The 115,343-nt window shown below is 43.9% G+C and carries 97 protein-coding genes, 2 tRNA genes and 5 pseudogenes (2 of these 104 cut by a window edge); 62 read left to right on the top strand and 42 right to left on the bottom strand.

What is annotated here, in order from left to right; genetic code table 11:
• From DWZ03_RS10895 to DWZ03_RS10850, 10 genes are all read left to right on the top strand, one after another.
• Nucleotides 1–2,700: the 3' portion of a SusC/RagA family TonB-linked outer membrane protein gene (locus tag DWZ03_RS10895; protein ID WP_117749004.1), read on the top strand. 519 nt of this gene lie to the left of the window's left edge; only the last 2,700 of its 3,219 coding nucleotides appear in the window; its start codon lies off the left edge, out of view; the stop codon is at nt 2,698–2,700.
• A gap of 19 nt (nt 2,701–2,719) precedes the next feature.
• Nucleotides 2,720–4,225, top strand: a complete 1,506-nt coding sequence (locus DWZ03_RS10890) for a RagB/SusD family nutrient uptake outer membrane protein (protein WP_044467427.1) — start codon at nt 2,720–2,722, stop codon at nt 4,223–4,225.
• 368 nt (nt 4,226–4,593) lie between these two features.
• Complete coding sequence (locus tag DWZ03_RS10885) at nt 4,594–6,459, top strand: beta-L-arabinofuranosidase domain-containing protein (RefSeq protein WP_117749005.1); 1,866 nt, start codon at nt 4,594–4,596, stop codon at nt 6,457–6,459.
• 38 nt (nt 6,460–6,497) lie between these two features.
• On the top strand, nt 6,498–7,622 hold the full coding sequence (locus DWZ03_RS10880; RefSeq protein WP_117749006.1) for a glycerophosphodiester phosphodiesterase family protein: 1,125 nt from the start codon (nt 6,498–6,500) through the stop codon (nt 7,620–7,622).
• 25 nt (nt 7,623–7,647) lie between these two features.
• Entirely contained in the window at nt 7,648–9,012 is a 1,365-nt protein-coding gene (locus DWZ03_RS10875) for an MGH1-like glycoside hydrolase domain-containing protein (RefSeq protein WP_016272750.1), read from the top strand.
• Nucleotides 9,013–9,030: 18 nt separating this feature from the next.
• Nucleotides 9,031–9,720: an SGNH/GDSL hydrolase family protein gene (locus DWZ03_RS10870; protein ID WP_117749007.1), complete on the top strand. Its 690-nt coding sequence runs from the start codon at nt 9,031–9,033 to the stop codon at nt 9,718–9,720.
• Nucleotides 9,721–9,797: 77 nt separating this feature from the next.
• Nucleotides 9,798–12,014 carry an alpha-galactosidase gene (locus DWZ03_RS10865; protein WP_120129969.1) on the top strand — a complete coding sequence of 739 codons (2,217 nt, stop codon included), beginning with the start codon at nt 9,798–9,800 and terminating at the stop codon, nt 12,012–12,014.
• Nucleotides 12,015–12,026: 12 nt separating this feature from the next.
• The gene (gene bglX, locus DWZ03_RS10860) at nt 12,027–14,303 is read left to right on the top strand and encodes a beta-glucosidase BglX (protein ID WP_120129967.1); all 2,277 of its coding nucleotides are present in this window, start codon (nt 12,027–12,029) and stop codon (nt 14,301–14,303) included.
• Between the two features lie 27 nt (nt 14,304–14,330).
• Nucleotides 14,331–15,302, top strand: a complete 972-nt coding sequence (locus tag DWZ03_RS10855; RefSeq protein WP_120129964.1) for a phosphodiester glycosidase family protein — start codon at nt 14,331–14,333, stop codon at nt 15,300–15,302.
• A gap of 30 nt (nt 15,303–15,332) precedes the next feature.
• Entirely contained in the window at nt 15,333–16,889 is a 1,557-nt protein-coding gene (locus DWZ03_RS10850; protein WP_120129961.1) for a right-handed parallel beta-helix repeat-containing protein, read from the top strand.
• A 153-nt stretch (nt 16,890–17,042) separates the two neighbouring features.
• On the opposite strand, the gene DWZ03_RS10845 is transcribed toward DWZ03_RS10850, so the two are convergent.
• Complete coding sequence (locus DWZ03_RS10845; protein ID WP_016272745.1) at nt 17,043–17,558, bottom strand: outer membrane protein; 516 nt, start codon at nt 17,556–17,558, stop codon at nt 17,043–17,045.
• Between the two features lie 694 nt (nt 17,559–18,252).
• Between DWZ03_RS10845 and DWZ03_RS10840 the strand changes: the two genes are divergently transcribed.
• Nucleotides 18,253–18,615, top strand: coding sequence for a YtxH domain-containing protein (locus DWZ03_RS10840; protein WP_016278370.1), 363 nt, complete (start codon nt 18,253–18,255; stop codon nt 18,613–18,615).
• Nucleotides 18,616–18,666: 51 nt separating this feature from the next.
• Nucleotides 18,667–18,873 (top strand): hypothetical protein, encoded by a 207-nt coding sequence (locus DWZ03_RS20210; RefSeq protein WP_007665878.1) that lies wholly within the window; start codon nt 18,667–18,669, stop codon nt 18,871–18,873.
• A gap of 249 nt (nt 18,874–19,122) precedes the next feature.
• Here DWZ03_RS20210 and DWZ03_RS10830 read toward each other — a convergent pair whose 3' ends face one another.
• A complete protein-coding gene (locus tag DWZ03_RS10830) occupies nt 19,123–20,346 on the bottom strand; it encodes an NAD(P)/FAD-dependent oxidoreductase (RefSeq protein WP_057089091.1) in 1,224 nt (407 codons plus the stop codon).
• A gap of 120 nt (nt 20,347–20,466) precedes the next feature.
• The gene (locus tag DWZ03_RS10825) at nt 20,467–21,609 is read right to left on the bottom strand and encodes an OmpA family protein (protein ID WP_016272741.1); all 1,143 of its coding nucleotides are present in this window, start codon (nt 21,607–21,609) and stop codon (nt 20,467–20,469) included.
• Nucleotides 21,610–22,011: 402 nt separating this feature from the next.
• Here DWZ03_RS10825 and DWZ03_RS10820 point away from each other — a divergent pair, with 402 nt between their 5' ends.
• The 7 genes and pseudogenes from DWZ03_RS10820 to DWZ03_RS10780 all read left to right on the top strand — a co-directional run bounded on the left by DWZ03_RS10820 (nt 22,012) and on the right by DWZ03_RS10780 (nt 31,835).
• Nucleotides 22,012–23,046, top strand: coding sequence for a hypothetical protein (locus tag DWZ03_RS10820; protein ID WP_057089087.1), 1,035 nt, complete (start codon nt 22,012–22,014; stop codon nt 23,044–23,046).
• 210 nt (nt 23,047–23,256) lie between these two features.
• Nucleotides 23,257–27,306, top strand: coding sequence for an ATP-binding protein (locus tag DWZ03_RS10815; protein ID WP_120129958.1), 4,050 nt, complete (start codon nt 23,257–23,259; stop codon nt 27,304–27,306).
• 949 nt (nt 27,307–28,255) lie between these two features.
• A pseudogene (locus tag DWZ03_RS10800) lies at nt 28,256–28,974 on the top strand (DUF6047 family protein).
• A 378-nt stretch (nt 28,975–29,352) separates the two neighbouring features.
• On the top strand, nt 29,353–29,508 hold the full coding sequence (locus tag DWZ03_RS10795) for a helix-turn-helix domain-containing protein (RefSeq protein ID WP_016272734.1): 156 nt from the start codon (nt 29,353–29,355) through the stop codon (nt 29,506–29,508).
• A 3-nt stretch (nt 29,509–29,511) separates the two neighbouring features.
• Nucleotides 29,512–29,787 (top strand): helix-turn-helix domain-containing protein, encoded by a 276-nt coding sequence (locus DWZ03_RS10790; RefSeq protein ID WP_227212685.1) that lies wholly within the window; start codon nt 29,512–29,514, stop codon nt 29,785–29,787.
• Nucleotides 29,788–30,192: 405 nt separating this feature from the next.
• The gene (locus DWZ03_RS10785; protein ID WP_120129952.1) at nt 30,193–30,729 is read left to right on the top strand and encodes a flavodoxin; all 537 of its coding nucleotides are present in this window, start codon (nt 30,193–30,195) and stop codon (nt 30,727–30,729) included.
• Between the two features lie 29 nt (nt 30,730–30,758).
• Nucleotides 30,759–31,835 (top strand): alpha/beta hydrolase, encoded by a 1,077-nt coding sequence (locus DWZ03_RS10780; protein WP_035457791.1) that lies wholly within the window; start codon nt 30,759–30,761, stop codon nt 31,833–31,835.
• A gap of 6 nt (nt 31,836–31,841) precedes the next feature.
• Here the strand turns inward: DWZ03_RS10780 and DWZ03_RS10775 are convergent, their stop codons facing one another.
• Entirely contained in the window at nt 31,842–32,897 is a 1,056-nt protein-coding gene (locus DWZ03_RS10775; RefSeq protein WP_005831685.1) for a winged helix DNA-binding domain-containing protein, read from the bottom strand.
• A 188-nt stretch (nt 32,898–33,085) separates the two neighbouring features.
• Here DWZ03_RS10775 and DWZ03_RS10765 point away from each other — a divergent pair, with 188 nt between their 5' ends.
• The 5 genes from DWZ03_RS10765 to DWZ03_RS10745 all read left to right on the top strand — a co-directional run bounded on the left by DWZ03_RS10765 (nt 33,086) and on the right by DWZ03_RS10745 (nt 39,126).
• Nucleotides 33,086–34,231: an NEW3 domain-containing protein gene (locus DWZ03_RS10765; protein WP_120129949.1), complete on the top strand. Its 1,146-nt coding sequence runs from the start codon at nt 33,086–33,088 to the stop codon at nt 34,229–34,231.
• A 2-nt stretch (nt 34,232–34,233) separates the two neighbouring features.
• Nucleotides 34,234–34,977, top strand: coding sequence for an ABC transporter ATP-binding protein (locus DWZ03_RS10760; RefSeq protein WP_034522675.1), 744 nt, complete (start codon nt 34,234–34,236; stop codon nt 34,975–34,977).
• Nucleotides 34,970–35,926 (top strand): ABC transporter permease, encoded by a 957-nt coding sequence (locus tag DWZ03_RS10755; protein ID WP_005831677.1) that lies wholly within the window; start codon nt 34,970–34,972, stop codon nt 35,924–35,926. The genes DWZ03_RS10760 and DWZ03_RS10755 overlap by 8 nt, the downstream gene beginning before the upstream one ends.
• A gap of 127 nt (nt 35,927–36,053) precedes the next feature.
• Nucleotides 36,054–36,141, top strand: a tRNA-Ser gene (locus DWZ03_RS10750).
• Nucleotides 36,142–36,588: 447 nt separating this feature from the next.
• A complete protein-coding gene (locus tag DWZ03_RS10745; RefSeq protein ID WP_120129946.1) occupies nt 36,589–39,126 on the top strand; it encodes a beta-mannosidase in 2,538 nt (845 codons plus the stop codon).
• Between the two features lie 46 nt (nt 39,127–39,172).
• Here the strand turns inward: DWZ03_RS10745 and DWZ03_RS10740 are convergent, their stop codons facing one another.
• Together DWZ03_RS10740 and DWZ03_RS10735 are read right to left on the bottom strand one after the other, a co-directional pair.
• On the bottom strand, nt 39,173–42,286 hold the full coding sequence (locus DWZ03_RS10740) for an ATP-binding protein (RefSeq protein WP_016272717.1): 3,114 nt from the start codon (nt 42,284–42,286) through the stop codon (nt 39,173–39,175).
• Nucleotides 42,287–42,466: 180 nt separating this feature from the next.
• On the bottom strand, nt 42,467–43,171 hold the full coding sequence (locus tag DWZ03_RS10735; RefSeq protein WP_005832500.1) for a NigD-like protein: 705 nt from the start codon (nt 43,169–43,171) through the stop codon (nt 42,467–42,469).
• Between the two features lie 181 nt (nt 43,172–43,352).
• Here DWZ03_RS10735 and DWZ03_RS10730 point away from each other — a divergent pair, with 181 nt between their 5' ends.
• From DWZ03_RS10730 to bglX (DWZ03_RS10715), 4 genes are all read left to right on the top strand, one after another.
• The gene (locus DWZ03_RS10730; RefSeq protein ID WP_120129943.1) at nt 43,353–43,901 is read left to right on the top strand and encodes an RNA polymerase sigma factor; all 549 of its coding nucleotides are present in this window, start codon (nt 43,353–43,355) and stop codon (nt 43,899–43,901) included.
• The gene (locus tag DWZ03_RS10725; RefSeq protein WP_120129940.1) at nt 43,902–45,227 is read left to right on the top strand and encodes a porin family protein; all 1,326 of its coding nucleotides are present in this window, start codon (nt 43,902–43,904) and stop codon (nt 45,225–45,227) included. It begins immediately after the preceding gene.
• A 176-nt stretch (nt 45,228–45,403) separates the two neighbouring features.
• The gene (locus tag DWZ03_RS10720) at nt 45,404–47,866 is read left to right on the top strand and encodes a beta-glucosidase (RefSeq protein WP_120129937.1); all 2,463 of its coding nucleotides are present in this window, start codon (nt 45,404–45,406) and stop codon (nt 47,864–47,866) included.
• Nucleotides 47,867–47,896: 30 nt separating this feature from the next.
• Complete coding sequence (gene bglX / locus DWZ03_RS10715) at nt 47,897–50,101, top strand: beta-glucosidase BglX (RefSeq protein WP_120129934.1); 2,205 nt, start codon at nt 47,897–47,899, stop codon at nt 50,099–50,101.
• A gap of 68 nt (nt 50,102–50,169) precedes the next feature.
• On the opposite strand, the gene pflA is transcribed toward bglX (DWZ03_RS10715), so the two are convergent.
• Complete coding sequence (pflA, locus tag DWZ03_RS10710; protein ID WP_120129931.1) at nt 50,170–50,895, bottom strand: pyruvate formate-lyase-activating protein; 726 nt, start codon at nt 50,893–50,895, stop codon at nt 50,170–50,172.
• A 1-nt stretch (nt 50,896) separates the two neighbouring features.
• Nucleotides 50,897–53,125 (bottom strand): formate C-acetyltransferase, encoded by a 2,229-nt coding sequence (gene pflB / locus DWZ03_RS10705; RefSeq protein WP_016272712.1) that lies wholly within the window; start codon nt 53,123–53,125, stop codon nt 50,897–50,899.
• A 554-nt stretch (nt 53,126–53,679) separates the two neighbouring features.
• Here pflB and DWZ03_RS10700 point away from each other — a divergent pair.
• Nucleotides 53,680–53,764 (top strand) — tRNA-Ser (locus DWZ03_RS10700).
• 226 nt (nt 53,765–53,990) lie between these two features.
• Here DWZ03_RS10700 and DWZ03_RS10695 read toward each other — a convergent pair.
• Nucleotides 53,991–54,890 carry a helix-turn-helix domain-containing protein gene (locus tag DWZ03_RS10695; protein WP_025819263.1) on the bottom strand — a complete coding sequence of 300 codons (900 nt, stop codon included), beginning with the start codon at nt 54,888–54,890 and terminating at the stop codon, nt 53,991–53,993.
• Nucleotides 54,891–55,026: 136 nt separating this feature from the next.
• On the opposite strand from DWZ03_RS10695, the gene DWZ03_RS10690 reads away from it, so the two are divergent.
• From DWZ03_RS10690 to DWZ03_RS10675, 4 genes are read left to right on the top strand one after another with little or no spacing between them, the layout of a single operon-like run.
• The gene (locus tag DWZ03_RS10690; protein ID WP_005924041.1) at nt 55,027–55,806 is read left to right on the top strand and encodes an MBL fold metallo-hydrolase; all 780 of its coding nucleotides are present in this window, start codon (nt 55,027–55,029) and stop codon (nt 55,804–55,806) included.
• Between the two features lie 33 nt (nt 55,807–55,839).
• Nucleotides 55,840–56,304 carry a cupin domain-containing protein gene (locus tag DWZ03_RS10685; protein ID WP_005924039.1) on the top strand — a complete coding sequence of 155 codons (465 nt, stop codon included), beginning with the start codon at nt 55,840–55,842 and terminating at the stop codon, nt 56,302–56,304.
• A 23-nt stretch (nt 56,305–56,327) separates the two neighbouring features.
• Nucleotides 56,328–56,996 (top strand): radical SAM mobile pair protein A, encoded by a 669-nt coding sequence (locus tag DWZ03_RS10680; protein WP_005924036.1) that lies wholly within the window; start codon nt 56,328–56,330, stop codon nt 56,994–56,996.
• Nucleotides 56,993–57,868: a radical SAM mobile pair protein B gene (locus DWZ03_RS10675; RefSeq protein ID WP_005924033.1), complete on the top strand. Its 876-nt coding sequence runs from the start codon at nt 56,993–56,995 to the stop codon at nt 57,866–57,868. The genes DWZ03_RS10680 and DWZ03_RS10675 overlap by 4 nt, the downstream gene beginning before the upstream one ends.
• A gap of 146 nt (nt 57,869–58,014) precedes the next feature.
• On the opposite strand, the gene DWZ03_RS10670 is transcribed toward DWZ03_RS10675, so the two are convergent.
• The 9 genes and pseudogenes from DWZ03_RS10670 to DWZ03_RS10630 all read right to left on the bottom strand — a co-directional run bounded on the left by DWZ03_RS10670 (nt 58,015) and on the right by DWZ03_RS10630 (nt 68,672).
• Entirely contained in the window at nt 58,015–59,418 is a 1,404-nt protein-coding gene (locus DWZ03_RS10670) for a hypothetical protein (RefSeq protein ID WP_022210005.1), read from the bottom strand.
• Between the two features lie 282 nt (nt 59,419–59,700).
• The gene (locus DWZ03_RS10665) at nt 59,701–60,597 is read right to left on the bottom strand and encodes a toprim domain-containing protein (RefSeq protein WP_022210006.1); all 897 of its coding nucleotides are present in this window, start codon (nt 60,595–60,597) and stop codon (nt 59,701–59,703) included.
• Between the two features lie 4 nt (nt 60,598–60,601).
• Entirely contained in the window at nt 60,602–62,410 is a 1,809-nt protein-coding gene (locus DWZ03_RS10660; protein ID WP_004308094.1) for a reverse transcriptase/maturase family protein, read from the bottom strand.
• Between the two features lie 563 nt (nt 62,411–62,973).
• Nucleotides 62,974–63,141 (bottom strand): annotated as a pseudogene (locus DWZ03_RS10655) (DNA primase); the annotation flags it as partial.
• Between the two features lie 211 nt (nt 63,142–63,352).
• A complete protein-coding gene (locus DWZ03_RS10650; protein WP_117463820.1) occupies nt 63,353–64,420 on the bottom strand; it encodes an AAA family ATPase in 1,068 nt (355 codons plus the stop codon).
• Between the two features lie 11 nt (nt 64,421–64,431).
• The gene (locus DWZ03_RS10645) at nt 64,432–64,740 is read right to left on the bottom strand and encodes a DUF3853 family protein (RefSeq protein ID WP_005654521.1); all 309 of its coding nucleotides are present in this window, start codon (nt 64,738–64,740) and stop codon (nt 64,432–64,434) included.
• A gap of 221 nt (nt 64,741–64,961) precedes the next feature.
• The gene (locus tag DWZ03_RS10640; protein ID WP_115485124.1) at nt 64,962–66,026 is read right to left on the bottom strand and encodes a hypothetical protein; all 1,065 of its coding nucleotides are present in this window, start codon (nt 66,024–66,026) and stop codon (nt 64,962–64,964) included.
• A gap of 12 nt (nt 66,027–66,038) precedes the next feature.
• Entirely contained in the window at nt 66,039–67,325 is a 1,287-nt protein-coding gene (locus tag DWZ03_RS10635; RefSeq protein WP_007756662.1) for a YhcG family protein, read from the bottom strand.
• Between the two features lie 63 nt (nt 67,326–67,388).
• On the bottom strand, nt 67,389–68,672 hold the full coding sequence (locus tag DWZ03_RS10630) for a site-specific integrase (RefSeq protein ID WP_007756660.1): 1,284 nt from the start codon (nt 68,670–68,672) through the stop codon (nt 67,389–67,391).
• 446 nt (nt 68,673–69,118) lie between these two features.
• Here DWZ03_RS10630 and DWZ03_RS10625 point away from each other — a divergent pair, with 446 nt between their 5' ends.
• The 7 genes and pseudogenes from DWZ03_RS10625 to DWZ03_RS10595 all read left to right on the top strand — a co-directional run bounded on the left by DWZ03_RS10625 (nt 69,119) and on the right by DWZ03_RS10595 (nt 76,094).
• Nucleotides 69,119–70,357 carry a site-specific integrase gene (locus DWZ03_RS10625; protein WP_120129929.1) on the top strand — a complete coding sequence of 413 codons (1,239 nt, stop codon included), beginning with the start codon at nt 69,119–69,121 and terminating at the stop codon, nt 70,355–70,357.
• A gap of 75 nt (nt 70,358–70,432) precedes the next feature.
• The gene (locus DWZ03_RS10620; RefSeq protein WP_044546114.1) at nt 70,433–70,939 is read left to right on the top strand and encodes an ORF6N domain-containing protein; all 507 of its coding nucleotides are present in this window, start codon (nt 70,433–70,435) and stop codon (nt 70,937–70,939) included.
• Nucleotides 70,940–71,196: 257 nt separating this feature from the next.
• The gene (locus DWZ03_RS10615; protein ID WP_120129927.1) at nt 71,197–71,649 is read left to right on the top strand and encodes a JAB domain-containing protein; all 453 of its coding nucleotides are present in this window, start codon (nt 71,197–71,199) and stop codon (nt 71,647–71,649) included.
• 298 nt (nt 71,650–71,947) lie between these two features.
• Complete coding sequence (locus tag DWZ03_RS10610) at nt 71,948–72,481, top strand: antirestriction protein ArdA (protein ID WP_044546538.1); 534 nt, start codon at nt 71,948–71,950, stop codon at nt 72,479–72,481.
• Nucleotides 72,482–72,524: 43 nt separating this feature from the next.
• Nucleotides 72,525–72,737 carry a hypothetical protein gene (locus DWZ03_RS10605; RefSeq protein WP_057318695.1) on the top strand — a complete coding sequence of 71 codons (213 nt, stop codon included), beginning with the start codon at nt 72,525–72,527 and terminating at the stop codon, nt 72,735–72,737.
• Between the two features lie 24 nt (nt 72,738–72,761).
• Nucleotides 72,762–72,845 (top strand): annotated as a pseudogene (locus tag DWZ03_RS10600) (DUF3873 family protein); the annotation flags it as partial.
• Nucleotides 72,846–73,214: 369 nt separating this feature from the next.
• On the top strand, nt 73,215–76,094 hold the full coding sequence (locus tag DWZ03_RS10595; protein ID WP_057318694.1) for an NACHT domain-containing protein: 2,880 nt from the start codon (nt 73,215–73,217) through the stop codon (nt 76,092–76,094).
• Between the two features lie 139 nt (nt 76,095–76,233).
• Here the strand turns inward: DWZ03_RS10595 and DWZ03_RS10590 are convergent, their stop codons facing one another.
• The 16 genes and pseudogenes from DWZ03_RS10590 to DWZ03_RS10515 all read right to left on the bottom strand — a co-directional run bounded on the left by DWZ03_RS10590 (nt 76,234) and on the right by DWZ03_RS10515 (nt 88,047).
• Nucleotides 76,234–76,653 (bottom strand): DUF3872 domain-containing protein, encoded by a 420-nt coding sequence (locus DWZ03_RS10590; RefSeq protein WP_120129924.1) that lies wholly within the window; start codon nt 76,651–76,653, stop codon nt 76,234–76,236.
• A gap of 21 nt (nt 76,654–76,674) precedes the next feature.
• Nucleotides 76,675–77,253: a conjugal transfer protein TraO gene (locus tag DWZ03_RS10585; protein WP_044544889.1), complete on the bottom strand. Its 579-nt coding sequence runs from the start codon at nt 77,251–77,253 to the stop codon at nt 76,675–76,677.
• 2 nt (nt 77,254–77,255) lie between these two features.
• Nucleotides 77,256–78,164 (bottom strand): conjugative transposon protein TraN, encoded by a 909-nt coding sequence (traN, locus tag DWZ03_RS10580; RefSeq protein WP_044544890.1) that lies wholly within the window; start codon nt 78,162–78,164, stop codon nt 77,256–77,258.
• A gap of 39 nt (nt 78,165–78,203) precedes the next feature.
• Complete coding sequence (gene traM / locus DWZ03_RS10575) at nt 78,204–79,568, bottom strand: conjugative transposon protein TraM (protein ID WP_044544891.1); 1,365 nt, start codon at nt 79,566–79,568, stop codon at nt 78,204–78,206.
• Nucleotides 79,543–79,848, bottom strand: coding sequence for a TraL conjugative transposon family protein (locus tag DWZ03_RS10570; RefSeq protein ID WP_044544892.1), 306 nt, complete (start codon nt 79,846–79,848; stop codon nt 79,543–79,545). The genes traM and DWZ03_RS10570 overlap by 26 nt, the downstream gene beginning before the upstream one ends.
• A 3-nt stretch (nt 79,849–79,851) precedes the next feature.
• Complete coding sequence (gene traK / locus DWZ03_RS10565; RefSeq protein ID WP_073348151.1) at nt 79,852–80,475, bottom strand: conjugative transposon protein TraK; 624 nt, start codon at nt 80,473–80,475, stop codon at nt 79,852–79,854.
• A gap of 12 nt (nt 80,476–80,487) precedes the next feature.
• Entirely contained in the window at nt 80,488–81,513 is a 1,026-nt protein-coding gene (gene traJ, locus DWZ03_RS10560) for a conjugative transposon protein TraJ (RefSeq protein WP_044544894.1), read from the bottom strand.
• Nucleotides 81,514–81,531: 18 nt separating this feature from the next.
• On the bottom strand, nt 81,532–82,161 hold the full coding sequence (locus DWZ03_RS10555; protein WP_087879900.1) for a DUF4141 domain-containing protein: 630 nt from the start codon (nt 82,159–82,161) through the stop codon (nt 81,532–81,534).
• Between the two features lie 4 nt (nt 82,162–82,165).
• Nucleotides 82,166–82,522, bottom strand: a complete 357-nt coding sequence (locus DWZ03_RS10550; protein ID WP_044544896.1) for a DUF3876 domain-containing protein — start codon at nt 82,520–82,522, stop codon at nt 82,166–82,168.
• A gap of 28 nt (nt 82,523–82,550) precedes the next feature.
• Nucleotides 82,551–85,055, bottom strand: coding sequence for a TraG family conjugative transposon ATPase (locus DWZ03_RS10545; RefSeq protein WP_120129921.1), 2,505 nt, complete (start codon nt 85,053–85,055; stop codon nt 82,551–82,553).
• A complete protein-coding gene (locus DWZ03_RS10540; protein WP_032529744.1) occupies nt 85,052–85,378 on the bottom strand; it encodes a DUF4133 domain-containing protein in 327 nt (108 codons plus the stop codon). The genes DWZ03_RS10545 and DWZ03_RS10540 overlap by 4 nt, the downstream gene beginning before the upstream one ends.
• Before the next feature lie 11 nt (nt 85,379–85,389).
• The gene (locus tag DWZ03_RS10535; RefSeq protein ID WP_005926215.1) at nt 85,390–85,686 is read right to left on the bottom strand and encodes a DUF4134 domain-containing protein; all 297 of its coding nucleotides are present in this window, start codon (nt 85,684–85,686) and stop codon (nt 85,390–85,392) included.
• 164 nt (nt 85,687–85,850) lie between these two features.
• Entirely contained in the window at nt 85,851–86,531 is a 681-nt protein-coding gene (locus tag DWZ03_RS10530; protein WP_120129918.1) for a hypothetical protein, read from the bottom strand.
• 1 nt (nt 86,532) lies between these two features.
• On the bottom strand, nt 86,533–86,967 hold the full coding sequence (locus DWZ03_RS10525) for a DUF3408 domain-containing protein (RefSeq protein ID WP_120129915.1): 435 nt from the start codon (nt 86,965–86,967) through the stop codon (nt 86,533–86,535).
• Nucleotides 86,968–86,971: 4 nt separating this feature from the next.
• A complete protein-coding gene (locus DWZ03_RS10520) occupies nt 86,972–87,733 on the bottom strand; it encodes a ParA family protein (protein ID WP_044544900.1) in 762 nt (253 codons plus the stop codon).
• A 2-nt stretch (nt 87,734–87,735) separates the two neighbouring features.
• Nucleotides 87,736–88,047, bottom strand: a pseudogene (locus tag DWZ03_RS10515) (hypothetical protein).
• 358 nt (nt 88,048–88,405) lie between these two features.
• Between DWZ03_RS10515 and mobA the strand changes: the two are divergent.
• The 17 genes and pseudogenes from mobA to DWZ03_RS10430 all read left to right on the top strand — a co-directional run bounded on the left by mobA (nt 88,406) and on the right by DWZ03_RS10430 (nt 107,944).
• Nucleotides 88,406–88,843: a conjugal transfer protein MobA gene (gene mobA, locus DWZ03_RS10505; protein ID WP_117904953.1), complete on the top strand. Its 438-nt coding sequence runs from the start codon at nt 88,406–88,408 to the stop codon at nt 88,841–88,843.
• On the top strand, nt 88,828–90,066 hold the full coding sequence (gene mobB / locus DWZ03_RS10500) for a conjugal transfer protein MobB (RefSeq protein WP_117904955.1): 1,239 nt from the start codon (nt 88,828–88,830) through the stop codon (nt 90,064–90,066). Before mobA ends, mobB begins: the two co-directional genes overlap by 16 nt.
• A 19-nt stretch (nt 90,067–90,085) precedes the next feature.
• A complete protein-coding gene (mobC, locus tag DWZ03_RS10495; RefSeq protein ID WP_120129912.1) occupies nt 90,086–92,071 on the top strand; it encodes a conjugal transfer protein MobC in 1,986 nt (661 codons plus the stop codon).
• 155 nt (nt 92,072–92,226) lie between these two features.
• Nucleotides 92,227–93,321, top strand: a complete 1,095-nt coding sequence (locus DWZ03_RS10490) for an AAA family ATPase (RefSeq protein ID WP_057318690.1) — start codon at nt 92,227–92,229, stop codon at nt 93,319–93,321.
• A gap of 2 nt (nt 93,322–93,323) precedes the next feature.
• The gene (locus tag DWZ03_RS10485; RefSeq protein ID WP_207805207.1) at nt 93,324–95,681 is read left to right on the top strand and encodes a S8 family peptidase; all 2,358 of its coding nucleotides are present in this window, start codon (nt 93,324–93,326) and stop codon (nt 95,679–95,681) included.
• A gap of 262 nt (nt 95,682–95,943) precedes the next feature.
• A complete protein-coding gene (locus DWZ03_RS20005) occupies nt 95,944–96,117 on the top strand; it encodes a hypothetical protein (protein WP_087880416.1) in 174 nt (57 codons plus the stop codon).
• A 386-nt stretch (nt 96,118–96,503) separates the two neighbouring features.
• The gene (locus DWZ03_RS10480) at nt 96,504–98,021 is read left to right on the top strand and encodes a DUF3945 domain-containing protein (protein ID WP_044545506.1); all 1,518 of its coding nucleotides are present in this window, start codon (nt 96,504–96,506) and stop codon (nt 98,019–98,021) included.
• Nucleotides 98,018–98,206, top strand: a pseudogene (locus DWZ03_RS20205) (hypothetical protein). Before DWZ03_RS10480 ends, DWZ03_RS20205 begins: the two are co-directional and overlap by 4 nt.
• Entirely contained in the window at nt 98,203–100,284 is a 2,082-nt protein-coding gene (locus DWZ03_RS10470) for a type IA DNA topoisomerase (RefSeq protein ID WP_120129907.1), read from the top strand. Before DWZ03_RS20205 ends, DWZ03_RS10470 begins: the two are co-directional and overlap by 4 nt.
• 337 nt (nt 100,285–100,621) lie before the next feature.
• Complete coding sequence (locus DWZ03_RS10465; protein WP_057318688.1) at nt 100,622–101,506, top strand: radical SAM protein; 885 nt, start codon at nt 100,622–100,624, stop codon at nt 101,504–101,506.
• A complete protein-coding gene (locus DWZ03_RS10460; RefSeq protein WP_120129904.1) occupies nt 101,503–101,922 on the top strand; it encodes a DUF1934 domain-containing protein in 420 nt (139 codons plus the stop codon). The genes DWZ03_RS10465 and DWZ03_RS10460 overlap by 4 nt, the downstream gene beginning before the upstream one ends.
• A gap of 12 nt (nt 101,923–101,934) precedes the next feature.
• The gene (asnS, locus tag DWZ03_RS10455) at nt 101,935–103,278 is read left to right on the top strand and encodes an asparagine--tRNA ligase (protein ID WP_120129902.1); all 1,344 of its coding nucleotides are present in this window, start codon (nt 101,935–101,937) and stop codon (nt 103,276–103,278) included.
• A gap of 18 nt (nt 103,279–103,296) precedes the next feature.
• Nucleotides 103,297–104,142, top strand: a complete 846-nt coding sequence (locus tag DWZ03_RS10450; protein ID WP_004319747.1) for an RteC domain-containing protein — start codon at nt 103,297–103,299, stop codon at nt 104,140–104,142.
• A gap of 218 nt (nt 104,143–104,360) precedes the next feature.
• Nucleotides 104,361–104,720: a helix-turn-helix domain-containing protein gene (locus DWZ03_RS10445; protein ID WP_008775017.1), complete on the top strand. Its 360-nt coding sequence runs from the start codon at nt 104,361–104,363 to the stop codon at nt 104,718–104,720.
• Nucleotides 104,683–106,725 carry a bifunctional DNA primase/helicase gene (locus DWZ03_RS10440; RefSeq protein ID WP_120129899.1) on the top strand — a complete coding sequence of 681 codons (2,043 nt, stop codon included), beginning with the start codon at nt 104,683–104,685 and terminating at the stop codon, nt 106,723–106,725. The genes DWZ03_RS10445 and DWZ03_RS10440 overlap by 38 nt, the downstream gene beginning before the upstream one ends.
• A gap of 12 nt (nt 106,726–106,737) precedes the next feature.
• Entirely contained in the window at nt 106,738–107,016 is a 279-nt protein-coding gene (locus DWZ03_RS10435) for a helix-turn-helix domain-containing protein (RefSeq protein WP_008775015.1), read from the top strand.
• A 409-nt stretch (nt 107,017–107,425) separates the two neighbouring features.
• Entirely contained in the window at nt 107,426–107,944 is a 519-nt protein-coding gene (locus DWZ03_RS10430; protein ID WP_120129995.1) for a dihydrofolate reductase family protein, read from the top strand.
• A 29-nt stretch (nt 107,945–107,973) separates the two neighbouring features.
• Here the strand turns inward: DWZ03_RS10430 and DWZ03_RS10425 are convergent, their stop codons facing one another.
• A complete protein-coding gene (locus tag DWZ03_RS10425; RefSeq protein ID WP_004319736.1) occupies nt 107,974–108,342 on the bottom strand; it encodes a winged helix-turn-helix transcriptional regulator in 369 nt (122 codons plus the stop codon).
• A gap of 198 nt (nt 108,343–108,540) precedes the next feature.
• On the opposite strand from DWZ03_RS10425, the gene DWZ03_RS10420 reads away from it, so the two are divergent.
• Entirely contained in the window at nt 108,541–109,434 is an 894-nt protein-coding gene (locus DWZ03_RS10420) for a radical SAM protein (protein ID WP_120129897.1), read from the top strand.
• 57 nt (nt 109,435–109,491) lie between these two features.
• Here the strand turns inward: DWZ03_RS10420 and DWZ03_RS10415 are convergent, their stop codons facing one another.
• The 3 genes from DWZ03_RS10415 to DWZ03_RS10405 all read right to left on the bottom strand — a co-directional run bounded on the left by DWZ03_RS10415 (nt 109,492) and on the right by DWZ03_RS10405 (nt 111,058).
• The gene (locus DWZ03_RS10415) at nt 109,492–110,001 is read right to left on the bottom strand and encodes a nitroreductase family protein (protein WP_021645674.1); all 510 of its coding nucleotides are present in this window, start codon (nt 109,999–110,001) and stop codon (nt 109,492–109,494) included.
• A gap of 42 nt (nt 110,002–110,043) precedes the next feature.
• The gene (locus DWZ03_RS10410) at nt 110,044–110,361 is read right to left on the bottom strand and encodes a hypothetical protein (protein ID WP_243634954.1); all 318 of its coding nucleotides are present in this window, start codon (nt 110,359–110,361) and stop codon (nt 110,044–110,046) included.
• Nucleotides 110,362–110,662: 301 nt separating this feature from the next.
• A complete protein-coding gene (locus DWZ03_RS10405) occupies nt 110,663–111,058 on the bottom strand; it encodes a hypothetical protein (protein WP_117703970.1) in 396 nt (131 codons plus the stop codon).
• Between the two features lie 214 nt (nt 111,059–111,272).
• Between DWZ03_RS10405 and DWZ03_RS10400 the strand changes: the two genes are divergently transcribed.
• The 3 genes from DWZ03_RS10400 to DWZ03_RS10395 all read left to right on the top strand — a co-directional run bounded on the left by DWZ03_RS10400 (nt 111,273) and on the right by DWZ03_RS10395 (nt 112,685).
• Entirely contained in the window at nt 111,273–112,187 is a 915-nt protein-coding gene (locus DWZ03_RS10400) for an IS1595 family transposase (protein WP_117703980.1), read from the top strand.
• Entirely contained in the window at nt 112,180–112,308 is a 129-nt protein-coding gene (locus tag DWZ03_RS20360; RefSeq protein ID WP_255420223.1) for a hypothetical protein, read from the top strand. The genes DWZ03_RS10400 and DWZ03_RS20360 overlap by 8 nt, the downstream gene beginning before the upstream one ends.
• 92 nt (nt 112,309–112,400) lie before the next feature.
• The gene (locus DWZ03_RS10395) at nt 112,401–112,685 is read left to right on the top strand and encodes a hypothetical protein (protein WP_133303157.1); all 285 of its coding nucleotides are present in this window, start codon (nt 112,401–112,403) and stop codon (nt 112,683–112,685) included.
• Here the strand turns inward: DWZ03_RS10395 and DWZ03_RS20355 are convergent.
• A complete protein-coding gene (locus tag DWZ03_RS20355) occupies nt 112,669–112,803 on the bottom strand; it encodes a hypothetical protein (RefSeq protein WP_255420222.1) in 135 nt (44 codons plus the stop codon). The two genes, DWZ03_RS10395 and DWZ03_RS20355, sit on opposite strands and share 17 nt — an antisense overlap.
• Before the next feature lie 340 nt (nt 112,804–113,143).
• On the opposite strand from DWZ03_RS20355, the gene DWZ03_RS10390 reads away from it, so the two are divergent.
• The gene (locus DWZ03_RS10390) at nt 113,144–113,848 is read left to right on the top strand and encodes a hypothetical protein (RefSeq protein ID WP_016274102.1); all 705 of its coding nucleotides are present in this window, start codon (nt 113,144–113,146) and stop codon (nt 113,846–113,848) included.
• Between the two features lie 35 nt (nt 113,849–113,883).
• Here the strand turns inward: DWZ03_RS10390 and DWZ03_RS10385 are convergent, their stop codons facing one another.
• The 3 genes in view from DWZ03_RS10385 to DWZ03_RS10375 are tightly spaced (at most 12 nt apart) and all read right to left on the bottom strand, a layout consistent with a single transcriptional unit that may run on beyond the window.
• The gene (locus DWZ03_RS10385) at nt 113,884–114,345 is read right to left on the bottom strand and encodes an MBL fold metallo-hydrolase (RefSeq protein ID WP_243634953.1); all 462 of its coding nucleotides are present in this window, start codon (nt 114,343–114,345) and stop codon (nt 113,884–113,886) included.
• On the bottom strand, nt 114,342–114,554 hold the full coding sequence (locus DWZ03_RS10380) for a heavy-metal-associated domain-containing protein (protein WP_057318682.1): 213 nt from the start codon (nt 114,552–114,554) through the stop codon (nt 114,342–114,344). The genes DWZ03_RS10385 and DWZ03_RS10380 overlap by 4 nt, the downstream gene beginning before the upstream one ends.
• A gap of 12 nt (nt 114,555–114,566) precedes the next feature.
• Nucleotides 114,567–115,343, bottom strand: the 3' portion of a protein-coding gene (locus DWZ03_RS10375) for a heavy metal translocating P-type ATPase (protein WP_120129894.1). Its footprint extends 1,440 nt past the window's final position; only the last 777 of its 2,217 coding nucleotides appear in the window; its start codon lies beyond the right edge, outside the window; its stop codon occupies nt 114,567–114,569.

Raw genomic sequence — 115,343 nt, 5'->3', positions numbered from 1 at the left:
AATCTGCTGCAAGGCAAGGTGGCCGGCCTTACCATTACGCAGAACTCTGCACAGCCCGGTTCGGGAATGAGTGTGAACATTCGTGGAAAACTTTCTCCCAACGGTTCTAACTCTCCGCTTTATGTCATCGACGGTGTGGTGATAAGCAGTACAGGAAACAAGGCTTCCAGCGGAGGTCCGAATTTGCCGAGCTTGCACGATGGATCCGACCGGAGTCCGCTCGCTACACTGAACCCCAATGACATCCTTTCCATCGACGTGATGAAGGATGCCAGTGCAGCTGCCATTTACGGTTCGTCTGCCGCTAATGGTGTGATTTTGATTACAACTAAGAAAGGTCAGGCCGGGAAGCCTCGTATTTCGTACAATGGCTCTTTTTCCGTGCAGGGTATCAAGAAGTACTATGATGTGCTTAATGCTCAAGAGTATATGACTAATGTCAACCTTTCCAGAATGGAGAATTTTCTTTATCGTGGCAATTTCTTCCCTTACGGGCCGGAACCTGCTCCTGCATCGGGATGGGCGGAAGCGTTTACGGCTGAAGAGATACGCAATGCAAAGACTTACGACCATGTGGACGAAATTACGCGTACCGGTTTTATTCATAATCATAATGTGGCCATTAATGCCGGTTCGGAGAAGTTTAAATTCTATGCTTCGTTTAATTACTATGATCAGAATTCTATTCTGAAAATCAGTGATTTGCAGCGTTTCAGCGGCCGCTTCAATTTTGAGGCCAATTTCAATAAGTACGTTACTTTGAATGTGGCAAGTATGTATTCGCATTTGTCTTCAAACAATCCGTCATCAGGACATACGCGGATGAACCGTAATGAAGCGGTACAGACCAATGCAGCCATTTTCTTTCCATCAAATATGCCGCTGTATGATGAGGAGGGAAAGTTGACTACCTCTATTTCTCCTCTGACACCTAACCCTGCTACTTGGTTTCATATCAAGAACCAGACGGTGACAAAACGTTTGATGTTTTCGCCCAATCTGGAAGTGAAATTCCTGCCGTGGCTCAAAGCAAATGTACAGTTGAGTGTGGACAAGACAGACGAGAATCGTGAGATTTTCGGTTCTACCAAAGGTAAACTGCCTGCACAAGTAGAGGATAACTATGGTGGTTTCTCCAATGCATTCAACGATAACTACGGTATTGAAGAGTATCTGACCTTCGACAAGGATATCGCTAACGGTCATCACCTGAATGCGGTTGTGGGTACGGGATATTACGTTACTACCTCCAGGTCTCACAACGTGATGGGGTACAATTTCCCTACGGACGTGTATGAGAATAACAACATTGGTTCTACATCCGATCTTGAGAGGACCAATTTGGGCTCGTGGAAGACTTGGCGTAACAAGCTTTCTTTCTTCGGCCGTCTGAACTATACGTTTAAGAACCGTTACATTTTGGGAGTTACGCTCCGTAACGACGGCTCTTCCGTATTTGCCGATAATCACAAGTGGGGATGGTTTCCCGGTGCCTCTGCAGCATGGATTATCTCTGAAGAGAAATTCATGAAAGACTTTGATGTCTTGAGTTTCCTGAAATTGAGAGCCGGTTACGGTACATCGGGTAATGAAAGTATCTTGACCGGCGGTACTTATCCGCTGACTACGTATGGCAACGCATGGTCGGGAGATTATTACTATTTCGGCGGGGTCTATCATAAGGGTATTATTCAGAAGGAGCAGGGTAATCCTGATTTGAAGTGGGAAACGGACATCACGGTGAATGCCGGTATCGATTTTGGATTCTTCGATGACCGTCTGACCGGTAGTGTAGATTACTACGTGCGCACAGCCAAGGACTTGCTTAACTTTACTCCGCTTCCTGTGACCGGCATGGTGGGCAATATAGCCAAGAATGTAGGTTCTACCCGAAGCAAGGGTATCGAAGTGGCATTGAAAGGTACTGTCATAGACAAGAAGGACTGGACATTGACAGCTTATGCCAATGTATCCCACAATCGTTCCAAATGGGTGGAACGCAATCCCGAAGTGGCTATTTCTCCTTGGTTGGATGAAAAAGATGATATCAGCCCGATTTATGGCTGGAAGACGAACGGTATCTTCCATTCTTTGGAAGAGATACAAGCCTACACCTCTAATGGCAAAGTGCTTCAGCCGGATGCCAAACCGGGTAACCTGAAGTATGTAGATGTCAACGGTGACGGTGTGATGGATGACGGCGATATCGTGAAATTGGGTACTTGGGACCCGAAAGCCAACTTCGGTCTGGGTGCCAGCCTGCGCTTCAGAAACTGGATGCTGGATATTGATACGTATGGTGTGCTGGGCAAAAAAGCATACGACTCCTGGAACTTCAGAGGTATCGGAGACGATAATACCAGTGTACGCGTGAAAGACGTATGGACCTCCTACAACCCTACCGGTTGGTATCCGGGCATTGCTGCGGATGTGACTGGCGGAAACAACAAGACCGGTACGCATGACTTTACGCTGAAGAACGTACACTTCTGGCGTTTCAAGGATATCAAGCTGACTTATATGCTGCCTGAGAAGTTCCTGAAGAGAAACAAGATTGCTTCGGATGCTTCCGTATTCGTGGATTTGCAGAATACGTTGATGCTGACCAATTACGAGGGTCTGGACCCGGAAATGGAAATCAACTGCGCACCGTTCCCCATTCCGTTTACAGTCGTATTGGGTGTTAACATTAATTTCTAAACTAAAATACCAAGAAGAGATGAAAACAAAAAAGATAATCAGTTGGGCGGTTGCCTTGTGCATGGGTGTGATGCTCCACTCATGCGACTTGGACCAAAAAGTATTTTCGAGCCTGACAAATTCAAACTTCCCACAGACGGTGGAAGACATAGATGCATTGGTAATAGGCATGTATGCCAATTTCAAGGCCAATTCCGGTGGTGTGTATGATGGCTCTAACGATGGTTGGACCATGCCCATCTACGCCTCCGGTGACGGCTGGTGGGCTTACTCGGAATTCACTTCGGACGAAATGATGCACCAGAGCAACCAGACTTATAAATTCAATTGGTCCGGTGCATGGGATACCTACGGAACATACTCCATTAGCCGTAATATTACCCGTTGTACATTCATTCTGGATCAGCTGGAGAAAGTCGGCGGCCTGCCGGAAGCGGCAAAAGCACAGAAGATTGCCGAGGTAAAGACTTTGCGTGCTTGGTTGATGTTCTGCTTTTATGATTTGTATGGACCGGTATCATGTGTGCTTGAACCGGAGGGATTGAGCAACATCGTTTATACGCCGCGTCCTACGAAAGAAGTCTATTTCAATCGCATGGTAAGCGACTTGCAGGAGGCATTGCCGTATCTTTATGACAAAACGAATGGTACGGAAAATTGGGGTCGCGTGAATAAAGGGATTGCCACTATGCTGCTGATGAAAGCATATATGAACGACCACCAATATGACAAGGCGTTACCTTATGCCGAGAGTATGAAGACGATGGGGTATACGCTTTCTGAAGACTATAAGGATGTTTTCTCCAATGAAATGAATGATGAGACGGTATGGGCCGTTCCGGGTGGAGAACTGGCCGGAAATGAGTATGCTTATTATCTTTTCCCGCCCAATTGCATCACTTTCGGCAAGAATTTCGAGCACAAAGCTTGTCCGACTCATCGCTGGGGAGGCTATCTGATGCCATGGGATTTCTATGACACGTATGACAAGGCGGATGCCCGTTTGGAAGTGATTGCCGATTCTTATAAGGATGCGGACGGTACACTTTATACCCGTCCAGGAGGAGGTGGTGCAAGCGATGACCGTATCCAGCAGGGCGCCATTCCGGTGAAGTATTTGGTGGCCCCGGAGAAGTATGCCAGTGGCAATACGCATATCGTGGCTTTCCGTTATGCGGACGTACTCCTCTCTCTGGCCGAAATAGAGAACGAGCTGAACGGACCTACGGACAAGGCACTGGGCTATCTGAAACAGATTACCGACCGTGTGGGCGTCACGCATACCATTCCGGCAGATATACAATCCAGCAAGGAGAAGTTTAAAGAATTCCTGCTGATGGAAAGAGGGCGCGAGCTCTTTATGGAAGGCTGGCGTCGTCAGGACCTGATACGCTTCGGTAAATACATCGAGTTTGCCAGAAATCGCGGATGTACCGCAGCCAAGGACCACATGGTATTGTTCCCCATTCCGCCGAAAGTGATTACCGAGTCGGGCGGGGTGATTGAACAAAACCCCGGATATTGATAAGGCAGGATGATGATTGGATGCAAACAGTAAGAATCTCCTTCCGTATTCTGTTCTCCGGAAAAGATTGCGGGGGGAGATTTGTCTTTTTTATATGCACTTCGTCTTTTTTGGGAATAAGGTATAAAAAGATTACAAGATGGATTGTTTTCAGGCAAGGTCGTATAATGAGGGTACCTCAGTCGTATACTTAGGTTATCTCACTATACGACTGAGATATCCTAAGTATACGACTGAGATAGGATAATACGTAAATGGTTGATACTTAGTTGTTTGTGGAATGCTGGATTGCATGTATATAAATTCGGACAAAAAGACTGTTTGCACTTGCATGTTTTTTATGGATATTATCAAAATATGGATATACGATGAATTATAGAGTATTGTTGTTAGGACTGTGTGCCTGGGCCTCTTTGCCGGTTCTGGGGCAGGAGAGCAGGGTAGAGGACATCCGCATTGGCGGTTTTGTAGGCGGACGCATCCATACCTGCATCGAGCAGCGGGTGAAATCGCAGGATGTGGAGCATCTGGTAGAGCCTTTCCGTCATCGCGGGGAGACAAGCCTTTGGCAGTCCGAATTCTTTGGGAAGTGGCTGCTGGGGGCCATTTCGTTTTACGAGTATTGCAAGGACCCTGCGTTGCTGGAGCAGATAAAGACCGGCGTGCGGAGTTTCATGCAGACCCAGACTCCGGAAGGCTACATAGGCAACTACAGTCCCGAAGCCCGGCTGACCAACTGGGACATCTGGGGCAGGAAATATTCGGCACTTGCCTTGGTGGCATACTATCGCCTGACCGGCGACAAGGCGGCATTGCAGACCGCTATGCGTTCGGTGGATTACCTGATGAAGCAGTTGCACGAACAGCACGTCGACATTGCCCGTACCGGCAATTACTTTGGCATGGCAAGTTGTTCCATCCTGGAACCGGTGGTCTATCTGTATGACATTACCCGCGAGAGACGCTACCTCGACTTTGCCAAAAGCATCGTGGCGGGCATCGAGCGGGAGGGCAGTTCGCAACTCATAGCCAAAGCGCTGAAAGATGTGCCGGTATCGCGACGTTCGGCTTATCCGGCATCGTGGTGGTCGTTCGAAAACGGGCAGAAGGCTTACGAGATGATGTCCTGCTACGAAGGTCTGATAGAACTGGGGCGTGTGCTGGACGACCCTCTTTACAAGGAAGCCGCCGAGCGTACGGCCGGGAGTATCCGGCGCGACGAGATAAACATTGCCGGTTCGGGTGCGGCCTTCGAGTGCTGGTATGGAGGCAAGGACAAGCAGACTCTGCCGGCTTATCATACGATGGAGACTTGCGTGACGTTCACCTACATGCAGTTCTGCAGCCGTTTGTGGCGCGACACGGGCAATCCGCTCTACGTCGAGGAGTTTGAACGGACGATGTACAATGCCTTGTTCGCCTCGATGAAACACGACGGAGGACAGATTTCCAAGTACAGTCCGTTGGAAGGACGCAGACAGCCGGGTGAGGAGCAATGCGGCATGCACATCAACTGCTGCAATGCCAATGGTCCCCGGGGATTCGCCCTGATTCCGAAGATGGCGGTGGCGACCAAAGAAGACGGTATATTCCTCAATCTCTATGTGCCGATGGAAGCTACGGTGAAGACGGGCAGGAAGAATGCAGTGGCCCTGAAGGTGGAGACCGGTTATCCCGTAAACGGAAAGGTAAGCATCGGAGTGGAACCGCAGAGGGACGAACGCTTTAAACTCTCCTTGCGCATCCCTTCGCAGGTAGACGGGGCGAAGGCCTTTGTCAACGGGCAAGAGCAGGAAGTGCTGCACCTGGGCGGTTATCTCTGCCTGGACCGTATATGGAAGCGAGGCGATGAAGTGACATTGGAATTCGACCTTCAAACCAAAGTTGTGGAGAGCCATAACCACCAGGCAGTGGTGCGCGGTCCGCTGGTATTTGCTCGCGACAGCCGTTTCGACGACGGCGATGTGGATGAGTGTGCCGTCATCAAGAGCGATGAGCGGGGTGTGGTGCAGGCCGCAGTACACGAGAATATGTCCGGTTCATTTGCCTGGATTACGTTGGAAGTTCCCGCTGTGCTGGGCACCGACCTGGAAGATGCCGCCAACAAGACGGCCAAGCCCGTACGCTTCTGTGACTTTGCCTCTGCGGGTAACGACTGGGCCCCGAAAGGCCGCTACAAGGTATGGATTCCGCAAACCCTGCACATGATGACGGAACCTTACCGGAAATATTGATGGAAAAACAGGTAGAAATTCCTTTATAGAGATAAAATATGAGCTATAACAAGAAAATGAATCTGTGCATCGGCCTTTTGCTGGTTCTTCTGACGGCTTGCCAGGGAGCGAAAAAGGAAGTAGAGACACAAACACCCCGCATATCGGTCAGTGAGTATACCATGTTGCATGAGGTAGTAAAGATAAAGCTGGACAACGTTGCTCCGGACATGGAGATGACGGTGGATTTCGGAGACGGAACCGTGGAAACGGGCAGGAACGACGGACTCCTGACGCACGCCTATGCCAAGGAGGGGGATTACACCATCAAGGCGCAGACGGCAACCGGAACATTGACTGCCGGCATACACGTCTGCGACCTGCCGGCGCTCAGCGTTGCCATGCGGCAGTTTAAAGACCCCTCGTACAAGAAGGTGTGGGTCATGGCCCACCGGGCGCATACGCAGGACAAGACCATTCCCGAGAATTCTCTCAGTGCGATAGAGGCTGCCGTGGCCGCCGGCGCTGAAATTCTGGAGTGCGACGTCAGGCATACAAAAGATGGTGTTCTCGTGGTATGTCACGACGAGACCATCGACGCCACTACCACCGGACAAGGCCGGATTGCCGACATGACCTATGACGAAATCCTGCAGTACAACCTGAAAGACCGTGCCGGAAAACCCACCGATGAGAAGATGCCCACATTGGAAGAGTATCTGACCGCCGTACGTGGACGGGCGTATGTAGACATCGACAAATGTACCGGACAAGGTATCTTCGGGAAAGTGGCGGATGTGGTGTGCCGGACGGGCATGATGGAAGCCGTATTCTTCTACAGTGGTGTGGAAGAAGGTACCCGTGAGGTGCTCGGTGTGGTGGAGGATGCCAACATCTATCCTTGGGTAGGAGGGCACAAGTTGCTGGAGGGATTGCCGCGTACGTTTTTCGTGCAGACGTCGTATGCCACCGAAGGCAGAAGCCCCTCTTTGGGCGATTCGGTAGAGTTGGGCATGGTTCCCTCCGTCTGCCTGCTGTGGGTGCTCGACCAGGCCATACCCGAATATGCACTGGACGACAGGCAACTTGACGAACTGTTTGACATATTTCCCACTGTGAGGATGATTCAGACGGACGTGCCTGCCGAGTTGATTGCAGCCTTGGAGAAGAAGGGATTAAGATGAAAAATCAATAGGTGTTTTGAAATATATGAAGAAGATACTGTTTTTGTGCTTCGGGCTTGTGGTCAGCGTTTCATTGACGGCGCAATTACCCGAAAGGAATGCCGACAACCTGAAAAAATACAAAGCGATATGTCGGCAGCATATTTATAAGAATATGAAGGGCATGTACCGGCAACCGGTCGGTGCATTGAAGTATCCTTTCCTTGTGCCCGGCAGCGGGCAGTATGCCAACCAGTTGTGGGATTGGGATTCATGGCTGAGCGACATAGCCCTGCGGCAAATCATCGTGGAAAACGGCACCAGTGACGATCGTGAGGAACTGATTGCCTACGAGAAAGGCTGTATTCTCAACTTCCTCAGCTATGGCGGAGGCGACGGATGGATTCCCATTTGCATCTTTGACAATACGGAAGAGCGCTGGCAGTTGCTGCAGAAAATCAATCCATGGAAGACCAATATGCACAAACCCGTCCTGGCGCAGCACGCTGCATTCGTAGTGGAGCAGACGGGCGGTGATGCCGAATGGCTGCGTGAGGGATTTTATAACTTGCAGACGTTTGTGGGCAAGTACCTCAACTACCATCGCCACAAGGCCACCGGATTGCTCTATTGGGAAAACGATGAAATGATTGGCGTGGACAATGACCCGAGTACCTTCTACCGTCCTCACGGAAGCTCGGGCTCCATCTTCCTCAATGCCTTGATGTATAGGGAACTGCTTGCCATGGCTTATCTGGCAAGACAGCTCCGCATGCCCGATCTGGAAAATCGGTTCACCCGCGAAGCGGAGGAACTGAAAGAAGATATCCGCAAGCATTGCTGGGACCCTCGCGACGGCTTCTACTACAGTGTAGACCTTAACCTGCTTCCGGTGGAAAAGCCCGCTGCGCCGGGCTTTCATTACCACACCGGGCAGCCCCGTACTTACGACTGCCTGATACAACGTTTCAGTGTGTGGAGCGGCTTCATGGCGTTGTGGGCAGGAATAGCCACTCCCGAGCAGGCGCGCGAAATCGTGGAACGGCAATATCGCGATTCCCGTTTGTTCAATGCGGCGGCAGGTGTGCGTTCCCTTTCTCCATTGGAAAAAATGTACGACGTGCGTGCCAGCGGCAATCCTTCTTCCTGGCAAGGACCGGTATGGATATGCGTCAACTACTTTGTTTTTCGGGGACTGCTCCGCTACGGCTATACGGAAGATGCCCGGGAGTTGGCAGAGAAGACCGTGTTGCTGCTGGGACGCGACTATGAGCGTTTTGGTGCGCTGCACGAATATTACATGCCCGACAACGGCGAGCCCATCCTCAACAAGGGCTTCCAGAACTGGAACTTGCTGGTGCTGAACATGGCTGCCTGGCTGGACGGTAAAGAGACGGTGAATGAATTTTAATTTTTATCAAGCAAGAGTATGAAACATTTGTTACTGGCCTGTATCATGGCCGTAATCTGTCTTCCCGTTTCGGGAGGAAACAATAAGAAGTCTAAACCGGGCGGCGCTTCCCTCAAAGTGCTTTGCCTGGGAAATTCCATTACACGGCATGAATATAAGGCTGATATCGAATGGTTCTCGGAGTGGGGCATGGCAGCTTCGAAGGAAGAGAACGACTATTGCCACCAGTTGCAGAAGCTGCTCTGCGCAGAACATCCCGGCACGGTGGTTACCCCGCTCAACATCGCTTACTGGGAACGCAATCTGACGTGCGATATTGATTCATTGATAGGTCCGGCTGTTCGCGGCAAAGACCTTGTCGTGATTCGTCTGGGTGAGAATGTGCAGGATAAGCAGGCGTTCCGTCCGGGCATTCTCCGCCTGGTGGAATATTGCAAACAGAAAGCGGGCAGGGTGGTCATTACCGGTTGCTTTTGGGAAGATGCCGAGAAGGAGCGTGCCATTATTCATGCCGCCCGTACCCACGGTATTTCCTTTATTCCGATTGACTGGATAGACCGTCTGTATGATTCGCGTCCCAAGGTGGGCGATACCCTCTATGATGTGGAAGGAAAGCCTTATACCGTGACCAAGGAGTTTATTATTGCCCACCCTGACGACCGAGGCATGCGAAAGATAGCCGAGGCGATATTCGACACTTTGCGATGATGCTTTCTTGAATGTGACGCCAGGGAGCCGCATTGTTCGGGACTTGATTGATATGAATTGGTTTATAGATTATTGGTATGGAAAATTTGAAAAATATTTTGTGGCTCTGTCTGGCAGGACTGTTGTTGGCTGCACTGCCCGCTGCCGCCGGGCAGATTGTTGTGTCCACCCCTTCCTTCGCATTGGTACTTGATGCTCCGGTAGGAGGCGAACTAAGGTATCTCTACTACGGAACCGGATTATCGGAGGATGATTTGCGGCAGATGAATGTGGTAGGTACGTGCCATCATGTTGCTTATCCTTCTTATGGAATAGGATGGCCCGGTGAATCCGCTCTCCGTGTCAGACATGCCGATGGGGTGATAGCCACCCGGCTTTATGTGCAGGATGTGGAAGTGAGGCAAGAGCCGGATGCTATGCTCACCCTTGTGAAACTGAAGGATTGTGTTTATCCCTTCTACGTCAATCTCTGCTACAAGGCATATCGCGATGTGGATGTGATTGAAACCTGGGCTGAATTCAGCCATTCGGAGAAGACTCCGGTAACGCTCCTTCAATTTGCTTCATCTTATCTTCCTCTCCGCAGAGGCGATGTGTGGCTTTCCAGCCTCTACGGCGGGTGGGGCAACGAGGCAAGGTTGCTTCAGGAACCTTTAAAACCCGGCATCAGGCTGATAAAGAATATCGATGGCGTACGCAATTCACATACTGCTCATGCCGAAGTAATGTTTTCGCTGGACGGGAAACCACAGGAAAACACAGGGCGTACTATCGGCGCAGCCCTTTGCTATACCGGTGACTATAGGCTGAAAATCAATACGGATGACGGCGATTATCACCACTTCTTTGCCGGTATGGATGAGGAAGGTGCTTCCTTCAGGCTGAAAAAAGGCGAGGTATTCCGTACTCCCCCGTTGGCGCTCACCTACTCGGAAGAGGGATTGGGCGGCGCAAGCCGTAATTTCCATAAATGGGGACGGAAACATAAACTGGCCAATGGAGACAAGCCCCGCAAGATACTGCTGAACAGTTGGGAAGGTGTTTACTTCGACATTAATCAGAAGGATATGGAGCAGATGATGGCAGACATAGCCTTGATGGGAGGCGAACTCTTTGTGATGGATGATGGCTGGTTTGGCGACAAGCATCCGCGTGATATTGACAACGCCGGGCTGGGGGACTGGGTGGTGAACCCGAAGAAACTGCCTGACGGCATTGCCGGACTATTGCGTGATGCCGCGAAACATAATATCGGTTTCGGCATCTGGATTGAACCCGAAATGATTAACACACGCAGCGAACTATACGAGAAGCATCCCGACTGGGTGATGAAAGTCCCCGGACAAGACTTCATTACGGCGCGCGGTGGCACGCAGGCGGTGCTTGACCTTACCAACCCCCAGGTGCGGGATTTCATTTTTTATACGGTGGATACCTTGCTGGCCCGTTATCCGGAAATAGAATATATCAAGTGGGATGCCAATATGCCGGTGCTGAACCACGGTTCTGTCCATTTGGACAAGGACGAGCAAAGCCATCTGAGTATTCTTTATCATCAGGGATTTGAGGATGTGTGCCGACGCATCCGTAGAAAATATCCTGATGTGACGATTCAGGCGTGTGCCAGTGGAGGCGGTCGTGTCAATTACGGCTATTTGCCCTATTTTGATGAATTCTGGACCAGCGATAATACAGATGCCTTGCAACGCGTTTATATCCAGTGGGGAACGTCCTATTTCTTTCCTGCTATCGCTATGGGATCGCATATCAGCGCTGCGCCCAACCATCAGACGCATCGCAGCTTGCCCTTGAAATATCGCATTGATGTGGCAATGAGCGGAAGGCTCGGTATGGAGATACAACCCCGGAATATGACGGATGAAGAGAAAAATCTTTGCCGTGAGGCGATTGCTGCTTACAAAGAGATTCGTCCGGTGGTGCAGTTTGGTGAACTTTATCGGCTGATGTCACCGTATGACGGTCAGGGGGTAGCCTCATTGTTGTATGCCAGCGAAGATAAGTCGAAAGCCGTCTTCTATTGGTGGAAGCTAGAACAGTTTGTCAACCAGCAGTTGCCGCGTGTCAGGATGGCGGGATTGGATGCGGGGAAACAATACCGTATTCGTGAGCTGAACCGCATTGACAATGTCCCTCTCTCCTTTGAAGGAAAGGTACTGAGTGGCTCTTTCCTGATGAGCCACGGACTGGAGATTCCCGGAGAACATAGGGTGGATGCAGATAAAATGAGTGATTATGCCAGTCGGATATTGTATCTGGAAGAGGTGAACCATTAAAATATTAGAAATATGAAAGTTGGATATTTTGCAGTTGTACTGCTTGCATGCTTCCTGCAGGCTTGTTCTTCGTTTGTGGGAAAGGATAGCACGGAGATGGACGGTTTTGTGACCGGACTGATGGACCGGATGACTGTACGGGAGAAACTGGGCCAGTTGAACCTGCCCTCGGGAGGCGATTTAGTGACTGGTACGGTGATGAACGGCGAACTCACGGAAATGATACGGAAGCAGGAAATCACGGGCTTCTTCAATGTGAAGGGAGTACGGAAAATCAGAGAGATGCAACGTATTGCCGTGGAGGAAACCCGTTTGAAGATTCCCTTGATTGTAGGAGCCGATGTCATACACGGTTATGAGACAATATTCCCCATACCGCTTGCCATGTCGTGTAGCTGGGACACTGTCGCCATCCGACGGATGACACGCGTGGCGGCTACTGAGGCCAGTGCCGACGGAATCTGCTGGAATTTCAGTCCGATGGTGGATATCTGCCGCGATGCCCGTTGGGGACGCATTGCCGAGGGGAACGGTGAAGATCCCTACTTGGGCGCTTTGATGGCGAGGGCATACGTACATGGCTATCAGGGCGATGCTATGAAGGCTAATAATGAAATACTGGCCTGTGTCAAGCATTTTGCACTGTATGGTGCTTCCGAGGCGGGACGTGATTATAATACGGTAGACATGAGCAGATTGAGCATGTACAACAATTATCTGGCTCCCTATAAAGCAGCCGTTGAGGCGGGTGTGGGGAGCGTGATGAGTGCGTTCAACCTTGTGGATGGCATTCCTGCCACTGCCAATAAGTGGCTGCTGACCGATCTTCTTCGTAACGAGTGGGGATTTGGCGGTATGGTCGTTACCGATTATTATTCCATCGGAGAGATGAAAACTTACGGCGTGGCCGACAAGAAAGAGGCTTCCGTGCTTGCTCTGAAGGCAGGAACGGACATGGATATGGTAACCGCCGGTTTTCTGGATACTTTGGAGTCGGCATTGGAGGAAGGACTCATTTCTGAAGCTGATATTGACCGTGCCTGTCGTAGGGTGCTTGAGACTAAGTATAGAATGGGACTTTTTGACGACCCCTACAAATACTGCGACACGGTACGTGCGGAGAAGGAAATCTTTACGCCCGAGCACCGCAAGGAAGCGCGTGAGGTGGCACGTGAAACCTTCGTGTTGATGAAGAACGAGGGAAGTCTGCTTCCTCTTTCTGTGGATAAGAAGGTAGCGCTGATAGGACCTATGGCCGATGCCCGCAACAATATGTGCGGCATGTGGAGTCTGACTTGTGTTCCTTCCGACCACCGTTCCCTGCTCGATGGGATGCGCGACGCGATGAAGGGCAGGGGCGAAGTCCTTCATGCCAAAGGCAGCAATATCTATTACGAGGAGGAAATGGAGAAAGGCGCCGTCGGCTTCCGTCCTTTGGAGCGTGGAGACAATGGGAAATTACTTCGGGAGGCGTTGCAGGTGGCTGCCCGTGCGGATGTGATTGTTGCCGCTTTGGGTGAGTGTGCGGATATGTCGGGTGAATCGGCCTCACGTACGGAACTGGAACTGCCGGATGCGCAGCAAGCGTTACTGAAAGAACTGGTGAAGACGGGAAAGCCGGTGGTGCTGTTATTGTTTACGGGACGTCCGTTGGTGCTTAATTGGGAAACGGCACATGTTCCTGCTATACTGAACGTATGGTTTGCGGGCAGTGAGGCGGGCGATGCCATAGCCGACGTATTGTTTGGGCACGCCGTGCCTGCCGGAAAGCTCACTACCAGTTTCCCACGTGCCGTAGGACAGATGCCGTTATACTATAACCATTTGAGTGCCAGTCGCCCCGATCCGCAAGATGGGGTGTTCAACCGCTACCAGAGTAACTATATTGACCAAAGTAATGAGCCGCTTTATCCTTTCGGGTTCGGGCTGAGCTATACGGCTTTTGAGTACGGTGATATGCGGCTTGGTTCGGAATGTCTTCCCAAGAACGGGGAGTTGGCGGTTTCCGTGGAGGTCACCAATTCCGGTACTTGTGACGGTACGGAAATCGTACAGCTCTATCTGCGTGATGTGATGGCTGAGGTGGCACGTCCCGTCAAGGAACTGAAAGCTTTTCGGCGCATCTTCTTGAAGAAAGGGGAAAAGCGAGAAGTGGTGTTCACGTTGACAGAAGAGGACTTGAAATACTACCATTCGGATTTGCAATACGGGTATGATCCGGGTGAGTTTCAAGTGATGGTCGGTCCTAACAGCCGTGATGTCCAGACGAAGGTGTTCAAAGCAGAATAAGTTCTTTAATTTGAAGATTATGTTTATATGAAGATGATAACTTTTTTCATTACGTTGCTGTTGTCAGTGGCTATGCTATGCAGCAGTTGTTCTGTTACTGGAAATAGAGAAAAGACATTATTGGGCAATCCGGTTGTCAAGGTGCCTACGTTGCTTGATAAGACAAACTGGACAACGGACACGATTGCCAACGGAATCATTTACTATAATTTTGCAGCAAAAGATGAAGTTTCGGATGCCAGTCAGATCGTGAATGTATTGGAACTTGATTTGACAAATCCTGACTATACGCTTGCCTTGCGGTATGTTCCGGAGTGTTCTACGTTGTCCGAACTTGCCAAGTCCGCCGGAGCTATAGCCGGAATGAATGCAGGGTATGAGCAGGAAGCCATCTACTTGAAAGCGGAAAATACCGTGTTTTCGGAAGTGGCATTGGCGCCCGACCATCTCCGCTTCTGGAAGCATGAGGGTGCTGTCTGTTGGAGCAACAATGAGGACATCGGAATATGGTTTGCCGGTAAAGACGGGGTGGATGCCATTGCATGCTATAAGGCGGATACACACCGGAATCTCATAGCCAGTGCCCCGATGCTGGTTGATAATTACGTGCCTTGCGGCGTCTCTTTTGTGGATGCCGCATATACGCCGGAACAACTGAACGGACTGGATTATGAAGACAAGAACCGCCATCAGGGAGTCAGACATCCCCGTACTGCCATTGCCTTGACGGAAGACCGAGATTTGCTGCTCATTACCGTCGACGGACGCCGGTCCGGTCAGGCGGAAGGCATGAACGCAAAGGAACTGACCGGCTTTATCGTGAAATACTTCTCTCCGCAATATGCACTGAATATGGATGGCGGAGGTTCCACGACTATGTATGTCATAGGAAGAGGGGACAATGTTACGAATGTCGTGAATTATCCTACTGATAACGGAATCTTTGACCATCGTGGAGAGCGGAAAGTCTCTACCCATTTTCTGGTGATGCGAAAATAAGTACTTTAGTAATATTTGAAGAACAAGACAATGAAAGAAAAGAAATGTAGCTGGATTATTCTTTGTAGCTTCTTTGTATGTTTTTGCTTTTTCCAGCCACTTTGGGCGGAGAAGCGTGTGGAGCGAGGCAATGACATCGTTTCTGTCATTAGGCATGGTGTCCGGAACGACGGTTCTGTGATAGGCTCTGAACTGAATGAGCTTGTCGTGAGGAGCTACGGGAAGACGTTGTATTTTCCTGTCGGTACCTATAATCTGTCGGAACCTATCATCTTGCCCTACGACTATACGAAGAATGTAAATATTGTTTTTGACAAGAATGCATTGATAAAGACCGATTTGCCCTTGGAAGCATTGTTGAAGGTTGGCTATTCGGAGATGTCGACACCCGATGTCACTCACCGTCGCTTCTCTTATATCGAGGGAGGGATGTTCGACTGCTATAATGTGGAGAACGGAATCATGGTCAACGGATTGAAACAGCTGGTTTCCCTGAAAAGCATTAGTTTGTTTAAGGGGCGCAACACACATATCCGCATCAGCGTTACCGACGACTTCAGAGGAACGGGAAGCAGTGACACCAAAATAGACAATGTGACCATACAAGGCATTTCGTCCAACGAAGAGGTATATGGTATTTATATAGATCAGGCCTGCTGTGACTGTAAGATCTCCAATACTTTCATATATAGCACGAAGTATGGACTCGTGACAAAGTCGGCGGGACATATTTTGAATAACCTGCATATTCTCTCCATGCACACCACTGGCGGTCTGGACTTGGGGGTGAAAGGTTTCCGCTCTACGGAAGGGATACGTGTGGAAGCGGATGGCTTTTTCATTTTCAACGAGGTGTATTATGACACGGTGGACCGTGGTATTGTGGTTGCGGCAGACAGGAATCCTACGTTGGTGCTGGACAAGAACATCTTCTATTCCTATTTGTCGGATTTCGGGACTTCTTTCCTCTATCGGGACCATAAGGCGGCGACTCCGTTTCAAGCGAAGATGTCGAACTGTATCATCGAAGTGGCAAAACAGGGTTATAGAATCTTTGATGTCGGCCCTGAGGCTATAAAGAATGATGTGGAGGGGAATTTTTCGTTTGTGAATTGTGCAATGAGAAATTCTCACTTGTTAAGTCCTTTCGATTTCTCCCTGATGCAACGCATAAGGGAAAAAAGATGTGATGTGCTGTCCGCACCGGAGCAGGCAACAGGTGGTTTACAGGCAGTGGATAGCTTGCAGTGGTACGTTTTGGGAGCTGTGTTTGCTTCTCCGTATCGTAATTTGTTAAAGTTGGATTTGGCAAAAGATGGTGTGGTAGAACTGGATTTGCTCTTTGCAGGAGGGGAACCCGAAATACATAGCAGGATGCTTAAAAGCCCGGATAGAACTTCCTTCCAGCTGGGATATGTTGTTAAGGACGAATATTGTATCTTACTGTTGAGAACGCCCCGAGGAAAAGTGTATCCTGCTATTTGTGATGTGTTGGGAAATAGTTGTTTTTTGGCGACTCCTTCCAAAGATAGATATTATAAACCGGAAGATTATGGGGTAGACCAGGACCCCGTCATTCTGCATTGAATTTGTGTAATGGAAGAGCAGGTAATATAGAGCGTGAGCGATGTGTTACTTAAGATACAGTGTCATTTTACTTAACGGTAAAATGACACTGTAAATGCCTGATAAAGGTGTTTATTATTTGAAAAACAATTAGATTATCAGCGTGCTGGCTTTTTAGAATCTGTATCCATATCCCAGCATGATTGCCACATTGTCATCTTTGGCAAACATAAACCTGGCTTCTGCATTCAGATAACTCCGTTCGGAGATGGGTAATGTGATACCTCCTCCCAAATTGAAAGCGAATTTGGTAGAGTTGCTCCGGTCCATTTCCATTTCTTTCCCGTCTATCTCAACACTCTTTTTGCCATAGAAGTTGTTCTGCATGCCGATACCTGCAAGGGGATAGACCGAAAATCCTTGGCCGTCTTCTTTAAAGTTGAATACATAATGGAAATTCACGCTTACATCCAGTCCGGTAACTTTGTCTTTAGGAAAGTAGAACGTTACATCCGGAGCAATCCGGAGATTATTCGCTATCGCGTAACGTCCTTGTACTCCCAAACCGAACCTCTCATAGTTCGTTTGATAACCGATGTTGCCCATCAAAGAGCCTTCACCTTTAACTGTTTGGGCATTTATGCCCACAGATGCCAATGCAATCATGGCCAGCAAGAATAATTTTTTCATAATTAAGGCATTTAGTTAATAAAATATTTATTTAAAAGAAGAATGATCTCCTTTTAATGGAAATAACAAACGTTTGCTTACATTTGTTTGCTATATATTGTTACATATACAAAGACTTTTGATGTTAATATACGAGCGCTTTTCTCAATTTTTTATAAAGCAAAAAATGATGTTAATTCCGTTTTTATGCCTCGAACCATTTTTTTTAATGCTGTGTTTTTAGTATATGGCAGGGATTAAAGTTGGTTACATTTGAATTGCCAGTTTGTAGAGAAAGGAGCAAGTGGTATATTACATTGTCGTAACTGACTGAACCTGCATTGTTACGAAAGGATAAAATATCAGGATTGTTTCATTATTAAAATCTACAGCCATGAAAAGTCTAAGTTTTGATTTGCGGGTCAGGCTAATAGCCAGTTCTGTCATCGGGGCAATAGTTTATTTCTTTTCAAGTTCCCGCAGGTAGGTAAAGTGATAATAAAATAAAGGATCGCAGGATATGCCTTTATATTGGAAATAAGCGGATGATATATCTATCTATATATTTACATGTAAATCTCAGAACTGAGTGTGTTACTTTAAAAAATAGTTTATGTATTTTTTATGGTACATTGTTATCGGGATCGCTTCTCTGTCTTATAACAGAAAGAAAATTGAACTTTAATTATTTTAATCGTTTAAAACCAACTTAATTATGGAAAATAGAAATTCTAGTTTATGGATCGGCCTGGGAATAGGTACGGTCATCGGTACTCTGGCTTATCGTTTCTCACGTACTTCAAAAGCCAAGAAATTGAAGGAAAAAGTATGTAACGTTTTTCATAAGATAACCGGTCAGACAGAAGACCTGTTAGATGAAGCTAAGGAAAAAGTGGCGGATACCGGAAAAGTTGTAGTGGATAAGGTAGCCGATAAAGTTCAAGATGGCGCTGATGCTGTAAAGGACGCATTGAAAGATGCGAAGAAAGATGTCAAACAAGGAGCTGAAAAGGCCAAGACAGAAATAAAGGAAGGGTATGAAGATGTAAAAAAAGAAGCAAGTAAAAAACTTGATTGATTTTTTTATATATCATTCTGTTAGTAGTAATATCTTATATAAAGAAGAATTATGATTGGATTTGTAATATGGATTATAGGATTGGTCTTAACTATCAAAGCTGCTCTAGAGATATGGCGTATTCATGCGCCGGCGGAAAGAAGGTTAATAGCCATTATCCTGGTAGTTTTGACCAGTTGGGTAGGATTGTTGTTCTATTACTTTTATGGTAAGCCTCGTATGGCACAGTGGCTGGGGACCGGTCTTGAAAGGTATTGATGGTCACATAGCTGTTTATGCTGAATAGATAGGAATATCCCAAAATAAAAATGTGTTGGTTGATAGAAGTGACCGATTTATTTTTGTTTTGGGATGTTTGTATAGGAGTATACAAAGGTAATGTCAAAAGTATATGAGACTTGTCATTATGATAATACTTTAGGCACGGATTACACGGGGTAAATTAAAACCGTGAAATCCGTACCTAAAAGAATGCACAGAGAGAGAGGTATTTTCTTCTTGTCTGTCTTACCAATATTTTTCGATTCTATCATAGCCGAAAACGTGACTACGTTCATCTTTAATATCTTGCAGCTTATGACAAATTATTTGCGCTCCGATCATGCTGAAAGTGATTCCGTTTCCGCCATATCCCAGATCGAAAAATATTCGTTCCTTGCCGGGCCAATTGCCGATGAAAGGTAGTCCGTCTTTGGTGCTACTGAAGGTACCGCACCATGCCATTTCTGTTTTGAAAGGGATATCGGGGAATAGTTTTCTGACTTTTCTCTCCAAAATACGGATTTTCTTTCTGAGTAGTGAGTCACGGTGCTCTGGATCGCTGAACTTTTCATCCTCACCACCTACAATAATACGGTTTCCGTCGGTGGTACGGATATAAAGATATGGATCGGCTGTTTCCCAGATCAGGCAATGTTCCGGCCAGAGATATTCGGGGGCTACCGGATGTGATATGAGTGCATAAGTAGAAGTCAAATCCATAATTTTTTTGGGAAGGAATTGTCCGGCCTCAAATCCGGTGGCTACGATTACATATCCGCACTTAATTTTATTTCCTTTGTCTGTTATCATGATACAGCCATCAGATGTTTCAGTGCACTTCTTTATGTTGGTATGGGTAAAGACCTTCAGACCGTTCTCCTTCATATGATAGGTGAGCAGTCCGGTTGCAGCTCTGTAGGCATCCATCTGTGCGGATGTTTCATTCACCAGGGCATTGCCGGGCACTTTCACCTTATATCGTTTTCTGATTTCTTGTTTCTTGAGCAGATTGACCGGCAATTCATGCTTTTGCCGTATTTCGTATTCTTGTTCCAGAAGTTTGTTGTCTGCCGAGCAGCTGGCATAAAAGACGCTGGACAATTGCTCAAATCCGGCATCGACATCTGTTTCCTTTAGTACTTTCTTTATATCAGAAATGGATTGCAGGCATGCATGATAGGCGGTTGCTGCATTTTCTTCGCTGATGATTTTTGCCATCCGGCAGAGGGGTACGTCTATTTCATATTGTAGTAAAGCGGTACTTGCAGCAGAGCTTCCGGTTGCGATGCTGCGTTTGTCAATCACGCAACATTCTATTCCGGCACGACACAATTCGTGTGCCATCAAAGCGCCTGTTATACCCGAACCTACGATGACGATATCTGTTGACAGATCATCCTCCAAAGGGTGGAAATAGTCCAATAGGGAATTTCTGACGATCCAATAGGGTAAACCTGAATGTAAGTCCATAATATATTTTGTTAATTCCCCCTTACTTTCTTCCTGTTGAGAAACAGGAGTGAAGTAAGGGGGGAGTGAGAAATGGGAAAGCCGTTTTATTGAAATTTGCTTTCCGTTTACGGTAGTAGATTATTTGCCTTCTTCGATAGTACAAATGCTGACACGGTTCCAGTCCGGTTCGGAGAACATATCACCGATTCCTTGTCCTTCGGCGGTAATGCGGGTGTCGTTAATCTTGTATTTTTTTACAAGTATGGACTTCACAGCTTGAGCACGTGCTTTTGCCAGTTTCTCATTGAAAGCGAGGTTACCTTCGGGAGAGGCATATCCTTTGATGACGACTTTAGCTTCAGGATGTTTTTTCATGTAAATGGCTACACGTTCCACATTAGGCAGTTGGGAAGCATCAACCACGGACTTTCCTTGTCTGAAGGTAATGATGGATTCTGGAATGCGGTTGGTTTTTACCACGGTTTCTATGTTGGCAGCTTGGGTTCTGCAATCTGCCAGCTCCTTTTGTAAGTTGTTGGCCTGTTGTACGGCATTGCTCAGTTGCATGTCCTTGTCGCTCAGTTGTGATCGCAGACGGTTGACTGCATTATTTAGCTCGCCTACTTCTACTGGGTCGTAAGGCTTCACTGTTGTGAAATGATGTGAGCCGTTGCTACACATGAAATGGTAGGTCAGTCCGGCAGTCAGTTCAAAAGTGGCATTGTTGGCGTTGAAACGGCTTTTAGTTTTGCTGAAGTCTCCTTGCATATCATATACGATAGCTGGTTTGATACCGAGTGTCCATGCTTTTTCCTCACCTAGGTTGAAGTTCAAGTTTAGACCAAGGCGTGTAGACCAGGAATTTGTATCACCGGGGCCATTCTGATAGTAATGTAGCCAGCCGATACCTGTCAGAGTCTCGATTTCAAAAATGCGTGGTTCGCCCATATAACCTCCAAAGAGATTCATCAGGTTGACTTTACCGAGTAAGCTCACTTCGGAAGCATCAAATGCAGTTTTGCTGGCTGAGGTATTTACATATCCCATACCTTGAATACCTAGACCGAATATAGGAGTAAGTTGTTTTCCGATTCCGAATCCGAAGGCCGGTCGGGCATTTTTTAAGAAGGAGCTGTGAGTCAAAGGGGTTACAGCACCAGCTTTCAGTTCAATAGACCAGTTGTCACCAGGGCGTGTGCCTTCAAGGGCCGTACGGTCATTTTGCGCATGCATGGTAAGAATACTCATGCTTAGTGCTAAAACAAAGATAGATTTTTTCATAATTAAATAAATTAATAGTGATACAATAAATATGTCACACACGTTGTACTGTCTGTTGTGTAGTTATGACTGTGCATAATCTAATGAATTACTTTGTCATAACCTTTGTTTAAAAAACAGCCCGTTAAAAAGGATGGTTCGAAAAATAGAAATGGATTTAACATCTATTTAAGAAGTCGGATGGTGCCAGAAGCCTGTATTGGCAGTGAAAGCACATCATAGATATATAAGGTGCAAATTCTTGGATTTATATATAACGGCATCAAATATAACTTTATATATACATGCGTTTTTTAACACAAATATCTGTTGAAATGACAAATATTCATCAAACAAATATTCTTTCAATGCTGTTTTTTTATAGAGATACAAATCATAGTATTAATTAAAAACCTGACAATTATGAAAAAATTAAGTTTCGCAGGACTGAAGGGTAGAGTGTCCTGGGGCAGTGTTTTCGGCGGTGTCATGACTGTATTGGCAATATCCGTGTTACTGTCTATTTTAAATTCAAGTATTGGTTTGTTTATGTTTGATCCATTATCAGATCACCCGGTTGCGGGCATCGGCACTGCTGTTGGAATCGGATCCGCTATCATTCTGGTTGCCGGCATGGCTGCAGGAGGCTTTGTGGCCGGGAAACTGGCCGGTATGGACGGAATGATACACGGATTTCTGGTCTGGGCGACCACACTGATTGTGGCTGTGGTACTGGGAATTTTTCTGGCTGTCGGTGCGGCAAAAATGACGGTGAATACTCTTGGAGCGGTCTCGTCCGTTACGGGCAGCGTTTTGTCTGGAACAGGTGATACCGTTGGAAACGGAGTTGCCGCATTATCTGAAGACGCAAAGGAGCTGTTCGGAAAAATCGATTTTAATGCAACCCTGAAAGAAGGGAATATACCGCAGAATATCCGTACCGCACTTCTAAAAAGCGATGTGAAGGAACTTCAGCCGGATTACCTGCAGAAGCAACTGGCGGAAGTGAAGGATGACCTGGAAGCGTCCGTAAAAAAAATAGTACGTTCCCCACAACAAGCGGATGAGAGCATTGACAGTTTCCTTGACCGGTTGAAACAACGTACAGAAAGTATCAGCAAAAATATAGACCGGAATGATTTGGCTAAAGCTATAGCAAACAACACCAATATGTCAAAAGCGGAAGCAAATAAAACTATTGACCAATATATGAACTTGCTGGAAAATGCACGTATGGAAGCCGGCAAACAGATAGACAAACTGGAGGTGACCCTGAAGAAAGCCGCACAGGAATGGAAAGAAATCAAGCATGAGGCACTCGTGGCTGCCGATAAGGCAACGGATGCCGCAGCGAGGTCCGCACTGATTTCGTTCCTTGCAATTCTCTCCGGAGCGGTATTGTGCTGTATTGCAGGTGCCTACGGTAGCAGGAAGACCCAAGAAAGGGTGGATATCTGACAGTATTTCATTAAATCAAGTAAGAAGTTCGGTCCCCCAAACAGTATGACAGGTTGATGTCATTTTTAAGCATGTTATATCTTTTCTGAAATCGGGCCAACTGATATCCGCATTATAAAAGGCAATGACTAACTTGCATTGCCTTTTTAAATTTAAACTATTTTTATTATTTTTGCGGGTAACATTTAACTTAACACACTTTTACTACAAATGACATACTTTCAGATTTTAAAGAGGGCGCTTTTTCTGTTCCCTTTACTAATAGCCACTTTTACTACCTGCAAGGGTCAAATTTATAAATACCTGGGCATAGAGGACGGACTAAGCAACCGGAGAATTTTTCGCATCCAGAAAGGCGGGCACGGGTACATGTGGTTCCTTACCCAGGAAGGGATAGACCGTTATGACGGAAGCAAGATTAAACATTATGCCGTCTTTGACGGAAGTATGGAGGTGGCGCCGCAAATCAACCTGAACTGGCTATATACCGACAGCAGGCACAGGCTGTGGGTTGTGGGTAGAAAAGGACGCATATTCCGGTACGACACCGCCCGTGACCGTTTTGTTATGACCTACAAGCTTAGCGATCTGCAGGATGACGTAACATCAGGCACCGTCAATTGTACCTATATGGATAGTAATGACCGTATTTGGCTCTGCCATGGCGACAGTATTGTACGCTATGATACCCGCGCAGGTACTACGGACAGAATAGATTCTCCTGCCCCGGACGATATTACTGCAATCACGCAGACCGACAGTACAAACTTTTTTATAGGGACATCAAACGGGTTACTGCAAACCATAGAAAAGGAAGGTGTCCTGGAAACTGTGGCCGGAACATATACTGACAGTATCCGTATACCGGTAAGTGAGCTTTATTTCCACGAAGATTCAAAGCAACTGTTCATAGGAACCTTCAAGGAAGGAATTATAGCATACGGAATGAACACGACTTCAACCATCATCGCGGACGGTCCGCTACAGAACGTGGCAATCAAACGAATCACCCCCTTTGGAAAGCGGCAACTGCTGGTAGCCACGGGAGGCAGGGGAGTATACAAGATTGACGTTGATTCTCTCTCCGCCCGGCCTTATATAACCGCCGACTACAGCAATTATAACGGTATGAACGGGAACAACATCAATGATATTTATGTGGACGGGGACGGACGGATATGGATGGCCAATTATCCTACCGGGATTACAATACGCAACGACCGTTACAGAAGTTACAAATGGCTCAAGCATTCACCGGGCAACAACAGTTCGCTGGCCAATAACCAGGTCCATGATGTAGTCCGGGACGGCGAGGGTGACCTGTGGTTCGCCACCAGCAACGGGATCAGCCTGCTTCACAGCGCAACCGGTCAGTGGACTTCCTTCCTTAGCAGTTCCGAGCACTTGAAAGGCGATGACAACAATATCTTCCTGAGCCTCTGTGAGGTATTACCCGGCATTATCTGGGCAGGTGGGTATACATCAGGTATATACAGGATTGACAAGAAGAAAGGCACGGTGGAGTACATCTCACCTTCCTCCCTGGCAGGAATAAGCCCTGACCAATATATCAGTGACATAATAAAGGACTCCGGAGGGGATATATGGTCAGGCGGATACTGTAATCTCAAACGCATCAACCTTGAAACCGGTGACATACGACTCTACCCGGGACTGGGGTCCATTACCGCCATACTGGAAAAGGACGCGGAACGCATCTGGGTAGGTACAACTATGGGATTATACCTGCTGGACAAGCTCCGGGGAGATTACCGTCGCATAGATTTCCCGGTCGAGACAGTCCATGTCAGTACTTTGTACCAAGCTGCGGACAGCACACTATATGTGGGGACTAGAGGAGCGGGACTGCTTGTATATGACGGTGCAAACGATAAATTTATACACCAGTACCACATGGAAAACTGTGCCCTTGTCTCTGATAACATTTATATTGTCATTCCAAGACCGGATGGCAGCTTGCTGCTCGGTACGGAAAACAGCATAGTTACTTTCCTGTATGAAGACCGGACTTTCCAAAACTGGACGGCGGAACAAGGATTGATGAGCGTATGCTTCAATGCCGGCGCTTCAACCCAGTATGGGGACAGTCTTGTGTTCGGAAGCAATGATGGCATCGTCATATTTCCGGTTGACTTGCAGATTCCCGTTCCACAGTTCTCACAGATGCTCCTGAGGGATTTTACCGTTTCTTCACGTCCGGTCTATCCTGGTGAGGAAGGGTCGCCGTTAAAAAAGGACATTGCTGGTAATTACAGACTTGAACTGGCTTATGACCAGAGCAGCTTCTCCCTGGAAGCAATATCCATTAACTATGATTATCCTTCAAACATTCTGTACTCATGGAAATTGGAAGGCGCCTATAACGGCTGGAGCCACCCGTTGCAGGACGGGCAAATACAGGTCACCGGTCTTTCCCCAGGCAAGTACATCCTGCATATCTGTGCCATATCCAACGAAGAAAAATACAAAGTTTATGAGGAGAAAAGTATTGAAGTGGTTGTCGCCCGTCCACCATGGGCGAGCGCATGGGCCATAGCGGGATATGCACTTCTTGCCATATCAGCCGTTACAATAGCAGTCAGGATCGTCATGTTGCGCAGACAAAAAAGGCTATCGGAGGAAAAGACACGCTTCTTCATAAATACCGCCCATGATATCCGTACCCCCCTCACTCTGATAAAAGCTCCTTTGGAAGAAGTGGTGGAAAGGCAGCAGGTAAAAGAGGAAGGGACGGATAACGTGGGAGTGGCCTTGAGAAGCGTGAATAACCTCCTGCAATTGGTTACCGACCTGATCAATTTCGAAAGGGCGGACGTTTACACCTCACAATTATATGTTGGCGAATATGAGCTGCACAGCTACCTGGAAAGTACTTGCGAAACTTTCCGGACATATGCGTCACAGAAAAATGTCAACCTCTCATGTGAAAGTAAGTTCCCTTTTATGAATGTCTGGTTTGACAGGGACAAAATGGATTCCATATTGAAGAATCTATTGTCAAATGCCTTGAAATATACCCCCCGAAATGGTAATGTCCATGTTTGTGCCTACACTGAACAGAATACATGGAGCATAGAGGTAAGTGATACGGGGATTGGAATTCCCGCCGGGGAGAGGAAATATCTGGGCGGAAGGTTTTTCAGGGGCAGCAATGCCGTTAATCAGAAAGTGCCGGGAAGCGGAATCGGCCTGATGCTGGTCTGCAAACTGGTACGTTTGCATAAGGGAAGGATCTTTATATCAAGCACGGAAGGGGAAGGTACCTGTGTACGTGTTACATTCCCCATGGGAAACAGGCATTTGCGCAAGGCACGTTTCATAACAGTGGCAAAGACGGAAGATGCAGCCCCGCCACAACCGGAAACGTGTTCTGCCGAACTGCGGATGGAAACGATGAAAAATGGCAAAAGTTCATCACGTATTCTTGTAGTGGAGGACAACGATGACTTGCGGGGATACATTGAGAGACTCTTGGGACAGGACTACCACGTCCAATCATGCACAAACGGACGCGACGCGTTGGTCGTGGCAAGGGAATATAACCCGGACCTGATCCTTTCGGATGTCATGATGCCGGAGATGGGCGGTGATGAACTATGTGTAGCCATCAAGTCGGACATTGAAACCTCTCATATTCCGGTCATCCTGCTGACGGCACTCAGCGATGAGAAAAATATGCTCAAGGGGTTGGACAAGGGAGCCGATGCATATATAACCAAGCCGTTCAGTGTGAATGTGCTCAAGGCGAACATCAGGAGCATACTGCGCAACCGGATATTGCTCCGAAAAACATATGCCGGACTAAAATCTGGTACCGGCCCGTTACCTGAAGGATGCAGTAACGCATTGGACTGGAAATTCATTGCCACCGTGAGAGAATGTGTTATGGAACATATTACCAGTCCTGATTTCAACGTGGACACCCTCTGTGAAATCCAGCACATGAGCCGTTCGAGTTTCTTCAACAAGCTCAAGACATTGACAGGATACGCACCGGCCGACTACATCCGTTCCATCCGCCTGCAACATGCGGCAAACCTGCTAATCCAGGAAAGGTGCACGATAATAGAAGTTGCGGATGCAACCGGATTCAGTGATGCAAAATATTTTAGGGAAGTATTCAGGAAACATTATGGTGTAAGCCCTAGTGAATACCGCAAAGTAGCAATGGGAACGCATCCGAAAGAAAGCCTATCCGATTATCGGTGCCATGGGGGAGGAAGTGTGGGAAGCCGTTGATGAGTTGATAAAAAACAGAGAGAGTACTATCGACTTGATACTGGTCGTTACATCAGGTAGGGTGAATGCTTAGGGTGGGTTCCACACTATTGTCAATATGATTACGTGATTACTCCGATCACGGTGGATAAGATGGTCATGCGGAGCGGTCTCTCTTCCTCGACCATCGTGTTGGACTATGTGTAGAACTGGCATGAATAGACAATCATATTGAGTGAAAGAGGTATGGAAAAATATTGAAAATCCGGGCAGCCGCATAGGGATTGCCCGACTTTTTTAAGATGGATATTCAGGTGTGGGGTTGGCAGGTCAGTCCACGGGCTCGCCGCCATAGCGAAGGCGGCAGATAGCCTCGTGGATTTCACACATGATATGCAGCCGTAGCCGCTTGCTGATATGTTGGCTGTCGGAACGCATGAAGAGTTTTTGAACGATTTGACCGTACACTTTTTGGACGAGAAACGAAAACCAAAGGAATTAAGACTCCATGAGGTGGCACCGTTGGACGCGAAATTTCGGGCGGAAATCGGGGACTGCAAGACCGCCTCACCGGATATATTCCGATACGGGATTTGCACGAAGCGGTGCGACATGGCACCCACACTGAGAAAGTTCAACAGGCTGGGAGACTTGCGACTGGTCTGTGCGCCGCTTCTCAATGAGCGATGGATTGTCTCGCCGCCGGTTGCGCGACCGGATAATGCCCGGTTTCCGCCGCCGGAAGTGAAGACGAGGATACCGTTTAAAAAGAAAAAACAGAGTATGAACATTTAACTCTTTGATATATGGAAAATGAACAGAATGGAACGCTAAAAGACGGCAGTGTATATGTAGTCATGGGATTATGTTACAGAGATTCCAGCGTCTGTCGGAAGTGGTGTATTGCCTGTGAAATGAAACAGAACCGTTCTCGAAGGATGATACCTATACCCGCCGGCTCACTCCGGAAATGTGGGAGGAAATAAAGTTATCACCCGTAGTGGTGGCTGATATGCTGGATGATTTGAGGCACGGGAACAAGTTCTATACGGGCGTTGAAACGGATAAGGGGGGCTTCTTTTCAGCCGGAACTATGAAGGGAACCACCAATATGGGGCCTTTATGGAGGAGAATATCGAGAGATGTTTCTTTGAGCCGGACTTTGAAGGAAAGTCGCTGATCGTGTATGAACTTCGGGGATGGCCTTCGCTGATGGCGGGGAAGATAAACCTCTGTTATGATGATAACGATACCCTGTTACTATTGGAGAAGATTCCACCGGATGCCTTCCTTGATAAATCGGCTCTTAAAAGCGTACAGACAGAGGTGTATGACCTTTCACTCACGTGGGAGAATTATGCCCGGCTGCCGGACAATGAGAAGGGGCTTGGCCTGTTCCAGAGCGTGGATAACTATGACCGGATGACCTTGCTTCATATCATGGACAAGGGTTATCCGAGGGACGGACTGATGGATGAGTATCCTGATAATTTCAGTTTCTATGAGAAATTTGAAAGGATAGAAAGAGCATTACTGGGCCGGAACAGATGGAATGTTTATGACGAGATGCAGGACAGAGCAAAGAAACTGGTCGGAAAACTGTTGCGCGAGCAATTTTCCGATACACGGCAGAAGGTGGAGATAAAGGAAAAAGTAGTTTTACGGAACAGTAAAAGTATAAGGATATAAGGGATAACGGAAAACAAGTGAGGGTTGGAAGGCGCATTGCCGGCGGATGTCGGTGATGTGCCTTTCACCTTTATATCGGGATTCTGAAAGTTTTTACTTTGAGTAAATATGGGGAAAGAAATGACATGACAATATTTCAGGGTATGTTTTAGGGGACAATGTACGCCAATGGGTGACTTTGATTCCGGAAGTTTTGTCGGATGTGGAAATGTGCTTTACTTTGCTTCACAAATAGTAAAATCATAAATCAAATTTATTATGGAGTTAGTTGTAATTGAGAAAAATGCGTATTTACGGTTAAAACAGCAGGTTGAGGATTTATTCACACAGATTGAAGCTGTTAAAAAGAAATTTGGAATTGTTGAAAAGGAAAAATGAATGGATGCCCAGGAGGTTTGCTTGGCTTTGAATATCTCCAAACGAACTTTGCAAAGCTATAGGGAATACGGAATTATTCCGTGTTCTTTTATAGGTGGCAAATATATGTATAAAGAGAGTGATTTGGTCAGAGTATTAACTCAAAAAGCAAGATAACATATGGATGGAGTAATCACAAAGCAGTCAGAAGAGTACATAATGATGATGAGAATACTTAAGAAATGTTCTAAAGAGGTACTTGAATTTCAAGATTTGCCTGTTCCTATCGCCAATGAGGTTTATATGACTGGTGAACAGGTATGTGGCGTGTTGCATATATCAAGCAGAACTTTGCAAAAGTTACGTGATGAAAAGGGGATAGCTTATACTGTTATAGGTGGTAAGTTTCTTTATCCTCTTTCTAAAATTGCAATTGTTATTGGAAGAAAATTATAAAAGTTATGTTCGTTAAATCAAGCGTTTGATTTGTATTTATGCCATTTTTTTACTACCTTTGTAAAAGTAAGAGTGTAACAGGAAGAAAGTTGCAGCATATTTGCGGTGAATTATTCGGTGTCATAGGAGTAGAGGCTTTTGGTAAGATGCTGATAATGAGTAGGGGAAATAAAAGTTAATCGTTCCCTGTCTCTCCGCAGAGCTCCAAAGACAAAAAGGATTCAAAGTATGACAAATCCCGTAAAACCTTGATTTTACGGGATTTTTTATTTCTCTTCTCGGACATCTATCAGTAATTCGGGTTATATAATCAGTAATTTGGATACCTATATAATAAATAATACCCGCTACTTTTGTATCGCTATAACAATTGGATTTATATGTTTCAACTAAATAATATATCGTATGAAAAGATTGGTGTTGTTTATGATGGCAGTTATGCTGTTGTCTATTACTGTTAACGCACAGAAAAAAGGTGGTAAGACACTGGTAGCTTATTTCTCGGCAACGGGAACAACGGCAAGGGCTGCCAAGTTGGTGGCAGAAGCTGTTGATGGGACCTTCTACGAAATACAGCCTGCGAAAAAGTACACGGCTACTGATTTGGACTGGCACGACAAAGCTTCGCGCAGCAGTGTGGAGATGTCGGATTCCAAATCACGTCCTGCATTGTATTCTAAATTGGGAAGTCTCGCGGAGTATGATACCATTTATATAGGTTTTCCTATTTGGTGGAATTTGGCTCCAAGAATCATCAATACATTTATAGAAAGCGGTGATTTTGCAGGTAAAACGGTTATTCCATTCGCCACTTCGGGAAGCAGCAGTATTTCTAATGCAGAAAAGGAATTGCAGACGAATTACCCCGGCATAAACTGGGGAAAAGGCAGGCTGCTGAATGGAGCGAGCCGGGAAACTGTCAAGCAATGGATTAAGAAATGAATTTCCAACCGAAACTTAAAGAAGTAGAGATGAAGAACATGGTAAAAAACATATGTGCGGCGATGGTTATTAGCCTTTGTGCTGCAGGACATTTGTCTGCAACAGAAAATAATCCTAATAATGATAATAAATTTATGGAAGAGAATTTGAATCTGACTCAAGAGTGGGACAAGACATTCCCACAGAGTGATAAAGTAGACCATAAAAAGATAACTTTCCACAACCGTTACGGCATTACACTTGCCGCCGATTTGTATGTACCCAAGAATGTGACGGGTAAATTGCCTGCCATTGCCATCAGTGGCCCATTTGGTGCCGTGAAGGAACAAGCTTCGGGCTTGTATGCGCAGACATTGGCAGAACGTGGATTCCTGACGATTGCTTTCGATCCATCCTATACGGGAGAAAGTAGCGGCCAGCCCCGTTATGTGGCTTCGCCGGACATCAATACGGAAGATTTCAGTGCAGCGGTCGATTATCTTTCCACCCGTGACGATGTAGATGCAGAGCGCATCGGCATTCTCGGTATTTGTGGATGGGGAGGCATGGCGCTTAATGCAGCGGCTATCGATACTCGCATCAAGGCTACAGTTACGGCAACCATGTACGACATGAGCCGGGTCAATGCTAACGGTTATTTCGATTCTATGAATGCCGATGCACGGCATGAATTGCGGCGCCAGCTTAATGCTCAGCGTACGGAGGATTATAGAAACGGTACATTTGCTCTTGGAGGAGGTGTAGTAGACCCGTTGCCTGCCGATGCTCCACAATTTGTGAAGGACTACCATGCCTATTATAAAACACCGCGCGGCTATCATAAGCGGTCACTCAACTCTAACCACGGATGGAACAAGACTTCACCGCTTTCGTTCATCAATATGCCTATCCTTTCATATAGTGATGAAATCCGTAGTGCAGTGTTGATGCTGCACGGTGAGAAGGCCCATTCACGTTATTTCAGTGAAGATGCTTTTAAAAAGTTGCAGGGTGATAATAAGGAACTGCTGATTATTCCCGGTGCAAACCATGTAGACTTGTATGACAATATAGAGGTAATTCCATTCGGCAAAATAGAGAGATTCTTCAATGAAAATCTTCGATGACCGCCTTTAATGTGTTAGGAACCGGACGTACTTTTCTTTAGCCTGGTTCAGCAACTCCTCTTTCAGGCAGATGTCTTTCCGGAAAAGCGAATGCTCCGGGAAGATTTCTTTTTTCTTGGACGCCTTGTTCCAATTTCCTACTACATGCCCCTTATAGAGAAGTACCGGAAAGAACAATCCGTTGTTGGTGAAAGCTTTGGAATAGTCCTCTTTGGGTAGGACGTCTGTCCGGTCCTTGTATCCTATCAGGTATTCGTCGTAGGAGGGAAGAAGGTGCAGGTTACCGGTCGCCTTTCCAGATGTCCGGCAGGAGTCATGGATGTACCATGTCTGGCTGTTCCATTGTTCGGACATCAGTTCCGGTTCTATCAGAGAAATGGCTTGCCTTGCTTCCGTTAAAGGCAAACCAGACCACCAGGAGAAGTCTTGCAGGGTAGCAGGGGCATGGCTGCGGAAATAGGCTGTAGCCAGGCGGGCCAGCGCTTCTTCTTTCGTCAGTTCGGGGGTAGGTGGAACTCTTTCGTCCAGAAGGGCATAGGTGTGTTGCCGTCCATGGCATTCTCCGCTGCACACAATTCCTTCGACTTCGGCACGCGACATAAAGCGGGTCATGTGGTAGTTGTCTGCAAGCAGTCCCGAACGTTCAAAATGTTCCGCAATCTCTTGTTTCGTCAGGCTTCGCTTCCCGCTGAGGATATTCCCAAGTACGGTATGGCTTCTGTCATATTGCTGTTCCGTGATTTCCAGACCATGTCCTTTTGCATAAGAATCATTGGCGGATTTGATGCGTTGTGCAGAGAGTTTCAGCATCCAACGAATGTCTTCTGCTGCTACCAGGTGCCATGTGGGACGCATTACGTGGGTTCTCAGTATTTCCCCTTGATGCAGGGCTTTTTCCACGGCTTGAATTCCCGGTGACTTCAGCCGCATACCTACGGCCCATTTCACCATTGTATAGTCTTGTGCCTGCATGGCGCCCATCCAGGAGATCAGTTCTTTCGGGTGGCCGAAGAGTGGAGTGGACAGTTGCTGGTTCTGTAAGCGTATTTCAGGGATTCTCATGTCGGTATGGTATTCGTTTGTATCAATAGGAATCGCAAAGATAAGAAAAGCAGGTCATCGCAGGGTATATCGTGTCCGCAATTATATTCTTTTGTTTCTTTTAACAGCTACTAATATAGCTATCTTTTATTTTTGCAACACACAAATTTGGAAAATATTCATAATTAAACAACCATAAGAACTTTTTTATGACTATGAGAACAAATTGTATTTTATTGTTAGTTATTTTGTTGGGAGCCTTTCCCTTAAATCGTGTACATGCCGATGAATCTGGAAGCATAATTCTGTACACTCCTTACACAAAAATTTCCGTGACGCCCGGAGCGTCCATTGATTACAGCATTGATTTGATTAACAACACGGACGGGGTTACAAATGCAAATCTCTCGGTCAGCGGATTGCCGGGCAGTTGGAAGCATGAAATCAAGTCAGGCGGCTGGACCCTCAGCCAGCTTTCTGTACTGTCCAAGGAAAAGAAAACGTTCAATTTGAAAGTGGAAGTTCCTCTAAAAGTAAATAAAGGAAGTTATCATTTCACAGTATTTGCCGGAGAAACCAAACTGCCGCTGGAGGTGGTCGTGGCCCAGAAAGGAACTTACCAGACCGAGTTCATTACCGACCAGCCCAATATGCAGGGCAATTCCAAGTCCACCTTTACCTTCAATGCCACTTTGAAAAACCAGACGGCCGACCAGCAGCTGTATGCGCTGATGGCCAATGCCCCCAGAGGCTGGAGTGTCGTGTTCAAGCCTAACTATAAGCAGGCCACTTCTGCCCAGGTGGAAGCGAACAGCAGCCAGAATGTGAGTATAGAGATTGTCCCTCCCGCCAATGTGGAAGCCGGCAATTACAAGATTCCGGTACGTGCGGCTACTGGTACGACTTCTGCCGACTTGGAGCTGGAAGTTGTTGTCACGGGTTCCTACGAGATGGAATTGTCCACGCCCAGAGGATTGTTGAGTACCGAAATCACAGCAGGAGATGTGAAGCGTATCGAGTTGGTGGTCCGGAATACCGGTTCTTCATTGTTGAAAGATATCCAGCTTTCTGCCAATAAGCCCGTGGACTGGGAAGTGTCTTTTGAGCCTTCGAAGATTGATATGCTGAAGGCGGGGGAAACGGCCAATGTCGTAGCTACCATGAAAGCATCCAAAAAGGCATTGCCCGGAGATTATGTGGCTACCATGACGGCCAAAACTCCTGAAGTGAATACAGACGCCCAATTCCGCATTGCCGTGAAAACCCCGATGATATGGGGATGGGTGGGCGTTTTGATAATAATCGTTGCCATAGGTGCCGTATGCTATCTGTTCCGTAAATATGGAAGGAGGTGAGCATGGACGAGCGAGTGATTGCATTGACAGACTTGACCAAGCAGTATGGGCGCTTCACTGCCGTAGACCGCATTTGCTTGACTATCCGTAAAGGAGAGATTTTCGGATTATTGGGGCCAAACGGCGCCGGCAAGTCAACTACCATCCTGATGATGCTGGGACTGACGGAACCCACTTCCGGCTCTGTGGAGATTTGCGGTATCGACTCTACCAGGCATCCTATCGAGGTAAAGCGGAAAATAGGCTATCTGCCCGAAGATGTGGGGTTTTATGATGACATGACCGGTCCGGAAAACCTTATATATACTGCGCGTCTCAATGGCATTTCGGATGCCGAAGCGAAAGTCAGGGCGCTGGAGCTGATGGAGCATGTGGGGCTTGCCGGACAGATGAAAAAGAAGACCGGGAAATATTCGCGCGGTATGCGCCAGCGATTGGGGCTGGCAGACGTGCTTATCAAAAATCCGGAAATTATAATCCTGGATGAACCTACTTCGGGAATAGACCCTGCCGGTGTTCAGGAGTTCATCGAGCTCATTAGGCAGTTGAGCCGGAAGGAGGGACTGACCGTCTTGTTCTCTTCCCACCACCTGGACCAGGTGCAGAAAGTTTGCGACCGCGTGGGACTGTTCAACAGTGGGAAGCTGGTCACCTTGATTGATATGTCTGATTTGAAGGACAAGCATCAGGAATTGTCTGATATTTATAACCATTATATGGAGGAAGGAGGAGAAAGGCATGAATAAAGTCAATTATCCTTTTCGGGTAGTCGTCAACAAGGAAATATCCGACCATGTGAAAAGTTGGCGGTTCATTATCTTGATGGGAATCATTTTGCTTACGTGCATGGGCTCACTCTATACCTCGCTTACCAACATAGGTGCCGCCATTAAGCCCAATGACCCGGACGGTTCGTTCCTTTTCTTGAAGTTATTCACAGCCTCGGATGGCACATTGCCTTCTTTTGTGCAGTTTATCAACTTTCTGGGGCCGTTGTTGGGGATTGCGCTGGGATTCGATGCTATAAATTCGGAACAGAACAAGGGGACGTTGAGCCGTATGCTGTCACAGCCTGTTCATCGTGATTGCATTATCAATGCCAAGTTCGTGGCTGCATTGATTGTGATAGGTATCATGCTGTTTGTACTGGGATTCCTCGTAATGGGCTGCGGGTTGATAGCGATAGGCATTCCTCCCACAGCAGAAGAATTTTGGAGGATTGTATTCTTTCTCATAATCAGTGTGTTCTATGTGGCATTCTGGCTGAATCTGGCCATTCTGTTTTCGCTTTGCTTCCGTCAGGCGGCCACCTCGGCATTGGCTTCGGTGGCGGTATGGTTGTTTTTCAGCGTGTTCTATACGATGATTGTCAATCTGGTTGCCAAGGCATTGAGCCCTTCGCAGCTGGCATCTCCTTATCAGATAGTCAGTTACCAGAAATTTATTCTCGGTCTGATGCGTCTGGCACCTAGCGAACTGTTCAATGAGGCGACCACAACGCTGCTGATGCCTTCCGTCAGAAGTTTGGGGCCGCTTACTATGGAGCAGGTTCAGGGGGCCATTCCCAGTCCGCTGCCATTGGGACAGAGTCTTTTGGTGGTGTGGCCGCAGCTCACCGGACTGATTGCAGCTACTGTCATCTGTTTTGCTCTTTCGTATGTCATATTTATGAGACGGGAAGTCAGATCACGGTAATGATAAGTATGTTTTATTGAGTGTTGAAAGTCCGTTCCGGCATTGGTTGCTTGAACGGACTTTTAATATTATTTGCCCGAACATTTGGTAATTCCAAAAACTTCCCTTACTTTTGCGCCCCGAACAAGGAGAGGTGCTCGAGTGGTTGAAGAGGCACGCCTGGAAAGCGTGTATACCCCTAAAGGGTATCGGGGGTTCGAATCCCCCTCTCTCCGCAACAGTTCTGAATAAGATGGAAAACTAGCGGGTAAAGGTCTACAAATCTATGATTTGTAGACCTTTTTTGCTTGTACTCCGTTTGCTTTGAAAGACTTGGAAACTATGTCTTTGTAAATTAATTATAGATAATGAAAGCTGGATGACATCTCCTTTCATAATAAGGCGATGGGATAATGCATTGCCACTGCAAAGCAAGTGCATGCTTTTTGCAGTGCTACTGCATTCAGCTTTGCAGTGGCGCTGCAACACATATGCAGTGTCACTGCAGCATATATGCAGTAGCGCTGCAACACGTTTGCAGTCACACTGCAGCAGATGTGCAGCGACGCTGACCCGGTAGGTGTGTACGGGATTGTATCATGTTTCGTTAAGAAGATATTATAAAGTATCCTTTGAATGTCGTATTTTTGTCTATCCGTAATTTAGAGTAGTCAAAGAAAGCTATGAAACACACTCGTATGAAACTAAAAACAGTGGTAAAGAACCTTCATGAAGGCTGGAAATTCCGGCAGGCGAGACTGACCAATTGGTATCCGGCTACAGTTCCGGGAGTAGTCCACACGGACTTACTGCAGAACAAGATTATTGAAGACCCGTTTTTCCGGTTGAACGAACGGGGATTACAATGGATTGACAAGGAAGACTGGGTTTATGAAACTTGCTTTACTCTTGCTGCCGGCATGATGCGGAAAGAGAATATGGAGCTTGTGTTCGAGGGGCTGGATACTTACGCTGACGTTTATTTGAATGATGAATGTATACTGAAAGCGGACAATATGTTTCGCCGCTGGTCTATCCCCGTTAGGCAGTACATCAGGGAGGAGAATAATATACTGAAGGTGTACTTCCATTCGCCGGTAAAGATAGACGTCCCCAAATGGGATGCACTTCCCTACCAGTATCCGGCATCCAATGACCAGTCTGAAAACGGGGGCTTGTTCAACAAGAAGATAAGCATTTTTGCCCGTAAGGCGGGTTATCATTATGGCTGGGACTGGGGCCCACGTCTGGTTACCTCCGGCATCTGGCGTCCGGTGTATATCAGGGCTTGGAGCGATTTGAGAATCAACGATGTGTTTATCGAGCAGAAGGAAGTCGGTGCAGGCAGGGCCGTGATTGCCGGACATGTGGAGCTGGATGCCGATAAGGATATGAATGGAGTGTTGGTCACGATAACGGATGAGGTTACTGGAAGAGTGCTTGGCGAGTGGCAAGCGGATTTGAAGCGAGGCACCAATCGGGTGACCGTTGATTTTGTCCTTCACAAGCCGAAGCTGTGGTGGAGTAATGGACTGGGGGAGCCTTTCCTTTATCGTTTCCGTACGGATATCATTGCAGGTGGGGAATTGTTGGACTCTAAAACCGAAAGGGTGGGCATACGCTCTTTGAAGGTGGTGCATCAGCCGGATAAGGACGGGCATACTTTCTATATAGAGCTGAACGGGCGTCCGGTTTTTGCCAAAGGAGCCAATTACATCCCTTCGGATAACTTCCTGCCGCGCGTCACTCCCGAGAATTATAAAAGGACGATTCTCGATGCCGCCGGTGTAAACATGAATATGTTGCGCGTCTGGGGTGGAGGTATCTATGAGAACGATGTCTTCTATGATTTGTGTGATGAGTATGGAATCATGATTTGGCAGGACTTCATGTTTGCCTGCAGCATGTATCCGGCAGAAGGCGCCCTACTCAATAATATCCACCAGGAGGCGGTGGACAATGTGAAACGTTTGCGCAATCATGCCTGCATTGCTTTGTGGTGTGGAAATAATGAATGCCAGGATGCCTGGCTGGGCTGGGGCTGGAAGTGCGAGATAGAACGGCAGAACAAGGAATATGCCGACAAGATTTGGGCACAGTACCGGCAGCAGTATCATGTCACCTTACCCGGGGTGGTCAGGGAGTATGCACCCGGAACCTTCTATTGGCCTTCTTCTCCGTTCGCATTCGAGGGAGAGATGTCCGGTACTACTGACGGGGACCGTCACTATTGGAGTGTCTGGCATGGTAAAGCACCCATTTCTGATTATGACAGCGAGAAATCCCGCTTTTTCAGCGAGTACGGTTTTCAGTCTTTTCCTGAGTTCGAGTCCGTCAAGCGCTATGCTCCTTACCCCGAAGACTGGGATATACGTTCCGAGGTGATGATGTCCCATCAGCGTGGTGGCGACCATGCCAACGGGCTGATTGAGACTTACCTGTTGAATGAATATAAAAAACCGCGTGATTTCCGGGCATTCCTTTATATGAACCATGTGCTGCAGGGAGATGCCATCAAGACGGCCATCGAGTCGCACCGCCGCCAGATGCCGTATAATATGGGGACGCTTTTCTGGCAGCACAACGACTGTTGGCCCGTAGCTTCCTGGGCGAGCCGTGACTATTACGGACGCTGGAAGGCGCAGCACTATTATGTTCGCAAGGCCTATGATGACATCCTGATTTCTTCGGTAGTGGAGGGGGATGATTTGATAGTATATGCAGTGTCCGACCGCTTGGAGAATACTTCCGGCCGGCTGCAGCTTCAGGTCTGCCAGTTCGACGGAACCGTGGTTCATCACTGGGGCAAGTCTGTCGGCATCTCCGGTAATGACAGCCGTGTCTGTTTTTCCGCACCGCTTGCCAAGTTGCTGGAGGGGGCAGATAGAGGAACGGTATATGTCCGCGTAGACTATACGGACAAATCGGGCAGGGTGTACCATAACAACTACTGTCTGGGCAAGCAGAAGGATATGGATTATCCGAAGGTGGATTTGCAGACTGAAGTCCGTTCCATTGAAGGTGGATATGAAGTGATGGTTTCGGCAGACAAGTTTGCCCGTGCCGTATGCTTGTCCGTTGCCGACAATGAAAGTGTGTATAGCGACAATTATTTTGATGTCCAGCCGAAGGGCAGCGTGCAGGTGCAGGTCAGGACGCGATTGTCTGCCGAAGCGTTCAACGGTTCGTTGAGGCTGACTTGCCTGAACAATGAATTCTGATACTCGCCATCCGGACGTTGGCATGCTTCTTCCGTCCGGATGTTTTTTACATAAAGATAATATGCTGCTTCAGTATAGCTGATATTTGTGTCCTCAGCTGATTGGCATTGATAGGTTTAGCCATATATGCGTCGAAGCCGTTTTCCATGACCTGCTGTTCATCAGAAGCATAGGCAAAGGCGGTGACGGCTATGATGGGGACTTGTGTAGAGTATTTGCGTATTTCCCTGGTCGCTTCGTAACCATTCATCACCGGCATGTTGATGTCCATCAAAATAAGCTGCGGGTCGTATTCCCTGAACATATTCACGGCTTCCTGACCATTCCACGCATGTATCAGATTGTAGTCTTTTCGTAGGATGGACTCAATCAACCGGAAGTTGCTGTCATGGTCTTCGGCAACCAAGACGGTGATTTTCTGCTTTTTTACTTTTATAGGTTCGGTCTTGCTTTCTGCCTGCCGGATGCGGCTTGCCGGCACATAGGGGAGGGTGAACCAGAAGGTAGAGCCTTCGCCGGGCTTGGAAGTCAGTCCGATATTGCCTCCCATGTGCTGTACCAACATCTGGCAGATGGATAATCCCAGTCCGGTGCCTTGGGCAAAATTGTTGAGCTTGACAAAGCGGCCGAATATGCTCTCTTGTTTGTCTTCGGGGATACCGCATCCCGTATCGGATACGTAGAAATAAAGCATCTTGTCGTCTTGCAGCTTGTAGCCAAAACGGATACTGCCTTCTTGGGTAAACTTGATGGCATTGGTCACCAGATTGATGACGAGTTGAGACAAGCGGTTACGCTCGGAATGAATGTGGCATTCGGGCAGTCCGGGCTCAAAGGAGAGGGTGACATTCTTTTCGGGCGATAGCTTCAGGCAGAGCGAACTTTCCAGCTCTCTCATCACTTTGTTCAATTCAAAATCCGTATCAATGAATTCCATTGTGCCTGCTTCTATCTTTGACAAGTCCAGAATGTCACTGATGAGTTGCAGCAGCAAAGTATTGTTGTTCTCAATGATGCTGACGTATTCTTGTTTTTCTTCCTCCTCTTCGGTGGAAGCCAATATTCCGGAGAATCCCACAATGGCATTGAGCGGCGTACGGATTTCATGGCTCATGTTGGCGAGGAATGCGGATTTCAGTTTATTCGACTCTTCCGCACGGTTCTTGGCGGAAACCAGTTCCGTCTCCATCTTTTTCCGTTCGGTGATAACCAGCGAAGAGCCCACCAGGGTCAGCGGCTTATTGTTCTCGTCGTAGGTTTCTACGGCGGCCTGGGCCTCCACCCAGTCGAAGTGTTTGTGTCCGTCGGCATGATTGATGACGCGGTATTCCTCCTTGACTTTCTGGATACGTCCCTCAATCAGGTCTGTATAGGCTTGTTTCACTTTTTCCAGGTCTTCCTTGTGTATTTTGGAGAAATACTGGCTGTCGGGTACGGACAGCTGTTCATCGTCCATGATACCGGCATTATTGCTGAGCTCTATCGGCTTGTTGACATCGCAGAGTATGGTGTGTGTCCGGAGGTTCCATTTCCATGGTACGATGTTGGCAACGTCGAGTGCCATGGAAAGTTTCCGGTTTGTCGACCTCAACTGTATTTGGGTGTGGTGCAACTCGGTGCTGTCAACGCAGAAGACGTGCATGTATTCGCCATTGTCGCTTGCCTTGACTACAATGTCGTAGAAAGTGTCTATCTTCTTGTAATAATAGGGGAAAGTTACGGAACGTTTCTCCTTCAATGCAATATTCATGAAATGGAGGAACTCGTTCATGGATTCGGGAAATAATTCGCTTCCCCGCTTGCCGACAGCCTCTTTGCGCATGATAAATCTGTCTTCGAAGAAATTGTTGACATCTATATATAAGGTGTCAGTAATGCGCCCTTTTTCATCTTTTATAAGTTTCTCATACATGTATAGGATGGGCATGTTGTTTATCAGATTTCGGTATTTGAGATTGCTGTCCAGTTGTTGCTGTTGTAATCTTTTGATTCTACTCAGTGACTGTAGGCGGAGATATTGGAAAAAGAACAGCAGAGTTATGATTGCGGCAGTGATACTGATAATGACATATTCGTACTTCTCCCAGAAGGTGGGAGGCATGTTGTAGAATATGGTACCCTTGGGGCATAGCTTCGGATTCAGGTCACGCTGCAGAAGGGATTTATAGTTGAATACGGGGGCTCCGTCGTCGGGATAGTATAACGGGATGTTGCGTGCCGGGGTACCATCCAATATCTTGTGGATGGTTTCTAGTAGCCGGGCATTATATTTCTCTTTGTTGTAAATGTAGCCGCCTACAATCCCCCCTTCTTCTTCAATACCGATGGCCCTTAGCGAAAACAAAGGGATGGGGGCGGTAGAGATGACCCGGTGGGAATTACTCCTCATGATATTGTCATGGGGAGAGCTCTTGTACAGCCAGGATGAAAAGATGACTCCGGTAGTATGGGGATTCACGTGGTTCAGTATATTGAAAAGGCTGTCCGTTCGGATGTCTTTCGCACTAAGGAACTGGTAATCCAACTCCGGATACTTTTCACGGATAATCTCGGACAAGTCATAGTCGTTCTGCTGGCAGATGTATGTTTCATCCCCTATATACATGACCTTATCCATTTTGGGGATGAGTTGCTTCATGAGTTGCAGGTTCTCGTTCAGGTATACACTGGATTGCATTAAGGTCAGATTGTACTTCTTCTGTAGGTCACTGATGGGAATACGCTCTGTGCGGGGCAGGGCGTGCTCGCGTATCATTGTTTCCTTAGGACCGGTATAATCCCTCTCACCACATAATATCATGGGGATATCGGGCCACTGCCGGTTCAGTTCATCGCACATGATGAAACTTCCGCATCCGATAAGCACGATAAGTTTAGGGTTCTTGTAACTCTTGAACAAGCTCTCTTTGAATGTCTCCAGTTTATTTTCCTCGTCAAGTGTCAGCATTTTCATGTGTGCGGTGTATACTCCGATGTGGCTGTTCTGTGATGCCATGTTCACAATGGAGGTGATGAAATCATTACTCCAGGGATTGGCTTCTGTATAAGTGTTGATTATCAGAATATCGTCGACGTCTGTTGCGGGAGATTTTCCATATAGGGTGTCTGTGCAGGTGAACGAGCAGAGTATTGCAATTACTGTTCCCAGTATGTATTTCATATCCTTTGGACCGTTTTAATGTTTGCTATTGTGAAAATTCTTACAAATGTAGGGGTTTCCCGGTGGATAGACAAAGAAAAAGATGAATTTAAGCGGGATATGGAAAAATAAAGCGGAGCAACATATTGAAATGTCACTCCGCTTCTCATTGAGATGTTGAAAGATGTGTTTTCAGGAGATTTAGTTGTTTTCTTTTTTAATGTCTATGGTCATGAACCGTTCACCGTCATATAGACTTTTGACACGGATGTTCAGCCCTTTTTTCTCTTTCAGTTGTTCCGCTATATTGTCCAGCTTGAAGGAGGCCAGTCCGGTGCCCAGCGTGAGCTGGCTGTCATTGTAGGCATTGTGGCGGAATTCGAGATTGACGTAATCCGGTTTGTCGTTTTCGCCGGTGGATGCTTCATTGATGACCAGGTTCAGCATGTGCTTCTTATCTTCGTTGTTGCTGTGGTAGAATTGATATTTGATGTTCAGATACTCGCCCGTAATCCATAAATCCGTGGCGTTGATGTTGTCGTCTCCGATACTGTCTGCCTTTTCGGCAGGCATGGAGTAGATGTCTTTGGTCAGAATGTTTTCGATGTGCTTTATTTGGGCATTATATTCGTAGCCTGGAAGTTTCTCTTCCAGTTCGCGGAAGTAGATGAAAGCCCTCTGGCCGTCTATTACGGCATAGTCGTGAACATAGGTTGTGTCACTGGGATATAGTTTACTGCCTTCGTCCAGTGAGAAATAGTAGTCTTTTCCTTCGATGACCTTTACCGTACCTACGGCGAACAAAGTGTCATATTTGTCATCCCAATCGTCCAGGCATGATTGCAATACAATGGCAGTCAGGAATAAAAGCATGGATGCTGCCAATGTCATTCTCAGTTTCTTCATAAGTGGTAGGTTTTAGCTCTTTTTCTGTTTAAAACTTATTTTTGTATTCAGAAAATGCGGTGAAAAGCTAAATACTGCGTAGTATACTGTTAAAGAAATGAAAGTATGATTTTCTTCTCTGCCTGATGCAGTATTTTTGCGCCGATTGCATTTATAGGGTAAACACGTGTTAAAAGAGAGAATGGAAGAACAGGAATTGGCAGAACGCTGTAGGCAAGGAGACAATCTTGCCCGCAAAGAACTGTATGAGCGCTATGCGGGACGCATGCTCAGCGTATGCCTCCGTTATGCAGGTGACCGGGAGACTGCCCAAGACCTGATGCATGACGGTTTTCTGAAGCTTTTTGATTCTTTCGATAAGTTCACTTGGCGGGGAGAGGGTTCTCTGCGGGCATGGATGGAACGCGTAATGGTGAATACGGTGTTGCAGTATTTGCGGAAAAATGATGTGATGAATCAGTTATCGGCCTTGGAGAATGCACCCGAAGCTTATGAGGAACCGGAAGGTTCGTCAATAGATGTCATTCCTCAAAAAGTACTGATGCAGTTTATCAGTGAATTGCCTGCCGGCTATCGTACCGTATTCAACTTATATATTTTTGAAGAGAAATCCCATAAGGAGATTGCTCGACTATTGGGAATTAATGAAAAATCCTCTGCCTCGCAGTTGACGCGTGCTAAAGCGACTTTAGCGGCAAAAGTACGTGAGTGGATGAAAAGAAATGATTAAATGAAGGAACGTATGGAAGATGAATTGTGGTTGAAAAAGATAAAGGACAAGCTGGAAGACTATTCCGAACCGCTGCCGGTTGCCGGATGGGAGCGGTTGGAGAAGGAATTGTCCGTTTCCGGAGCTCCGATAACCGGACCGCATAGGATGATACCTTTCCGTCGCTGGGCGGTGGCCGCGGCAGCTGTGTTGCTGGTGGCGGTTTCGTCCGTCAGTCTGTGGCTGTTGCAGAGTCCGGTAGGGAATGAAATGCGGCATACGTCAGTGCCTGCTTTGGCTGTGGCTCCGGACGTCTTGCCGGAACAGACGGTACCTGCCGTACGGACTAATTCCATAGAGCCTGCCTATCGGGCACATGGAAATGCATCGGCACCCAATAGGGAGGCAAGTCGCCCTTTGGTTGCACAACATATCAGAATATCGGTTGGCGAAGAACAGCAGGAGGAAATGCTGCCGGTTGAAACTGCAGATGAGGTTGTCGGTATTGGACAGCAGGCGGAAGAACCGGTAGTGGAAGATACGGACCATGAAACTACAATGCAGGCCGAGGAACCGGAGACAAGGGAAGACCGCTATCGTCCGTCAGGCCGGGACAAACTGCATCTTCCGGAAAAAAACAGTTCTGGTAGGGATGCTAAAGGATGGGCGGTTGGCTTGTCCGTAGGAAATACGGGAGGTTTTTCATTGGCGAATGAAGGGGAAGCGAATGTGATGTCGGACTACATGCCTGGAAGTCCTATTTATGGCGGTAACGTAGATTTATCCTCTACGGCCAATGGCATTGTTACTATTCCCGACGGGCAGGAACTGGTTTTTAAGGATGGTATGCCCTATCTGCAAAGACGCGAAAAGAAAATTGCGGATATAGACCATAAACAACCGCTCAGTTTCGGTGTTTCGGTGCGGAAAAACTTGGCGAAGGGTTTCTCTGTGGAAAGCGGGCTGACGTATACCTATCTTGCTTCTGACGTAAGGTATGAGGGCAGCTCGGAAAAGATAAGCCAGAAGCTGCATTATATTGGCATTCCGGTACGGGCCAACTGGAACTTTGTGGATGCAAAGAACTTTACGATGTACGTTTCGGCGGGGGGTGCCATTGAAAAATGTGTGTATGGCAAGATTGGTACTGAGAGTGAGACTGTGAAACCGGTACAGCTTTCTGTCATGGGTGCTGTCGGTGCCCAGTATAACATAAGCAATAGGGTGGGCCTGTATGTGGAACCGGGAGTATCTTATTTCTTTGATGACGGTTCGTCGATACAGACTATACGCAAGGAGAACCCGTGTAACTTTACGTTGCAGGCCGGTATACGTCTTACTTATTGATAGCAGGACAGACATGTTTTTGTCCACTTTCTTGTAGATTCAGAATTTTCTTAATAACTTTCGGCCGTGTTTCTTCGTTGGTGGATGAAGGGACACGGTTTTTTATTGATTGAGAAGAAAGAAAGTAGGTCGGGACATGCCCGGCAATATAACAAACACGTAGTAAAATAGACAAAATGAAGATTAAAAAGAAAGTAGCCTTAAGCGGGCTATTGCTTTGTTGTGCAATCACGGCAAAAGCACAAGTGTGTATTACTCCCCAGGTGGAGCAGCGTGCCAGGGAGTTGGTTTCTCAAATGACGCTGGAAGAAAAAATCGATTACATTTCCGGTCCCAAATCTTTTTATATCCGGGCTGTACCCCGGCTTGGCATACCCGAAATCAGGATGGCCGATGGTCCGCAAGGCATACGTAACAATACTCAAAGTACCTTGTATCCTTGTGGCATCTTGTCGGCTTCGACATGGAACCGTAAGTTGGCTAGAGAGCTGGGACATGGTTTGGCCCGGGATGCAAAGGCCCGTGGGGTAAGTATTCTGTTGGGGCCTGGAGTCAATATCTACCGCTCTCCTCTATGCGGGCGAAACTATGAGTATTTTGGTGAAGACCCTTATTTGACGGGCGAAACTGCTAAAGAATATATCTTGGGAGTGCAGGAAGAGGGAGTTATGGCTACGGTGAAGCATTTTGCGGCCAATAACCAGGAGTGGAGCAGACATCATGCCAGCTCAGATGTGGATGAACGCACGCTGCAGGAAATTTATTTTCCCGCGTTCCGAAAAGCTGTGCAGGAAGCAGGAGTAGGGGCGGTTATGGATAGCTATAATCCGCTGAACGGGGTACATGCCACCGAAAACAGCTGGCTGAACATTGATGTATTACGCAAGCAGTGGGGATTTAAAGGTATCCTGATGTCTGACTGGACATCTGTATATTCCGGTGTGGGAGCTGCTAATGGAGGGTTGGATTTGGAAATGCCCGTCGGTAAATTCATGACCAGGGAAATTCTTATTCCGGCAATAGAGAATGGTATCGTGAAGGAAGAGACCATTGACGCCAAAGTCCGGCATATACTCCAGACATTGATTGCTTTTGGAGCACTTGATACTCCGAGAGAAGATAAATCTATCGATAAAGACAATGCACAGTCTAAGGAAATTGCACTTGACTTGGCGAGAGAAGGAGTAGTCTTATTGAAAAATGATAACGGTACGTTGCCTTACCGGAACGGTAGAACATTGGTAATCGGGCCTAATGCCGATATTATTCCCACAGGAGGAGGAAGCGGATTTGTCACCCCTTATTCGGTAGTGTCACTCTATGACGGTATGGTTCAGTTGAAGGGCGGCAGACAGATAGAGCTGCTGTCTGACAGCATTCTTTATAAGGATATGTCCCAACAGATTTATACGGATGGCAGTTTTACGCAAAACGGTTTTAAGGGCGAATATTATAATACTCGTAATCTTACCGGAGAACTCTTTCAAGCTGCCATAGAGCCTGCCATAGACCATGCCTGGAAATACGGTGCACCGTTCGACGGCATGCCGGTAGATCAGTTTTCTGCCCGTTGGACGGGAGTTTACAAGGCTGACAAGGATGGAACTGTCAAGTTCCAGCTGGCTGGCGATGACGGATACCGTCTGTTTGTAAACGATAAGCTGATTACCGGAGATTGGGGGAACCATTCATTCAGTACCCGCAGTGCATTTATGCAGGTCAGTGCAGGGGAGATATACCGGTTGCGTATTGAATATTTTGATAATGTGGGTGAGGCGACTGTCAGTTTCCAGGCAGGAATGATGGATGAGGAGCGTTTGGCCTCTTCACTGAAGCATGCCAGGAATGTTATTGTATGTGCCGGGTTCAACAGCAGTACAGAAGGTGAAGGGTTCGACCGTCCGTTTGCATTGTCATACGGGCAGGAATATCTCATTAATAAAGTGGCTTCACTTCATGATAATGTGGCTGTGGTGGTGAATGCCGGAGGTGAAATAGATTTCCGCAATTGGGGGCAGAGTGTACAAGCTATTTTGATGGCATGGTATCCGGGGCAGGAGGGTGGAAAGGCCCTTGCCGAAATCATTACGGGCAAGCTTTCGCCAAGTGGCAAACTACCAGTCAGCATCGAGGAAAAATGGGAAGATAATCCGGTATATGGTAATTATTATGACAATCGCAATGTACCTCATAAACGGGTGCAGTATGCCGAAGGTGTTTTCGTAGGTTATAGGGGATATGACCGGAACGGAAAGCAGCCGCTTTATCCTTTCGGGTATGGACTGTCATACAGTAGTTTTGAATATAGTAATCTGAGTGTTGAGAAGACGGGGGGAAGCCGGGTTACGGTAAGCTTTGACATCAAGAATACCGGAAAGATGGATGCTGCGGAAGCGGCTCAGGTATATGTGCGGGATGTGGAATGTTCTGTTCCGCGTCCATTGAAGGAGTTGAAAGGCTACGATAAGGTTTACTTGAAGAAGGGTGAAACCAAGCGCGTTCGGATATTGCTGGATGAGGAAGCCTTTGCCTACTATGATGTGGAATCACATCGGTTTGTAGTGGAAAAGGGGACTTTTGAGATTCTGGCAGGTCCTTCTTCAGCTGATTTACCATTGAAGGCAACTGTTGTTTTATGATAAAATAAATATCAAAACAAGAATGGCAGTATGAAAAAGATAATAATACTGATGGTTTGTCTGTGGGGACTTGGTAACACCTTTACCTCGGCACAAACTACGGAGAAGGAGAAATTCATCTCAAGCTTGATGAAGCAGATGACGCTGGATGAAAAGATAGGCCAGCTTGCACAATGCACCTACCGAGGGAATTTTACCGGACCCGACGGTGGAAATATTCCTAAAGAAGAGTATGTCCGGCAAGGCAGAATAGGCTCTATGCTGAATGTGATAGGAGTAAAGGATATACGCCGTTATCAAGAGCTTGCTTTGCAATCGCGTTTGCGCATTCCTTTAATTTTCGGACTGGATGTTATCCACGGCTATCGTACCGGATTTCCGCTTCCGCTTGCCGAGGCTGCAAGTTTCGATTTGGCCATGATTGAGGAAGCTGCACGCTACAATGCTTTGGAAAGTGCCGCCGATGGTTTGAACTGGGTTTTTGCCCCGATGGTGGATATTTCGTGGGACGCACGTTGGGGACGCGTCATGGAAGGGGCCGGTGAGGACCCTTATTATGGTTCTCGGGTAGCGGAGGCGCGTGTCAGAGGCTTGCAAGGAGACGATTTGGCAGACACGACGACTGTCATGGCATGTATGAAACATTTTGCCGGATATGGTGCACCGATAGCAGGAAAGGAGTATAATAGTGTGGATATGTCAATGGGCCACTTTGCCAATTTTTATATGCCTCCCTATAAGGCGGCCATAAAGGTAGGAGCAGCTACCGTGATGAGTGCTTTCAATGATTTTAATAATATTCCTTGTACTGCCAATGATTTCTTGCTCAACCGGCTATTGAGAGAGCAGTGGGGATTTAAGGGATTTGTTGTGTCCGATTATAATTCGGTAGAGGAATTGGTGAACCACCGTTATGCTGCTGACAAGAAAGATGCCGCAGCCAAAGCGCTGAATGCTGGTCTGGACATGGAGATGGTAAGTACCTGCTACTTGACTTATCTGAAGGAGCTTGTTCAAGAAGGGAAAGTAAAGGAGAGTGTGCTTGATGATGCAGTACGGTGTATATTGGAGAAGAAATATGAGTTGGGATTGTTTGAGGACCCTTTTCGCTACTGTAATCCGGAAAGAGCGGCCAGAATACTCAATGCGCCCGAAGTCCGTAATGCTTCGCTCCGTATGGCCGAGCGTTCCGTTGTATTGCTGGAGAATAGGGAATCTGTGCTTCCGTTGACGGCACAGACGAGGAAGATAGCCTTGATAGGAGGACTCTCAAAATCCCAGTACGATATGGCAGGTGCTTGGGCTGCCACTACGGACCGGAACAAAGTGGTGACCTTATATGATGCATTGGTCCGGAAAGGACTGGAGGTGAGCTATGCTGAAGGCTATGATATGAAGAGCAATCAGTTGACCGGATTGCAGGAAGCATTACAGGCTGCTGAGGCTTCGGATGTCATTGTTGTGGCGGTAGGCGAGAGATTCGGTCAGAGTGGCGAGAAGGCTTCCAAAGTGAATATAGCCATACCCGAGGGGCAGCAGAAGCTGGTGTCGGAACTGGCAAAGACTGGAAAACCTGTCATTGCTCTTGTCATGTGTGGGCGTCCGGTAATCTTCAATGAGATAAGGGAACATGCTGATGCGGTACTGTGTACTTGGTGGCTGGGAAGTGAGGCTGGCAATGCCATATGCAATGTGTTGTGGGGAGAGTATAATCCTTCGGCTAAATTGCCCATGACATTTCCTGCACACGTAGGACAGATTCCCATTTATTATCAGAATAAGAGCACCGGCCGCCCTACCGCATTGAAACAGACCTATAAGGCATCTTATATCGATGCTTCCACTGAGCCTGCCTATCCTTTCGGATATGGGCTTTCGTACACGGATTTTGGATATTCTGATTTGAAACTGCTGCCGGGCAAGGCTGCAGGCGTCCATACGGAGGTGTCGGTAAAAGTGACTAATACCGGTAAGTGTGCAGGAGAGGAAGTAGTCCAGTTGTATGTGCAGGATAAGGTAGCGTCTGTTACGCGCCCGATAAAGGAATTGAAGGGCTTCAGGAAAATTCATCTGAATGTGGGTGAAAGCAAAACTGTAGCTTTTCAGATAACTGACGATGCACTGGGATTCTATGACAATGAGATGAATTATATGGTAGAACCTGGTGATTTCGTCTTTATGGTGGGTGGCAGTAGTGATGATGTACAGCAGATTACCTATAACTTGAAAGAATAGGATTCTTACCCTATAAATGAAAAGCAAGGCTGTCTGGAATCATATCCGGACAGCCTTGCTTTTCTGTTTTAGTTGGTTATCACATTCGTGAAATACTCTTTGAACAGTTTTTCTGCCCGTTCCAGTTGTTCCGGAGCATTTTCCTTCACTTCTTTCAATTTGTAATCCCATCCCATGGCTTCGTATTTGTGAACACCCAGACGGTGGTAAGGAAGTATTTCCACCCGTTGTATCTGCCGGTATTTGCCGAGACTTTCACCCAGCAGGCGGATGTCTTCTTCCGAATCGCTGTAACCGGGGACCAGTACATAGCGCAGCCAGAAGGGGTGTTCATGTTCTTCGAGCCAGGCAGCGGTGCGGAGTGTCTGTTCGTTGCTTCGTCCCGTCAGCGTACGGTGGCGTTCGGGATTGAATTGCTTGATGTCCAGCAGCACGAGGTCAGTCAGGCTAAAGAGCTCTTCCACCTTTTCATTCCAGATGCCTCCGTTACTGTCCAGACAGATATGGATGCCGTTCGCCTTCAGCTCCTTGAAAAGAGGAATCAGCGCTTCTGCTTGCAGGGTAGGCTCACCGCCGGAGAAAGTAATACCTCCTTTCTTCCCGAAGAATGCCTTTTGGCTGATAGCCATTTGCAGAATCTCTTCCGGAGTGGTGGGAGTGCCTCCTTTTACATCAATCGTATCCGGATTGGCACAATACAGACAACGGAATGGACATCCTTGCAGGAAAACGACGAGCCGGAGACCCGGCCCGTCGAATGTTCCCATACTTTCGTAGGAGTGTACATTTATCATATTACATTCTTTCGTGGAATGAACGGCTGATGACTTCCAACTGATGCTCGCGGCTCAACTTCACGAAGTTCACGGCATAGCCGGAAACGCGGATGGTGAGTTGCGGATACTTTTCAGGATGTTCCATGGCATCTTCCAGCATTTCGCGGTTCAGTACGTTTACGTTCAAATGGTGGGCACCTTTGGTGAAGTAGCCGTCCATCATGGTTACCAGGTTCTCTACACGTTCTTCCGGTGTCGGGCCCAGTGATTTAGGAACAATGGAGAACGTATTGCTGATGCCGTCCTGCGAGTCGCGGTAGCGCAATTTGGCTACGGAGCTCAAGGAAGCGATGGCACCGTTCTTGTCACGTCCGTGCATTGGGTTGGCACCCGGAGCAAAGGCAACACCTTTGGCGCGTCCGTCCGGAGTGGCACCGGTCTTCTTGCCGTACATCACGTTGGAGGTGATAGTCAGCAAGGAAAGGGTGGGACGGGCATTCTTGTAGACAGGCAGCTTTTTCAGTTCTTCGCTGAAATAGTAAACGAGGTCTACTCCCAGGTGGTCCACACGGTCGTCATTATTGCCGAAGCAGGGGAATGAGCCTTCAGTGTCGAAACCTTCGGTCAGGCCGATTTCGTTGCGGCGTGCAGTGACTTTGGCATATTTGATGGCGGACAGTGAGTCTATGGCGATGGAAAGGCCGGCAACACCGTATGCCAGATTGATGCGTGGGTTGGTATCGATGAATGCCATCTGGGCCTTCTCATAATAATACTTATCATGCATGTAGTGGATGATATTCATGGCCTCGTTGTAGACACGGGCTATTTCAGTCAGTACCTTCTTGTAGTTGGCCATAACTTCCTCAAACTTCAGTGTCTCGCCGGTCAATACGGGAATACCTTTCACCATGACAGTTCCGGTGTTTTCGCAACGGCCACCGTTGATGGCAAGCAGCAGGGCCTTGGCAAGGTTGGCACGTGCGCCGAAGAACTGGATTTGCTTGCCGATGGCTTGGTAGGATACACAGCAGGCAATGCCGTAATCGTCGCAGTTGCGCACTTCGCGCATTAGGTTGTCGTTTTCGTACTGGATGGAGCTGGTATCTACGGAAACTTTGGCGCAGAAATCCTTGAAGCCTTCCGGCAGTTCGGGACTCCACAGTACGGTCAAGTTTGGTTCCGGAGAAGGACCGAGGTTGTATAGCGTCTGCAAGAAGCGGAAAGAAGTCTTGGTGACTTTCACGCGTCCGTCATTGAAGCGTCCTCCGATGGCTTCGGTCACCCAAGTCGGGTCACCGGCAAAGATATCATTGTACGACTGCATACGCAGATGGCGTACCATGCGCAGCTTGATGACGAACTGGTCTATCAGTTCTTGCGCAAACGTCTCATTGATTTTTCCGTGAGCCAGATCGTATTCAATGAATATATCGAGGAACGAAGATACGTTACCCAATGACATGGCAGCACCGTCTTGCTCTTTGATGGCAGCAAGATATGCCATGTATACCCATTGCACGGCCTCTTGAGCTGATGTAGCCGGATGGCTGAGGTCGAGTCCGTAATATTCGCCCATAACCTTGATGTCCTTCAAAGCTTTGATTTGTTCCGCCACTTCTTCGCGTAGACGGATGCGTGCTTCGGTCATCGGGCCGGTGAGGTTGCGCAAGTCCTCCTGCTTGGCTTCAATCAGACGGTCGATGCCGTAGAGAGCCAATCGGCGGTAGTCGCCGATGATACGTCCGCGGGCATAGTTGTCGGGCAATCCGGTAAGGAATCCCAGTGAGCGGAAGGAACGGATTTCTTCGGTATATACATCGAATACGCCGTCGTTATGTGTTTTGCGGTAATGGGTGAAGATGTCTTTTACTTTATCGTCCACTTCCACTCCGTTTTCACGGCATGCTTTTGCTACCACGTTGATGCCTCCGAAAGGTTTGATGGATCGTTTCAACAGTTCATCAGTCTGCAAACCGACAATAAGTTCATTGTCCTTATCAATATACCCGGCTTTATGAGAAGTGATGGTAGATACGGTGGTATTGTCCAGTGAACGGACGCCATTGTTGTTCCTTTCTTCTTCGAGAGCCTTCAGACAGATGTCCCAGATACGTTTGGTACGTTCGGTAGGTCCCTGCAAGAAAGATGCATCCCCGGTATAGGGTGCGATGTTTTTACTGACGAAATCACTGACATTGATTTCTTTATTCCAAAGCCCATTGGTAAAGGTTTTGTTCAATTCCATAAAATTTGTTTTTGTTAGTAGGTTAGATAATGTTATCCTTTAGAGCGCACAAAAATACTGAATAAATTCCGTAATTTTATAAGAGATACTTCTCTTTTTATGTTGAACAGCATAAAATAACTATTATTAGGTAGTGAATGTCCGGGGGAGTAGAGATGTTAATACTTTCTTTATATGTGGTTTATGAATTGAAACAAGAACCGAATAATAATCTGCATTATTTACAAATGATGTAGGTTTAAGGAACAGTCGTATTCTGAACCTAATTCAGTCGTATAGTGAATGCCATTCAGTCGTATACTGAATAGGGTTCAATCGTATACTGAATGTGGTTCTTTGTAAATATACTGATAGCCAGTAAGTTATAAAACTCTGTCTTGCCCTTGATAAATTTCAACAAATAGCCTAAATGCCGTTATGTTCGTTCCGTAGTGGGTATAAACAAGAATTTTGGTATAATTGCTCTGTTTTTGTGCAGAAAAGTTTGTAGAATAAAAAATGATTTGTATCTTTGCACCGCTTTAAAAGAAAAGCACTTCTGAAAAAGAAGTTTTGGAGAGGTGGCAGAGTGGTCGATTGCGGCGGTCTTGAAAACCGTTGTGCTGCGAGGCACCCGGGGTTCGAATCCCTGTCTCTCCGCAATAAAGGGTGTAAATCAAGCATTTGCGAGATTTACACCCTTTATTACACCCAAGAATGTAAAATTGGGTGTTTTTGTATTTTTTAAGATTCTTCAAAAGAATGTCAATTACAAAGCGATTGGTATTTCTATGGACTGGCAGAATGAACCTTTATGACGAAAAATATAGTTATTCAAAAAAATAAATATCTTAAATATGGAATTCATTTGCCAAATATGAAATTTCTATTCATATATTCCTCTTTTGTAATTCATTAGATATTGGGTAAAAGTCTTGCCTGTTTCTTTTTTGAAAAAACGCATGAGGTGACTGGGGTCGGAAAAGTGGAACTCGTCTGCCAGTTGGCTCACATTCAGATTGGAGAACAGTAGCTCATTTTTCAGCTCTTCCAAAAGACGTTGCTTGAGTAAGTGAATGGCTGATACACCAAATTGCGCCATGACAGAATTATTCAAGGTGATACGACTTACCCGAAGCATATCAGCATATTCTTGAACGCGCTGTGTCGTTCGGATATGTTTTTCGAGTAAGTCCTTGAATTTGAATGCGTAATTGTTTTTTGGCACTTCGACAGGTAGACGATAAGTTTGAGCGTATGCCCGGTTGATAATTACCAGTAGATAATAAAGCACTGACACAATGAGGTTGTAAGTGTCTACCACAGGATGTTGTAGTTCTTGTTTTATCTTTTTTAAGAGGCGCATATATTCCGTCAGCTCCTCCGGCTCGGCAAACAAGTAGGGCGGTGTATCAGTCTGATAATAATACAACAGCCGATATACGAAGAACTTGTCAGCAATGAACGTGCGCATAAAGTCTTCGCGGAAAATAAGAAAAGTGTAATCTAGTTCTACCTCGTTCACGTGCCATTCCTGTTGCTGGTGCGGCGACAAAAGCAGCACCATACCATCCCGTAACTCCACTTTTCGGAAGTTCAGCAACAAATATCCATTGGCACGACGAAAGAAATAGAAGCTGAAAAAATCTGTCTTAAACGCCTTATGCTCGGTCAAGACACCACAGATGTCCTTGCTTTCGCCTGTGTTAATGTAGAAGTCTACGCCACATTGCGTTTTATTGAACGGAACGCTTACAAGTCTTTCGGGATTGATTATAGCTTTCATCACTCTTGTTTTTTGCTTTCTGCAAATATACATCATTCTTTTATCAAAATGGCATATATTCCTGTTTTTAAGGCATAGAGACATTGGGATATCCTTTCGAACTTTGTACCCGAAAAATAATACAAAACATAACATCATGAACGAAAAAGCAATTATTCGGTTGGTACGCAGTGCCACCTTGAAAATCAACTATGCAGGACATACCATTCTTATTGACCCCGTATTTGCCGACAAAGGAACCCTGCAATCAGCTCTCGGTGTATATAAGAATCCGAGGGTACATCTCGTAATGCCTATTAGCGACATTACTGAAGGTGTTGATATGGTACTGCTCACCCACAACCACATCGACCATTACGAACCAAGTGTAAAGCAGCATTTGCCGAAAGACATTCCTTTCTACACCCAGCCACAAGATAAGGCCGCCATCCTGAAAGATGGTTTCTCAAATGTAGAAGCGATTGAAGAGAGCATAACCTTAGGTCATCTGACCATCCACCGTGCTATTGGCCATCACGGTTTCGGTCAGATAGGCCAGATGATGGGACCTGTTTCGGGCTATGTGCTGATGTCCGAAGGGCTTCCGACTATTTATATCATGGGCGATTGCAAATGGGAAGAATGTACTCTTGCTACCGTGGAAAAGTATCGTCCTAATTATATTGTGGTGAACAGTGGCGGTGCGGTATTCCCCGAATTCTCTAAGACGGACGGTTGTATCATCCCCAATGAACAGGAAGTAATGGCGATGCTTGACACACTCCCCCCACACATCAAGCTGATTACCGTACACATGGATGCCATCGATCATTGCCAGACCACCCGTGCCATCCTTCGCAACGAAGCTCGCCATCACGGGACGGATATGAGCCGACTGATTATACCGGAAGACGGAGAAAGCATAACACTTAAATAACTGTATAAACAATCATTTCAAAATATTAGAAAGATGAAAAAGATTAGGAAAATCGCGGTAGAACAGAATTTCGCCGCGATCAGTGTCGGTAAGTTGAATGAACTGAATGAATACGAACTTCAGCTTGGCCCGGATGTGAAAATTCCCGGAAAAGTATTCTGCAGCACCGCTCTCGGAACTACGGGAAGCGAGTTTTCTTTCCAGTCATTCGCCCCGGGTACAGAAACCGGATTTCTGCATAGTCACAAGAGTCATGAGGAACTTTATTTTTTCCTCTCCGGTAAAGGTGAATTTCAAGTAGACGGAACAGTGTTCCCAGTGGAAGAAGGTAGCGTTGTCAGGGTATCTCCTGCAGGAAAACGAAGTGTCCGTAACAACGGAACGACTCCGCTCCTCATGCTCTGCATACAATATTGCAGCAATACATTCTCACAGGAGGATGCCACTGACGGAATCATACTGAAAGAACCGGTAAAATGGAAAGTCTCTCCGAAATGATTCTAAAAAGGAACTCTAAGCAGATGACTATCTGTATAAAATCCCTGATAAAGAATATGAACATAGTGGTAGGCTGCTCCATCGGGTGCAGCTACTGCTATGCCCGTAACAACTGCCGCCGTTTCCATATTACGGACGACTTCTCCGTACCGGAATATATGGTGCGAAAGCTGCGTATCATCGACACGCCCAAGCCTCACGTATGGCTGATGACCGGAATGAGCGATTTCTCCGATTGGAAGCCTGAATGGAATGCGGAAATATTCAGACGAATGAAAAGCAATCCGCAACACGCTTATATATTCCTTACGAAATGTCCGGACAAGATCAGTTTCTCTACAGATGACGAGAATGTATGGATGGGCGTGACCGTCACGCGCAATTCCGAAAAAAAGCGGCTAGACGATTTGAAAAGAAATATCAAGGCCAAGCACTACCATGTCACTTTCGAACCTATTTTCGATGAAATCGGCGATATAGATTTCGAGGGTATCGACTGGATTGTCATAGGTACGGAGACCGGACATCGGAAAGGCAAAGTGGATTCCCGTCCCGAATGGGTGCTTCACATTGCCGACCAAGCCCAAACACAGGGCGTCCCCGTGTTTATGAAAGAGGATTTGCTGCCTATAATGGGCGAAGAAAGGATGATTCAGGAACTGCCGGAACAATTTACAAAACGCTTACAATGAATACCGAAATAATCAAAGAAATAGACGTACAGAGCGTTATGACCAAATCCTCACTGCCGGTCGGAGGATATTCGGTCAACCCTTACGTGGGCTGTCCCCACGCCTGTAAGTATTGCTACGCATCGTTTATGAAACGATTCACCGGGCATACAGAACCGTGGGGTGCATTTCTGGACGTGAAGAACTGGAAACCGATAGCCAATCCGCACAAATATGACGGAGAGCGCATTGTGATAGGTTCCGTGACGGATGGTTACAACCCGTATGAGGAGCAATTTTGCCGTACCCACAGGCTGCTCGAAGAGCTGCGTGGGAGCAACGCCGAGATTATGATATGCACTAAGTCCGACCTTGTCCTGCGCGACCTCGACCTGTTGAAGCGTTTTCCCAAAGTAACGGTGTCATGGTCGGTCAATACGCTTGACGAGCGTTTTCGTACGGATATGGACAATGCCGTGAGCATAGAACGTCGTCTGAACGCAATGCGTCAGGTCTATGAGGCGGGCATCCGTACCGTGTGTTTTGTATCGCCCATATTCCCCGGAATAACCGATATGAAGGCGATTATCGAGAAAGTGAAAGGATATGCCGATTTGATATGGCTCGAAAACCTGAATCTGCGCGGGCAGTTCAAGGGAGGGATAATGACGTATATCCGTGAGAAGCATCCCGACCTCTTTCCGTTATACGAAGAAATATACAACAAAAAGAGGCTTGATTACTGGCAGGCATTGGAACAGGACATTTCCCAATACGCCAAGGCACAGGGGTTTCCATATAGAATAAATGATTTGCCTTACGGGCGCTCGGAAAAAGGCAAGCCGGTTATCGTAAATTATTTCTACCACGAAAAGATACGATTGACTAAATGAGGGAAAGATATTGACAATATGGTATATTAATAGTGAATAAGATATTCTTTTATTGCTTATTTTACTTTAGAATAGTTAGACAACTTAGATTTTGTACTATATATTACGATAGAAGTACAATCCATGATGAATTGTACTTCTCTATATTACATCCTGAATCCTCTGGATTTTTGTTCTTTCTGCACTGAGTTACGCAGATGCTGCTGTAACTTCTCCCATTGTTCTTTGAACCATTCGCTGATTGGCTGTTGGTTTATAGTCAGCATCAATTTATTCTTATCGATCGGGCTTCGTTCAATTTTGAAAATTACATTTTTTGTTTCAAATCTCTGTCTATATTCTTCGGAATAGATTTTTCCACTACATCTGAGAGCTTCCTTTTTGTATAAAAGAGAATCAACCATCCCCTTGGTAAAACCAGTGACATAGCATAATTTTTCCATTCTCAGCATTTCTTTGAGTAATGGGAACCAGCATAATGCCTTTTCAAGCAGGGTGTTTAGCCGTGATATTTCTTTGTCTTTAGCTTCAATCTCTTTATTATGTATTCCTTGAAGATTGCGTATTTGTCTGCCGTGCTGTTCCTGCATTTGTTGCATCTGAATTTTTAATTCATCAGTAGCTTTGTCCCGGTTGGCAATCTCCTGATGTAGCTGCTCGATGTTATGTTCCAGTTCTTTCAACTTACCGCTTCCGAAAAGAGAACCTACGCTGCTGGTTATGGCAGTGGCTACATCGGTAGCTGCACTTTTGAGTTTGTCTGTACGTATCTCAGCTTTTACCTGTTTGAGTTCCTGTTCGGCAAGGCTTACCTGTTGCTCCTTGTGTCGCTTGGTTTCTTCTATACGTTGCAGTTCGGCTTTCTGCTTCTCAATGATGAAATCGTTTCGTTCCAGATGCTCTTTACCTGTGACAGCTTTTGTCTGCCCACGTTCCATTAGCAGAATATCGGAAGCAAGGGTCTGCATGGTTGCCATATCCTCGTCATTGAGCTTTCGGCTCTTCCCGGTTTCGTGGTTCATCCAGTCGAATACGATATGAGCATGATAGTTCGGCTTGAACCATCTGCTTCCTATTTGGAAGCTCTCTTTGTCTTCCGCTTCCGGCTGACCGTTCAGCCAATGCCCTTCGTCTTTATGCAGGAAAATCTGTAGCGGAGTGATGCCCCAGCGTCTTTGGCACTCTTCACCGAATTTGCGTACATCAGCCAGTGTGGTGTCCGGTCTGATAAGCAATACTCCTTCACGGATGGGTGAGCATCCCGCCACCTTGATAATCTTTCCATTCTTTCCCTTGCGTTCCCTTTCCTTTTCCTGCATGGCACGTCCGGTCTTTTCCTTGACCATTTGCTTGATATTGTCATAATGAGTTCGCAGTTCGGGAGTGCCGAAGTCGGGATTTATCCACTGTTCGTTATCGGTGGAAAGTTCGGGAACGACATAGATTCTGGACTCCCCGATATTACGCATATACTCGGCAGTCCTTCGGTTGTGTGCCTCGCTCGATGCGATGTTGCAAGGCTTGATGTGTATGCTTGATTTTGTTGCCATAGCTTCTTTTCTTTGTTTACAATTAATTTACTTTGCTCGCTTTCGCAGAGGGGTTATTTTATGAATCTCGGCTGCATTCGGCATAGGTCAAGCAAGTTTGCCTCTGCTCTCATTTGCACGAGATTTCTTAGGGGTAACCCATAAGCGGAGATTGCAAAGAGAGGGTCACTCTTTGCTCGGGGTTCTCAGGGGTGAAACGCCCTGAGTGGGTCATTAGGGCAAAGCCCTAATCCCCTCGGGAGAGCCCACAACTACGAAAGCGGAGCGTGTAGTTATAGTGGGCTATAACCGGAAGCCGCTCTTCTTCTCCGGTGATTGGCTGCGCACCCCTTTGGCGGACTGGAGCTGCCTTTTTCTTTCAACCTGTTTCTGTAAGTATTCGTTCAAGTCCTTGCATCCGCTGTAAATCTGCGAAGCGTCCCGGATGTACCGGTCTCTGCCGTATTCCATGCGGATTTGCCGGAGTGCTTCCATTCCTGCATGGTCGTTGTCGAAAAAGCAGTGGATGCGTTCGTAATTGCCCAACGGATAGAGAGCCTTGTTCACATTCGATACGGAGTTCAATACAATATAGTCCTGCCCGTCCAATTCCGGATAATTTGGGCAGCTCTCTTGTCTCAATGTCAGAAAGGAAAGGTAGTCCATGAAACCCTCGAACACATAGCAGGCAGTCCTTGCTTTTCCCGACTGTCTGATGTGGGAGATTTCCTTGGGGGCGATGCAGCCCTTGAAATAGGGGTTACGAACCTCAAACCCACCCGAACCGTTAGGGAATGCGATGGCAAAGTAACGCTTGCCGTTGTGGGTGTAACGGGCTTCACTACATTCTCTTTTTGCCAGTTCCAGATTTATTCCTCTACCTTGTAAATAGGAAAGCAGGGCAGGAGACGATAGCGGTACTATCTCCAGCTGTTGGAAGCTCGGACCGAAAGAGTCCTGCTTGCCAAAAGAGAAAGATACCGGGTGTACATGCGGTGTCTGTTCCGCAATCCGCTCCAGCAGGTAAGGTACATGGTCGGTAGCATACAGGTGTGCAGCCAGTTCAATGATACCGCCCCCTTTCCCTAAACGTAGGCTCGGTACAGAACGCCTTACTGCCTTTCGGCAGTAGGTTTTCCCGTACCTGCCCCCAAACCGTACTTGCATGTCTCCACGCATACGGCTCTCCGTTGATAACATGACTTTATTTAGCATGGCTGTGTATTTTGGCATAACACTTTTCACAGACAACCAATGTCTTCCTATGCTTTTCAAGCATCAGCCTGTCGCATTCAGTTTTTCCTTTAAGCTGATTTAGCTTTCTGACATGACGCATGACTACAGGTCCGACTTTTCCACATAATTCACATGTTCTCGCATCCAATCGCTCAGTAAGTGTCGGCTGTGGAATTGCGATTGTGTAGGATAAGTCGTTTACCTCCGTATAGTACATTGGTGGTTTACGTTTGAATCCCTCATTATAGAATTTCCTGTACCGTAATTTACCTTTTGCATCCTGATATGGCACTATAATGTCATTCCCAACCTTATATTTGTCAATGACTTTGCTTACAGTGCTATTGGTTTTTCCTGCAATGGTATGGTACATACTGTACTCCATGATGTATCCAAACTTTGAGAGCGCGTATGCCACGTTGTTGGCAATGCAGTAGTAGTTGTAGAACCCTCTGATTTCAGAGTTATATGCCGCCACTATGTCCTCGATTTTCTTCTTCATAAGATTGCCTCTGAACTTTGCAAACCAAACTTGTCGGCCATTTTCTACCTTGTATCTGATGGCGCTGTATTCTTCCAGTTTGTTCCGCACCGTTTCTATGGCGACCTTTAGGACTATCTTACCGTTGTAATAACGGGCTGGCACATTGTTCTTGTCCCGCTTGATAGCATCAGACTTACGGACTGAAACATCGAAGCCAAGAAATTTCGCGGGCTTTTGTGCGTTTGTTATCAATGTCTTTTCCTGTGACAGTTCCAGCTTGAGGTTTTCTTCCATATACTTGGTAATGTCCGACTTGATTTTAACGCACTCTGCCTTGCTTCCGATAACACCAATGAGGAAATCATCTGCGTATCTTACGTATCGAAGCCTTCTGTATGTTTCATCCATACTGTCTCTGCTCTCAATCTTTTGCCTTTCACGTCTCAGTTTCTCATACTCATCCCTAAGCTGTAATCTGACATCTGCATCCTGTATGTTCTTGATGCTTTTAAGGATGCGTTGCATCTTATCGCTAAGTTGCTTGTATTCTTTGGTGATGTGTCTTTCTTTTCCCTTATTGAAGCGTAGGGCGTATTCTTCCATATACTTGTCAAAATTATCAAGATAAATGTTTGCCAGTATAGGACTGATATTACCGCCTTGTGGAGTTCCCTTGTTTGTATTATGAAACTTCCAGTCTTCAATATATCCCGCATTCAACAACTTGCGGATAAGCCTTAGAAATCTATCATCGGCAATCCGTTTCCGCAAAGTTGCAATCAATACATTGTGGTCTATGTTGTCGAAGAATCCTTTAATGTCTCCTTCCACAAACCATTTTGTACCTGTAAATGTCTTTTGGATATGGGTCAATGCGGTATGGCAGCTTCTGTTTGGTCTGAATCCATGTGAGGTGTTTGCAAACACCTCTTCATAGACGGCTTCAAGAATCATGCGCACCACCTCCTGTACAAGTTTGTCCTCAAAGGAAGGAATTCCAAGCGGTCTTTTCTTACCGTTTTTCTTGGGTATGTATATCCTTTTTGCCGGATTAGGCTTGTAAGACTCATCTCTCAAAGATGCAATGACTTTGTTTATTCTTTGAAGACTCATCCGATTGATGGTTTTCCCATCCGTACCGGGTGTCATATTGCCTGGTTTGGCGTAAATACGCTGGTAAGCAACATGAAACATCTCCTCATTGAATAAGATACGGTACAGCCTTTCGAACTTGTAATCCGAAACTTTACCATGCTTGTTTAAAGCTTTTAATACTTGCTCAGGACTTCTCATAATGTCTCACACATTTTCCATTATTTGTATTAAGTTATCTAACTGCTTCCCTTCGCCATGTTACAAGGCTTTCCCTTGCTCGGACTACTACGGAAGCTCCGTTCCCATGTCAGATATTCAGGGTCCTATGCCCATAGCCTTACGGCATTCTGATTTAGGGAATCCCCATTTGCTTTCACAATAACTGTTTGGCTCGGCAGACTGTCGGATGCGACTTACGTTCCTATTCCACTTATTGTGGTTGCTCTGAAGCCAGCTCCTGCTCCATTGTAATTTCGGTTTACATGGGGTGCTTCAGCCCGACGTGAATCAAATACCTTTCGTCGGGGCTGGTACGTGTGCAGCAGAACTATCGTTCAACCAATCAGGCTTCATCCTTGTGTCTGTCTTTTCCTCTCGCCATGCAGTCGCAGCTTGGTATTTAGCTGACTAATGACTTTACCGACATGCTTTTGTCACCTTTGGATTTCTCCTCCAGCTAAGTCGTTGAGGATAGGTCTGTTGAACTCTAACCTAATCTCTTGCCATAGAGATATTTATTGTGTAGCCTATATGGGCGCATCGAAGTCGTACCACTGGTTGCGTTCGGTGTTCACTTTGAAGGAAGCCTCTGTTTCTTCCCTCAAGGGAGATTTGTACCAAAGGTTGATACCCTGCTGTTTGACGGGTGAATACCCCAGGCTGTGCAGGTAGTCAGCCAGATTGATTTGTTTTGCAGTCTCGATGTTCATAAGGAAATCGTTTTTAGTGAGTGCTTTGATTATTTCTCTTTTTGCCCGCAACTCTTAAAAGTATGCGGTCAGTACAATCACTTCACTAAACTCCTAATATATAGACCCCCGGAATAAAGTGAAGTGATTTGTCTGTTTCTGAAATCACTTCACTAAATTGTCGTATATATAGGATACGGGAATAAAGTGAAGCGATTTTCGGGATTGTCGGCTAATAGTGGTAATCGGGCTTGAAGGAATACTTCCTGCCGTTTTCCTGCACTATCATCCGTTTGTTGCGCAGCATGGTGATAAGCGCCACTGCATTCTGGTGATTCAGTCTAACCCCTTCTGCCAGATAAGTCCTGATTAAGGTGTCTTCCAGCTCCTTGTAGCCGTATTCCTCTTTCAGTGCAAAAGCGGCTTCCAGTGCGGCACGGTGCTGCGGTTCTGAAATATCCTTGTAAGGGTCAAACTTTTCCACCGAGGGTCTTCCCGGCTTCCTTGCTTCCGGCTTGTAGCCTTCCGCAAGTTCGGGCAGGGCTCTGTCGTTGATGCAGAATGCAAAAGGCTCGAAATCCATCGCCCGGATGTGCATGGCGGAAACATGGCTGATGTCGCTGTTCCCCTTGTCCTTTTCCACCAGCAGGACTGTTTCCGCCTTGTTGTTCAGTTCCGTACCAATGTGCCCTCTTGCGTTCTCATCCCCCTTGTTCTGATGCAGTATCGTATGGATATGAATCTGCCTGTCGTCCGTCCACTGCATCAGCTTGGATATGATGCGGGTGGATTCACCGGGGCTGTTGATGTCGTACACCATATCCCGGATGCCGTCTATGATGACCAGCCCAATATCCGGTGAGTGGTAGATAGCCTGTTCTACAATGCTGATGCGCTGTTCCGGGGTGTATTTTCTCAAAGCGAGAAACTCCAGATAACCGCTGTCCCTGTCATCGGGCAATCCTGCCATCCGCAGGATCCGCTTCATCACTTTCAGGCAGTGGTAGGGGCTTTGCTCCGTATCTATATAAAGCACTTTCCGCTTTTCCTCGGGCAGTTCAGCCGCATATCGTAACACGGTACCGTTCTTCAATGCAGCGGCTACGATAGCCGATACATTGAAGGTTTTCTTGCTCTTGGCTTTGCCGATGGATGCGCTGAAATTGCCCAGCGTCCCGATGACAGAGCCGTGTACTTTCAGAATTTCGGGGGCTTTTTCGTAGCATCTTGACAGACTTAGCCGGGATTCCTGCCAGAGGATAACGGCTTGTTCGGGTGATATTTCTTTTATATAGTCCATAATCACCTCCTTTATCTGCGTCCTCCGGTTTTCTTGCCAGCCAGTTCCAGCGCCAGTTCCGCATCCACGATAATCTTGCGTCCAATCTGGGTAATGGCTTTGTCTATCTTTCCGCTTTTCTTGATGCGGTTGGCTGTGGGCAGGCTGCACCCGAAAAGCTTGGCTATGCCGAGTATGCCGTACACGTACTTTCTTTCCGTGTCGGTGGTCGGCTGCGGTTGCGCCTCTGCCTGTACCGAAGCGTGTCTGCTTAGAAAAAGGAACTCTTCGCCTGTCATCTGCCAGACGGGTTTCACTAACAGTTCTTTGAGGTTGTTCATCGTCCGTATGATTACTTGTTTGACAATAGCCCTGCGCACAGGCTGTTTCTTCTGTTCTCGAACGATGCAAAATTAGGTAGGGTTTTGAGTGGTAAGTATGTGGATGATAGATATGGATTGTTCTGTTATATCGCTGAATATCAAGAAATAAAAATACCACTCAAAAATTATTTTGAGTGGTATAAGTGGTCATGTCGTAAAATATATTGGAATATCACGGGTTATCGGAATATTCCGTCCATTTCCTTGGCGAACTTTTGGTTGGGAATACTGGGTAAATCGGAAACGGGTTCCCTGTACTTGGACTTGTAATAGTCTTCATCAATATCCAGGTGTTTCAGGATGGCTTCCTTCCATTTGTCCTTATCCTGCCCCGGCAACTGCTCCCTCATCAGGGAAATCAGATAGCATACCCGTATCTTTTCCCTTGGCTTTATTTTCAGTACGCACTGGCAGGGATGCAGATTCATGCAGGCATAGAAATCCGGTGCGGTAATGTCTTCAAACTGTTCCCCTGCACAAACTTCATGAATTAGGGAAATCAGCTTCATGCTGAAATATTCAGGCAATCCGGCAGTCGTAGCTGTAGTCGATGCGGTTGTAGTTTCAGCTTCCGGCTGGCTGTCTGTACGGCTCTGCCTGTCTGCTTCGTTCGGTTGGCTTTCTTCGTCCGGTACATATTTGGTCAGGATGCCCATGAAGTGTACGCTAAGCAGGTAGATGTCGTCGCAACGGTTTTTCATGTATTGCCGGGCTTCTTTCCAGAGAAGGGTTTGCTGCTCATAAAGATGCTCCAGTTGGGCTTTCTCCCTTTCATATTCAGCCTTGCAACGCTCATATTCTCTTTCCGCCAGCTTTTCTTCTTCGGGTGTATGCTCTCGGTAGCCAATGGAATCATAGCGGTTGTTGGCTTCGTTCATCGGTTTGCGCAGCCTGTTTACCACTTCCATCTCTTCCTTGATGGTTTCCTTGTAGCGGTCTGCGTATTGGTAGCATACACGTATGATCACTTCGTCATGGAGAAGGCGGTAAGATTCATAAAGCCGTATGTATTCTTTGACTTCCTTTTTCAGACTTTTCAGCAGCAGGGTACATGGTTCTGGCGGTGTATGCAGCACCAGTTCAAGGATAGCTTGCTCAAAAGCCTTTATATCGCTCCATTTCGAGTAGAAATCAACGATGAATTTCTGCTTTTCAAAAGAGAAAGTATGGCTTACAATCCAATCTTTGCAGATTCTGTTCAGCTCCCCGTATTGAGGAATGAGGGTTGTTATCGTTTTCTGCATGGCATACTCTTATTATTGGGGATCCTTGTCAAGGAAAGAAGCCAGTTCTTCTTCCACTTCTTCTACGCTGGGCAACGCTGATTTCAATTTCTCGGGAATCGCCTTGCTCAATTGGTAATCGCTGATGCCGATGGGCTGGTCATAGCCGGAAAGGGCATACTGGGCAACCACTTCGTCCTTTCCTCTGCACAACAAAAGACCGATGGTCTTGTTGTCGTGTTCTCCTCTCAACTTATCATCCACCACGTTGATGTAAAAGTTGAGTTGTCCGGCATATTCCGGCTTGAAAGGAGTGGCTTTCAATTCTATGACAATATATGCGTGCAACGGAATGGAATATAGAATCAGGTCGGCAAAGAAATCGCTGTTTCCGACTTGGAAGTGCTTCTGCCGGGCAACGAAGGCAAAACCGTTGCCCATTTCCAACAGGTAGCGGGTAACGTGTTTCACCAGCTGTTCTTCAATATCCCTTTCGTCTGCTTTTTCTTTGGCTCCTGCCAAATCAAAGATGTACGGGTCTTTGAGTAGGTAATTGGCAAGGTCGCTTTGTGGAGCCGGAAGTGTGGTCGTGAAATTGTTTACCTTGTTGTTGCTGATTTGTCGGCTATACAAATCACTGTCAATTTGCATTTTCAATACATTGCTGCTCCATCCCATTTCCACAGACTGCTTCATGTACCAGTAGCTTAGACCTAAAGGTAGCGAACTGTCAAGTATAGTCATTTGGCTTGTCCAGTTTATTTTGGCTATAGGAGAGGTCAAGAAAACTTCTTCTATTTCCCTGATTCCCATCCTGTAAATGGCAGACACGGTTTTTCCCACATCTTCAAATTGCGCAGGAACTTCCTGCGTAATTGCTAATGATTGACAATCAATCGATTGTATTTGCGCAGTAAGTTCCTGCGTAAATTGCTTGTCATTCAGTTTTAATACTTCATTGGTCACACTCTGTATGGTTGGGACAGACAGGCTTGCATCTGTTTCTATGAAACTTTGCAACGCTCTTAAAGGATATGCTTTTGCAAACTGGCACATATAGGTAAGGTTACGTTCCGAATAGCCTTTCTTTTCAGGGTAATGCAGTCGGATAGCCTTTGCCAACTGCTTGATGATTTTGCTTCCCCATCCGTGCAGCTGCTGGTGATAAAGGATGTAATTGCCTATCTTCCAGTAATGGAACAGCATTTGTGCATTGGCTGCAACAATCAGCCTTACTTGTGCCTGTTCTATTTCCGAACCGACCGCTTGTATGAATGCATCAAAATTCGTTTTCTCTATGTTGGATTCCTTGTTGCTCATATTGTGATGATAATTTCTACAAATATAGTCATTGATAACTATCTATGAAACTGTTTGATACTTTTATAGTTGATTAAACTTGTTCATGGCATTTGCCTTAATATCATCCGCTATGTCAATGTAGGGTTTCATAGCTTTGTAGTCGCTGTGTCCCGTCCATTTCATGACCACCTGTGCCGGGATTCCGAGAGCCAGCGCATTGCAGATGAATGTCCTTCTTCCTGCATGGGTACTGAGCAAAGCGTATTTGGGTGTGACTTCATCAATACGTTCATTTCCCTTGTAGTAGGTTTCCCGTACAGGCTCGTTGATTTCTGCCAGTTCGCCCAGCTCTTTCAGGTAATCGTTCATCTTCTGGTTGCTGATGACGGGCAGAGCCATGTAATTCTCGAAATGGATGTCCTTGTATTTGTCCAGTATGGCTTTGCTGTATTTGTTCAGTTCAATCGTCAGGCTGTCGGCAGTCTTGACTGTGGTTATTTCGATGTGGTCGGACTTCACATCGCTTCTTTTCAGATTGCGAACATCCGAATACCGCAAACTCGTAAAGCAGCAGAACAGGAAAACATCACGCACACGTTCCAGGTATTGCTTATCCTTGGGTATCTGGTAGTCTTTCAGCTTGTTCAGTTCATCCCAAGTCAGGAAGATTACTTTTTTCGAGGTGGTTTTCAGTTTCGGTTTGAATGTATCGTATGCAATGTTCTGATGATGTCCTTTCTTGAAGCTCCAGCGCAGGAACCATTTGAGGAATCCCATTTGCTTGCCGATGGTGCTGTTTCTCATATCCTTGGTATCACGCAGGAAGTTGACGTATTCGTTCAATCCAAACTCGTCGAAATAGTTGAACGTTGCATCCTCCTTGAACTCTTTGAGGTGGTTCCTCACTGCTGCAAATTTTTCATAGGTGGATGCCGTCCAGTTATTCTGGTTACCGCACTCTTTTACAAACTCATCGAATACCTCCCAAAAGCTGACAGGGGCTTCTTCCGGCTGTTCTTCGCTGGTGTCTTTCATTCTCATGTTGAAAGCTTCCTTCAACTGTTGGGTCGTTGGCATGACCTCCTGCACCTCAAATTCCTTGAAAATATTCTGGATTTCGGCATAGTATTTCAGCAAGTCCGTATTGATTTCGGCTGCACTCTGCTTTAGCTTGTTGGTACATCCGTTCTTTACCCGCTGCTTGTCTGCATCCCATTTGGCTACGTCAATCCGGTAGCCCGTTGTAAACTCGATGCGTTGGCTGGCAAAGATGACACGCATACGGATGGGTACGTTCTCTACGATTGGCACACCGTTCTTTTTCCGGCTCTCCAATGCAAAAATGATGTTGCGCTTGATATTCATAATTGGGTGCGTTTGAAATTCTACACCCAAATATACACCCAATTATTGAGATAGCAAAAGACATTTAGAAACATTTAGTTTTACTCTATGTTGTAATTTGCACTTGATTATCAGTTGTTTGCGGTTTTATGAGATTCTGTGAAAGTATAAGTTCGAGAGCCTGTCTCTCCGCTGAACTAACCGGACAAAACCGGACAATGAACAGCCAAGTCCTACAAATTCAACGATTTGTGGGACTTTTTTTATCCCCTTATGTCTGCCCTACCGGACATCATTTAGACCCTGAAAGACAAAGTTAGTAACCTAACTCGTACCCCCGACAACTGAAAGTCCAAAAGGGGTACACTTAGTCCGAAATTGGCGAACTTCTGTCGCTATTTGGCGAGCCTGTATAAACTTCACTTTGAGCTAATTAACGTAGTTTTGTAACCTAAAAAAGTGAGTTTATGAAGAGTACATTTTCCGTTCTTTTCTTTGTGAAAAAGGACAAGCAAAAAATCAATGGCAGTTACCCTATTTTTGTCCGCATCACGATTGATGGTGTGGCAAGCCGTTTTAATTCCAAGCTGGACGTTCAACCCAAACTTTGGGACGGTAAGGCTGGTAAAGCCGCCGGACGTTCTGCGGAAGCTACCCGTATCAACCGATTGCTGGATGATATAAACGCATCCCTTAATACCATTTATCACGAACTGCAAAGGCGTGACAATTATGTTACCGCCGAAAAGGTGAAGAATGAATTTTTAGGGCATAGCGAGAACCACGACACCATCCTTAACCTTTTCCAAAAGCACAATGACGATGTGAAACAGTTGGTCGGCATATCCAAAACGATTGCCACTTATCGCAAATATGAAGTGACCCGCCGCCATCTTGCCGAGTTCATCCAAAGCAAATATAACCTGTCGGATATTTCTATAAAGGAAATAACCCCGATGTTCATTACTGACTTTGAGTTATATTTGCGTACTACCTGCAAATGCGGTTATAATACGACTGCCAAGTTCATGCAGTTCTTCAAGCGCATAATCCTGATAGCCCGTAATAACGGCATCCTGATAGGTGACCCGTTCGCCAATTATAAAATACGTTTGGAAAAAGTGGATAGAGGTTATTTATCAGAGGATGAAATAAAGATAATCCTCAAAAAGAAGATGGTTTCCGAACGGTTGGAACAGGTGCGTGATGTTTTTATCTTTTCCTGTTTCAGTGGTTTGGCTTATGTGGATGTTGCAAATTTAAAGGAAGATAATATCCGCAAGTCTTTTGATGGTAACCTATGGATAATTACGAAACGCCAAAAAACAAATACAGACGTGAATGTTCCCTTGCTGGATATTCCTAAAATGATATTGGAAAAATACAAAGGTAAATTGCCGGACGGAAAGGTACTTCCCATTATCAGCAATCAGAAACTTAATGCGTATTTGAAAGAAATAGCGGATGTATGTGGGATTAAAAAGAACTTGACATTTCACCTTGCGAGGCATACTTTCGCAACCACGACTACGCTTGCCAAAGGTGTACCCATTGAAACAGTCAGCAAGATGTTGGGACACACCAATATAGAAACGACACAGATATACGCCCGCGTCACCAACAACAAAATCAGTAACGATATGCAGGGGCTTGATAAGAAGTTTGTCGGCATTGAAAAAATCTACAAAGAAGTATCTATGAAATAGGTATATAGAGAACTTATCACAATTTGTGATAAGTCCCTTTATGCTTCCAATTACTCACCGTTAAATAATAACATTATGGACTTACAAATCATCCAAAACAAAATCTTTGAGGTCAGAGGTTGCCGGGTCATGCTCGATTTCCATTTGGCGGAACTTTACGGAGTACAGACCAAAGCCTTGAAACAGGCAGTAAAGCGTAATGAAAAGCGTTTCCCCGGTGATTTCCGCTTTACCATGACAAAAGAGGAATGGGACGAACTGGTCACAAATTGTGACCAGTTGCCGGAGAACCTGAAACACAGCTATATACTTCCCGATTGTTTCACCGAGCAGGGAGTAGCGATGCTATCCAGTGTTTTACGCAGTCAGACCGCCATAGACGTGAATATTTCCATCATGCGTGCTTTCGTCCTCATGCGCCAAATGTCAATCGGTTACGAGGAACTTCTTAAACGCATCGAAGAACTGGAACAGAGTACGGATGCACAATTCAGCGAGGTTTATCAAGCACTGACCCAGTTACTAAGCAAGCCCGAACCGAAGCCACGCAAACCGATAGGATATAGAACCTATGACGAATAACGGTTTAAGGTATTCGGTTGTCTAAGGGGTGTCACCAGTGATACCCCTTTTCAGTTCCCTAAAGTAATGTATCTCAATCACAAATTTTAGCAAAGTTACAGCCCGGTGGGGACAAATACCAAATCCGAGCCGTTCCGGTTTTCTAAAAAATCTCCACACCTGCGGGTCGTATTTTTTGAAAAGATATGGTTGAAGTCCCCGCCAAACTGTGGGTGTCCGGCAAAATTTCTTATTGTTTAATTTAAAATTCAGTAGTCATGAAAACAACAGAATTTACCATGCCGGAAATCACTATCTCTTATAAAGACAATGTAAAAGCATCCGAAAGGGTGAAAATACTCTCATCCGAAACGTCCTACTCTTATCTGAAACCGTTCTATGCGGAATGTATGGAACACCACGAAGAAAGTCATGTAATGTTCCTCAATCGGGCAAACAAGGCTTTAGGCGTTTCCCTTATTTCTAAAGGCGGCATGGCTGAAACTGTAATGGACGTGAAAATCATCCTGCAAACCGCCCTGAAAGTCCATGCTTCGGGCATCATCCTCTCACATAACCACCCATCGGGCAACCTGCGTCCGAGCGAACCGGACAAACAAATCACCTCAAAAATAAAAGAAGCCTGCAAGGTCTTGGATTTACACCTGTTAGACCATATCATCCTGACAGAAGAAAGCTATTACAGTTTTACAGACGAGGAGCTTTTATAAGCCCTTTTTTTACTCTCTCATTACCCAATACAAAAAGCCCGATGGCTTTTACTTCTATCCTCTCAAACAAGAGAAAAATTTTCCCTAAAACTGATTGGAACATTGTCAAAGGTATATCCGTGCCTGTTACTGTTCAAATTATTTTTTAGAAATCTCCACACCTGCGGGTAGTATTTCATAAATAATAATTTGCCCTGTACCAGTCCCGAACCTTTGAAAAGACAATGTTCCCATTCAGTTAAAGGAAAAATTTACGTGGTGGGCGACAAGCGATGTAAACGATTAAAATTCAAAAGTCATGGAAGCAGTAACATTATCAGAAGCAAGAGTTTATGTAGGTACTTACAACAAGTATAACAGTGGTTCACTTTTCGGCAAGTGGTTAGACCTTTCCGACTATTCGGACAAGGACGAGTTTTTGGAAGCGTGTCGGGAACTCCACGAGGACGAAGAAGACCCGGAATTTATGTTTCAGGACATCGAGAACATACCCGAAGCCCTGATTTCCGAAAGTTGGCTTTCTGATAAGTTCTTTGAGCTACGGGATGCCATCGAAAAACTAAGCGAAACCGAGCAGGAAGCATTTTTCGTATGGTGCGACCATCACAACAGCGATATAAGCGAAGAAGATGCGGACGACCTTGTTTCTTCCTTTGAGGACGAATATCAGGGAGAATATAAAGACGAGGAAGATTACGCCTATGAAATCGTAGAGGAATGTTACGAACTGCCGGAGTTCGCAAAGACCTACTTTGATTATTCGGCTTTTGCCCGTGACTTGTTTATGACTGATTACTGGATGGATAACGGTTTTGTTTTCCGTTGTGCCTGATTACTAATCGGGTGGAGCAATCCACCCGCAACACACAAAGACAATGAAAGTATATAATAACATAAAGACCGTTTTAAGGTGGGTAATACTGGCTTTTATTATCTATCAGGTAGCCACCAGCACCACCGGAGCATGGATAGTCCTAATCATAGGCTTTTATATAGTCCGGTTCTTTCTCTGGCTGTTTATCTCCGCCGTTTACCTGTTGTGTATGGCTTTTATTTTCATTGTACTGCTTTCGCTTTTGATTATCTGACAACTCATTTTAAATTATAACGATATGGAAACTTTAAACAAAAACGGGGTAAGCATTACCCAAACACCGGGAGAGGAAAAATATGTAAAATGCTGTTTAGGCGCATTCATGAAAAAGGGTTTATAGTATTAGACTTATCGCGTTCCAAAGAAAACAATTTAGGTATTTGCTAAGATGCTTAAAAACTGCAAAGAATAATAGGACATAGAAATCCAGTTAAACTACTTTCATTTATGAGTAGAAACTAAATTGAAAGTTCGTAAATGATTTAGGCATCTATAAAAATTGGAAGAACTCTACCTCTATTATAAGAACTTTAGTAAAGAAAGCATTCTATAATGGCTGGAAACTCTGTAAAAAGTACTATTTTTCTTTATGTAAACATTCTCTATTGATTAAAATCACTATCTTTACGAAATAAAATATCAGTAAAGAGATTGTTTCTTTTTATGTTTAACAACATATAAATAGCGAAATATGATAAGTAAAGATAAAATTGAAAAACTGGAAGAAATCACAATTGAAGATTTTAAAGAGTTAATGGGAAACTTGATTAGTTTTTTAGGATATACGGACACTATTGTGGATGCAAATTCAATTACTGCTATCAGAGAAAGTCCTTTGAGTTCTGAAAAATATATGTTTATTTTGTTAGAAGAAAGATTGAGTGGTATTGTTAATGTAGATGAAATTGAAAAAACAATACTTGATTATCATAACAGAATAAAGCCTGATGTTACGTATTTAGTTTCTCCTAAAAACATTTCAAATGGATTTGAGCGCAGTTTAACTCAAATAATACCACAAATAAAGCTTAATTTTATAGGCAGAGACAATCTCATAGATTTGATAAATAAGCATTATGATGATTTTTGGAAGCATAAAGATTTAGCGTTGTTAGAATACGAAAAATATTTTCACGAAAATATATCAAAAGATAATGAACTAAAGAAACTTAAAATATTTAATGATAAATATCAGAAGATTTTAGATATATATATTGAACCTAGAATTACTCATTTTTACGAAGAGAAAGCGACTCAAACGCCCGTAAAAAAAAGAATTTTAATAGATGACGTTGTTAAAAACTTGAAACCCATTGTTATATCAGGTGATGCTGGGACAGGAAAATCTACTCTTTTAAAGAAAGTTGGAGAAAAACTAATCAAACTAAATCAAGAAAATATTGAAAGAAAAAACATACCTGTTTGTATAAGTACGTTAGAGCTTTTAGAAGAAAAATACCAAATAAACCAATTAGTAACTAAAAAGTTATCTGTATTTTTTGCGAATTTCAATTTAGAAGATTTATCTAAAAGTTATCAAATAACTCTCTTAATTGATAGTATAGATGAGTTTGGAGGTGAAGAACAAAAAATGATATTGAACGAGTTACAGAATTTATCGCAGAATCATAAAATTAGGTATATAATTACATCTCGAAATTCAGATAAGATGGAATCTCTCGGAGAGAAAATATTTGATTCTTATACGATTGAACGTTTCAATAATGAACAAGTTAAGAAATTTATATCAAACTTTTTTCTTGGTGAGAATTCTAAAACGGAATCACTTCTTGATGCATTACGTGAAAACAGAATTATCGAAAGACTTCCTATTACTCCTTTAACACTATCTCTTATATCTATATTATACGAAGAGAATAATTTAGAGATTCCAGCAACAATCGCCGATATTTACGACAATTTTAACTCCTTAATTATAGGGAGATTGACTGTTTCTAGTCGGATTGAATTTGTTGATATTTCATTTAAGGAAAGAATATTGTCATTATACGCATTGCATCTTCTGGAAAAGGAACAACATATTCCATTAACAAAAGAAGAGTTTTTTATCTTTTTTGAAAATTATTTTAAAGAAAAAACATTGCCAATAAAAAAAGGTACATTGAGAGAAGTGCTAGATTATTTAATTGATAATACAGGAGTTCTTATTATTAAAGATAATAAATGGGTGCAATTCAGCCATGATTCATATATGGAATATTATGGCGCTTTGGAAATATTTAAACACCGAAGAGATAAGGAAGACTTATTGATTGAAAATTTTTTCGATTTTAAGCTACAAAATGCAGCAGTATTTTATGCAGGAAAGTCTAAAGATATGCCCGTTTTTCTAGAAAAAATAATTGCCAAATTAAAGAAGGCTACTGCGTTAAAACATTTCATGTCTGGGGTACTTGGTGCTGGATATTTATTGCAAGCTTTATATCAAACAGATAATACTTTGAGAAAAGATGCTATATTACAAGCATTAGACCTTAATGCAAAGTCCACAGATATACTTATCAAACTAGCGGCAGACGATGTTATTCTTTTCAGAAGTTATTCAATACCAATTCTTCAAATAATGAATCTATTCTATTTTTACGAAACATTCAATTCTGTAACAATAAAAGAACCATTAAAAATGGCGTTTGATTTTTATTATCAAGATTATAAAGATACAGGCAAAGCAATTAATGCGCTAAAAGCAATCACTTTAGCTCTGGTGTTGGATTCAAAACGAATATGTTATCCCCAAGCATTAGAACAAATTTTAGAAAACGATAAAATACTGAAAGATCCAGGGCTATATACAATCCTAGATTTTTCGTTTAGCACGTTTAATAATGAGAAATACAACAAATTGAAAAAGGAAATTAGAGATAATTATTTCCCTAAGATATCATCCCCTGTTAGAGAATTAGTAAAATTGCCGGCTAGTAGAGTTAGGTTTACTAAATTGGATACCATATCTTTAGATAAAAAAGTTCAATTAATTGTTGAGGGGAAATCTGACGCTGAAATTATAGAACATGCTTTTTATGTATTGACGGGACAATCCCCCTATTGGAGTATAAAACCAGCGGGAAATGAATCAGGTGGAGCCATTGAGGTTAGTAAGGTAATTATGAATTGTAAATCTTTAATAGATAAAAATGGAGTTATAATTGGTATTTTTGACCATGATGCTAAAGGTTTGCAAGAATTTAGAGGACTTAAACCTTCTGTTTTTGAAAAATATATAAATGATACTGTACGAAAGCATATTAGCTGCGAAGCATATGCGCTTTTACTCCCTGTACCCGGCGAGATGGACATATATTTAAAGAAAGACCAATCATTTAATTTCTTTGAAATTGAACATTATTTTGGCAAAACATTTTTGGTTGAAAATGACATCGTAGAATCTACAGATATCCCCGAAGTATATAAAATAAAAGAATCAAAGAAAAAAGCGCTCTCTAAATTAGTAAGAGGGCTTCAAAATAAAGAGCACTTTATTTATTTCATAGATTTGTTTAATGCTATAGATAAAATAACAGGGATAGAACCTGAATATACATTGGAATAGCAATTAGAGTATATAAAGAGCTATTTCTACTATTAATTAATAGAATAGTAGAAATAGCTCTTTTTATTTTGATGTTTATTTTAGTCTGAAATAATTTTAATAACACCAAACATGCTATTTTCTCTTACTACTATCATTATTAAATAAATGAAAACGTAAGTTGTTGCACCTGTCCGAAGCTATCCTGAAAATACACATCTACCGTCTGCTGGTCGGTCGATGCAGAGGTATAGTAAAGCCGGAATGTTTCACCCGGAAGCGGGTACAGGTCATTCGGCAGTAAAACCGTTCCATCGGACATTTTCAGCGTTCCCGCCCCGTCCGGCTGAAAATAGCGGATGAAATACTTTGTTTCCTCAAACCGCCCATCCCGGTGAAGCTGGCAGCGTATTTCCGCCGTTTCACCTACCTTTAATTTCTTCGGTACAGGCATCGTTTCGACAGTGAACGGGTAAGACTGCTGTATATCCACATTGTCATTACAGGCACTCACTAACAACAGGGCAGCCACCATGTAGCACCCTATCAGCATCTTATAAATTACATTTCTCATATACATTGTATATAATAGGTTAGTTTATCACATGATTATCTTTAGTCCGACCCCGAACTGTGTATGGAACTTGCCAACGGAAGAACCGAACAGGCATCTTTCCCGTGCGTTAATCAGGAATACCACCCGGTCAGTAATATAACTCTCCAGTTCCAGCGTCAGCGCACCGCCATAGACAAAACCGTCCTTATCGGTCAGGGTCGAACCATCAGGTAGCAGCTTGTCACCCCAATTACTTGTTTCGTACCCGGCAAGGGCAGACAAACCCAGCGAAAGGAAAAAGGTTTTCTTCCGGTCTGAAAGAAAGTTCAGGTAGTAACCACTCTCACCTGTAAACTGGCTTACGGGTATCTGTAAATCCTTATAGGGGTAATGCTTTTCGAGGTATTCCCCGCCGATAATCCACCTGTTCCCGTTTTTGGTATAGGTACTCATGGCAGCCCCGAAGTAATAAGCGAAATCGCTTTTACTGTTCCAGTGAACGCCGTCCGCCATGCCGCCCGTAACCTGCAAGCCTTTCATTCCCGGCAGACATCTTTGTGCGTGTGCCCGGTTGAAAGTCAGGCACAGCACAAAAAGGGATATAATACAGCATATCCTTTTCATGTTCATTTGATTTTAAGTTCGTTAATCACTTTGGCTGCCACGACATCCGAGTTCTCCACCCGGATAGTTTGGTGTCTGCCCCCGTTTTTTTCCATCAGTTCAATAACCAAGACCTTATCATCCGGTATAGTGAATTGTGGAACGGTGTACACGGTGCGGACGGTACTTTTGCCATCGATAACCAGTATCTCGTTATAGCTCCGCACCGGGTCAATGACGGTTTCCTGAATAGCCGTTCTTTTGGCTACTTTCTTATCCACAATCTTGAATCGGATAAAATCGGTATCAAACGGCACGTTTGAACTGTTCCTTACCTGTGTGTGGAAGTAAAAAAGCCCGTTATGCGAATAAATGCCCTTTACCAAGAACTGCACCCCGAACCGCTTGCATCCCAAATGCTTTATTTCCCGGTCATTGTTCTTGTAGATGGACTGCATAATCAGCTTTACCAAGAGCGGGCTTTCGTTACCCAATTCACGAAAATAGATGTTCATCCGGGTATGGCTAAAATCCGTTGTGTCCTCATTCTCCAAGAAATCTTTCATTTCGATGTTCAGCATTTCCGGTTCATGTGCATACTTTGCATTAAAGGAATAAAAGCTGCCATCCTCACAGATAACGGAAAAATTGGTTTCACCGGGAAAGCCCTCTGTCGTAGCCTTAACCCTGACAACATTTTCCGCCCCGTCCGCTTTTCCGGCAATAATATAGTTACTGCCTAAGTCCACATACTTAACGGCAGACGGGAAAATAATATGTACTGTTTTGGCAAACGTCACCTGTACGCCGTAAGGTGTCACCATTTGGCGGTAAGGGAGCTTTTTAGTAATGCCCTGATACAAATCGTTACTTTGTGCTTTCACGGAAACCATGCCCATGATAAGAGCGAATAAAATCATTAACTTTTTCATTTGGATTGAAATTTTTATGGTTGATAATTGATAAATAGATTATTGCTGTTTGGCGTAAAGCATCACCTGATAGTTCGCTTTCAGGTGTACCTTTACCGTTCTGAACTTCTTGGCAAGGTATTGCGAACCGCCTTGCATCAAGCCCCTTGTAATATCCATTGCGACCTGCTGCCCGGCACTTTGCGCAAAGGAAATGCTCGTACCCAGCCCGGCGCCGATATTCGCCATCGCTTCCTTTGCCGCTTCCTGTTCCAGTGACGAGGGAACGGAAAGCCCCTTTTGCCCGTCACTGTCGTAAACGGCAAGTTCCACAGGAATGATGTTACCCGCATATTCGAGCGAGGACACCAGTATGTCGAGCCGTTCCCCCTGCACTTTGGCACTTCCCGATACAAGGCTGTTTTTCGGGACAATCACGTTCCCCGCTTGCAACGGTTCTAACAGCCGCAGTTTGACGGTCTGCCCGTCCATAAGTGTTTGGTCGTTATGAATACATGCCCGGATAGTGTTCTTTCCCATCGAATAACCACTGCCGACTGCCGTATTAAACCCATAATTGCGTGGTTTGCTGTATTCGGCGATAAATTCGGCATTGCTCATGGGCTGCTGCAATCCTGAAACCGTCCTGTCCGATATAGCTTTTACGGGTGTGGCACTTCCTTTTTCCTGAATAGCTGCTGTGGGTGTTACTTGTGCTACCTGTCCCGGCTGCCCGCCGTTCATGTATTTTGCCGCCAGTTCATAGGACTTTTCCATAAGAGCCACCTGCTCGTCCATGCTGCCCGCCCCGTTTTTTTTCGCATCGAGCCGGGCAGTGAGTTCTTCCACCTGACGTTTCAGTTCCTCTTTTTCCTTGTCCTCTTTCGGCGTTTCGTAGAAACTGCCTAACTGACGGTTCATGTCCCGGTAAGCTGCCGCCGATGATTGGATGGAGGAACGGCTATTGTTCGGCGCACCCGCCCCGAAATCTATTACATTGGTTTTCGGCTTTTCCGCCGGAGCATCATCTATCAGGGTTAAATCTTCCCCGTTCCCGTTTTCCTCTCCCAGCGAAAAGGCAAAATCCTGTAAGGAGCGCATCTTGTCCGCCTGCTTGTTCTCCATCTGCTCCTGTTCGTAGGCTGTCTTTTTATCGCTGATTATCCCGTCCCCTTTGGGTTGCGGAATATCAGCATTAAATCCGCCCACGTTTTCCACTTTTGCTTCATCCTTATCGGACGGTGCAAAAATCAGGTACATAGACCCCAAGAAAACCAGTCCCATAATCGGATAAACCAGCATCTTCTTTCGCTGCTGTATCTGCTGCGGGGTAAGTTCCTTTTTTTCTTTTTCCTGTTTTTCAGGTTCTTTCTTCCTGTCCGTTTCCGGTGCGGGAACTTCATTCTTCACTTCTTTTTCTTCCATTGTCTGACTGATTAAAAATGTTCGTACTGTCTTTACCTTGTAGCTGCAACTGCCTGATGTGTTCTATCCGCAGGATTTCGCCATCCTCTTTTCCTATCCGGTAAATGGATGATACCGTAAAGTAGATGGATAGCCCGCCGAAGAACAGGAGCATAAGCAGGATTACCGCCAGCCTTATTTCCGGTGTCATGCGCCCGCACAGGTGGCGGAGTTTTTCATCCGCCCAGTCCCGTACATGGGTAATCGCCTGATTGACCGGAGAGAGAATTTTCCGTATCATGGCTTACCGCTTTATGGTGTTTAAATCCTTGTTTTCCGTTATCTCGAAGTTTTCCATGATAAAGCCGTGCGGGTTATTATCACTTCTTACGGCGTTTAATAACCGGCAACGGGTGACAAGGCTTCTTTCCGTCATGCTGCTTTCACGGATAATCATTTGCCGGGCATAGGTAGCCACCGCATACGGGTACACATCGAAATTGCATGAAACGCTGTCTATCTGTATCGTTTGGCTGATATTGCCCGATATGATACGGTTGTAATACCCTTTTTCCGAGAGGTCACGGTAATAGTTGAATGCGCTCTTGTCAGCGAGGAACAGCGACCGTTTGATATTGCTTTCGATAGCGTTCTTATCCGGGGACAATGTGAAAAAGAGTTCGTGGAAACGCTTCACGTGTTCCCTTGCTTCGACCGGACGGTTTTGCGAGAGGTCTTGCGAAAGCGCAAGCATCAACGACTTGCCACCGTCCAGCACATAAATCTTCTGCCGTTGAGCTTCGGCAAACGTGTAGGAGTTCCAAACAGCATAACCCGTTATCAGGGTACACATGACGACAAACACAATTCCGAAAAGACGTATCTGTTTGAAACTGGTTTCAATATTCTTTAAACTTTTAAATTCCATCTTGATTTTTATTTATTGGTTACTTTTGATTAGTTTACCGCCGACCCTGCCGCCAGCGTTCCCGGTGGCTGCTCCGGCTACCGCACCCACTCCGCTACCTGTTTTGTTAGCTGCATTGTTGATGTTCCGGCTCATGTTACCCATTCCACCTGCCTGAATAATCCAGTTCGATACGGTGGGGATGGTGAAGTAACCGATGATACCGATTATCATAAAAATGATGTACACACTGTTACTTCCGTCCGGTATGAAATTGGGGTCTGATAGCTCCTGAATATCCTTTTGGAGCATAAGCACCTGTATTCGGGCAAGAATGGAACTGAACAGGTCTGAAACAGGCAGCCATAGGTAAACGGAAATGTACCTTGTTATCCATTGGGTCAGTGTCGCCTGAAAGCCATCATACACGCTGATGGCAAAGGCTATCGGACCCAATATCGCCAGTACAATAAGGAAAAAGGTTCGGATAGTGTCTATCACAAGGGCTGCCGATTGAAAGAGCAGTTCCAAAAGTTCCCTGAACCAGTCCCGGACGGATTGCTTGATATTGTGGGCTGCCCTATCCATGTACATACCGCCCATCGTGGCAATATCTTTGGCAGACCATCCCAGTTCATCTATCTGCTTGTCAAATGCTTCATCCGAAACAAGGTAAGCCGTTTCCGGGTTGCGTACCATCGCTTCATATTCCAGCTTGTCCTTTTGCGCCCGGTAAGCGTTCATATCGAAAGTCTGCGTTTCGAGCATGTTGTTACAGCCCCTTACCACAGGTGACATGACACTGTTAATCGTACCCAGTACGAATGTGGGGAAGAACATAATACAAAAGCCAATCACAAAGGGACGCAGAAGCGGGTAAACGTCTATCGGTTCGGCACTGGCGAGCGACTGCCATACTTTGGCAGCCACATAGAACAAAGCCCCCAGTCCCGCTATTCCTTTGGCTACCCCCGCCATGTTCCCGCATAAAGGCATCATGTCCGTGTACAGACTTCGTAAAATCTGATGCAGGTTATCAAATTCGATTGCTAATAACATACTACTTATTTTTAGAAGTTACCAGTAACGTTCATCCGCCGAACCATATAAAGCCATTACCCGGTCAGTGTCCTTTTTCTTTTTCGCCCGCAGGTAGGAGACAGAAATATTTTTGCGGGTATAATAACTTACCAAGTCCCGGTAGTTTTTGATGGCGTTATACGTCCGGTCGATAACGTCCATCCGTTCCTTGTCCGACATGGAAAGCCCGTTGATGTTCACCACGCTTTTCATTTCTTCCAGCACATCGGAACTTTCCTGCAACAGTTGGGTATATCCGTAGGCAATGGCGGAAAGTTCGTCCGGCGTATAGTTTTCATCCGAAAGCATCTTCTGAAAACTGTTCACATAGATGTCGGAAATTTCCCCGATAAGCAGGATGGACTTTTGCACCTTGCGGGCATCTTTGACAAGGTTATGTACTGATTTAAGCCTGTCGTAGTATTCCTTACCCTGTTGGTAAATCTTCACCGTTTCCTGAAAATTCTTTACCATATTCTGTGCGGTGGATGATGTCTGCACGATGTTCTTTGACGCATTGATAATCCCTTGCGCCAAGTTGCCGGGGTCACTCACGACCCACTGTGCGTTTACCTTTCCGGTAAACAGGCTGCATACTACGAGCAGCATTATAATCTTTGTTCTCATACGCTTACTTCTTTATTGGTTGGTTACTCCGTTTGTATTCTCCGCCGGGTGAAAGCAGAATCCGGTCGTTCTCCTTGTCGTAGGTCAAAAGGACGGAAAGCCCCGTTTCGATGAACAGGTTTCCGTCCTGTTCTGAAATCTGATAGGTTTCCGTTTGGATAGTCCCCCGGTAAGTTATTTTGCGGGTCGTTACCCTATAATGCCCGTTTTCCTCAAAGAGAGAGAACGCCGGACGGTTTTTCACGCTTTCCCAGTCGCCACGCATCGCCCTAAGACGGTCGGCGTTCGTTTCCTTACAGGAAGAAAACCCCAGTAACAAGGTGCATAACAGCACCGGAAACAGGAATTTTAAATGTTTCATACTGATTGATTATTAAATTGTTAATTGATTATTTTTCGGGATTACGCTTGCATTCGGCAAGCCGTTTGATAGCCAGTTCGAGATTGCCGCCCAGCTTTTCAGACAAGGCGAAAAGTTCCATCTTTTCCGTTTCTTCGGTCATATATGTAAAATATTCTTCCAAACTCACTTCTGTGGCATATACGGCGGACTGTGTACCGCCTAAGCCTATCCAAACTTCCTTGTATTTCCGGTTGGGATGATTGGCAAGGTTGATGGAAAGCACCTGTGAACGCTCTTTATCGGTCAGCCCTAAAAGGTTCTGTATGCTGTCGAACTTGTTCAGATACTTTCTTTGGTCGAGCAGTATCTTACAATCCGAATTGTTTATAATACTCTCTTTTACAATGGGTGAGGAAATAATATCTTCCACTTCCTGTGTGACTACAATCGCTTCACCGAAATACTTTCTGACGGTTTTATAGAGGTACTTAATATAATCCGCCATGTTCGCCGATGCAATCGCTTTCCACGCTTCTTCTATCAATATTAATTTTCTGATACCCTTTAGTTTACGCATCTTGTTAATGAACACTTCCATGATGATAATCGTAGTAATCGGGAACAGGATTTTGTGGTCTTTGATATTATCCAACTCAAAGACAATGAAGCGTTTATGTAACAAATCAAGCTCCTTGTCGGAGTTCAGCAGGTAGTCGTATTCGCCCCCTTTGTAGTAAGGTTCTAATACATTCAGGAAATTGTCTATATCAAAATCCTTTTCCCGGACGTTCTTTTTTTGCAGGTGTTCCCGGTAATCGGTTTTCACATACTCGTAGAACGTATTGAAGCAGGGAGTAACCGAACTGTCCTTAGTAATCAGTTCGATATAGGAACTTACAGCGTTTGACAAAGCCACTTCTTCCGCCCGTGTGGGTGCTTCATCGTCCCTTTTCCACAGGGTCAGGATAAGCGTTTTGATACTCTCCTTTTTCTCAATATCAAATACCCCATCTTCCACATAGAAAGGATTGAACGCTATCGGGTTTTCGGTGGTATAAGTGAAATATATTCCATCTTCCCCGTGTGTTTTGCGGTTAATCATTTCACACAGCCCCAAGTAACTGTTTCCTGTATCGACCAACAGGACGTGCGCCCCTTGTTCGTAATACTGGCGCACCATGTGGTTGGTAAAGAATGACTTGCCGCTACCACTCGGCCCAAGTATAAACTTGTTGCGATTGGTAATGATACCTTTTTTCATGGGTAGGTCTGAAATATCAATGTGCAACGGCTTTCCAGTGACCCTATCCACCATCTTGATACCAAAAGGGGAAAGCGAACTTTTGTAGTTCGTTTCTTCAGTGAACAGGCAAAGAGCCTGTTCGATAAAAGTGTAGAAACTTTCTTCCGCCGGGAAGTCCCCCTGATTGCCGGGTATGCCCGCCCAAAACAGGGTCGGCGTGTCGGTGGTGTTATGGCGTGGCTTGCACTCCATAAGTGCGAGCTGGCTGCCTACATCGTTTTTGATATGCTTTAGTTCGTCCCGGTCGTCACTCCATGCCATGATATTGCAATGGCATCGCACGGAGATAAGCCCCTGTGAATGTGCTTCGTTCAAATATTCCTCTATCCAAGCCTTGTTTATCTGATTGGCACGGCTGTATTTGGAAAGCGAGTGCATATTGCGAGCCATCTTTTCAAACTGTTTCAGGTTCTCCGTATGGTCGTCAATGAAGATGTACTGGTTATAGATATGGTTACAGGAGAGCAACACGCCCACCGGAGAAGCAAAAGATAACCTGCAATCGCTCCGGTCGGTGGATAACTTTTCATAGCGGGTATCTGTTCCCACCTTGCCCGGCATATCTTCCGCATCCGAAAGGGTATGCAAACAAAGAATATCATCGCCAATCTTCATTTCGTCAGCACCCAGTGAAATATCTTTCAGTGTGGTGGTATCGGTCTGTGAGAGTGAAAAGTATTTCTCCACAATACCCGCCGTTTCCCTTGTTCCGGTGATTTCGTCCGAGTTCAGGCGGGTAAGGGTAATGAAACCGCTATCGTTCATAATGCTTTCAAACTGCCCCACCGCTTCGAGGAATTTTGTAACCGTTTCCTTATCCTTTATCTCTTTGGGGACAAGGAAACCCCGGCAAAGGGTGGAAAAATTACTCTGCATCCGGCTGCGTTCCTTTGTGGTTTTCGTCAGGAACAGGTAGCAGGTATGATTTAAGAAAGGTCTTTCATTGAAATGCCGTTCAAAGGAACGGGAAAGGAAACTCAAATCATCCTTTTGGATGTCAGGCGCATAGTTCTCTTTGATGAACCAGTCCTGTTTGTGTACGATGCTGTAATCGGGCAGCACCTTTACCGCTTTGTTCCAAGCGGAATGTATCGCTTCGTATTCGGCTGCCGTGACGGTGAACAGTTCGGGCAGTTCCACCCGGAACGCCACCGTTATGTCGGCATTTTTGGAAACGATGCAGCCGTTTTCCACCGTGAACAGTGGAAACTTGTTTTCCAGCGTAGTAGCTTTTAATATATTTCTCATTTCGATGCTTGTTTTAAATGGAATAATCGGGATATGGCTTTGCGGTTGATGATATGGAAAGGGTGGCTTTTGCGTGCGGACAATTTCATTAACCCGTGTGTCCCGTACTTTTCATTTAACCGGAATGTGAGCCATACAAGCAGCGTCGCCGAAGTAACGCCGAAGATGATGCACACCCACTGGTTGATACCCACCATGTACATGATGATGAAAAGCACGAACAGGGCTAACAGCCCGCCCGCAAAAATGAAAAGATATTGACTTTTCAACCCTTTAAACTCAACTGGCTTGCCTATCCCCCTGTTAATCGGATAGTCTGCCATAGTCCGTTTCTTTAGAGGAAGAATGAACGTAGGATAGTGGCAGCGACTATCAGGAAGATACAAGCACCGAACCATGAAGCCGCCGTTTTGCTTGTATCAGGGTCACCCGAAGAAAACTTGCCATAGACTTTCACGCCGCCAATCAAGCCCACCACCGCACCGATGGCGTAAATTAATTTTGTCGCCGGGTCGAAATAACTTGTTACCATATTGGTAGCTTCTGTAATACCCGCCATGCCGTTACCTTGTGCAAAAGCGGAGGATGCAGCCAAAAGAACGGCTGCCGAAAAGAGAACTTTCTTTTTCATTATAAATACATTGTTTTTAAATTGCCGGACGGGTGGATAGTCCGCCCGGCGGAGTGATTAATAATTGAATTTTTGTGGTTGCGGGGAGTGTTCCCCAGTGTTTAGAAAGCTTTGTCTTAACCGTACTCTCTTTGTTTCATCATCTTATTATTTAAAGTTTACCATTAAAGAAAATCGTTCATGTCAAAATCTGCCATTTCATTACTTCCGGCAGCCGGGATGATGGCGGGTACGGGTATCTCATGCTTTTGTAAAAGTTCCGCTACCCGTGACCTGCCCCCGTTAATCTGCTCCACCAGTGAATGAAACAGGTTTGTTTCCGTTCGGCAGATGGTCTGTACCGCTTGTCGTTCTTCCGCTTCGGATGCTTGTTTAACCTCAATGACCTGTACCATTTGACCCAGTTCCCCCAGCGTGATGCCCTGTGCCATTTCCGGTTCACCCTCACCCATGTAACAGGCGATTTCTTCCGCTTCGATTTCATCTTGTAAAACGTCCAGTTCTTCCGCATCTTCCGCTTCAAATTCCATTTCAAATTCGGTTTCAATCGCTTGCGGGGCAGGTCTTTCTTCCTCTGCTCCATCGCTTTTCGGGACAAATATAGAAGCATTATCAACCCCTTTTGAAAGGTGTCCTAAGATGTCCCCGTTTGTCCTCATTTGTCCCATCCGGTAACGGCTTGCCCCTACAAGGGAATCCCTGTTTCCGGTTTTCACGGTCGGTTTGCTTCCCGGCTGTTCCGGCTCTCTTTTTCCGTTTGTAAACCATGTTCCCAAGCTGTCCCGGTATCGCCATAAGAGGATGGCGTAATACAGGAGCGTTCCGATAATAAACCATTTTAGCATATCAGAACGGCTTTTCAAATTTGCTTTCGTACAGTTCGTTTATCTCGTCCTGAAACTGGTCGAAATGCCGGAGCAGGATATTTTCTACATAGCTGCTCACGGTCGCCTTGCGTCCGCCGATAACGGTTACTATCTTCATCAGCTTTTCGTGTGTGGCACGGCTGACATATAACGGTTGTCGGTCGGTCAAGTCCACCCGCATGAAATAGGTTTCCCGGTAATCGCCCGGAGCGTTCTTTTTCCGGCGGGCAGGTTCTTTCGCTGCCTTTTCTTCCTTTGCCGTTTCCTGTTTGTCCGGCTTATCGGGTGTTTCCCTTTCGGTTTCCACCGCCGCCGATGTTGGCGTTTCCTGTTTCTTCACGGGCAAGCCCTGTGAAATAATCTCTTTCATAAAATCTTCGTCAATTTGCGGTTTCCCGCCACTTTGCTTTGCCATATCGTTACAGTTTTATAAGGTATGCGATTTCGGTTATCAGTTCTTCCATGTTGCTGCCCTTTACCAGCCGTTTGTCCGCCGGGAACAGCGTGGAACGGAACACGGTTTTACGCTGTGCGTCCAGTTCCTTTTTAAACCTTTTGGTGTCCGGGATAAATACTTTCATAAGGGGTAGTTCCAGTTCTCTGATGGTCTGCTCATACAGGGTGTAGAGGTCTGTTTTCTCCCGTCCATCTACCATGTTCCAAAACAGGTGCAGCCCTTTCAGTCGGCACGCTTCATTCTTAACCAGCAGTTTATGGATAGCCACCGCAAAGGAAAGGCTGCTTTCCAATACCACCCGGTCGGCGGCTATGGGGGTGAAAATATAATCCACCCCTGAAAGGGAGTTGATAACACCCTCGCTGTTCACCGTTCCGGGCAGGTCGAAAAAGACCACATCATAGTCCATCCCGGCAGACGCAAGATATTCATCCGCCGTTTTTATCGCTTCGTCCGGTGAACTGCAAAGCACCGGGTACGCTTTCTTTCCCAGTGTCTTGAACTGATGAAAGGCAAGCTGTTTGTAGTAATCATCCCCGTTCACCTGTTCGGCATCCCGTTTGCGCATGGCACTGATACTGTGCTGCGGGTAGTCGCAATCCACGACTGCCACGTTATACCCTTTTAGGTAATACAGGTAACTTGCCACCAAGACGGTGAACGTTGTTTTGCCGACCCCGCCCTTTTGGGTGGAGAAAGCCACATACAAGGTTTCTTTCTTCATTGTCATTTTGAATTATTGTGATACATCTTTATTGTTTTCCATCCGTTCAGATTGACAGACAGAGTATTTTCTTTCGTTCCATACAGGAAGCCCGAAAGCAGGAATGATTTCTTTCTTCTTATTCTTGTTCCTTTCAATCTTTCCACAAAGACGGACAGTTTTCTTTCCCGATTGAAAGACTGTTTGCTTTCAATCATTCCATCCGTTTTGCTTTCCTGCTTTCTTGAAAGATTACAATCTTGAAATCTTGTTTTCAAGTTTTCAAAACCGCTTTCTTTCCGTCCGCTTTCTGTTACATATTTCCATCCGTCCATATTGCTTTCTTTCTTAAATTCGGGACAAATAAACATAGAAAAACAACCCGTTTCGAGATGTGTCCTCAAATGTCCCCGTTTGTCCTCATTTGTCCTATAACCTGCTATTTCACAGCATTTTTAATACCCGTTACTTTGCAACCGAAAGGTATCGGTCAGGCTAACTAAGCCCCCGCCGCCGGGAGCGTTCCAATATCCGCTAACTCCAATCCATCGGTAGATGGATTTTTATTTGCACTGGCAAATAGCAAGGTGTGTTTTAAGCTGCTTGAAATTCTTTCAGCAGCTTTGAACGCCTTGCCCGGACGAAGCCGGGATAGGGTCACTCCGAAGTCGTAACCCTTTAAAAAAATGTAGCATGAAACAGAAAAATGAAAATGCGCCCCGTCCGGGTGGCGCAGGACGCAAGCCCAAAGCAGACCCGGCAGTGTTCAGGTACTCTATCAGCTTCAATGCGATAGACCACGCCCGCTTTTTGGCATTGTTCGACCAGTCCGGTATGCGCACCAAAGCGCATTTTATCACCGCCCGCATCTTCGGCGAACCGTTCAAAGTGATTAAAATCGACAAGGCGGCAGTCGAATATTATACCCGGCTGACCGCTTTATATTCCCAGTACAGGGGAATTGCCGTGAATTACAATCAGGTGGTAAAGGCTCTCCATACCAATTTTTCAGAGAAGAAAGCACTCGCATTTCTCTATAAACTGGAAAAGGCAACGATAGAACTTGCCGACCTGAACCGCCAAATTATTGAACTGACCCGTGAATTTGAAACAAGATGGTTGCAAAGATAAGCGTAGGAAGCTCCCTGTTCGGTGCGCTTTCCTACAACCAAAACAAGGTGGATGAAGAGCAAGGAAAGGTACTTTTAAGCAACCGTATGTTTGAGAGCGAGGACGGGAATTTCAGCATCCGGCGTTGTATGGAATGTTTCGATATGCACCTGCCCGCAGACCTGAAAACGGAAAAACCGATTATCCATATCTCCCTGAACCCACACCCGGATGATGTGCTTTCAGACAGCCAGCTTGCAGATATAGCCAAAGAGTATATGGATAAGTTGGGGTATGGCAACCAGCCGTATATGGTGTACAAGCACGAAGATATTGCAAGGCATCATATACATATCGTTTCCATCCGGGTGGACGATACGGGCAAAAAGATAAACGACAAGTTCGAGCATATCCGCAGCAAACAAATCACCCGTGAACTGGAACAGAAGTACGGGCTGCATCCGGCAGAGAAGAAACAGGCAGCCGAACGCCCCGAACTTAAAAAGGTGGACTACCGGGCAGGGGACGTAAAGCACCAGTTATCCAATACGGTGAAAGCCCTTGCCAGCAGTTACCGTTTTCAGAGTTTTACGGAATACAAAGCGTTGCTATCTATATATAATGTACAGGCGGAGGAAGTGAAAGGGGAAGCGAACGGCAAACCCTATAACGGTATTGTCTATTCAGCGACCAATGACAAAGGGGAGAAACAGGGAAACCCGTTCAAATCTTCTTCTTTGGGTAAGTCGGTAGGTTACGAAGCCATTCAGCGGCGTATCAAGAAATCGGCAAAGGACATTCAGGACAAGAACCTGAAAGAGCGTACTCGCCGGACAGTCGGCGCAGTGATGCAATCCGCCCGTAGCCGGGAACAGCTTATTACGGAATTGAAAGCGAAAGGCATAGATGTACTTTTCCGGCAGAACGATACAGGCAGGATATACGGTGTAACATTCATCGACCACGAAAACCGTACCGTCCTGAACGGTTCACGGTTGGGAAAGGACTTTTCCGCCAATGTGTTCAATGACCTGTTTTCCGGCTCCCATACTTTGTCGGGAAACAGCAAACAGGAAATGCAGGAAGACGCACTGGAATTTAACCCGACCGGACACCTTGAAAATACAGGCAAAACCATTGCAGGACTGTTCAGCCTGTTATCCGGTGGGAACGATACGCCACCCGACAACAGCCAAGTTCCACCACCCAAGAAGAAAAAGAAGAAGAAACAAAGACGTATTTAATAACTATAAAATTTCAATTATGCAGAATGAAGATGATTTAAGAGGACTTGCAAAGGTCATGGACTTTATGCGGGCAATCAGTATTTTATTTGTAGTGATAAACATCTACTGGTTTTGTTACCAGTCGTTCCGGCAGTGGGGTATCAATATCGGGGTAGTCGATAAAATCCTGCTGAACTTCCAGCGTACCGCCGGGCTGTTCTCCAATATCCTGTACACCAAACTTTTTTCGGTGGTATTCCTTGCGCTTTCCTGTTTGGGTACAAAGGGAGTGAAAGAGGAAAAAATCACATGGAACAAGATTTATGTATTCCTGACAATCGGTTTTATCCTGTTTTTCCTGAACTGGTGGCTGTTGGTTCTGCCGTTGGCACTGGCGGCAAACACAGCATTGTATATCTTTACCATGACCGCCGGGTATCTTTCGCTACTTGCTGCCGGAGTATGGATTTCCCGCCTGTTGAAAAACAACCTAATGGATGATGTGTTTAATTTGGAAAATGAAAGTTTCGCACAGGAAACACGCCTGATAGAAAACGAGTATTCCATCAATCTGCCGACACGGTTCTACTATAAAAAGAAGTGGAACGATGGCTGGATAAACGTTGTAAACCCGTTCAGGGCAAGCATGGTATTGGGTACGCCCGGTTCAGGAAAGTCGTATGCGATAGTCAATAACTACATCAAACAGCAAATCGAAAAAGGCTTCGCTGTTTATATTTATGACTACAAATTTCCTGACCTTTCAGAGATAGCTTACAATCACCTAATCAACCATTTAGACGGGTATAAGGTACAGCCTAAATTCTACATGATTAACTTTGATGACCCACGTAAAAGTCACCGATGCAACCCGATAAATCCGGCATTTATGACGGACATATCGGACGCATACGAAGCCAGTTATACCATCATGTTAAACCTTAACCGCAGTTGGATAACCAAGCAGGGAGATTTCTTTGTAGAAAGCCCGATTATCCTGCTGGCTTCTATCATTTGGTTTTTGAAAATCTATCAGGGGGGCAAGTATTGTACATTTCCGCACGCCATTGAATTTTTGAACAAGAAATATGCCGATACGTTCACTATTTTAACCAGCTATCCCGAACTGGAAAACTATCTTTCACCGTTCATGGACGCATGGGAAAGTAATGCGCAAGACCAGCTTCAAGGGCAGCTTGCAAGTGCTAAAATTCCACTTTCCCGTATGATAAGCCCAGCTTTATATTGGGTAATGACAGGGGATGATTTTTCACTGGATATAAACAACCCGGAAGAACCTAAGATTTTGGTAGTAGGCAATAATCCCGACCGTCAGAATATCTATTCCTGTGCTTTAGGATTGTACAATTCCCGTATTGTGAAGCTGATAAACAAGAAGCACCAACTGAAAAGTTCCGTAATCATTGACGAATTACCGACCATCTATTTTCGGGGACTGGATAACCTGATAGCAACGGCACGAAGCAACAAGGTAGCGGTCTGTTTGGGCTTTCAGGATTTCAGCCAGTTACGCCGGGATTATGGGGATAAGGAAAGCAAAGTAATCGAAAATACGGTGGGTAACATCTTTTCCGGTCAGGTGGTTTCTGAAACGGCAAAAACGCTTTCAGACCGTTTCGGAAAGGTCTTACAAAAACGCCAAAGCATGACTATCAACCGGAATGATAAATCAACCTCTATCAGTACGCAAATGGATAGCCTGATACCACCCAGTAAAATATCCAACTTAACGCAGGGTATGTTCGTGGGTGCGGTCAGTGATAATTTCGATGAACGCATTGAGCAGAAAATATTTCATGCGGAAATTGTGGTGGATAACGAGCAAGTGAAACGGGAAACAGCCAACTACAAAAAGCTGCCCCAAATTATAGATTTCCGGGACGAGGACGGGAACGACCGGATGCAGGAAGAAATACAGGCAAATTACAACCGGGTCAAGCAAGAAGTCCAGCAGATTGTCACGGATGAAATGGAACGGATAAAGAACGACCCTGAATTGTAATATTTAATAAAGGAATAGTAGTTTATATCGTTTCGTTGGTGTTGTTATATCGATAATCGTGTTTTTATTTACGATATTTGATATATTTATATCAATATGCTTGTTTTGTATTACGAAAAATGCTACATTTGCCACATAATTGATTTTAATGGGTTATGTACACAGAAATATTAAGAATAATAGAAGGGGGATTAGCTAAAGACACGAAAAAAGTCTATAGCTATTCCAAGTTACTTGCCGAAAAAATGGGCAAGGATGGAGATAGCAGGATGTCTAAAATGATTATGAAAGCAATAGAAAATAGAATGGCTACGACCATTACTATGGATGAATTGCTAACAACACCTGTTGACCAAGAAAGCCGATTGAGTATTGTAGATGTATCAGTCCCCTCGGTTGATAGTACGCCAATTGTTCTACCAAAATTGATAGATAATAAAATAGCAGACTTTATTAATGTTGTAAAACACCAAAGTCAGTTAATTCAAAAAGGAGTAGAAACGTCAAATTCACTACTTCTTTATGGGAGTCCGGGATGTGGAAAAACAACTATTGCTAAATATATATCTGAAAAAACAGGATTGCCCTTAGTCGTTGCAAGGTTTGATGCCATTGTGTCTTCCTTATTAGGGAATACAGCCAAGAATATTAGAAAAATTTTTGACTTTGCTGATCATAAACCTTGTATTTTATTTTTGGATGAATTTGATGCTATTGCGAAAGCAAGGGATGACCAATATGAATTAGGAGAATTAAAAAGAGTAATAAATAGCCTCTTGCAAAATATAGATTCTTTTGCAAAACAGAATATTCTTATCGCAGCTACTAATCATCCAGAATTGTTAGATAAAGCAATTTGGAGAAGATTTAATACGGTTATAGAAATAGGTGTTCCTCAAGATGAAGAATTAGTTAGACTATTAAAAACTTTTGTAGATGATTTTAATACGGATTTTACGACTGATGAAAAAAAATGCGATAAAATAGCTAAATTACTTATTGGTAAGTCGCCATCTGATATAAAAACAATCATCAATAATGCAAAAGCTAAAATTGTTATAAGCAATAGAGATATTCTCCAATATGAAGATGTTCTGATTGAATTGTTTGAGTTTAACAATAGAGGTAATCTTACTGTTGACGGGTTAGTAGAATATTTGAATGACAATGGAGTTCCCCAAGCGGCTATTGCTGATAGGATGGGGATTTCTCTTAGACAAGTTCGCAATTATTTAAATAAACAATCATAGTTATGGCAAAAAATCTTCCTATTAAGTTCTTTCAAAAAAGACAAAAAGACGAATTAGATACGGAAGGTGGTAGTAGCAATAAGCCACCTAAATGGGTCAATCCTGAAACTGTATGTGAGAAATCAATACATTTTAGACAAGTGTTAAATGAAGTTGCAGAATCTTTGTCAAGAAAAGTGAGACGTAATAACTACGTTCCTTCTGTTGTAAAATTAAAGATGAATTCTGATGCCTTAGCTAAAACTTATCGCAGAGAAGTTGCAAACCTATTTAATGTAGGTAAGTTAAATACGATTGGAGTAAGTGGTGAAGATGAGGTTTTGGTTAAAATAGATAACAAAGATGATTTGCGAAGAATTTCTGATAAAATAGCATATGCAGAAATGAGCCATCCTACTCCTTCTGTTATCATAGGTATTTCTGCTATAATTAACATTGAAGAGTTTAAACCTCAAGTTAATGTAACACCTACTGCCGGAACAATATTGAAAGTCAAACTATTTAACTACTATGACAATTCTTTGAATAGTGTCTTAATTAAAGAATTTGAAAAGTATTGTAAAGAGCATAAGTTAAATTATAAAAGTGTTCCTTATTCTGGAGAACTGAATATTTACCGAATAGATGGTATCACTATAGACGCATTTAATGAAATAAAAGAATTTGATGGTATTCAATTAATATCAGAGATGCCAACTTATGATATTACTATGGATTCTGTTTCTGAAAAGAATAATATACCTGTAAAATATCCTAAAGCTGGTATTGAATATCCGGTAGTAGGAATATTGGATACAGGAATTGCAGATATAGATCATTTAAAGCCTTGGCTATGTGACGAAAGCATTACATACTATTCTAAAGAAGATGTAAATAAAAATCATGGAACTTTTGTTGCAGGAGTATTATTATATGGAGATGAATTAGAGGGGGAAAATTATACTGGATTTGATGGGTGTAGGTTATTGGAAGCTATTGTAATGCCAGATACTTCAAAACAAAGTATAACTGAAGATGAATTGATATTTCAAATATGGGATGCTGTCAGTAGAAATCCTGATGTAAAAGTATGGAATCTTTCTTTAGGAACTAATAGGGAAGCTGATTTATATGAGTTCTCTGATTTTGCCAAGGCATTAGATGAAATACAAGAACAAAACAATGTTCTTATTTGTAAATCAGCAGGTAATTGTACTAATTTTAAATTGAATGCTCCGGTTGAACGAATAGCAAAATCAGCAGATACTGTAAGAGGTTTGGTTGTAGGTTCTTTAGCACATGATAAAAATAATACTGATATTGCAGAAAAAAATAATCCGTCTCCTTTTTCAAGAATTGGACGTGGTCCTTCACATTTAATAAAACCAGATGTAGTTCATTTTGGAGGTAACGTGGGATTAGATAGTTTCAATAATATTACAACAAACCCTGTTAAATCATTTTCGGTTTCAGGTCAAGTAGTTGGGAATGTTGGTACAAGTTTTTCAACGCCCAGAATAGCTGCAATAACTTCTGGACTTGATGCGATGCTAAATGAATCCTTTAATCCAAACTTATTAAAAGCTTTAATTATACACTCTGCAAAATATCCGGAGGAGATGAAAATGCAGATAGCTGATAAAATTAAATATACAGGATTTGGACTTCCTTCTAATGTTAAAGATATTCTTTTTAATGAACCTAATGAAATAACACTTATACTTCAAGATACATTAGAAAGAGGACATTTTATTGATATACTTGATTTTCCATTTCCTCAAAGCATGGTGGATGATGAAGGCTATTTTTATGGAGAAGTTACAGTTACATTAGTTACATCGCCTATTCTGGAGGTTTCACAAGGTGCAGAATATTGTCAGTCTAATATAGATGTTATGCTTGGCACATATGATGAAAAGATAGAACGTGATACTACAAAGCGAACTGTTAAGAATCCTATTGGTGCGGACGGAAGGCAAAATGTTTTAGCAATGGCAAATTATAGCAAAAAAGCATCCAAGGACATCACTTCTCCTTTTGCAACTGAACGAATGCTGGTTGCTTATGGTGATAAATTCCAGCCAGTCAAAAAATGGAGTGTAAATTTTGATGAATTTACGCCTGCTAATAAGGAGAAATTTCTAAAAGCACCTAAGAATTGGTATTTAAAGATGGAAGGATTGTATCGTCATTTTACAGAAGAAAAATGTGAGATGGAAGATAGAACACCAAGCCAAGACTTTTGTCTTGTAATAACCATCAAAGATACCAAAAAGAAAGGTAATATATACAATGAAGTTACTCAATTGCTTGATAATTTTAGTTTTATACATAGCAATGTGAAAGTTAAAGAAGAAGTACGAATCAGATTAAATAGCTAATAAACCAAGAAAAAACAATAAGCCTCAAAAGCGGGTAACTTTTAAGGCTTTATCATAGGAATGTTAAAACTATAGGAGTATTACAGGGTTGGTTACCCTTGCCATTCCTACTTTATTGAAAATCCAATATTACTGCAAATATAGTCATGTTTTCAATAAAACGAACAGATTGCAATATATTTCAATATTGGTTCGTCCTATCGGGAAAACTCATTACCCGTTATTAATGAGAATATAGTTAGTCATTTAAAAAAGAAATTTTATGGCACGAAATGGTAAAGTTGGCGATGGACATCGTAATGGGGCTGTAAGAGGAAGAACTCAAACCTTTAATCCTAAAACAGGTAATTGGGTTAAACGAAATTCCGAAACAGGAAAATTTATGGATGTTAAATCAGATGGTACTCCTTTTAAAGGAGTGACAAAAGAGAAATAGTTTTAATTTTGACGGCTGTCCAGTTTCTCTGGGCAGCCATTTTTTCATTTTATTAGGCTTAGAATATATGATAAGATGTTATAGTAATATTCCTTTTGTAATAATTTTATGGTACAAAACAATTAGTGATTTAAAAAGATACTTCTTTCTTAATCTCTGATTAAAAAAATTATTGGGATTTTAGCTATTAGTCAAAAAGCTACAATAGTGAGCAATGAACTTTAACCTCTTTTTCAATGATTGCAATATTTATTTGTCTGCCTGCGGACAAATGAAGCCAAACGGGGACTAATGAAGCCACCCGTTCCCAAATCCTTAAATATACTCTATTTCATCCGTACTTTTACTTTCGATAATTTTATTTATTCACTAAAATTCAAAAAGTTATGGATGTAAACACAGCCAACCAGTCCACCACTGACGAACAGATGATGGATATTCTTCTTGTACTGGATAAGGAGAAAAAGACAATCAGCGCAGTAAAAGGCGTAGATGAAAACGGGGAACTCCAAACTGTACCACCGGAGAACAACAGCGAACTTTTGAAATTCGACCGTCACGGTGATTTCTTTTCCAACTTCTTTTCCAATATGATGAACCAGTTGAAGAACCCGACCCGTTTTAACTTCTTCAAAATCCCGAAGATTGAACTTCCCAAAATCGAGCCGATGATTAGAGAGAACTTCAATCATCCGACACCCGAAAATGAAGCAGACATAGACCGTTACCGGGTAAAGCCTGAAACATTGAAACAGGAAGTGAAGAACGAACAGCCGACCCAAACGCAGCAACCGCAGCAAGAACCAACGGCGCAAGCACCGCAGCAACCTGACAAAAGTAAGTATGTTATCGATCCTGACAAGGTGGACTGGGAAGCCCTGAAGAACTTCGGGCTATCCAAAGAACAGCTTGAAAAGGCAAAGGCTTTAGAACCCATGTTAAGGGGGTACAAGTCACCCGGTGCGTTCTCCATCGCAGGAAACTATAATTCCGCCATTATGAAACTGGATGCACGCCTGTCTTTTCGGCATGACAAGGACGGGAATGTGGTTTTGGCTATACACGGCATCCGCCAAAAGCCGGAACTTGAACGTCCGTTCTTCGGACATGAATTTTCCAAAGAGGATAAAGCCAATCTTCTTGAAACGGGCAATATGGGACGCATAGTAAACCTGAAAAACTATATCACAGGAGAAATGATACCCTCTTTTATCAGCGTGGATAAGGTGACGAACGAACTGGTTTCCATGCGTGCAAGCAGCGTCCAAATACCCGATGAAATAAAGGGTGCCAAACTGAACAAGGAACAACAGCAAGCCTTACGGGAAGGAAAAGGGGTATTCCTTGAAAATATGATTTCCAACCGTAAAAATCCCTTTTCCGCAACCGTTCAGGTCAATGCCGACAAGAAAAGTCTGGAATTTATCTATCCCAATGCCAAACAGTCACAGGAGCAAGGGCAGAAACAGGCGCAGCAGAACAGCCTTGTCACCAGTGACGGTGTAACCATTCCCAAAAGCATTTCAGGAATAGAGCTATCACGCCAGCAACAGCAGGATTTAGTCAATGACAAGACCATTTTTGTTGCCGGGCTGAAAGACAAGAGAGGGGTAGAATACGATGCTTATATTCAGGTGAACCATGATAAGAAGAAATTAGGCTTTTACAGCGACAATCCCAGCTTTGACCGTTCCGCCGTGAAAGAGATTACTCCGGCAAACAAGAACCGCACACAGGTGGCGGTCAATTCGGAGGGCAAGACCAACGAAGCCACCAAGAAAGTGAAAGAACCCTTGAAAAAGGGTCAGGACAAGCCCACTGAAAAACAAAAGACCAAGCAGGATAAAAAGGAGAAGCAGGAGCAAGCGGACAAACCCAAACAAAACAGGGGACGCAAAAGATGATAGCAGTATTAATCCTTATCCCGGTTGTCGGTTTCTCCCTGTTTTTCTTCGCCTGTTACAAAACAGACTAGGAAGCCATAGACGAGCAGAACCGACAATTTTATGTAGATGGCTATCACATCTACTATGACCGGAAAATCCTAAGACAAAAAGAAGTGGAACAATTAAAATCGAAATTAGAATGATTGCAGTAATCGGAGAAAAACCAAGCGTGGCAAGGGACATTGCCCGCATTTTAGGAGCGAATGAAAAACAGGATGGCTACCTTTCGGGTAACGGGTATCTCGTTACATGGGCTTTCGGGCATCTTGTAGGTTTGGCAATGCCGGAAGCATACGGCATACAGAGTTTCCGCCGGGAAAGCCTGCCTATCATCCCGGAGAATTTTCAACTTACACCCCGGCAGGTGAAAGCGGATAAGGGGTACAAGGCTGACCCCGGCGCATTAAAACAGCTAAAGGTAATCAAAGAAGTATTCAGCCAGTCGGACAAGATTATAGTCGCCACCGATGCAGGGAGAGAGGGAGAACTTATCTTTCGCTACATCTACCAGTATATCGGATGCAACAAGCCCTTTGTCCGTTTATGGATAAGCAGCCTTACGGACAAGGCAATCCGTGAGGGACTGCAAAATCTGAAAGACGGCAGCCTGTATGATAACCTTTTCCTTTCGGCACAGGCACGCAGCGAAGCCGATTATTTAATTGGCATAAATGGGACACAGGCTTTAAGCGTGGCAGCCGGACAAGGAATATTTTCTTTGGGACGGGTACAGTCGCCCACGTTGGCAATGATATGTACCCGCTTTTTAGAGAACAAGAACTTTGTCCCACAAAAGTATTGGCAACTGAAATTACAGGCGGTAAAGGACAATGTTTCCTTTGCCGCCCTGTCCGCAGACAAATACGATACGCAGCAAGCTGCCATCGACACGCTGCAAAGGGTAAAAGAAGCGGAAACGGTACAGGTGAAATCCGTAGAACGCAAGGAAGTGAACCAAGAACCGCCATTGCTCTATGATTTAACCACGCTCCAAAAAGAAGCGAATACGAAACTGAACTTTTCCGCAGACAAAACCCTGTCTATCGCACAAAAGCTATATGAGGGTAAGCTAATCAGCTATCCCCGAACCGGGAGCCGCTACATTTCGCAGGACGTGTTCGAGGAAATCCCGGAACGTCTTATTAATTTGGAACAGTACGCCCGTTTTGCCGGGTATGCAGCCGGGATGAAAGGCAAAGCCTTAAATTCCCGCTCCGTGAACGATGGCAAGGTAACAGACCATCACGCCCTGATAGTGACGGAAAACCTGCCCGACAAGATGGAAGCTGACGAACAGGCAATCTATGAACTGATAGCCGGACGGATGTTGGAAGCCTTTTCAGAAAAATGCGTCAAGGACGTTACCAGTGTGACGCTGGAATGTGCAGGGTCGCTTTTCACCGTCAAAGGGTCTGTAATCAAGCCCGCCGGATGGCGTGCCGTATTCGGCGAGAAAGAGGACGGAGAAGATAACGCCACTTTGCCAGCCATGCAGGACGGAGATAGTTTACCGCTTTCCGGTATTGAACTGTTGGAGAAACAGACCAAGCCCAAGCCGTTACACACGGAAAGCAGCCTGCTTTCTTCAATGGAAACCGCAGGCAAGGAACTGGAAAACGCAGAACTGAAAGCCAGCATGAAAGATACGGGTATAGGCACGCCCGCAACACGGGCAGCCATCATCGAAACGCTGTTTTCTCGGCAGTATATCGTCCGGGAGAAAAAGAACCTTGTCCCGACCGAGAAAGGTCTTGCCGTTTACAATATCATCCGGGACAAGAAGATAGCAGACGTTGAAATGACGGGAATGTGGGAAAATACGCTTGCCAAAATAGAAAGCGGCGAAATGAACCCCGATACGTTCCGTAAAGGCATCGAAGTATATGCACGGCAAATCACGGCTGAACTTTTGGACGTTCAGCTTTCTTTCGCTTCGGGTAGTGGTTGCATTTGCCCCAAATGCAAGACCGGACGCATCCTTTTCTATCCGAAAGTCGCCAAATGTTCCAATGTGGATTGTTCCGTTACCATCTTCCGCAACAAGAGCGAAAAGCAACTAACAGACAAACAGATTACCGAACTGGTGGCTACCGGGAAAACCGGGCTAATCAAAGGGTTCAAGAACAGGGATGGTAAAGTCTTTGACGCTTCACTTGCCTTTGACGGGCAGTTTAATGTTACTTTCGTGTTTCCTGAAAAGAAAGGCAAGCCGAAGAAATAGAATGAAAATCATTATATTTGCCACAGAAAGTTTCATTATAGATAGATTATAATTGAATTTTTTGTGGTTGAAGCACCCGGAGGGACACCGGGTGCTTTTTATAAATCTTCTCTACATCACCCTATAAATATACCATTCCCATCTTTTTTTATTTTTTTTCGCATGTAACTATCTGATACGCAAAAATAGTTACCCCTTTGTAACTGTCTAACGTTTAAGTAACTTCTTTTTTTATACTAAGTATATTTGTAACTTTGCCATCGAAAAAGAAACTAAATAACAGTTGATATTCTACTGTTTTTGGTCATTGTTTACATAAATAAAAGGAGAAATAATTATGCATTACACAGGAACTATTTGGAGACCGCCTTATGAGGCATACTCCCTTTTAATTCAAGTTACAGCAGGATGTACTCACCATTCATGCAAGTTCTGTACTCTTTATGAAGACTTGCCTTTCAAGTTTCGAATGTCACCGTTCGAAGAAGTTAAATCAGATTTGAAAGAAGCTAATCACTACTATAAAGATGCAGACAGAGTATTCTTTACAGGGGCTAATCCTTTTGTACTTAGTGTGGATAAGCTCAAAACATTGGCGAAGATGGTACATGAATATTTTCCAAACTGTCAGAGCATCGGTTGTTTTGCAAGAATAACTGATGTTAGCCAGAAATCCGTCAAAGACTTGCAAGAGTTGAAAGACCTCGGTTATGATGGAATTACGTTTGGAATTGAAACGGGAGATGATGAAGCACTTGTTTTTATGAAAAAGGGATATTTGTCTAAAGATATTATCGAACAATGCAAAAAGTTAGAAGAGGTGGATATGAGCTACAATTTCTTTTATTTGACTGGCATTTCCGGTTCAGGGAGAGGGGAAATTGGCGCAAAGGCAACTGCGGAAATCTTCAACCAACTTCACCCACAAATCATAGATGCTTCCATGCTAACCATCTATCCAACCTCTCAGCTATTTCAAGAAATTCAAGCAGGAAATTGGAAAGAGGAAACAGAGATTGAAAAATTGCAGGAGCTAAAAACACTGATTCAGAGCTTGACGGTAAATGCAAGGTTTGCTACTGATGGAGCTTCTAACTTAATCCAAGTCCGTGGTAACTTAAAAACAGATAAGCAAAAGATGGTTCATTTTTTGGAACAACAAATCCATAATCAAGATGAATCTTATTTGCGGCAATACCGTGAGAACTTGCCTCATTTATGAAAAAGGATGTTAGAATAATCGTTCAAAATATTCAACGGTATGACGACTATACGGATAAAATAGTAACTAATGCCATTGGAAACTATTCACGTTCCGGTAGTAGTCATTCTGTTTTATACCGAGAATTATGTGCAGGAGGACATGTTGTTGAAAACCGACTGATAATCAATCTGGAAAAAGCTAATTTATATCGTACAGGGTCGATTTTTACTGAAATGTCTTTCCTAAATGGGGAATTAACGGAATCGGATTATATCACTGCTGATGGAGATATTAATATAAAAGTAAGGACATTGCTTTATCAGCTTAAAATATATGATGACCGCATTCGTGTTGAATTGAATTATGATTTATTTCTTAATGACAAGTTTACGTCTAATAATGCTCTTATTATAAGTATTAGAGATATTGCATAAAAGAATAATGTTATGAAAATAAGAATCGTAGATTTATTAAAATCAGATATTTATGGAATTGATGTCTATGTGAGAGGTTGGGTTCGTACGCATCGGCAGAGTAAAAATATAAGCTTTATTGCTTTAAATGATGGCTCTACTGTACACAATCTTCAAATTGTGATTGAACATGTAAAGTTTGAAAAGAACATGCTAAAGACTATTACTACAGGAAGTTCAATCGGTATAAAGGGCAAATTTATCCGGTCTGCCGGAGGTAAACAACAAGTAGAAGTAATAGCCGGAGATATTGAAGTATATGGAATAGCAGACCCACAGGAATACCCCTTACAGAAAAAGGAACATTCTTTAGAATACTTACGGGAAATAGCTCATTTACGCTTACGCACAAATATTTTTGGCGCAATATTTCGTATGCGCCATAATATGGCTTTTGCCATACATCGTTATTTCAATGAAAGAGGATTCTTCTATTTCAATACTCCTATAATAACAACATCGGATAGTGAGGGAGCAGGAGAACTCTTTGAAGTCAAAACGGAATTAAAAGATGATTTTTTCGGTTCCCCAGCCAATTTAACAGTTTCGGGACAATTAGAGGGCGAGCTCGGTGCGTTAGCATTGGGGGCGATTTACACCTTTAGCCCGACCTTTAGGGCAGAAAATTCAAATACATTCCGTCATCTTTCCGAATTTTGGATGATTGAACCGGAAGTTGCCTTTAATGATATTAACGACAATATGGATTTGGCAGAGGACTTTTTGAAATATCTAATCCGTTATGCACTTGAAAATTGCGAAAGTGATTTAGCTTTTTTAAATGACAACGTAGATAATGGTTTAATGGATAAATTACATTTCGTTGCAAATAATGAATTTATGCGTTTGCCTTATTCTAAAGCTATAGAGATTTTACAAGAATCCGGGCGTCAGTTTGACTACCCTGTAAAACCGGGAATTGATTTATGTGCTGAACATGAACGTCATTTGGTGGAAGAATATTTTCGCCGCCCTGTGATTGTTACAGATTATCCTAAAGAAATAAAAGCATTCTATATGAAACAGAATGAAGATAGAAAAACAGTTCGTGCAATGGATGTATTATTTCCGAAAATTGGGGAAATCATAGGAGGTTCTGAACGGGAAGCCGACTATACAAAATTGTTGCAGCGAATGAAAGAATTGAATATGAATACCGAAAAACTGTGGTGGTATCTTGAATCACGCAAATTTGGCACTGTTCCCCATTCAGGCTTTGGATTGGGTTTTGAGCGGTTGATGCTGTTTATTACAGGCATGACAAACATTCGGGATGTTATTCCGTTTCCACGTACACCCCGAAATGCAAATTTTTGATTATAACGAAATTCAATCATGCAAGATTATATCAATGAAATATTGCATCGAATAAATGAAGAAATGGAGTTGCTTGGCATTGATGAAAATGTCTGCGTGGAGGATGCTTTGCATATGATAGATGTCATACGACCTTTATTCGATAACTTGCGGAGCATGACTGTAAAATATGAATTTCAGAACGAAGAAGAAGAAATTCATTTCTTTAAAGATATAAAGCCAGACATTCTTAGTCGGTATTTATACTTTTACAAAATAACAAGAATTGAGATGAAACGTCCGATTGGCAGTGATGATGTACAACGAGAGTATCTTCATTGCCAATTGGATAATTTGAAATATTTCTTTGACCAAAATCTTGATTTCTACCAATATTATCGTTCGAAAGCAACCCACTTAGATTCTTATTACTTTGTTCGATATAAGGCGAATTTCAGATTGTGTGTTGATAGCGCATTTTTAGATAAAGACCCAGCCTTTTCTACTGGATATGATTACAAAGTAGCTAAAATTTTGTCGAATGAAATGCTACGAATATATCTCAATAGACAATTACAATTGTTAGACAGGAAAATGCAAATATCTAAAATACGAGCGGCACTTTCTGACTTTAATCTGAAATGGACTGGCTCTAAATCAGATGCAGTAGAGTTTGGATATGGACTTGTTGCTATTGCAACACTCAATAATGGAAATGTGACAATAAAAGAAATCATGGCTTTCATTGAAGCAGCTTTTGATATAGATTTAGGAGATTATTATCGAACATATCTAACTCTCAAAAGCAGAAAGAAAAATCGAACTGCCTTTTTTACATCAGTAATCGAACAACTGTTAAAGCGAATGGAATCGGATGAACTGTAATAAAGATATTTAGTTCACATAAAAACTACCAAGTAATTATCAACTTGGTAGTTTTTGTTTTTATACGATTTAGACATGAAATGCGGCATTTTCGGGTAATAACACCCTGCTTTTGCTACTGAAAAAGAGAAAAATAAATATTTACCAACTTGGTTATACCTTGTAATTTTTATCTTTTGAAACCCGCCATCTTTGCAGCAAATCAATTAGTTAGCGAAATGGAGATAATAACATTTGAGTCAAAAGCCTATAAGGAATTAGACAACAAGATTACCGCTATTGCCGATTATATATTTAATCACACAGAAGCGGAAAGTACCAATGAGGATGAAATTTGGGTGGATAGTTACGAGGTCTGCACATTTCTAAAAATCAGTGACCGGACATTACAACGCTTGCGGGCAGCTGGGACAGTCACTTATTCCAATATCAAGGGACATTATTTCTACAAGATTGGAGAAATAAAACGATTATTGGAAGAACGCCTGATTAAACGAGATAAGGACAGTATTAATGACCTGATAACCAACCACCAATTATATGTTAAGGAAAGAAGAAATATTAGAAAGGACAAATAATGGGTTATCCGTGTTCAAGCATTACATATCCGGTAATTGGCGGATAGGACGCAATTTCTTAAACCCGCTTTATGAGGATAACAAAGCGTCCTGTAACATCTATTTCGACCGCCGAAGTGGTATCTATAAGATGAAAGATTTCGGCAACAACAGTTATAGCGGTGATTGTTTCTTTTTCGTGGGACAACTTAAAGGGCTGGACTGCAACAACTCAATGGATTTTGTGGAAATACTGGAAACCATAGACCGGGATTTGGGATTGGGACTGGCAACAGGTAATCCGATACCAGTTACCCGTACTTCTTCCCATATAATAAATGATATGCCGGAAGAAACACCTGAAAAGGAAAGCAAACCCTACCAGTTCAGGGAACAGAAATTCCCGCTTGCCGAATTAATGTACTGGCAGCAGTATGGTATTACACCGGAAGTATTGGAACTTTATAAGGTGTGTTCCTTACGGGACTTTCAGAGCGTAACAGCGGATGGAACACCGTTCACTTATACTTCATCCGTAACAGAACCGATGTACGGGTATAAGAACAAACGGTACATAAAACTGTACCGTCCGTTCTCGAAACCCCGTTTCCTCTATGGTGGCAATTTCGGGGAAAACTATTGTTTCGGATTGGAGCAGCTACCCGCAAAGGGTGATACACTGTTTATCACAGGTGGAGAAAAGGATGTCATGTCATTGGCGGCACATGGTTTTCATGCTATCTGCTTCAACAGTGAAACGGTGACTATCCCGCCTACGCTGATTTATAAATTGACGTTCCGTTTTAAGCATATCATCTTATTATATGATACTGACAAGACGGGAAAGGAAAGCGCACGCAAACAGGAAAAGCTGTTGGAAGAATTTGGAATAAGACGGTTACTTCTACCGCTTCCTGGAACAAAAGAGGAAAAAGATATTTCCGATTATTTTAAGGCAGGAAATACCCGTGAAGATTTCCTGAAATTGTTTATCGAATTTTTAGATAACCTATATAGTGATACATTGATTATGCTCAAATCGTGCGAAATAGACTTCAATAATCCCCCGGCAAAAGCGCAGGTAATAATTTCTGCCGGAGATGTTCCGTTAGGGACACAAGGAAACCTGTTTGGTATTACAGGCGGCGAGGGAACAGGAAAGAGTAATTATATAGCTGCCATGTTAGCGGGCTGTATCTGCCAACCGGATAAGGAAATAGATACGCTCGGCATACAGATAGCCGCCAACAGTAAACACAAAGCGGTATTACTCTATGATACGGAGCAGTCCGAAGTACAACTGTTCAAGAATGTAAGTAACCTGTTGACACGTGCCAAGCAACCGAACAAACCGGAAGAACTGAAAGCATTCTGCCTGACGGGTATGTCCCGTAAAGAACGCTTGCACGCTATCGTACAAAGTATGGATAAATTCTATTACCAGTATGGCGGCATCCAGTTGGTAGTTATTGACGGCATCGCCGACCTTGTAAAGAGTGCCAATGATGAAGTGGAAAGTGTGGCAGTGATAGATGAACTATACCGACTGGCAGGAATTTATAATACCTGTATTCTCTGTGTGTTGCATTTCGTACCGAACGGATTAAAACTACGGGGACACTTGGGTAGCGAATTACAGCGTAAAGCGGCTACAATTCTTTCTATCGAAAAAGACGATGAACCTACGCAGTCAGTTGTAAAAGCCCTGAAAGTAAGGGATGGTAGCCCGTTGGACGTTCCTTTGATGCTGTTCGCATGGGATAAAGCAGCCGGGATGCACCTTTACAAAGGAGAAAAGCCACGAGAGGAAAAAGAGAAGCGCAAGGAAAAGGAACTGGTCGAGGTTGCCCGTGACGTGTTCGGCAGGCAGGAACATATAACCTATATAGACCTGTGCGAGCAGATACAACAGATTTTGGACGTGAAAGAACGCACCGCCAAAAGCTATATCCGTTTCATGCGGGAACGGGACATTATCATCAAAGACCCGTCAAACCAAAGTTATTTTATGATTGGTTTAATTTAATCAGACAGCCTTATGTATATAGACAGAGAAGATTTTATTGCATGGATGGAACGTATCATGGACAGGTTCGATATGCAGGACAAGAAGATAGACAAAGTTATAAAAGGTCGTAACTGTTTGGATGGCGAAGAACTGCTGGATAATCAGGACTTGTGCCTGCTGCTAAAAGTAGCCCCCCGAACACTGACCCGTTATCGGAAAAAGGGAATACTCCCTTTCCTTATGCTGGATGGCAGATGTTATTACCGTGCAACGGACGTACACAAGTTAATCCGGGAGAAAACCGATTAATTTTTTCTTTTCTAATGGCTTTCAATCCTGTTTTGTCGTAAGATAAGGCAGGATTTCTTGTTTTGTATATAGGAATTTTCAGGGATTTGGCTAACTTTGCAAAAGTTACATAGAAGATAATGGCGATTGAACAGTAACCTGTGATGTTGCCTTTATATATATCATATTCGTTCGCCGAATATCTCACTACGAAAACTGGCACTTTTCAAAATGACGAGATTTTCAGCGCAATGTCTATGCTATGTTTTAACATAGCGTGGGCTTGCCTGTTTCGTCATTTAGGTATGCCAGTACCTCGTAGTGGAGCAGTGTGAGTTCACGCTTCTTTTTTGAGATACTAGCGGACAGTTTGAATAAAGATTATAAACGGGTCACCCGTAAAAATATAAACTGTTTAATGCCTAACAATATGAAACAAATTAAAGCGCATATTGCTGTGTCTCTCGATGGTTTTATCGCAACATCGGACAATGAACTGGACTGGATTACTTCAAATGTAAAATCGCTTATTGGAAAAGAATACGAAGCGGCTACTTGCTTGCTGATGGGAGCTAATACTTATACCTATTTATTTGAGCATTGGGGTGGATGGTTATATAAAAGTAAACGTACTTTTGTAGTTTCCCACCACGATGCAAATGTTACGCCGGATTGTGGAGTGGAATTTCTTATAGATACTCCACTTCGGAAAGTACATGAAATGAAAAGTGATAATGATATGCTGTTAGTCGGTGGTGGTAAACTTTTGACTACACTTATTCAAGCGGGACTGCTGGATAGTCTGACCCTTTACACTATTCCTGTTATGCTTGGTAAAGGTATCAGTTTCATAGGTGAAACTTTTGGCTCAAATTGGTATTTGGAGAGTTCTAAAATTATAGATAACAATATTTTGTTATCCTCATATAAATATGTGAATGCAAGATGATAAAAGGGAGAGTATAGAACATTGAAGTTCTATACTTTCTTCTGTTTTTCCGTTTTTTGACGGTGTTCTAAAATTTCATCGGAATGTTCCAAAGCCCATTGAATAATACCATCTAAGGGCGACATTAAACTTTTTCCAAGCGATGTAAGACTGTATTCCACTTTTGGTGGTATTTCCGGGTACAGTTTACGATTCACTAACTTATCGGCTTCTAATTTCTTTAATGCTGTAGCAAGCATCTTTTGTGACACATTCGGAGTGTTTCTTAATAGCTCATTGAAGCGCAAAGTCCCCTTCTGATGCAAAAGAAACAATATGCGTAACGACCATTTATCTCCGAAACGGTCAATTATTCCACAGGCAGGACAAATAGCTTCTCTATAATGAGTATCATCCATCTTTTTTTCTTATTTAATTCATTATCAATCAATAATAGTTACCTCTACGTTACTATCTTACTTAATGGTAAGTTCTTTTTTTATACTAAGTATCTTAGTAACTTTGTTCGCACAAAAGTAACTAAATATATTGAATATACAAAGTTTTCGGTCTTTCTAAATATTTAGCAAGGACTGAAACTTATAAAAATTAAGAGTATGGAAATAGAGAAAATGCACTTTGACGGTCAAATTTGGCGACCACCCTATGAAGCAAGTTCGCAACTGTTACAGGTAACAGCAGGATGTACTTATCATAAATGCAAATTTTGTAGCCTGTATCATGGAACTAAGTTTAGATTATCCCCTGTTTCGGAAGTTGAATCAGACTTGAAAATAATTCAGGAATACCAGCCTAAGGCAAGACGTGTCTTTCTGACTGGTGCCAATCCTTTTGCTTTGAGCTATAACAGATTGTTGGATTTAGGATTATTGATTCGGAAGTATCTCCCTTATTGCGAAACAATAGGAACATTTTCACGCATAGCAGACATTAAATCCAAGAGTGTAGAAGAACTGAAGAACTTGCGTCATTTAAAGTTTGACAGTATTAGTATTGGCACGGAATCGGGAGATGATGAAACCTTGTCAAGAATGAATAAGGGTAATACGGCAGTAGATATATTGGAACAGTGCAGAAAGCTGGAAGAAGCCAATATTCGTTATAATTTGGTTTATCTGACAGGGCTTGCGGGAAAGGGGAAAGGACAGCAGAATGCAATCTATACGGCTGAAATATTTAATCAGCTACATCCTTTTACTATAAACTTCGTTTCTTTGACCGTATTTCCCGAATCGGAACTTTATCAGGAAATACAAGAGGGTAAATTTATTGAGGCATCGGAGCGGGAACGTCTGCTGGAGTTGAGAACCTTTATTTCTGCCCTTAGCATAAGGACAACTTTATTGGGAAATACAGTTTCAAATACAATACCTTTTGTAGGTATGATTCCCGATGATAAAGTCCGAATATTGAATGAACTGGATGCTGCAATCCGTCAAAGCAGTGAAATAGAATTAAAGCAGTATAGAAACGGTATAAGGTCATTATAAAAGCAGAGAGAAACGGGGGTAATTTCCCTGTTTCTCTCTTTCTATGGCATGATGACGTTATAATATAGTTACTATTTCATCAATGCTCTTGCGGGCTGTTGGATTGTGCTTTGAATCCGCTGGATAACCTATAGGAATTATTGCAACCGGGTGAATATTAGCAGATAATCCCAAGCTATGTTTGCATTCATCTATATCGAAATTGCAAACCCAACAAGTTCCTAACCCTTGTTCCGCTGCTGCCAAACAGATATGTTCCGTAGTGATAGCAGCATCAATATCTGCATGATTTTTATTATCATACTGACGTGTCCATGCAACCGAATCATTTGCACATACAATGATATATAGGGGGGCTTCCGCAAACCATTTGGCAGAGTAAACCTTTTGCAGCTTTTTTTTCTGCAATTCACTGTTTATCACTATAAATTGCCACGGCTGTTTGTTTACGGCAGACGGTGCATACCGGGCGCATTCAAGAATATAATCCAACTTTTCTTTCTCTACTTCTTGGGAAGTATAGCTTCTTACGGAATAACGCTTTTTTGTTAATTCTAAAAAATCCATGATGTATAATATTAATTGAGTTAAAAAATAAATCGCTATGTCTTATAACTGTATTATTTGTCCTGTACTGATATAATTTATTTTTTCGTCAGCAATACCTTTCAATATTCCATAGGCTTCTTCACCAGTACAATGGCAAGTATAAAATGTTGTATTTCGGCATAAAAACGTATTTGCAATATTTTTAATTAGGTTTATGTTTTCAGTTCTTTTCTTCAATGGGTCATAAAGATGAAAACCTGATATGCAATATTTCATTTCCTGTTTTGCAATATCTTCGGCTCTATTTAGAATATTGACTATTCCATTGTGAGCACAACCGCTGAATAAAGTTTTATAATTGCTTTCGGTTATAATCAAATATTGTTCATGCTTAAATGTATCATGCTCATACGTCCCATTTTGTTTGACGAATAGACTATTGTTTGCTGTAGGTAAATAACGATGTTCCTCTATATTGGAAAGGCACTTATATACAAAGTGACACTTGTCTAAAACTGATAACTAAAAGTAATAACTAATAAAAATAACGATTATGAAAGAAAATGAAGTATCATATAGAATTCTTTATATTGATGGAGAAAGAATTATATCAGAAGAATCAGTAATAGGAAGCAATTCAATCTTAGAACAATTAGAAAGTATAATTGCAAAAATTGAACTATCCAAACCAACGGGTCAACTGCAAAGCATTACTGATATTCCCAATAATACTGGTAATAGTTTCAATATTTTTAGGAAACTTAGATTTCAAAGAATCAAGTTCAAGCAAAAGCTTTTCAAAATTCTTTTTTATAAGCTCCTCTTGGGCTACAAACCCTCCTCGGAGAGCCATATCGCTTGCTTCTACGTTGAGAGAAATTATAACATCTCCCCCAATAGTATAATTTGTAGCACTTATAAGATTTAAACGATTAAAATAGTCTAAAATAGCTCTTATTGTATCACTGGAGCAATTTAGCTCATTGGCTAATTGTATAATGTTAAAAGTATAAGTTACATCATTATGACTAAGCAGATTGTTCAATATTTTATCTTTTAATTCGGGAGTTATCATAGTTTATATGTGTTTTGATTTTACAAAAGTATGATTAAAACTTCTAAACTCCAAATGATATAGTTGTTAAAAGATAATGTTTAAAAGCATGAGTGTTCTTTTACATATTGATTGGTCTTATGAAGCGAAATGCAGATGTTAATAAGTATTGCTTCATTCTCTTGGATAGTTACGAACTTATTGATTGTATTGTACTTTATTTAATAGTATGACTATGAAAAAGACAGATAAACAATTAATATTCTCTAAGTTATTTCCTGACGAGGAGAGTTGCATTAGATACTATGAGGACAAAAGATGGGGTGGAAATCCGGTTTCTCCGTTTGACCCTTCATCTAAAGTTTACAAGTGTCGCAATGGGAAGTATAAATGCAAGAATACTGGTAGATACTTTGACGTGAAAACGGGAACTAAATTTGCTAACACAAAGTTACCACTACGATATTGGTTCTATGCAATGTTCTTGTTTCTATCGCACAAACGTGGCGTTTCTTCTTGTCAGTTAGCGAGAGATTTGGATATTACTCAGAAATCAGCATGGAAAATGCTTCAAAAGATTAGGGAAACAATGGGAGTTGAAAATGAACATAAATTGAAAGGAGAAGTTGAGATTGACGAAACCTTTGTTGGGGGCAAGAATAAGAATCGGCATAAGGATAAGAAAGTTGAGAAATGTCAAGGTCGTTCTTTCAAGGATAAAGTTCCGGTATTCGGAATGCTGGAAAGAAACGGTCATTTAGTAGCAAAGGTAGTGCCCGATACCAAAGTAAGGACACTGCTCCCTCTGATAAAAGGCTATGTTAAATTTGGAAGCGTCATATATACTGACGGCTGGGACTATGGAGGAATAACCAATGATTACATTCAAAGGTCAGTAGACCATGAGAAACATTACTATGGCTCTACCTACACAACAGATAAGGGAGAAGTCATACAAGTAAGTACAAATGGTATTGAAAATGCTTGGTCGCACTTTAAAAGAATGATATTTGGAACTTATTACTCGGTTAGTAAAAAGCACCTCCAGCGATATATTGACGAATATGTTTTCAGATTTAATACCCGAAACATTAGTGATATTGAGAGATTTAATTACTTTTGTCTAACATTTATAAACTATCATGGCTAAAAAGAAAAAAGAAAAGGAAACAATTAAGGAGGCAGAAGTCACAGCCTCAGAGAAGGAGTTTAATAAACTTCTTATGGGAATGAGTATTCCTAAAACAAATATTAAAAAAAAGAAAGTATAGTTTTTAAATAATGCTTTATGAATTTTATCATAGATTGTCAAATTTACCCTTTTCATATAATGGTACATTTTGGAAATAAAAAAGGCTTAATTATGAATTTGAAAAAATACGGTATAAATCTTTCACAAAAAGATATAAAAGGTAAATATAAAAGTCTATTTCTAAATGATAATCAGACTGTACTATACATGGATATTATACCTAAAACTATAGATGAATTATCTATTTTGCAACATGAAATTTTTCATTGTGTAATGTTTATATTGGATAAAATTGGAATAAAATTGTCATATAAAACAGATGAAATTTATGCCTATCTTATCCAATATATAACTAAACAAATTTACCTTAAAATATCTCCTACTTCTTTTTCTTAATCGTAGAAGGTGTTTTAATGGTTTCTACTATAGCAGTTTTTTTACGCCTTTTGGCTTCTTCTATTGGGATAAATTGCCCAGTTTCTGCATCTCTGCCAATTTTTCGTGTTTTAGCCATAACAATATATTTAAGTTTACTTTGCAAATATACTTTTTAAGTTTGTATATTCAAAGTGAAATAGTATATTTGTAACGCATTAAGTAGTTAATGCTTCTTATGAAATTATAGCTCAATCGCCTTCTGAATCACCACCTCGGAATATAACGAGCTATGAACCAATACATATTGGGTGAGTTGTACCTATTTAGGCGCAGACTTCCCCATAATGTATTGTGGTTTGTGGTGAACCAAGAAGGCGTATGGCAATGGTCTGCGCTTTTCATACTCTTACGTTAGGTTATTGCTGAATGAAAAAGATTTTTTTTAATTTTAGTATTAACCAATAAAACAAAATGGTATGAAAACAACTTTAATGTCGTTAACTATTATCTCATTATTTTTCTCCTTTATTTGTTGCAACAAGCAAGAAACGATAGAAGACAAGATTAAGAAAGAATTTAAAATCTATGTAAATGAAAATTTTGGCGACCCAAACGATTTGAAAGAGGTTGTATCTATTGACTTAAAAGATACAGTGAGTTACCGACCTATATATGAAATAGTTTCAATGACTAAAGGACTTTATGAAAAAGGAAAGGAACAAGATGATAGCATATTTTACTATATAGAAGGAAAAGGATTTGCTAAAGTAGTAAATAAAATGACAAGAGCTGAGAAAGAAAAAATTGGCACTTACATGAAGGCATTGATAGATTTTTACGAGGATAAACAATTAGAATATATCTCTGTTGGAAAAGAATTAGATAAAATATTAGAATATAATGACAGTACAATGTATATTCATTATGAGATAAAAGCAAGAGTAACAAAAGGAGATATTAAGAGTTTAGATATATATCATGCTTACATAGATAATAATGGCAAAATTGATATTAAAGACCATATTAAGAAAATGAGCGAACTGCCAAAAAAATGGAGTGATATAGATAATGATTTAACTCGATTCAATGCTATTATGAAGGAAAAATTAGATTATCAACTACCATTTTTTAAGTTGTTTAATACATATCCTTCGATAAAAGAAAACTATGAAAAAAAATGAGTAAATTAGAAATAATCGCTATCTTAGCGGTCTAATTATAAACATAAGTTATACCCACCCGGCTTAGGGTCGGGTGGTATATAACTGCCATTGGAAAATATTTGCAATTCTTCATCTATTACATACTCATCCTCGATAAGAATAATTCTTGGATTATCTTTTAATTTTCTATCGAGACCAACGTACCATTTCATACCTAAGATATTAGCATAATATTCCTCAAAAGCGTATCGACTAATGTATATGTTCGCTTTGGCATTATTTTCTAAAAAATACTTCAAAGCTCCCCCGTGGTCATTGTGCCCGTGAGAAATAATCACAGAATCAATATCCGAAATATCCACATCTAATTTGACTGCATTCCCCAAAAACAAACTATTTGAACCTAAATCAAATAGCAGTTTATGCTTTTTTGTTTCAATATACAAGCATAGTCCGTGTTTACTTTTATAGTCTTTGGATATGCTTGTATTTTCAACCAATGCTATTACTCTCATTTCATTTGTTCTATTTTGAAACCAGCTTTGCTAATCAGTTCTACTATTTCACCTGCTGCCAACTTATCGGACGTTACAGTCAGGGGACGATTGGAATCGGAAAAATCCAAATTCCATTCTTCTCTGTTCATTTTATCTTGCAATATTTCTTCTATTTTAGCAAGACAGCCCATACATTTGGCATTTGTTTTAAAAGTCATTGTTTCCATTTTAATTGATTATTAAGTTATTCTTTTTCTTTTTAAACGCAAGCTGTTTAACACCACAGATACAGAACTGAATGCCATTGCGGCACTTGCCCACATCGGATTTAAAAGAAATCCGTTTACTGAATAAAATATGCCTGCCGCAATCGGAATACCAATTAAGTTATAAATAAACGCCCAAAACAAATTCTGATAAATTGTTTTTATCGTCAATTGCGACAGCCGGATGGTTTCCGGTATTTTCAGTAAATCGGATGAGAGTATGGTCGCCATTGCCGTATCTACAGCAATATCACTGCCTTGCCCCATTGCTATGCTTAAATCCGCTTGTGCTAAAGCCGCACTATCATTAATTCCGTCACCTACCATGCCTACTTTTTTCCCATTCGCTTGCAATTCTTTTATGAATTGAGCTTTCTCGTTCGGCAACACTCCGGCTTTATAATGGTTTATTCCTACCTTTCGAGATATGGCTTGTGCTGAAATTGCATTATCTCCTGTCAGCATATACACTTCAACACCCATTTTCTGTAGTTGTGATATGGCTTGTGCCGAAGTTTGTTTAATTTCATCGGTAAGGGCTATAGCTGCAATAGCTTGTGTGGAATCAGCAAACCATACCAATGTTTTAGCTTCCTGTGTCCATTTGTTTGCCAATTCCTGCAAATGACTGGCTATCGTAATATGGTTATCATTCAATAATGACAGGTTGCCTGCGTAATAAGTCTGACTGCCTACTATACCTTTTACACCTTTTCCCGGAACGTTTTCAAACTTATCAATGGAAATCTC

Source organism: Bacteroides sp. AF29-11 (assembly GCF_003602895.1).
In the GTDB taxonomy this organism is placed as follows: domain Bacteria; phylum Bacteroidota; class Bacteroidia; order Bacteroidales; family Bacteroidaceae; genus Bacteroides; species Bacteroides uniformis.
Note: the sequence above shows the minus strand (reverse complement) of the source record. Positions and strands in the feature narration are given on the sequence as shown.

What these genes read in the sequence shown, in the direction of transcription:
- DWZ03_RS10890 (WP_044467427.1), top strand. Translation starts at nt 2,720, where the DNA reads ATGAAAACAAAAAAGATAATCAGTTGGGCGGTTGCCTTGTGCATGGGT.
- DWZ03_RS10885 (WP_117749005.1), top strand. Translation starts at nt 4,594, where the DNA reads ATGAATTATAGAGTATTGTTGTTAGGACTGTGTGCCTGGGCCTCTTTG.
- DWZ03_RS10880 (WP_117749006.1), top strand. Translation starts at nt 6,498, where the DNA reads ATGAGCTATAACAAGAAAATGAATCTGTGCATCGGCCTTTTGCTGGTT.
- DWZ03_RS10875 (WP_016272750.1), top strand. Translation starts at nt 7,648, where the DNA reads ATGAAGAAGATACTGTTTTTGTGCTTCGGGCTTGTGGTCAGCGTTTCA.
- DWZ03_RS10870 (WP_117749007.1), top strand. Translation starts at nt 9,031, where the DNA reads ATGAAACATTTGTTACTGGCCTGTATCATGGCCGTAATCTGTCTTCCC.
- DWZ03_RS10865 (WP_120129969.1), top strand. Translation starts at nt 9,798, where the DNA reads ATGGAAAATTTGAAAAATATTTTGTGGCTCTGTCTGGCAGGACTGTTG.
- bglX (WP_120129967.1), top strand. Translation starts at nt 12,027, where the DNA reads ATGAAAGTTGGATATTTTGCAGTTGTACTGCTTGCATGCTTCCTGCAG.
- DWZ03_RS10855 (WP_120129964.1), top strand. Translation starts at nt 14,331, where the DNA reads ATGAAGATGATAACTTTTTTCATTACGTTGCTGTTGTCAGTGGCTATG.
- DWZ03_RS10850 (WP_120129961.1), top strand. Translation starts at nt 15,333, where the DNA reads ATGAAAGAAAAGAAATGTAGCTGGATTATTCTTTGTAGCTTCTTTGTA.
- DWZ03_RS10845 (WP_016272745.1), bottom strand. Translation starts at nt 17,558, where the DNA reads ATGAAAAAATTATTCTTGCTGGCCATGATTGCATTGGCATCTGTGGGC.
- DWZ03_RS10840 (WP_016278370.1), top strand. Translation starts at nt 18,253, where the DNA reads ATGGAAAATAGAAATTCTAGTTTATGGATCGGCCTGGGAATAGGTACG.
- DWZ03_RS20210 (WP_007665878.1), top strand. Translation starts at nt 18,667, where the DNA reads ATGATTGGATTTGTAATATGGATTATAGGATTGGTCTTAACTATCAAA.
- DWZ03_RS10830 (WP_057089091.1), bottom strand. Translation starts at nt 20,346, where the DNA reads ATGGACTTACATTCAGGTTTACCCTATTGGATCGTCAGAAATTCCCTA.
- DWZ03_RS10825 (WP_016272741.1), bottom strand. Translation starts at nt 21,609, where the DNA reads ATGAAAAAATCTATCTTTGTTTTAGCACTAAGCATGAGTATTCTTACC.
- DWZ03_RS10820 (WP_057089087.1), top strand. Translation starts at nt 22,012, where the DNA reads ATGAAAAAATTAAGTTTCGCAGGACTGAAGGGTAGAGTGTCCTGGGGC.
- DWZ03_RS10815 (WP_120129958.1), top strand. Translation starts at nt 23,257, where the DNA reads ATGACATACTTTCAGATTTTAAAGAGGGCGCTTTTTCTGTTCCCTTTA.
- DWZ03_RS10795 (WP_016272734.1), top strand. Translation starts at nt 29,353, where the DNA reads ATGGATGCCCAGGAGGTTTGCTTGGCTTTGAATATCTCCAAACGAACT.
- DWZ03_RS10790 (WP_227212685.1), top strand. Translation starts at nt 29,512, where the DNA reads ATGGATGGAGTAATCACAAAGCAGTCAGAAGAGTACATAATGATGATG.
- DWZ03_RS10785 (WP_120129952.1), top strand. Translation starts at nt 30,193, where the DNA reads ATGAAAAGATTGGTGTTGTTTATGATGGCAGTTATGCTGTTGTCTATT.
- DWZ03_RS10780 (WP_035457791.1), top strand. Translation starts at nt 30,759, where the DNA reads ATGAAGAACATGGTAAAAAACATATGTGCGGCGATGGTTATTAGCCTT.
- DWZ03_RS10775 (WP_005831685.1), bottom strand. Translation starts at nt 32,897, where the DNA reads ATGAGAATCCCTGAAATACGCTTACAGAACCAGCAACTGTCCACTCCA.
- DWZ03_RS10765 (WP_120129949.1), top strand. Translation starts at nt 33,086, where the DNA reads ATGACTATGAGAACAAATTGTATTTTATTGTTAGTTATTTTGTTGGGA.
- DWZ03_RS10760 (WP_034522675.1), top strand. Translation starts at nt 34,234, where the DNA reads ATGGACGAGCGAGTGATTGCATTGACAGACTTGACCAAGCAGTATGGG.
- DWZ03_RS10755 (WP_005831677.1), top strand. Translation starts at nt 34,970, where the DNA reads ATGAATAAAGTCAATTATCCTTTTCGGGTAGTCGTCAACAAGGAAATA.
- DWZ03_RS10745 (WP_120129946.1), top strand. Translation starts at nt 36,589, where the DNA reads ATGAAACACACTCGTATGAAACTAAAAACAGTGGTAAAGAACCTTCAT.
- DWZ03_RS10740 (WP_016272717.1), bottom strand. Translation starts at nt 42,286, where the DNA reads ATGAAATACATACTGGGAACAGTAATTGCAATACTCTGCTCGTTCACC.
- DWZ03_RS10735 (WP_005832500.1), bottom strand. Translation starts at nt 43,171, where the DNA reads ATGAAGAAACTGAGAATGACATTGGCAGCATCCATGCTTTTATTCCTG.
- DWZ03_RS10730 (WP_120129943.1), top strand. Translation starts at nt 43,353, where the DNA reads ATGGAAGAACAGGAATTGGCAGAACGCTGTAGGCAAGGAGACAATCTT.
- DWZ03_RS10725 (WP_120129940.1), top strand. Translation starts at nt 43,902, where the DNA reads ATGAAGGAACGTATGGAAGATGAATTGTGGTTGAAAAAGATAAAGGAC.
- DWZ03_RS10720 (WP_120129937.1), top strand. Translation starts at nt 45,404, where the DNA reads ATGAAGATTAAAAAGAAAGTAGCCTTAAGCGGGCTATTGCTTTGTTGT.
- bglX (WP_120129934.1), top strand. Translation starts at nt 47,897, where the DNA reads ATGAAAAAGATAATAATACTGATGGTTTGTCTGTGGGGACTTGGTAAC.
- pflA (WP_120129931.1), bottom strand. Translation starts at nt 50,895, where the DNA reads ATGATAAATGTACACTCCTACGAAAGTATGGGAACATTCGACGGGCCG.
- pflB (WP_016272712.1), bottom strand. Translation starts at nt 53,125, where the DNA reads ATGGAATTGAACAAAACCTTTACCAATGGGCTTTGGAATAAAGAAATC.
- DWZ03_RS10695 (WP_025819263.1), bottom strand. Translation starts at nt 54,890, where the DNA reads ATGAAAGCTATAATCAATCCCGAAAGACTTGTAAGCGTTCCGTTCAAT.
- DWZ03_RS10690 (WP_005924041.1), top strand. Translation starts at nt 55,027, where the DNA reads ATGAACGAAAAAGCAATTATTCGGTTGGTACGCAGTGCCACCTTGAAA.
- DWZ03_RS10685 (WP_005924039.1), top strand. Translation starts at nt 55,840, where the DNA reads ATGAAAAAGATTAGGAAAATCGCGGTAGAACAGAATTTCGCCGCGATC.
- DWZ03_RS10680 (WP_005924036.1), top strand. Translation starts at nt 56,328, where the DNA reads ATGACTATCTGTATAAAATCCCTGATAAAGAATATGAACATAGTGGTA.
- DWZ03_RS10675 (WP_005924033.1), top strand. Translation starts at nt 56,993, where the DNA reads ATGAATACCGAAATAATCAAAGAAATAGACGTACAGAGCGTTATGACC.
- DWZ03_RS10670 (WP_022210005.1), bottom strand. Translation starts at nt 59,418, where the DNA reads ATGGCAACAAAATCAAGCATACACATCAAGCCTTGCAACATCGCATCG.
- DWZ03_RS10665 (WP_022210006.1), bottom strand. Translation starts at nt 60,597, where the DNA reads ATGTTATCAACGGAGAGCCGTATGCGTGGAGACATGCAAGTACGGTTT.
- DWZ03_RS10660 (WP_004308094.1), bottom strand. Translation starts at nt 62,410, where the DNA reads ATGAGAAGTCCTGAGCAAGTATTAAAAGCTTTAAACAAGCATGGTAAA.
- DWZ03_RS10650 (WP_117463820.1), bottom strand. Translation starts at nt 64,420, where the DNA reads ATGGACTATATAAAAGAAATATCACCCGAACAAGCCGTTATCCTCTGG.
- DWZ03_RS10645 (WP_005654521.1), bottom strand. Translation starts at nt 64,740, where the DNA reads ATGAACAACCTCAAAGAACTGTTAGTGAAACCCGTCTGGCAGATGACA.
- DWZ03_RS10640 (WP_115485124.1), bottom strand. Translation starts at nt 66,026, where the DNA reads ATGCAGAAAACGATAACAACCCTCATTCCTCAATACGGGGAGCTGAAC.
- DWZ03_RS10635 (WP_007756662.1), bottom strand. Translation starts at nt 67,325, where the DNA reads ATGAGCAACAAGGAATCCAACATAGAGAAAACGAATTTTGATGCATTC.
- DWZ03_RS10630 (WP_007756660.1), bottom strand. Translation starts at nt 68,672, where the DNA reads ATGAATATCAAGCGCAACATCATTTTTGCATTGGAGAGCCGGAAAAAG.
- DWZ03_RS10625 (WP_120129929.1), top strand. Translation starts at nt 69,119, where the DNA reads ATGAAGAGTACATTTTCCGTTCTTTTCTTTGTGAAAAAGGACAAGCAA.
- DWZ03_RS10620 (WP_044546114.1), top strand. Translation starts at nt 70,433, where the DNA reads ATGGACTTACAAATCATCCAAAACAAAATCTTTGAGGTCAGAGGTTGC.
- DWZ03_RS10615 (WP_120129927.1), top strand. Translation starts at nt 71,197, where the DNA reads ATGAAAACAACAGAATTTACCATGCCGGAAATCACTATCTCTTATAAA.
- DWZ03_RS10610 (WP_044546538.1), top strand. Translation starts at nt 71,948, where the DNA reads ATGGAAGCAGTAACATTATCAGAAGCAAGAGTTTATGTAGGTACTTAC.
- DWZ03_RS10605 (WP_057318695.1), top strand. Translation starts at nt 72,525, where the DNA reads ATGAAAGTATATAATAACATAAAGACCGTTTTAAGGTGGGTAATACTG.
- DWZ03_RS10595 (WP_057318694.1), top strand. Translation starts at nt 73,215, where the DNA reads ATGATAAGTAAAGATAAAATTGAAAAACTGGAAGAAATCACAATTGAA.
- DWZ03_RS10590 (WP_120129924.1), bottom strand. Translation starts at nt 76,653, where the DNA reads ATGTATATGAGAAATGTAATTTATAAGATGCTGATAGGGTGCTACATG.
- DWZ03_RS10585 (WP_044544889.1), bottom strand. Translation starts at nt 77,253, where the DNA reads ATGAAAAGGATATGCTGTATTATATCCCTTTTTGTGCTGTGCCTGACT.
- traN (WP_044544890.1), bottom strand. Translation starts at nt 78,164, where the DNA reads ATGAAAAAGTTAATGATTTTATTCGCTCTTATCATGGGCATGGTTTCC.
- traM (WP_044544891.1), bottom strand. Translation starts at nt 79,568, where the DNA reads ATGGAAGAAAAAGAAGTGAAGAATGAAGTTCCCGCACCGGAAACGGAC.
- DWZ03_RS10570 (WP_044544892.1), bottom strand. Translation starts at nt 79,848, where the DNA reads ATGATACGGAAAATTCTCTCTCCGGTCAATCAGGCGATTACCCATGTA.
- traK (WP_073348151.1), bottom strand. Translation starts at nt 80,475, where the DNA reads ATGGAATTTAAAAGTTTAAAGAATATTGAAACCAGTTTCAAACAGATA.
- traJ (WP_044544894.1), bottom strand. Translation starts at nt 81,513, where the DNA reads ATGTTATTAGCAATCGAATTTGATAACCTGCATCAGATTTTACGAAGT.
- DWZ03_RS10555 (WP_087879900.1), bottom strand. Translation starts at nt 82,161, where the DNA reads ATGAGAACAAAGATTATAATGCTGCTCGTAGTATGCAGCCTGTTTACC.
- DWZ03_RS10550 (WP_044544896.1), bottom strand. Translation starts at nt 82,522, where the DNA reads ATGAAACATTTAAAATTCCTGTTTCCGGTGCTGTTATGCACCTTGTTA.
- DWZ03_RS10545 (WP_120129921.1), bottom strand. Translation starts at nt 85,055, where the DNA reads ATGAGAAATATATTAAAAGCTACTACGCTGGAAAACAAGTTTCCACTG.
- DWZ03_RS10540 (WP_032529744.1), bottom strand. Translation starts at nt 85,378, where the DNA reads ATGGCAGACTATCCGATTAACAGGGGGATAGGCAAGCCAGTTGAGTTT.
- DWZ03_RS10535 (WP_005926215.1), bottom strand. Translation starts at nt 85,686, where the DNA reads ATGAAAAAGAAAGTTCTCTTTTCGGCAGCCGTTCTTTTGGCTGCATCC.
- DWZ03_RS10530 (WP_120129918.1), bottom strand. Translation starts at nt 86,531, where the DNA reads ATGCTAAAATGGTTTATTATCGGAACGCTCCTGTATTACGCCATCCTC.
- DWZ03_RS10525 (WP_120129915.1), bottom strand. Translation starts at nt 86,967, where the DNA reads ATGGCAAAGCAAAGTGGCGGGAAACCGCAAATTGACGAAGATTTTATG.
- DWZ03_RS10520 (WP_044544900.1), bottom strand. Translation starts at nt 87,733, where the DNA reads ATGAAGAAAGAAACCTTGTATGTGGCTTTCTCCACCCAAAAGGGCGGG.
- mobA (WP_117904953.1), top strand. Translation starts at nt 88,406, where the DNA reads ATGAAACAGAAAAATGAAAATGCGCCCCGTCCGGGTGGCGCAGGACGC.
- mobB (WP_117904955.1), top strand. Translation starts at nt 88,828, where the DNA reads ATGGTTGCAAAGATAAGCGTAGGAAGCTCCCTGTTCGGTGCGCTTTCC.
- mobC (WP_120129912.1), top strand. Translation starts at nt 90,086, where the DNA reads ATGCAGAATGAAGATGATTTAAGAGGACTTGCAAAGGTCATGGACTTT.
- DWZ03_RS10490 (WP_057318690.1), top strand. Translation starts at nt 92,227, where the DNA reads ATGTACACAGAAATATTAAGAATAATAGAAGGGGGATTAGCTAAAGAC.
- DWZ03_RS10485 (WP_207805207.1), top strand. Translation starts at nt 93,324, where the DNA reads ATGGCAAAAAATCTTCCTATTAAGTTCTTTCAAAAAAGACAAAAAGAC.
- DWZ03_RS20005 (WP_087880416.1), top strand. Translation starts at nt 95,944, where the DNA reads ATGGCACGAAATGGTAAAGTTGGCGATGGACATCGTAATGGGGCTGTA.
- DWZ03_RS10480 (WP_044545506.1), top strand. Translation starts at nt 96,504, where the DNA reads ATGGATGTAAACACAGCCAACCAGTCCACCACTGACGAACAGATGATG.
- DWZ03_RS10470 (WP_120129907.1), top strand. Translation starts at nt 98,203, where the DNA reads ATGATTGCAGTAATCGGAGAAAAACCAAGCGTGGCAAGGGACATTGCC.
- DWZ03_RS10465 (WP_057318688.1), top strand. Translation starts at nt 100,622, where the DNA reads ATGCATTACACAGGAACTATTTGGAGACCGCCTTATGAGGCATACTCC.
- DWZ03_RS10460 (WP_120129904.1), top strand. Translation starts at nt 101,503, where the DNA reads ATGAAAAAGGATGTTAGAATAATCGTTCAAAATATTCAACGGTATGAC.
- asnS (WP_120129902.1), top strand. Translation starts at nt 101,935, where the DNA reads ATGAAAATAAGAATCGTAGATTTATTAAAATCAGATATTTATGGAATT.
- DWZ03_RS10450 (WP_004319747.1), top strand. Translation starts at nt 103,297, where the DNA reads ATGCAAGATTATATCAATGAAATATTGCATCGAATAAATGAAGAAATG.
- DWZ03_RS10445 (WP_008775017.1), top strand. Translation starts at nt 104,361, where the DNA reads ATGGAGATAATAACATTTGAGTCAAAAGCCTATAAGGAATTAGACAAC.
- DWZ03_RS10440 (WP_120129899.1), top strand. Translation starts at nt 104,683, where the DNA reads ATGTTAAGGAAAGAAGAAATATTAGAAAGGACAAATAATGGGTTATCC.
- DWZ03_RS10435 (WP_008775015.1), top strand. Translation starts at nt 106,738, where the DNA reads ATGTATATAGACAGAGAAGATTTTATTGCATGGATGGAACGTATCATG.
- DWZ03_RS10430 (WP_120129995.1), top strand. Translation starts at nt 107,426, where the DNA reads ATGAAACAAATTAAAGCGCATATTGCTGTGTCTCTCGATGGTTTTATC.
- DWZ03_RS10425 (WP_004319736.1), bottom strand. Translation starts at nt 108,342, where the DNA reads ATGGATGATACTCATTATAGAGAAGCTATTTGTCCTGCCTGTGGAATA.
- DWZ03_RS10420 (WP_120129897.1), top strand. Translation starts at nt 108,541, where the DNA reads ATGGAAATAGAGAAAATGCACTTTGACGGTCAAATTTGGCGACCACCC.
- DWZ03_RS10415 (WP_021645674.1), bottom strand. Translation starts at nt 110,001, where the DNA reads ATGGATTTTTTAGAATTAACAAAAAAGCGTTATTCCGTAAGAAGCTAT.
- DWZ03_RS10405 (WP_117703970.1), bottom strand. Translation starts at nt 111,058, where the DNA reads ATGATAACTCCCGAATTAAAAGATAAAATATTGAACAATCTGCTTAGT.
- DWZ03_RS10400 (WP_117703980.1), top strand. Translation starts at nt 111,273, where the DNA reads ATGAAAAAGACAGATAAACAATTAATATTCTCTAAGTTATTTCCTGAC.
- DWZ03_RS20360 (WP_255420223.1), top strand. Translation starts at nt 112,180, where the DNA reads ATGGCTAAAAAGAAAAAAGAAAAGGAAACAATTAAGGAGGCAGAAGTC.
- DWZ03_RS10395 (WP_133303157.1), top strand. Translation starts at nt 112,401, where the DNA reads ATGAATTTGAAAAAATACGGTATAAATCTTTCACAAAAAGATATAAAA.
- DWZ03_RS20355 (WP_255420222.1), bottom strand. Translation starts at nt 112,803, where the DNA reads ATGGCTAAAACACGAAAAATTGGCAGAGATGCAGAAACTGGGCAATTT.
- DWZ03_RS10390 (WP_016274102.1), top strand. Translation starts at nt 113,144, where the DNA reads ATGAAAACAACTTTAATGTCGTTAACTATTATCTCATTATTTTTCTCC.
- DWZ03_RS10385 (WP_243634953.1), bottom strand. Translation starts at nt 114,345, where the DNA reads ATGAGAGTAATAGCATTGGTTGAAAATACAAGCATATCCAAAGACTAT.
- DWZ03_RS10380 (WP_057318682.1), bottom strand. Translation starts at nt 114,554, where the DNA reads ATGGAAACAATGACTTTTAAAACAAATGCCAAATGTATGGGCTGTCTT.